This is a genomic window from Microcoleus sp. D2_18a_D3, assembly GCF_036702455.1.
Lineage (GTDB): Bacteria > Cyanobacteriota > Cyanobacteriia > Cyanobacteriales > Microcoleaceae > Microcoleus.
On sequence record NZ_JAUBTK010000002.1, the window covers coordinates 1 to 115,343 of the forward strand.

Here is a 115,343-nt window from a genome sequence, read left to right on the forward strand (position 1 = left end):
TCATAGCTAACGCCTCGATGCTTCTGCAATCCAGAAAAAGTGTAGGCTTTACCCAACTGAGTGCCACTTAAAGCGACCCCATCTAAATTGTAAGAAATGCCTTTACTCAAGCCGATTCCAGTTCGAGTCAATCCGACTTGCACCTCTACGCCTTGTTGCTGCAACCGCTCAACGAATTCTGGCATACTTGGGTTGTCTTGGGTAACTTCATCAATTAGGTCTTGTAATTGCACCCTGACGCTCTGGTTTCCCTTGCTTTTTAATTGCCTGTGTTCTCCTGTAGTCTGAGCTCGTTTGTCTGTTTCCCAACTGGGTGTAACAGTTTCCAGGCTGTAGTTCCGTTCGAGTTGGCGAATAGTTTCTTGGCTTTTGTAATAATCCCAGCTATCGTCAACGACACCTCCATCTAGACAAATGCGACTGGCGACGATGTGAATGTGGTCGTGTTGTGTATCGCTGTGCTTGACAACTGCGTATTGGTTGTTGTCAAATTCCATCGCTTTCATGTAGTTGGCTGCAATCGCCAGCCAGCGTTGGTCATTTTCTTCAGAATCTTCTAGTTTTTCGGTGCTATCGACAGATAAAGTGGCGTGAAAAACTGCTACTTTCAGGTTAGGTCTTAGTTGTCGGGCGATCGCAAATTCAGCAGCCAGTTCTTCAGGAGTTTGTCCGCACATAGTACCGCCAATTAGAGCGGCGTCTTTTTTGCCCAGCACGTAGTTCAGACAGCCCCGAAAGCCTGTACCTTTAATTTGTTTGCCAATCATAACCGTTTCGCAGTAGGTTTATTACATCAATTTCTCAGGCTTGTTAAAAATTAGCGGACTGTAGAATTGGTAAGGTTTGCAACTATTGCTTTAATTGTAGCTTGGTTCTCTCGAATGAGTTGCTGTACGCTTTCTAAGAGTCCTTTATTGACAACAACTGGTTCTCCCAATGCCACAGCACTATTGCAAGCTTTAGTAATTTGATTGAGGTTGTTTCCTGCAATCCTCAATTGGGTATCAATCTTGCACAAAACTTGATAGGCTTTCAAGTCAAATGCAGCTAGAGGGCGTGGCATGGTTCTCCTCAAAGCTGCACGGCGCATGAAGTCGCTCATGCTTAAATTTACTTGCTCTGCTCTTGCTTTGATTTGATTGTAGTCAGAGTCAGTTAGGCGAATGTGAATATGGTTGGATAGCAGCTCTCTAGGTTTGACGGACGGTAAAGTCTTCATAGTTTTTAATCAGTAAAAACCTCTTACCAAGATACAAGTTAACAACTGTAATCGACAAGCGCTATTCAGGTGATTTTATCCCCCCCAATTGGAGAGGGCTGTTTAGACAGTTTATTAAGGTAGAGACTGAGTATAATTTTCTTTATTTGTATAGAATAGTGGATTTAGGTGCGATCGCACTTGAATAAGTGATGAGCTTGTTGAATTGCTTTTGAAGCATTTTCTCCCTCTAATTTCTTAGAGCTATAGAATATTCAGCTTAAATCGTAGTACAAATAGTTACAGTTGTCATTAAAGCTAAAGAAAGTATTAAACCCGACCTTACGGTTAGGCTTCCGTAAAAGGAGGGTGCATTATTTCTCTTCCTGCACGTAAAAGTGCGGTTTGTGATCACAAAACCATTGCTTGCTACTAATCAAGAACAGCCAAAAGCAGCCTCAACCAGCAAAGGCAGTCTCTGCACAAAAAAGCAGTAATTTGACCGAAAAAGTCAGGCATTTGCAGGATATTTACAGGGATTTGCAGGTAAAGTGCACCCCCTGCAAATACCTGCACTTGCCTGACTTTATACTGCAAATCCCTGACTTTATACTGCAAATCCCTGACTTTAGCTGACGCAACAATTAGCTAATTTTTTAGCGTTTTTAACAACAAGTGGATTGACTTAATAGTCAAGTTGTGGCATCGGAATTGAATAAAAAATCAAGTTGAGCAAGTGTGAGAAAATTGGCAGGTAGCTAAAATTTATGAAGTGATTTTGTAGTGTAGTACCCACTATGCCAGCAATAAAGCTGAGGCTGGACTATCTGGTTTTTGCGTTCCGTTGAGGCTGTTCGCGAGTGTAAGGCTTACCTCGATCGAGTGTCCGCTGCTGTCTATTGCTAGCAGTTAACTACTAAACTACCATCGCCAGCCTTTCAATTCTTTGCAAGAGCAAGCGAGTGCGACCTGAATTTTTAGCAACGGGTGAGAGGAAAGCAGGCGCGATTTCGCACAGATTTGCAAGCTCGGCTCGAAACCATCCTGATAAAAATGCTTTCACTTCATAGTCAGCTTGTTGCACTTCCTCGAACAAACTAAAACGCCCGTCAAGCAGTGCCACAATGTCTTCAATATCAGAACTAAAATAAAAGTTACCCCCGCCTCTACCCATGAAAGCTTCTATTTTGGAAGCGAGGAGATAAGGCGTTGAAAAAATTAGGATTTGCCTACCACTTGGAAGTTGGTAGCGAATAGAGTTAGCAATGCCCGGCCTGTACCAGCGATTGGAAAACCCTAATACAGAGGAGTCGCACGGCATGACATCAATTGAAATGCCCTCATACTGCCAGCGACATAGGGGTGCACCTGATTCTGTAGTCTCTTGAAGCCCAAGGGTTCGCAACAAGTTCGAGAAGTTGTAATATTCAGCTCTGGACATGATTTCGACAACACAATCAACATCATCGGTAGGTCGAATGTCAGGAGCAGCCACTTCGTCCAGATACAGGGATATCGTTGCTCCTCCTGTGAAGACGATGGTAGTGCGTACTTGAGAGAGTATCCGGGCGACTGTTTCCAGCATGAATATCTGCTGATTCATAGAGCGACGATCCTCTTTTCAAGTTCGCTAGCGGCTAAACGTTGCTCCCGCACCCGACCAACTCGAATAGCGTCAATCAAGCTGAGCAAGGCGTAGAGTTCTGGATCGTTACTGGCAGCTTGGGGGACTGAGCGGTACAGAGGCGCGATTGCCTGCCCTCTCACGACACCTTGAGGGTCAGGCCAGACGTAAACCTCAGACGGTGAGGCAACCAGCTTGCTTTTCAACGGCTCAGCAGAATGTGCAGTTGGCAATCCCCGCGAGAGGGGGCCTGGCTGGGCGTAGAATACATAGCGCAACCCGTGAACCAAGAATTCCAACACCGCTTGCTTCAAAATTTTCCGCTCGGAGCCATAATACAGACCCGCAGCTTCAGAACGCTCAAGGGCAGCATGAACTTCTGATGCGCTCATGCCCAAGCTTTGAGCGAGAGAACTGTACGTCCAGTTCGTTGAATCCCAACTGTGGACTTTGAGTATTGCAAGGATATCTTGGGGTTTTAGCATAGCGGATGAGCGAGCGCATTGTTTCCTTTATTCTATATTCGCGAATAGCGAATAATTAAGGTGTGGCGACTTTAATTTACTGCGAGGCGTTCGTTGAAGGGCAATCGCCATGTAGCCAATACAGCGCTCGCCCCGGCCGCTTGAAGCCGTTGTAGGTAGGAGCGATCGCACTATAAGTTTCAGAAAACTTAGCCGGAACTTTCCTTTACCGGTATCGGTATAAATATATCTCCCAACATTGCTATTGCTACGACTGTTCCTCACTTTTTTTCCTAGCTTCCTATCAGGCATAAAATTTAGTTTACAAGAGAGCGAGTGAGGTTCGCTCCGCTAAGCGTGCGATCGGGACAGTTGGGGCAATTGACGCCGATGCTGTCACAAGGGTCTCCACAACAGCAGGAGCAATGTTCGTGCAATCAGCACAGTTGGATATCGGGTAAAAATCAAGTCGCTTGACACCTAGGATGCCCCATTCATCAGGGTGTATTATTTTTTTTCTGCACGCATTAATCATGGTTTGCGATCGCAAAACCATTGCTTGCTACCGATTGAGAACAGCCAAAAGCAGCCTCAACAAGCAAAGTCACGAAGAGCACAAAAAAGCAGTAATTTGACCGAAAAAGTCAGGCATTTGCAGGATATTTACAGGCATTTGCAGGTAAAGTGCACCCCCTGCAAATACCTGCTTTCCGCCTGACTTTATACTGCAAACGCCTGACTTTATACTGCAAATCCCTGACTTTAGCGCTCCACAACAATTAGCTATTTTTTAGCGTTTTTAACAACAAGTGAATTGACTTAATAGTCAAGTTACGGTATGGTAAGTTGAATTAAAAATCAAATTTCAGAAGTGCGAAAAAATTGGCAGCGTAGCAGCCGTTATGTCAGCCTTGGCAGTTGCATAAATTGCTGTTGTCGGACTCGCGCTTTGCAATCGGCTAAACTGTTGGTATGAAGGCAGGTTAAGAGCAGACCCTAATACGGTGTCTTAATGGCGAGAGCGTCTGTGATCGTTGCAATTAGGTCAAGGAAATCAAATTTACCCATCTAGGACTTAGAAGTGCTACTGCTAGGTCAGGAGATGAGACAGACGCTAGAGAGTTGGCGATCGACCTAACTAGGACAGGATGCGGAATGACTGCCAGGTTTTGTAGCTACCAAAACGCCTGTCATTAAACTTCAGCTTTTCGCTCGCAGCCTGCGTGGTCTCAACTTGTGATCGAAATTCCACCAACTGTTGAACCTGTTGAACCTTCAGCTTTTCGCTCGCAGCCTGCGTGGCCTCAACTTGTGATCGAAATTCCACCAACTGTTGATTTTGAGCCCGTACCTTTTCTAATTCGTTTTCGTGCCTAATTTTCAGAACGAGGTTGCTTGCATCTGCTGCACGTACACTGCTGGGAATGCTGGTTCCCAGGTCTAGAGAGACGGCGATGTGTGTCTTGTTAGTAACCATTTTGTTGATGTTTGTAATTTTGTTCTGTGTTTAATATCAACAAAGATTTATCAGGATAGGGCTTTTTCCTAATATCGAAGCGACGCGCGAGCAACCAGACACTCATTAGGCGACCGGCTCACGCGCTGCCCGTTGTGCGGATGGTTTCTAAGATGGCCTCGACTGTTTCAGGGGAATACTTCGGCATTGAGTGCGCTAACGATATGTGTGCCCATATTAGCCCACCGGCCCCGGCTTTCTGGGGAGTACCCATCTCTAGTGGGGTGCCGGTGTATCCCTGTAAAAATTTGCAAGATTGGTTTGCGCCACCTCATCTGCCGGAAACAGGCTTTCAATCCGCAGTTCCTGCAACGTGATGTCATGAGGAGTACCTAACGTGGCGATCGCCGAAAATAAGTTAAGGCTCAGTCCGTCTTTGACAAACTGTACCGTCAACAAGGGTAGTTGCCAGGTGCGGGGTAGAGATTGCTGCCACAAGCGGGGGGCATCTGGATAAGCTTGTAGTTCTTGAAAAAGAGCCATAGATTCGTCGCTATGTCCATCGACGAACGCTTCTCGATACACCCGTTGCATCAGATGGCTAGCAATTTCTTCCCAATTCCCCACAAACGGCTTGAACCCTTGAGGATGAAACATCAGCCGCATCAGATTAATCCTGCCGTTGATGCAGAAATGGTGTTGCAGCTTCTCTGGATGAACTAACCAATTGGTAAGCTGTTGCGCGGCTGTATTGCTCTGGATTAAATTCCAATAACGATCCATTACTAATGCCGGATAGGGTTCTTGCTGGCGCAAGATAAACTCTATGGCTTTGCGGATCGGTTCAACTTCAGGCGCTGATAAATCGCTTTGGGAATAAATCGGCGCAAAGCCCGCCGCCGTGAGCATGATGTTTTGATCGCGCAGAGGAACATGTAGCACAGCCGCCAGTTGCAGTACCATATCCCGGCTGGGATTAGCTCTGCCTGATTCTAAGAAGCTGATATGCCGCTGAGAGACATTGCCAGCTAAAGCCAAATCGAGTTGACTCAAACCGCGTTGATTGCGCCAGTGTTTGAGCAGATTCCCAAAGGATGCGTCTCGGTTTGGAGTTGATTGCGTTGAGGTTGAAGCGCTCGCCATTTTACTATCCTTATTACCTCGTAGGTAATTGTTTATATTATCTCGGAGGGTGACAATCAGAGCAACAGGGTTGATGACGAACTTTTACGCTTCGCCAAACCAAGTCCCTGTTGAAGTGCTGATAACAAAAGGAAAGTGAACCTATGTCCAATGCAACTTATCTACAGCGGCAACTACCTACATCCAAAAAATTTCTGTCAACCCAATCGCTTTATCTGCTGCTAACGATTATTGGTGCGATCGCGCCTTGGAGCTTTCTGCTGAAGTTCTTTCTCCAGAATGGTCTTGATCTCGATTTATTTTTCCAGAATGCGTTCGCTAATCATGTCGCTTCTGCCGTAGCAATAGATTTGCTCATTTGTGCAGATGTCTTCTTCTGTTTTTCATTTATTGAGCTAAAGCGATTAGGTTTGTCTCGTCGCTGGTTGTTTGTTTACGTTGTCGCTACTTTTGGCATTGGTGTATCTTGTGCTTTGCCTTTATTTTTATATTGGCGCGAACGAGCGTTAGAAACCCTAAAGTTTGAGCATTAAGCTCTACGTAAAGACTTTCTGACTACAGCTCCGCGTTATCGTCTTACCAACAGTTTTTATGGTCGAGTAAAGGGAGTAATAATGGAAAGAAGAAGGGGAAGAAAACCATGCTTAAAAACCTAGGATTGAAGGAGCGACTTATCAAAGATAATTGCACAAGCTATAGACCCTAAAAAATCATGTGTGGTCAAGTTTGAAAAACCTCTTTGTATCCGTTGGCTAGCTCAAACTCCAAGGGTGGGAGAAGATAAAGTTCCGCTTTTATGTATATGCTCGCAGATGGTAATGCAGGGATTTTGATCTATTTCACCTGTTTTTCCTGCACATTACTACCTTTCTTCGTCCGAAAACCCATACAGTGTTTACTTGAACCACTTATTGAGCAAGCCCTAGTTAGTTAAGTATATTTGTCCATCATACCATAAATGTGCAACGCCCAACGCCCAAGTTCTAGGATGTGCCGATTACTCCATGATTCATGGCATCATTCATCAACGCCGCATTTCTTTCTCGAAATCGCAGTGTGAAAATGCTACCCGTACCCAATTTACTTTGCACAGTCAGGCTACCGCCATGTGCTAAGGCTATAGCTTGCGCTATCGCCAATCCCAATCCCGATCCGCCAGTAACGCGATCGCGTGAACTGTTAACTCGATAGAAACGGTCAAAAATTTGCTTTTGATCTTCTGCTGCAATCCCACACCCTGTATCTTGGACATGAATCACAACTAAATGGTCAGTTTTTTCTAAAATAACAGTTACTTGGCCACCAGGTGAAGTGTATTGAATGGCATTGACAATTAAATTAAAAACTAAGCGATAAAGCTGGTTAGAATCACCAATAATAGTCAAGGGCTGATGCACCGGCAATTCCGATGTTAGCGCTACCTCTCTGGCGATCGCCATTGCTGCCAATTCCTCGACTAAATCGCTAACCAAGTCATTTAAACAACACAATTGATGGCGATCGGGTATCGGTTGATTATCCATCCGCGCCAACAGCAACAAATCAGCCACTAACTGAGTCAATCTGCGGTTTTGACGCTCTACAGTTCGCAAAATTTCCCGTGCTTCTTTTTCATCCAATTCAGACATTAACAGCCCGGATTCTACTGTCGCTTGGGATGCCGCTAAAGGCGTCCGCAATTCGTGGGCAGCATCCGCTGTAAACTGTTGAATTTGTCGGTAGGAAGCATAAATTGGTTTCATTGCCAATCCTGCCAGCCACCAACTAGAAAAACCTACCAAGATTAACGCAGTAGGCAATCCCAACTTTAAAACTAATCTGACTGTACTGAGATAATCGTTGAAGTCTTGCAAGCTCCGCCCCACTTGAAAATATCCCCAACTTTTCTGATTTTGAGTATGCAGTGATACAGAAATTTGATGATAAATATTGCCTTTGCTGTCAGTAATTGTTTGCCAGTGTTCTGAGTTAAAGGTCGCTAGCAATTCTTTGGGATAAGCGCCTGCTGTAGCAATCAAATTTCCTGACTTATCAAATAAACGAATATAGTAATGGCCTTGGTTGATAGCGCTTAAAGTATGGCGGCTGGGCAACTGTTCTTTAATGTCGTTAACTCCCATTAGGCGGAGGTTGGGCAAAAGTTCGCTTACTATTGGCTCTAAGCGTCCGGGCTGCTGCAATTTGATTTCTAGGCTGTCATGTAGCGTTCCCGCTACCGATTCTAATTCCCGGTCTAGGGCTACCCAGTGAGCGTGGGCGATCGCCTTATATACACCAAATCCCAACAAGCTTAAAATCAAACCCATTACTGCTGCATAGGAAATGGCTAATTTCCAGCGAGTCCGATTAAATAGTTTATTTTGATTCATCTTCCTAAGTGGTAATTGGTAAGTGTTAAAGTGTTAATAGCTAATTGGTCAGGGCATAACTCTAATTTATAGCAGTAAATCTTTTTAAAAATTGAGCAACAAAAGATAGCACTCTTCAGACTTTTTTAGCTTTTAGCCTTTAAGTAAGAGCAAATTTTAAATTGCAATTTTCTCGAATTTATTCAAGTTAATTGCAATTTAAAATCCCTAACTGCCAGCTACCTTTAGTAGGTTTGAATTAAAACTGTACCGAGTGGTACTTCTGCATTTATTCCCACCATTTTACCAGAGATAGCATAGCCCCAATTCCGACTGTAACCAGGAGTGTATATGCCCCGCATATCAATTGATATGGTGGTATCAGGAGAAACAGGTTGGGAGAAAACTACTGTGGCTTTTCGGTTATTAACAGAAACTTGAGACTCGATTTTTTGACCAGATTGATTTTTGACCTCAATTCCGCTACGCATTTTCACATCATCCGGCAAATCAATTGCAAGTGCCGAAAGAGCTTTTCCCTGAACGTGAACTTCAAAATGATGGGTAGCACCCTGAAAGCGAGCGTTATTGGGATGGGCGCCGCTGTGTACGAGGTGAGAAACATTAGCATTTCGCATGGCTCCTCCTGCAAGAGTAGTCGGGGCATTAAATGCTAGCACAAAGGTGAATGCAGCAGCGTAAAGTAACTTTTTCATGGCGATGCTCCTCAAATAATTAACTCAATGGACTCGGCATTAATTGGTTTAAAAGCCCTGAAATAAATCCAGGTCAGATGTCAGTCGTTTAAAGACTCAACCTTCACAAGCATTTACCAACGCGGGAGAGTTTGAATATTGGCCGTACCAACTTTACTGTCTGAACTCTGACCCACTTTCTTGGCATAAACGCGGTATATATAATTACGCGGGTAGATTGAAGCCTCAACCTCAAGCATAGAAATTGTCAGCACAGTCCCGGCAACTACAGGTTTGGAGAAAACTACCGTTGCTTTTCCACCTTTAACAGAAGTTGTTGCCTCAATCTTTTCACCGGATTGACTGCTTACTTCAATACCCTTGATTCGCAGTGATGGCAACTGAATTGACAGTTCTGAAATGGCTTCTCCCTCAACGTGAACGTCAAAATCGTGGAAGGCTCTCCAAGTTGGGTAGTCAGGATAGGAACGGCCTCCGACAATGTGAGGAGATTGGGAATCTCCCGGTATTCCTGTTGCTTCTGCTGCGGAGATAGAAGAGGTAAGAATTAAGGCAAATGCTGCACTAATACTAATTAATTTTTTCACGACTGCACTCCTTGAAAACTAACGTTTGGCTTATTTCTTAGTTTGATACGTATGGATGAAATCAGGATGAAAGATCGGCCGTAACACCTGATTTTTTTATTGATAGCTACGAACCCGTGCTATACCGAGGATAATGTCTGTATTGTCGCCAACTAATATAGCAGTAAGTTGGTACATCCAAGCGTTAGAAACTCCAGAAATTATTACTTTATTCATGGTAATTTTGATTGTGTTTTCGGGAGAAAGAGGTTGGGAGAAGGTTAGTATAACTTGATTGCTGTTGACAGAAACCTTAGTGTCAATTTTTTGACCTGAATCGTCAGATATACTGATATCATCCCTGACAGTTAACCCCGCAGGAACGCTAATTTTTAATTGAGAAATAGCCCTAGTTCCTTGAGGAATGTGCAGCCGGAAAGTATGCCTGACGATTCTTGCCTTAGTTTCCGGAAATTGTACTGCACTATCAATGTGAGGAAAATTCTCGGCGCCTGTTCTGGTGCTCGCATGGACAGCAGGAACTAAAACTGTGGCTGACAGAGCAAATACAGCACCGTAAATGAGTGTTCTCATAGTTTTGACTCTCTAGGGAATTAAGTACAGTACGCCAACCTACTTCAACATTCATATTTGAAGAGTTAGCTTCTTATTAACTAGATTGACAGCTAATTATGAAATCAAGATGAAATATGAACCAGTGAGAGGTGAATTTTAATAGCAAACAAGCGCTTTACTCTCTTACTTGGAAATGAAATGAACCCAGAAATTTCCATCTGCCATACAAACGCGACGGATTAAATCATAGGAATAGTGAAGATAAGCTCCATTGGCGTTGTTGTTATACCCGCTAGCAAACCATTCTCCATAAGGATCGTGAACAATCAAGCCAGTTTCGTCATATCCAACTACGGGCAGAATATGACCGAAAGAAGTAAAATAGCCATGTATGACAGTTGGGTTTCCATCTACTAACCAATCTTTAACTTCCTCAAATGTCGCATTCTCTTTAAAGGTATCTTGAGCACCATACTCTCTGACAATTTTTGCCAAGTCGTAGGGGTTCCAGCGACTGTAACCTTTGTTGAGTGCATATTGGTAGAGTTCGTCCTCAAATTGACCGATCTTGTCCCGGCGCGGTTTGTTGAGGAACTGCAAGCACATTGCCATTGATGTGACATTGCAAGCACCAGTCGGATTATAGTAATTATCCAGTTGGTACTTGTAAGGAAAATTAGCAAGTTGAAAGCTCTTAGGCTTAGTTTTTGGATAAATTACCTTTCCTTCTTGTAAAATTTGGACGTGCGACCTATAGACATACCAGATTTGAGAATTTTTAAAGGAATCTTTTCGGAAAGCTACTCGGATGTGATCGCGAACCATTTCATAAGAGACAAGCTCCAATACTTTCCCCGTTTCAATTTCTTGTTTCTCTGCATCTGATAAATTTAACGCATAGATAGGTCTAGCCTTGAGAAATGTCTCCTTAACTATCTTGAGGACAGGAGGTGGAAATTTGAGATCCGATGGCTTGGCTTCAATAAGTTTCTCGGCTGTTTTTGCTCCGATAAATCCTGGTTCATCAGTGCACTGAATCAGCTTGTGAAATCGATTGAGAGCCGCAGTAGAGACTGCACTAAAGATGCCGTTGGCTGGAGGGTCTAGCAAACCTAAGTCGATGAGACGAATTTGGATTTGGCGAGTGAGCTCTTTATCGGCAGCGATCGCCTTTACATCCACCTTCTTATTTGTTCCTACAATGTTTTGGAGTTTCATAATTAATTTATTGAATATTGGAACTAACTGTTTCCAGACAAGGTGAGTATTACAAATCCCACCTTGCCGAAGCGTGATTAATTAAGCAGCAGCACTTGCCATATCGCGACATTCCGCAGCACAGCCCCGACAAGCTTCAGCGCATTTTTGACAGTGTTCGTTTTGATGTTTCTCGCACTCGCTAGCGCAAGCTTCGCAGATATCCGCACAGACTTTACCGATTACCTCTGCAAAGCACGAACCGCGACTCCTAAAACTAGCGCAAGTCCAGCAGATGTTTGCACAATCTCGGCAGAGTCGGCGGCATTCTGGCATTTCTCCGATGCAGAACTCAGCGCATTTTTCGCATTCAGTAGCGCACTGAACCACTGTATCGCAATAGGATGGGTGATAGTGTGGGTGTTCGCTCATAGGTAAAGATCCCTGAAAAGTTTAATGTTTTAAATCATTGAGCCACATTTAACTCTCCTTAACTTCACATTGACATTACGCAATGAAATCAGGATGAAATTGTTAAACCCATTTTCCACATCTTCCAGCGCCTCTGCCCCAGGGATGTGGCGTAAATCCAGATTAAATTCCCAGAATGTACTGACTGTAATTCTTGGGTAAAAGTTTTTGCAACAGGTAAATAATCCCAAAACAAACTAGCAAATCTACCGTCACTAAAACTCCGAGCTTGAGCAGGGGATCGGGAGAATACATAAATTTATAAGACGCTAAATTAACATAGTTTACTACCATCACATCTAGCAGGTATATAGGAAAGGAGTAAGCCGCCAATATTTTGACTAATTTCGATAGTTTACTGGGAAGTATGATGCTTTGAGAAAATGCCAATATCGACAGTACGAACAAAATTGCGTATCCTTGAGTAGATAGTTTAAAAAACGATCGGGCAAACCAGGCATCCGAATTCACTTCACTGAGTAGGTAAAATTCCCAAATACTCGCTAGATAGAACAAGATAGTTGCTGCTAAAATAAGCATTCTTTGGCGCTGAAGGTATCCTTGAATGTTGTCATAGCAACTGCCAAGAACTAAACCAGTGGAAAACGGCAAAATCCAACTAAAAATCCAGCGCTCTATCAGCGGTATAGGTATGGAAGGTAAGTATTTGAGAGCAACTAAGTAAAAGACTATGGTAAAAACTATTTGAATGGTGAAACCCAAAGCAAAAACTTTTCGGGGTTCTAAGAATCTTAATTTAACTAGAATCCACCACCACAAATAGCATTGAACAATCACAACTATAAAGTAATAGGGGGGCAGCACGGAACCCGTCAGCACATCTCTAACTAATCCAAGTAAATCAAATCGTTTGAGGTTGCCCAAATTATTTAAAATGTAGAAGGCTACTGACCAAAAAAGATAGGGCGGTATAATTCTCGACAGCCTTTTCTTTAATATCAGCGTCGGGTTATTTTGATTTTCAAGCTTGTTGGTAAGAAAAAAACCGCTGATCAGTAAAAATGCAGGTACGCAGAAAAGCTGGAGTGTATCGATCGAAATAAATAGAATTCTGCGATCGGGTAATGACAAAAAACCAGCATGAATAATCACAACACTGACGATCGCCAAAGCTCTGATTAAATCGAATTCAGCAAACCTAGTAGATGCTTTTTGCATTGTAAAAACAGGGGTAGTGATGGTAGCCACACTCGGCTGCAAACGATATTTGTCAAGGGTTTCAGTCTTAAGTTGACACCTGCGGGCAGTGACGTATCCCTACTGCTTGGCGGGTGCAACACCAGAAACGTTACATTCTGATTAGACAGCGTTTAACCGCGCTCAACTTAAGGTTTACATTCCTAAATGAAATCAGGATGAAAATTTTAATATTGATGCGACTTATAGTGCAGGTAAATAGCTCATCTCTGACAGCAATCCGGTATGCTATCATAAAATTGCCGAATTACCCTACTGTGAAAATGACAGAATGAAACTTATAAAAATGAGCGAGCAAAAATTAAAAAACCCAATTCTCCTATGGATGGGTATGGGGATAGCAATGCTGGCGTGTTGCCTTGTGCCTATGGCTGCTTTCTTCTTTCTAAACGGAAGTTGGCGGGCATTAGTTGGTCACGACAACAAACAGCCCGCCAGCAACCCGTCAACCAGTCAACCGCAGATTCAACCTACTAAAAAGTCTACCGAGTGAAGGTGAATCGACCGTCTACCTTTTGACCGTTAATATCAGCAGTAATCTTCATCTGATACTGACCTACAACTTTTCCAGGCAGGAAAGCTGTATAGTGCTGGTCTTTCTGGTCATAAGTGAAGGTAACAGTCTTTTGAGTGCGATCGGGCATCTGAATTTGACCGGTTATCTTCGCATTAGGTATTGTCTGGTGGTTGTCGCCTCTTTGCAAATAGAAATCCAGGTGAGTTTGAGTGGCTTCTTTCTCGACCACCAACTCTAAATGATAAGGCCCTGATTCAACGACTTGACCGCCTTTGTTTTGAGCGGCGGCTATCTCTGTTCTTGTAATGGGTTTTGAAGACGAGACGGCAGAACTGTTGGCTGAAGTAGCAGCTTGGCTGTTGTTACTTCCAACTCCCAAAAATATTAGCCCCACAGTACCCAGAATAATTAAACCTGACTTTACTGTTTTCATGGTCTTTCCTCGTTTGATTAGGGATTTTGTACTCTTATAAATTTCCGAGCATTGACTTTCATTAATGCTAGAGCATCTAAATGATTATTCCTTCTATTCCTCGCTCAACCGGATAATCTTGGTAATTTAGACTATTCATTTTGCGAGAAAGCTGTGCTGCTTATCCTGTGTTTAAATCATTTTAGGGGATTTCCGATCAATTGTAAGAAAACTTGCATTCTATTGATTGAAGCTAAAACGACCGTCAACTTTTTCTCCGTTAATATCCGCAGTCACCTTCAGTGGATAATTTCCTGCATCTTTGACTGGAAATACAACGGCGTAATGTTTGCCATCAGCATCGTATTTGAAGTCCAGCGTTTGCTGCTCTCCATTGGGAGACTGCACTTGTGCCGTCACTTTTGCATTAGGAATGGGTTCGTGGGTATCACCTTTTTGCAAATAAAGATCTAAGTGAGTTCCGGTATCCTCTTTCAGAGTTAAAAGTTCTAGGTGGTAAGGTCCAGACTCGACAACTTGACCTCCTTTAGATGGTTTGGGAGGTTCGGTTTTAGCAGATGCTGCAGGAGAAGCGGCCGGACTGGAAGTATTAGGTTGAGAGGCAACAGGAGCGGATGTTGGGCTGCTGTTTGGGCCGGTTCCTTGGTCGCTTTTGCTGCAAGCTCCCAAAAACAGCAATCCGACACTGCCTAGAATAACTAAGCTTGACTTGAGCGCTTTCATTCGATTTATTTTTTGGGTACAATGATTAGAATATGACACCCAAAAATGAAATCAGGATGAAATCTTCAGATTTTCCTACAGGTATTCGGATTGTGACCTCGGAAATTCAATATTTTTATCATTTTTAATCTTCCCCCCCTTGACTCTATAGCCGACTTGAGGGTTTATGCTATATATAGTTTTCCAAAGAAACTTTTCGATCCTAGATTCCCAGGTAAAAATTCATGATTAAAGCAACTCAGACTAAACGCTTCACTCTTGCAGCTTTGACGGCAGTTCTCCTGACAGCAGGTACAGCCGCGGTTGTCTTTGCCGCCGGCCCCTGTACTACTCCTACGCCTGACTGCCCTCAAGCTAATTGCGATAAATAATCCTTATTTTCCCACTGCGTGTAGATTCCATCGCGAATTTTTCGCCGGATAAGCAAGAGAATATCCGACAGCAGCACGATCTCAATTTTGAGTGGCTGCTGCTTTTTTCTCCAATATTCTTCTTGACAAGATAGAGTATTTTATCGAAAACTTGGATGACTATAACCACTAGACAAAACTGAAAGTGGCTATCACTATAATGATTGGGTTCCAACTTGCCTAAAACTGCTATGAAAAAATTGGGAATAGAATCCTTAGAACAGCAGCTACTAAAAAGTCGTTCAACAATTATACTTACTCACATCAAATCTGGTAGCTAGTTTTCTAATTGCTCTTTTACCCTGCTTCTCGAATAGTGCGATCTTGCTTGTGTGCAGACTACATATAGTGTGCACACAAGTAAGTCCTGAGATAGTATAACACCCTGGCGGGGTGAGAACCCCGCCAACTGTAATCGACAACTAAAGCGATGGCGATGGGGAAACTAATGATGATGCCAAGAAGTAAATACTGATTAGCTATCTCTCAAAATTTTGATGGTTTACTCCATGCGATCGAGGATGTCTTACGCCTTGCGTCCGGCACAGCCTTGGCGGTTGCTATAATTGTTTGCGTAAATTGAACGCGAGACAGGATACTTCTATTGTTAAAGAAATAATCATCGCGCTCGCAGCCGCAATTGCACCCGATGCCCCAAGCTGAACTGCACCGAACGCAACTAAAAGCAATATAGTCGTGCCAATCCAAGTTGCATAATTCAGACCTTTGGTTTGACCTGCCCCGACCAAAAAACCTTGAGTAGCATTTTGCACCGCCACCAGAAGGGGTACAAACGCGCACAACAGCAATACGGGACGGATACTCTCAACCAGGGCTTCATCGTTGCCGATAAAACTTTGCACAACCTGCAACCCAAATGGCGTTGTACTACCTAAAAACAACAGTAGCGAACAAAATCCACCCACACTGAGGGCAAATGCAATTAATTGGCGATCGCTCACTTGATCTCGATTTTTGATAATCACCTGCTGCACCATGCGAGTCGCATTGGCAATCACCAAAACCAATCCCCAAGCCGCAGGCCAAGCCGCCAATGCAATATTAGCGTCTTGGGCGCGGGCAATAATTCCCACCAGGACAGCACGTCCACCCCAGACTACCAGCATTGAAGAGCCTAATGGCCAGTAGAAATTCCACACACTTTTGAGATTGGTGGGTAGCTTTAACTCAGAATCAATTGTTCCAGGCGAACGAGTGGCTCCTAGTCGCTGCGCCGCAATGGTTACAACCAGCGCCTCTGAGAGAACCCCCGCGATCAAAGCAGTCCCCGCCAGCAGTGCGCCTGACATTTTCAACACAAATCCGCCCCATAACGTTAGGGCTACAATTAACAAACGAACCATGCTAGCTTTGGCAACCGCCTGAGAATGACCTGTGTGGATGAGCAATCCTTGAAAATAACGCCGCCACGCGATCGCCAAAGGCCAGAGAAACATTAACGTCAACACAGTCTGCACCGTCTGCCGCAATTGGGGTGGAATTCCTAACAGCGTCCCCCCCAGCGTGGCGAAAATAAACGGCAGCGTCAGCAGCAACAGTAACGCACTCAGTCCGCCGCCTGCTAAAAGCGTAAATCGCCACAAGGCGCGACGCGATCGCCCATTCGGTGCAAGGGCATTCGAGGCGTGCAGAATCATAATAATCGGACTTTCAAAAAAGACCGCGAGGGCTTTGGCAATGCCCACGGCTGCCAAATTCACCCGTGCATCGGGTAAATGAGCTAGGGCAGCCGTCATCATCGGATCGCCAAAAGCCATTGCCACATCGCTGAGGGAGAGGGGAATAAATTGCCGCCATAAATCTAGCAGACCGATTTTAGACGGACTTGGAGAAGCCTTTAAGGTCATTGTTTATACAGGTTGTTGCTGTCGCACGAGGGTAAGAGGGACGCTTTGAAGGGCGTTAATTGTAGCGGTGAGGGCTTTTTGTTCCAAGATTTCAATCCCTTGCTCGGACAGCCATTCTGGATTGTAGACTGTTTCGAGATAGCGATCGCCCCGATCCGGGTTCAACAGTACCATGCGTTGAGAATGGCGATGCTGCTGGCTGTAAGCTAGGGCAGCGGCAACGATAGCGCCTGTGGATGCTCCTAACAACAAGCCTTCTCGACGTGCCAGGGCATGACAAACAGAAAAGGCAATGCGATCGTTCACAGAATACGCTGCATCCAGTGCCATTGGATCAAAATTGGGCGGTACAAAAGATAACCCCAATCCTGTCATTTTATAGGGGTGAGACGGCGTGCCAAAAATAGCCGAACCTGCCACATCTACGCCGACAATTCGAGTTTGGGGATGACGCTGTTTAAAATATCGGCTAATTCCCGCCAATTGTCCCGCCGTACTAACGCCAATAACGATAACATCTGGTGCTACGGGAAAAGCCTGTTCGATTTCGCGAGCAGTAAATTGCTCGTGGGCAGTTGGGTTTTCGGGATTGCGGTGCTGGCAAGGATACCAGGCACCAGGAATGGTTTCGGCGAGTTCTTTGGCTTTTTTCATCCTCGCAACTTGCATCGATCCATTGGCATCTGCCGCACTCAGGGGGACATCTACCAATTCTGCTCCATAGGCAGCCAGCATTCGCCGAATCGGGGGCGGTGTTTTACCATCGATGACAATCATCACGCGATAGCCTCGCGCTGCACCAATCATTGCTAAACCAATGCCGAAATTACCCGAACTAGATTCAACAATTGTGCCGCCGGGGGCGAGTAACCTGGTACGTTCTGCGTGTTGAACCAGACATACAGCATTTTTCTCTTTAATGCTGCCACCGGGATTACAGGATTCTAATTTGAGATAAAATTCGTGATGCTGACAGAGTTCGCTCACGCGATTGAGACGAACAATGGGAACCTTTCCAATTGCCTGGGTGATATCGCCAGCTAGGGATGATTTCAGCGCTGTTTGTAGAAGTTGAATCATTGATTTAGATCCTTCAAAATACACGGTAGTTAGTCCTGGTCATCTATCTTGCTTGCCTGCGGAAAACTTTAGTATCCGAGCGCGAGATCATGCTTATCAATAAGCCAGAAGCCCTCTTTGCCTAATTACAAGCTTGCAACGCCACAATCAGGGTAAACGCATCTAATTTCTAAATTCCCATGTATAGCTTCTGAGTAGAGACAAAAGCGCTATAGGTGGAAAATTAGATCCTTCAAAATACACGGTAGTTAGTCATGGTCATCTATCTTCCTTGCCTGCGAGAAATTTCAGCATTTGAGCGCGAGATTATGCTCATCAATTAGCCAGAGGGCATCTTTGCCTAATTACAAGCTTGCAACGCCAGAATGAAATTGGGGTGAAATAAGTCAGGTTCATTGATTTAAAAAATTATAGGAAAGAGCGCAGGTATAAGTGGTTTTTATATTTCAGGGATAAGCAAGAGAATATCCGACAGCAGCAGTAACTCAAAACAGAGTTACTGCTGCTTTTTGAGTCACTAGAATTATGGACAAAATAAAATATTTTATCCGCCCAAATTGGGTAAGTATAAACAGCACAAAAAAGTGAAACTGGCTATCGCTATAATGATAGGGTTCCAATTTACCTAGAACTGCTATGACAAAATTTGAAACAGAATGCCTAGAACAGCACCTACTAAAAATAGGAAAACTAGCAAAGCAAACTGGTGTTACTGTAGGCACCCTGCGATACTATGAAAGCCTAGGGTTACTGGAACCTGCCTTACGCAACAGTAGCGGTTATCGTTACTACACAGCCGATGCTGCCAGACAAGTGCAATTTATCAAGAAAGCTCAAAGACTCAACTTTTCTCTTCAAGAAATTCAGCAAATTTTGGCCTCTCGCCGTCAAGGAATAACAGCTTGTCCGCTAGTGCAAGACTTATTAAGTCGCAAAATAGATTTCTTTGAGGAGGAAATTCAGCGCATGAGTGCGTTCAAAGCTGAGTTGGAAGCTTATAAAAAACTTTGGACAAATCGAGCTTCAGACAATCCCGATAGCGAGGAACTTTGCACTTTGATTGAGGGAATGAAGGAGGGTTGATCAGTTCGCTATTTCAGCTTTAACTACCTTCCCGTCTTCAATAACTGGCTGAGGTTGTTGAGGTCGTAAAATTTTCCCAAATTTAGCATACAAAGCTGGCAAAACTAACAGAGTCAAGGCAGTAGAAGTAAACAATCCTCCTAAAACTACTACTGACAAAGGTTGCAAAATTTCCTTTCCCGCGCCTCAATAGACACGAAATTGAGCTACACCAATAGGAATTTCTCTATTAACGCCAACAAATTTAGTAGAAATTCGGTATAGCCAAACGTTAGAAACACCTCTTATTCTTACATCGTTTAAAACAAGTTTAAGCTTCGCTTCTGACGCAACTGGTTGAGAGATTTTCACTACAATTTGGTTGTCTAAAATAGAAAAATCAGCATTAATTTTTCCTTTCACATCGTCTGTTAAAGTGATATTGTTGCTGACTATTAACCCCTTTGGAACATCAATAATCAGATGAGAAAGAGGGCTACGGCCTTGAGGAATGTGCAACCTAATCGTATGCCGAACAATCCTCGACCGAGTTTGAGGAAATTGTACAGCTCCATCAATATGAGGACTAGATCCTATGCTGGCACCGGCATAGTCAGCAGCAATCGGAACTGTGAGAGCTAAAGCTACAGCCGAACAGATTAGCCTTTTCATTATTTTACTCCTGTATGACAACCGATCTCGTTAATCAAGCCTCAGAATCCTTAGTAAACGACTCTGTTATTATCTAAATTGACATATTGAGATGAAATCAGGATGAAATTTTTGACCGTTCAAGCACATTTATCCAGAAATCAGATTTTCAAAAGAAAATATTCATTCCTGTGGTGGTAAGTTGCTACTGCCGAGGGTGCGATGGGATAGGATCAAGAATAGTGTGTATCAAGATATTTTTTATACTCACAACACAACATTTTCTTGAGCGAGAGGGCAAGGATAACTCGGATCGCCTGTTTCTACTTGGAGCGTAGTATGCTCAATACCAAAAAGGTCGTGCAGCTCTCGATTTATCTGCACTAAAAAAGCATCACCAGTATAAGCTGTAGGCATTACCAAGTGAGCTGTGAGGGCTGTCTCAGTTGTACTCATTGCCCAAATATGAAGGTCGTGAACACCAGTTACGCCAGGGAGTCCAGCTAAATAAGTGCGGACTGCAAGGGGTTCAATGCTTGCTGGTACGGCATCTGTTATTAAGTTGAGGGATTCTTGGAACAATTGCCAAGTCCCTAACACAATAACAACAACAATAATCAAGCTCATAATAGGGTCAAACCAAAGCCAGCCAGTTGCCACAATAGCGATGCCAGCCAGCACCGCACCCAAAGATACTGCTGCATCAGCAATCAGGTGGAGGAACGCGCCTCTGATGTTCAAGTCATTATGACGATCGGCCATAAACATTAAGGCACTTCCCGTATTAATAGCGCTGCCTACGGCTGCAACGCCAATAATTGTACCGCCTGATACTGAGCTGGGTTCTGAAAAGCGTTGAATAGCTTCCCAAGCGATCGCCCCTGAAGCTACCAGCAGAAAAATAGCGTTCAACAGAGCCGCCAAAATGGAAGAACGACGCAGCCCATAGGTGCGGCGTGCTGTAGGTCGCCGACGGGCCAGGATGGTTGCTCCCCAAGCCAGTAGCAGACCTAAAACATCACTCAAATTGTGACCTGCATCGGCAAGTAGGGCAAGGGAATTGGCAAGAATGCCATAAACTGGCTCAATGATGACAAACCCCGTGTTGAGTGCGATGCTGATGGCAAAGGCACGGTTGTAATTACCACCTCCGTGGTCGTGTCCGTGTCCTCCGTGACTGTGATTGTGAGACACGATCGCTACCCTTGAAGCTTGTTTCTCTTGCCCTACCCAACAGGGAAAATTTACTGATTAAAACTAAAGCGACCGTCTACTTTTTTCCCGCCAATATCCGAAGTAATTTTCACCTGATACTGACCCGCTGCCTTTCCAGGAAGCAAAGCCGTGTAGCTTTTTTCTTGAGCTCCATAGGTCATGGGAAGTGTCTTTTGACTACCATCAGGTAGCTGAATTTGAGCCGTTACTTTAGCATTAGAGATTTCTTCGTTATTGTCTTCTTTTAGAAGATGGAAATCTAAACGAGTTCCATTATCTTCTTTCTCAGAGACAAACTCTAAGTGATAGGGATCTGACTCGACAACTTGAGCGCCTTTGTGAGACGCGCCGGCATGGGTAGAGGGTTCTTTTTTTGCTGCTCCATCGGACGACGCGGACTCGGCAGGCTGTGCACCAGTAGAACTAGCATCGGAATTGGCGGCTTGGTTGCTGTTCCCACAAGCTCCCAAGAAAAACAGACCCACACTTCCTAGAACAATCAAGCCTGATTTGAATAAATTCATGTGCTTTACTCGTTGCATTCAATGATTAGTAATTCTAACAAATTTTACATCATCTTTATCTTGCATACTCCCCTAAGAATTAATGGCAATCTTTAGATTAATTAATCTGTGCGAAACTCAGCTACACCTATGGGAATCTCTGTATCACTACCAATGACTTTAGCTGAAAATCGGTACACAGAAGTAGAATCGAGAATGGGTTGTTTAACTTTGTTGAAATTAATATCAATCCTGCTGCCAGGAGCGACGGGTTCCACGAAGTCTAATATAATGTTTCTGCCATTGACAGAAACATTGATGCTAATTTTCCCACCCTTGTGTTCCAGCACCTCAATATCATTACTCACACCGACAGTGGGTGGAATGGCAATAATTATCTGGGTAACAGGGTTGCTGTTTTCAGGAAAGTGTAATACGAAAGTTTGTTTGACAAGCCGCCAGCGAGTAGGGGAAGAGTACACGTCTCCGTCTACATTGGAAAGCCTACTCTCATCTGTCTCGAAACTTGCATAGCTAGGAGCCATTAAAACTGTACTAACCAGAGTCAATGCAACCGCATTAATTAGTATTTTCTTCACATTATTTTTTTGGAACCTAAACGAATAAGAAAATCGGAGCAATATACCGCGAAAATCACTTTTCAAAAACAGCTTGAACTACCTTTCCGTTGTCAGAAACTGGCGGTGTTTGTTTAGGCACTAAGAATCTACCAAACTTGGCGTACAACGCGGGTAACACCAGAAGCGTTAATGCTGTAGAAGTAAACAATCCGCCTAAAACTACTACTGACAACGGTTGCAGGATTTCTTTTCCCGCGCCGCCTTCTAATGCTAAAGGTGCTAAACCTAAAGCTGAAGTTGAAGCGGTCATCAAAATAGCATTGAGCCGTTCCATCGATCCTTTAATAATTGCTTCCTTAAAAGGCATTCCCTCGGCAAATTTAGTGTTGTAGTTGTCTACTAAAAGCAAGCCGTTGCGGGTGGCAACGCCAAATAATGTAACAAAGCCAACCAGGGAAGCTACAGAGATGATGCCACCAGTTAAAGCTACCGCGATTACTCCTCCCACTAATCCGAGGGGTAAATTAATCATAATCATCGCAGTTGAAGGAATTGACTTGACGGACAAGTACATCAATACTGTAATTACAAGAAAAGAGATCGCACTAAATATCATAATATTTTGCGAAGCTCTTTGCTCGGCTTCAAATTGACCGCCGTACTGGATAAAATAGCCAAAAGGCAACTCCACCTCTTGTTTGACTTTAGCTTGAATTTCATTCACAACCGATCGCAAATCCCTACCTTTAGCATTAGCGGCCGCCACAATCAAGCGAGAAACATTCTCGCGGTTAATCGTATTGGGGCCAGTACCGTATTTGACAGTAGCAACTTGGGCGAGGGGAATTTTATTACCGCTTGGAGTATCAACCAACAAATTCTGAATAGTTTCTAAGTTATTTCGGGCTTCAGGCTGCAACCAAACAACTAAATCAAAAGTTTGCTGAACTTCTAAAACTTGAGAAACAACTTTGCCGTTTAAAGCTGTCTCAATTATTTCAGAAAGCTCTCCGATTTTCAAACCGTATCTACCCGCTGCTTGGCGGTTAAACTTAATTTGAATTTGTTGCACGGGCACCTGCGGTTCGAGTTGCAAATCCACAATTCCCTCAACTGTTTTCATTTGCTCTTCAACTTTTGCCCCGAGGCTGCGAAGCTGATCCAAATCCGGGCCAAAGATTTTGACAGCAATCTGACTTCTGACACCAGATAAAACCTCATCCATCCGGTGAGAAATAAAACCGCCGATATTTGGTGCAACTCCCGGCAATTTAGCAAATTCCTGCCGCAGCGCCTCCAAAGTTTTCGGTCTATTTTTCATGCCCTCCTCGCTCAAACCGATATCAATGTGAGCTAAATTGACTCCCGCAGCATCCGCATCTCCCGGAGCTCTGCCCGATCGCACTTGCACGTATTCAAACCTGCTATCATTCTTAAGTGCATCTTCAATAGCAAAAGCTGCGCTATCTGTTGTCTCCAAAGACACCCCCGGATAAAGCTGAATAGTATTCACCAAAGTTTGCTCCTGAAACTCAGGCAAAAACACCCGTCCAAACGAAGGCAAAATAATTAATGCAGCCACCATGCTAGCAGCAGCAAAAGCTAAAATAATCCACGAATAGCGCATTGACAATTCTACAAAAAAAAGATAGGTGCGCTTGCAAAATCTCGGCAGCCAAGGTTCCTCGGATCTCATGCGTTTAGTAGGCAACAAGATAGCGCAGAGGGCCGGAGATATTAACAGCGATTCCAGACTAGAAATCACCACAACTATCAGATAAGTAATCCCCATAGGCGTAAAAACTCGACCTTCTATACCGGGTAAAGTAAAAATTGGCGAAAACACCACAATCCCAATAACAGTCGCTCCAATTAACGAATCGCGCACCTCCTGACTGCCATCAAAAATCACATCCATTACCGGGCGAGGATGAAGAGAAGCCTTATTTTCTCTCAAATTGCGGTAGGTATTTTCCGCATAGACGATCGCATCGTCGATCGCAGTGCCGATCGCCACCGACAAACCCCCCAAAGTCATCGTATTTAATCCCAGCCCCAGCCAATACATCGCCAGCAGCGCCAACAGCCAAGTCAGAAAGAAATCCAGCAAAACCACCGCCAGAGTGCGCCAATTCATCAAAAACGGGATAAGAATAAGGGTGACGATGATGCTGCCTTCAACTAAAGCCGATCGCACATTCTCCACCGAAGAATTAATATATTCTTCCTGTCGGAAAGTCACAGTAACTTTAATATCTTTTGGTAGAGCTTCCTGTACCTCAGCCATTGCTGCCTCAACCGCTTTCGTTACCGCTGGAGTATCAGCAACGGGCTGTCTGTTTACCATCACAATCACAGCTTTTTTGCCGTTAAAGCTGCCGTCGCCCCGCTTGATAGCAGCACCAACCTTGACATCAGCGACATCACCAATTCTGACGACTGTTCCTTGCCGAGATGCGATCGCAGATTGCTGCAAATCTTCCACAGACTCAATCCGCCCCACCCCCCGGATTAAAGTTTCTCGATCCGGCGTAATTAAATACCCCCCTGGCGCGTTAACATTCGCAGCCGCTGTCGCTTCGGCAACTTGCTGCAACGACACATTAAAAGCTTTTAACTTGGCAGGTTCTACTAATACTTGATATTGCTTCTGATCGCCGCCATAAGCCACGACTTGGGCAACGCCAGTCACGCCTAAAAGGCGGTTTGTGACTTGCCAGTCAACCAGACGGCGCACTTCCATCAAAGGAGTAGTTTCCGAGGTAAAAGCATAGGTAATCACCAGACCGACAGGTGAAGTTGTCGGAGATATTTGCGGTGTTTCTACCCCAGCCGGGAGTTTGCTTTGCGCTAGCTGCAACCTTTCTGTTATCAACTGGCGCGCTTGATAAATGTCAGTTTGCCAATCAAAAATTACCTTAACTGCAGAAAGGCCCACAGCAGAAGCCGATCGCACTGCTGTTACCCCAGGAGTTCCGTTAATCGCACTTTCGATCGGCAGTGTTACCAAAGACTCGATTTCTTCCGGCGCGAGCCCCGGTGCTTCCGTCTGAATTTCTACCTGTGGCGGTGCGAAAGGCGGGAAGACATCGAGCGACATTTGGGGGATGATAGAAAATGTCCAAAGACTAACAATAATGGTGGCGACAACGACTAGCCACCGGCGGTTTATTACCCATCTAAGAATAGTGCTGAACATTTTATTAGCTTTGAGTTAATAGATACATACTTCTGGCCATTAAATTGCTATATCCACGCAATTGTTTACTTCAAACTCTTGACTTCTTCCTCTTGAGTTTTAACGTGATGGTTGTCATTGTGTAACACCAGTTCAGTGTCTAACGCCGATGCAGAGGCGGAAAAACCATTATTTGCGGCATGGTTTCCTGAATCCGCTGCTAATGCTGGCAATTTGCGCCGATTTCCCAACAACACGCCTGCTGTGAAAGTTAGGGATGCGATCGCAATTCCTCCCCCTATTCCCGCCCACCATAAAGACACGGGTAAATTATTAAAATTAACCTCTGTTGCCTTTGGAGTTGCCTCTTTCTTTTCCTCGTCTTCTGAGTGTTTATCGCTGCCGCCCCGTAAAGATTGGGCGTAAAGTTGAGGTGCTCGCTGCGTTACTATCAAATCTCCCTCGAATAAACCGGTTTTAACTTCAACTAAATCTCCAGCAGTTTGACCGGGTTCAATTTCAACAGCTTGATAAGCATTGCCATTTTGGACGTAAACGGTTTTTTTCCCGCTAACCTCCACTATTGCTGCACTCGGAATTGCTAAAATATTTGTGGCAGTTTTGTCGGTTAAAATCTCCAACTCAGCAAACAGTCCTGGCTTTAATTCGCCGTTAATATTATCTATTTCTGCTTTCACCGGCACAACCCGCGTTTCTCCTTCGACGGATGACCCAATGAAGGCGATTTTTCCATTGAAAATGCGATCAGGTAAATTAGCGACTTTTACCCTGACTACCTGACCCTGTTTTACTTTATTTAGGTCTTTTTCGTAGATATTGGCGGTGGCAAAAACGCGGCTGTCATTTAAGAGACTCATCAACGGTTTTTCAGCGTTTACTGACTCTCCTGGAGTGATTTCGCGATCGGCTACCGTCCCCGAAATCGGAGCAACTACGGTAACGAGTCCTCGATCGTTGGCAACCGTTCCTAATTGTTGGAGCCGCGCTTGATAGGGTGCGTCAGCCAAACGAATGCGCGACTGAGCAACTTGGACGGCAGTTTTGCCGCGTTTGAGTTGGTTCTCGGCTTCTAGGACTTCCCGGCGGCTCTGAGCTCTGGTAAGTTGAGCTTTTGCTTCTGCAACCATGCCTTGAGATTCCCGCAATTCCCGCATTGGGAGGTCTACTTCGGCTTGTTTAATTTCGGTTTGGGCTTGGATAACTTCAGGACGGCTTTTTGCCTTAGCAACAGTGGCTTGTGCTTCGGCGAAGTGCGCTTGCGATTCCAGCATTGTGCGCCGCGCGATCGCTCCTGATGCCACTAATTCTTTGTCGCGCTCGAACTGTTCTTTTGCCACAGTCAGTTCAGTTTCTGCCCGCGCTATTTCGGCTTGCGCTATTTCAACTTGGCGCTGATAGTTTTCTTTAGCGGCTTGCACAACTGAACGCTTGTTTACTAATTCTTGTTCTTGCTGGTACTGCTTAGTTACCGCCGTCAATTGGGTTTTGGCTTGGGCGATTTCTGCTGCGGATATTTGAAGTTGGCGATCGTAATTTTCTCGTGCTAGTTTTAGATCTCCTTGTGCTTGCTGCAAATCTGCCTCAGCTTCAGCACGTTTCGAGAGAGATTCAACCCGCAATTGTCCTAATTCTGAACTCGATAAAACCGCAACCGGTTGACCTTTTGATACTTTGTCCCCAGGCTTAACTAGCAACTCTACTACTTTCCCAGCAACAGGAGCCGTCACTTCTACTTTTTCGTTGGGTAAAGTTTCAATTTGTCCTGTGGTTTTGATGCCAATATCTAGTCGCTGGCGAGCGGCAGGGGAGACTTTAATACCTAATCGTTTTGCTGTTTCAGCATCGACAGAAATAGCAGTAGGAGTTTCAGTTGCTTCGTCGCTATGCTTAAATTCATCTCCGTGGCCAGCGTGGGCAAAAGCGGGGGTGGACTCGATGAATAACAAAAGAGTCAGGAGTATTCCCGAAAAGTGAACAATCGGTGCTGAGGAGCGGACACGGGGGTAGTATTGCATGATTGAGTAGGGGAGAATCTGAACTCAAAGATCAGTTTTGCAGATAAAAATGAAATCCGGGTGAAATATGGTGTTACTGTTTGTACCAAGCTTGCCGCCACTCTTTCATTTGCTCGATTTCTTGCTTTTGCGAAGTCACAATCTCTTGGGACAATTTGTTTATTTCCGGCCGCTTCGACTTCTTCAAAGCATCTTGGGCCATCACTAAAGCTCCTTCGTGGTGGGGAATCATCGCATTGATAAATCGCAAGTCAAATTGGTCGTCAGCGGCCCCTAAATCCATGCTCATCATCATGCTTTGCATTTGTTCGGGAGTCATTGCCATCGTGTGACTCATTGGAGCGTGATAAGCCATTGGCGTACTGCTGGCTTTGGCATACCAAGCTTTTCGCCACTCTTTCATTTGATTGATTTCGCGGTTCTGAGCGGCAATCATCTCATTTGCTATTTTTTTCATTTCCGGGCGTTTGGATTTATTTAGTACCTCTTTTGCCATGTTTACTGCACCTTGATGGTGCAGTGTCATGCCATCAATAAATCGCAAATCGTACTCGGCATCAGCCGGGCCTAAATCCATTGACATATTGTGATCCATGCCATGATTCATGCCACCCATGCCACCTTGTGCCGCGTCTGGCTTGTTGTTCACTTCGGTTGCAGCCGTAACGTTTGGGGCTTGAGTTTGGCTTGTAGGAGCTTTTGAACAAGCTGCGAGCACTCCGCTGGTTAGGGCGGCTGTGGCGATCAATGTCAGCCCTGCAAAGCCGGTTTTTAATGAAATTGGTTTCATACATTTTATATGCTTAAAACGACTATTTATCTTCAGCTTTCCACATATAAATGAAATTAGGATGAAATTTTCGACTGGGAATTGTAAAAAATTATTGCTGTGCTGTCGATCGAACTCAAATTTAAGATTTACAGGACTCACAACCTAATTATGTAGGGTGCACAGTGCGCGCCTTACCCCTATGGGTAGGGTGTCAAACCACTTTTTCCATAATTCCTGATTAATTTCGCAATCCCCCTTGACACTCCAGTGGACTAGAGAAGTCCAAGCAGTTGACTCAGCCGCCGTTGTTTAAGCCGATCTCAAGACGAAGTTGGTGACAATTCAAACTGTGAAACCGGAAAATGAAGTTAGGAAAGCGATCGCATCTGTTGGCTATCCAGGCGCTTGAAGACAGAAGTCAGAATATTACCCATTCCCAATTTCAGAGTGCATATATGGATCACCTCACAGTCAAACTCCAAGGCATGAGTTGAGTCGATGGCCCCTTCTGCTGGTATCCAGCGCGTTTTTGCTGAAGTTGGACTAGACCCAAAAGCAGCTCAAATCTAAACACTGCAAGCACCAGGGAAAATTGTAGCGATGCTGGGAGATGGGATTAACGATGCTCCGGCTTGGGCAATAGCGGATGTGGGAACTGCGACGCTGCTCACGTAAGGGTATAAATAAGCTTTCAGGTGTTGACATATCATTAGTTGCTGATATGATGATATAAAAGAGCTTTGTATTGAAGCTAAGCATATGATTGTCTCTGCTCAATCCCAGTCCACTCGCTTGAAAGCAAAACTCTTTCGTGGGTTTTCCGATCCATCACGATTGGCGATTTTGGACGTGCTGCGATCGCGTCCAATGACCGTGAGTGAAATTGTTGAAGCAACCGGGCTATCGCAATCTAACACCTCAAACCACTTGGGCTGTCTCCGTGATTGCGGTCTGGTAAACACCCTGCAGCAAGGACGGTACACCAGTTATCAACTCGCCGATGCACGAGTTGCTGAGATTTTGGAAATGGTTGAAGAGTTACTGGCTGATGTAGCAAAAGGAGTTTATGAATGTACCCGCTACAACTGCTCAGAGAACGAATAACAACAAGCTAAACAGGAGGCACGATGTCAGACTGTGGATGTCACATGGAAGCCAAGAACGCAGCCGAGCGTAAAACGTTGCGAATTCTGTTACTTATCAATGGCACAATGTTTGTCGTCGGAATTGTGGCAGGAGTTTTAGCGGATTCAACTGCCTTAGTTGCAGACTCATTAGATATGTTTGCAGATGCTTCAGTTTACACGATGTCGCTGTATGCAGTTGGCAAATCGGCGCATCACAAGAATCGTGCAGCGACTCTAAGTGGTATTTTTCAGATCACGTTAGCCGTGATGGTTGTCGTCGATGTGATTCGACGGTTTGTTTGGGGAAGTTCACCGGAATCAGGTTGGATGATGGCAATGGCTTTTTTGGCCCTGATTGCTAACAGTTATGGTTTGTACCTTCTCTCAAAGCATCGTAAGGGTGAGGTACATATGCGGGCAAGTTGGATATTTACGCAGAATGATGTAATTGCAAATTTTAGTGTGATCGTCGCAGGTTTCCTAGTCACTCTATTTAATTCTCGGTTTCCTGATTTAATTGTTGGATTGGGAATCGCAAGCCTAGTCGTTTGGGGTGGAATCAGTATTATTCGAGATACACAACGTGACAGAATGAAGCAACAACGGCTGTAGTAATACCGCTTAACAGGTTTTGCAGCAACGATTTGAACGTTTCTCGCTTCGTTTTAGTTTTTTCATCGCCGAGACATAGAAACAGTACCAAAAATAGCTATGAGTAAAATGTACTCCAGCAACTTTACTTTGGAACAATGGGAGTTGATTGAACCTTTTATTTCACCTCCAACATCTAGGGATCGTCACCCAAGGTTGAGGTGTGGAATGTCCTGAATGCAATCTTTTACCTGTTAACCCAAGGCTGTACTTGGCGTGACTTATCGGGAGACTTCCCACTTTGGCAGAGCGTCTATCGCTACTTCTGCACCTGGCGTAAAGACGGAACTTTGCTGAGGCTACATGACCGACTTAGAGCCTGGGTTAAAGTTAGCCACAACCGAGCGGTGAGTCCGTCTGAAGCCATCGTGGATAGTCAAAGCGTCAAAAATGCAGCAATGGTAAACCAAGCAATGGGATGTGACACAGGCAAGCAAATAATATGAGTCAATAATTTTTACTTAACATGAGCAAAACGATAATAATTCTTACTCTCGATCGCAACTTGTGACCGCAAACTTGAGCTAACTAGCAGCCAAACTTTTAACTCAATAATTTACCAAATTGTTAGCTTTGGAGATATAGTATGAATATATGTTCATAAGTTAATTATGTTTTTCCATCTAGGAGGCATCATGAAAAAGACAAAAGCATCAGATTCCGGCTGCTGTAGTTGCAGTCACGACGATCGCCCCGATCTCAGTAATGAGAATCATAACCATGACCACAGCCACAACCACGGGAACGGAGATTTTAACCTGAAGCAAGAATTGATTCCTGTGATATCGGTTGTTGTCCTATTTGTTGGCGGTTTAATTTTTGAAGAAAAACTGCACAACACGCCCTATTCTATAGGTGAATATCTGGTTTTCATCCCAGCCTATCTTTTAAGCGGATGGAATGTTTTAACCAGTGCGGGTCGCAACATTCTGCGAGGTCGATTTTTTGATGAAAATTTCTTAATGACTATAGCAACACTCGGCGCTGTAGCCATTCACAAACTCCCTGAAGCAGTCGGGGTGATGTTGTTTTTCAAAATCGGAGAACTTTTTCAAGAATTTGCTGTAGGGCGATCGCGTCAATCGATCAAATCGCTTTTAGAAATTCGCCCAGATTATGCCAACCTCAAGGACAACGGCGACATTAAAAAAGTTGCACCAGAAACAGTAGTCATCGGCGATATCATCCTTGTCAAACCGGGAGAAAAAATTCCCTTAGACGGTGAAATTATAGACGGCAATTCTCAGCTTGACACGTCTGCACTAACTGGAGAATCAGTACCTCGAACCGTGAAAGTTGGAGAAACAGTTTTAGCAGGAACAATTAACCAGACAGGAGTTCTCACCGTCAAAGTTACTAAACTCTTCGGTGAATCTTCAATCTCCCGAATTCTGGAATTAGTAGAAAATGCCAGAAGCAAAAAAGCTGAGACTGAGAAGATGATCAGCAAATTTGCCAGTTACTACACGCCCTTTGTAGTCTTTGCATCGCTAGCAGTGGCTTTAATTCCGCCTTTGTTCATTTCAGGAGCAACTAATGCAGACAGATTTTTGTGGGTTTACCGCGCCCTAGTCTTGTTAGTTATTTCCTGCCCTTGCGGATTGGTGATTAGCATTCCTCTGGGATACTTTGGGGGAATTGGCGGTGCAGCCAAGCGCGGGATTTTGGTTAAAGGCTCGACTTTTCTAGATACTCTGACAGCAGTCAAGACAGTTGTTTTGGATAAAACAGGAACTTTGACAAAAGGAGTTTTTAAAGTAGCACAAATTGTGCCTAAAAATGGTTTTTCCCAAACAGAGTTGATGGCAATAGCGGCTAAAGTAGAATCTCAATCCAATCACCCAGTCGCGAAATCTATTATGGAAGCTTACGGCGGAAAAATAGATTCATCGGATGTGAAAGATTACGAAGAAATAGCGGGGCACGGCATTCGGGCGAAAGTAAATAATCAAATTGTGCTTGCCGGAAATGACCGTTTGCTGCACCGAGAAAATATCCCTCACGATGTCTGCAATGCTGAAGGTACGATCGTACATTTAGGGGTAGACAACCGCTACGCTGGGTATATTTTGATTGCTGACGAGCTTAAGGAAGACGCTGTACAGGCTATTCGCGACCTCAAGAAACTGGGTGTTGAGCGAATCGTGATGCTCACAGGAGATAATCAAGCTGTAGCTGAGAGTGTTGCGAAAAAGCTCGGTTTAGATTCCTACTTAGCTGAGTTATTACCTGAAGGAAAAGTAGAGGCGATCGAAAAACTGATCTCCCAATCTAAAAAAGGCGATAAAATTATCTTCGTCGGGGATGGAATTAATGATGCACCCGTACTTGCTAGAGCTGATGTGGGCATAGCAATGGGAGGTTTGGGTTCGGATGCGGCGATCGAAACTGCCGATGTTGTAATTATGTCAGATGCACCCTCCAAGGTGGCTGAAGCCATCCAAATTGCCAGAAAAACTCACAATATTGTTTGGCAAAATATCATTTTTGCCCTGTCAATTAAAGCGATATTTATTGGTTTGGGTGTTTTTGGTTTAGCGACAATGTGGGAAGCAGTTTTTGCTGATGTTGGGGTGGCTTTAGCAGCTATTTTCAATGCGACTAGAGTTTTAAAGTAGTCGGCTGACAACTCCAGGAGGGCGGGCAATTCCTTCCTCCTTGTAGCAATTTGTAGAGGAAAGCAAATGGAAAGTATGCTCAAAATTCTGTTGGGAAGTCTAGCTCTTAGTATTATTCACGCATTAATTCCCAACCACTGGATGCCTTTAATTGCGATTGGTAAAACTGAAAATTGGTCTCGCAGCGAAACTTTGCGGGCTACAGTAATTACAGGAGTTGCTCATACCCTCAGCATTATCCTAATTGGAATTGTCGTCGGCTTATTCGGTTACAAGTTCGCTGCTACCTATGTAGAGGCCGCTGAAATAATTGCGCCTTTAGTTTTATTAGTTTTAGGAATTATCTATCTTTTGGCAGAGTTAGATAGTTCTCGCAGGCACCACCACCATCACGCGGAAACAGTTAATTTAACTACCAAGCGATCGCAATTTCAAATCCTAGCTGTTTTAGGAACAGGAATGTTTTTCTCGCCTTGCATCGAAATAGAAGCCTATTTTTTTTCAGCAGGAACGATTGGTTTGAGCGGCATACTTGTAGTTTCTGTGGTCTACTTAGTTGTGACAGTTTTGGGAATGGTTTTGCTAGTAGACTTGGGAATGAAAGGAGTTAATGCTTTAGAAGAAAAGCTGCATTTTTTCGAGGCTCACGAACAAGGATTAACCGGAGCAGTATTAATCCTTCTAGGAATTGTGGCTTATTTCATCAAAGTGTAAAATGGTTGGTAATACAATTTAGTCTTGGGAAATATCCAGCACAGGAAAAAATATTATGCGTCGTCAACGTTCCATGCCTTGGATTCACCGCTATTCTCGTCCGCTCACGGCAGGAATTGCCTCGATAGGGGCTGCGATCACTGCTTATCTAACAGTGGTTAAGTTATCCAACGGAACGGCAGTTTGTCCGATCGAAGGCTGCGATATCGTGCTTTCGAGTCCTTATGCCTATGTCTTTGGTTTGCCTCTTTCTTTGTTCGGTTTTTTGGGCTATTTGAGCATGATAGTTTTTGCCGTAGCTCCCCTATTGGTCAATCCCGCAGAACAGAAGAGTCTCCGCTCTAAGTTAGAGTCTTGGACGGGACTATTTCTGTTTGCTGGTAGCACAGCTATGACGATTTTCAGCGGCTATCTGATGTATGTACTGGCTGTTGATATTAAAGCAGCTTGTATTTACTGTATTGCATCTGCTTTGTTTGCAACTAGCTTGTTTGTCTTAGCATTAATAGGTCGCGAATGGGATGATATCGGGCAACTATTTTTTATAGGAATTGTGGTGTCTATGTTAGTGCTGATTTCCTCTCTGGCTCTTTATGCCGATGTGAATAATCTCGGTACAGCTAACGAGACTAGCATCAAGACTACGACATCTTCCGGTACTTCAGAAATTGCTTTAGCGCAGCATTTAAAAATAGTGGGTGCTAAAATGTACGGCTCTTTTACCTGCGATCATTGTCAAGCACAGAAAGCAAGTTTCGGCAAAGAAGCGGCGGGCATTATCAATTATATTGAGTGCAATCCTCAAGGGAAAAATGCTCGGCGGGATCTTTGCGAAGCTGCGAAGATTCAAGGGACTCCCACTTGGGAAATTAACGGTAAGTTTTACCAAGGGCAAAAATCTTTGCAGGAGTTAGCGGATTTATCTGGCTATCAGGGAACTCGCGAATTTAAAGAGCTCTCAAATCAGGAACGTTGACAAGAGTGATTTCTGGCGATCGACTTAATCATAGTCGATCGCACTTAAATTAAATTATCCGAAATCCGGTTAAATGCGCCCTACTCTCACCCGCAGCCCAAGCAAACGGCGCTGCAATCCAAATCCGATCGCCATCCCCGCGATTACAATGCCTGTAAAGTAAGCTAAAACAGTCAACCGCACTGAAAGAGGAGGCGCGACTCCCTCAACTTCAATACTTTGTAAAACCTGGAATGGTGAAAACTGACGGGCCCCGTTGGGTTGGGGAGAAACTTCTACCTCTACTTTGTGAGGTGCGCCATCAAAAAACTGCTCTTGCCATATCAGTTTTCCGGCTGCATCCGGGACACCTTTGTAGGCAAAAGCAATCCAATCATTTTCGAGTTGGGTGACTTTAACATTGAACAATACATCTGTGACTGGCTGATTTGTTTTGGTATCGGTGACTTGAACTTGTAAATTAGCAGCTTTCCCTACTGTCGCACTAACATCTCCAGAAAGTCGCACCTGTAAACCCTGAGATTGCACAATGGGGCTAGTTTTTTCTGTCGGTTTAGATTCTGTCATGTGAGACATTGGCATCGACATCTCAGACTGGGCAATTTCAGCACTGACATTAACATATAACAAGGTAGCGATCGCAATTATTATCGCCCCACTTAACAGCAATCGCACTCTTTCAGGCGCTATTTCTCCTGCTTGGATTTTGGGCTTTCCTCCAATCGCCAAGCCGCCACCTAGCCCAACAACCAACAAAATCACAGCTAAAATCCCAAAATTGCGATACTTCACCCCGTTTTCCGGCACGGATAGTGTTAAAGTTTGCTGAATAGGAGTAAAAGCATTTTCTGCGATCGGAGTCACCTTTGCTAACAATTGATAATTTCCCCTAATGGGCAGCATTTGCTGGATTTGTAACTCACCTTTAGCTGCAACAGCCTCTATATCCAGCAACTTTGTTCCCTCCACGATCGGAAAATCGGTGGTAAACCAATGATTTTTAGGCGGAGTTAAAATTGTCAAACTAATTCGAGCATTCTCTAAAGGAATCCCCGCTGCATCTAAAGCTTGCAGCTTTAACGACACTGGAGATAAAGGTGTAGTTGCCTCGGCTTCAAAGGGTAAAATCTGGCTGATTGGGGGTTCAGAAGTCAGTCGCACAGTTGATTGTGGAGACTGCGAAAACCCTACCCAACCATAGAAAAAGATACTCATCATGCAGACAGCACTGATGAGCGCAGAAAACTTTAATTTTGACATTTTAATTCTGGACTTTTAAGGAATCTCGCGCGGGGTGGGGGCGGGTTTATTTAACCTGTCTGCACTCTGAGAAAGCTCGCAGGTTTACCCGCCCCAACAGGTTAAACGAATCGCACTGCAATATCTCAAATAAAAACAATCTTGTTTAGTGACAACTAACCATCAAAGTGTGGTGGCGCAGAGAGTGTACCTTGTTATGGACGGCGGGATAAGTTGTAAAGTAAACAGTCCAGACAGTCAAAGCGCATAGGGAGATGTAGAGCGTCGCTTGCACGGGTGTTGAAAGCGTCAACCGTGCCGTTTGTTGCCAAACCGAAGAAGAAGAAGATTGAGTAGTCATCATGTACCTCGCAGATGAATAAAGTAAATTTGGGCATCGGCGGGCATCCTGACTTGGAGAACTTGTCTCCTTCACAGTTGCGGGACAGTGCCGGACTTACACCGAACTTTCCCCGTTACCTCTGGTGGCTGTTCCTCACCAGAACCGATTTGATATTCAGAGCATATCACACATTCTGTTGCTGCATTCACATTACCTGGAGTGTTAGATAAAAAATACACAACTTCATATTTCTTGCAACTTTGGCGGATTTTGAGCAATACGACTGATGAAATTTAACAGAATTTGTGAGATTATGAAAATAATATGAAAATTATTTAACAATAAAACCAATGACTCACCCCGAAAACAGACCCAGCCTTCCTGAAGTCCACCGCAGCGTCCCCGTTCCCAACAGCAAAGGTTTCTGGCGTAAAATGCTGGCCTACGCAGGGCCGGGATATTTGGTTTCAGTGGGTTACATGGACCCCGGAAACTGGGCGACTGACTTAGCGGGGGGAGCCAAGTTTGGCTATGCGCTATTAAGTGTGATTTTGCTATCTAATTTGATGGCAATTTTGCTGCAATCACTCTGCGTGCGTTTGGGAGTGGCAACGGGACGAGATTTGGCACAAGCTTGTCGAGATTATTTCAGTCCGCGAGTCAGTTTTTTGCTGTGGATACTTTGTGAAATTGCTATTTCTGCTTGCGATTTAGCTGAACTTGTTGGAAGTGCGATCGGACTGCAATTGCTATTTGGTATTCCCTTAGTTTGGGGAGTGTGCATCACTGCGCTAGATGTAATAATGGTATTATTTTTACAAGGAAAAGGCTTTCGTTATATCGAAGCTTTGGTGATTACGATTATTGCAATTATTGGCGGTTGTTTTATTGCAGAAATGATTTTTGCAAAACCTGATGCCGGAGGAGTTTTACTCGGTTATGTTCCCAGCCTAGAGATTTTGCAAAATCAGGCAATGCTTTATATTGCGGTGGGTATTTTGGGGGCAACTGTGATGCCGCACAATCTTTACTTGCATTCGTCGATCGTGCAAACTCGCTCTTGGGAAGAAACTGCTGATAAAAAATGGGAAGCAATTAAATTTGGCACAATTGATTCCACCGTAGCGCTGTCAATAGCTTTGTTTATTAATTCAGCAATTCTGATATTGTCGGCTGCAAGCTTTCATTTTTCCGGGTATCAAGAAGTAGCAGAAATTCAAGATGCTTACAAACTGCTTTCTCCGGTACTGGGTGTGGGTTCTGCTAGTGCAATTTTTGCCTTTGCTTTATTGGCTTCGGGGCAGAACTCAACCTTGACAGCAACTTTAGCAGGACAGATTGTGATGGAAGGGTTTCTAAATTTTCGGCTGCGACCTTGGTTGCGGCGCTTGCTGACTCGACTGATTGCAATTGTGCCGGCTTTGATCGTAATTATCTTGTTTGGTGAAGGCAGTACAACTAATTTACTGGTTTTCAGTCAAGTGATTCTCAGTTTGCAATTACCCTTTGCAGTAATTCCCTTGGTAATGTTTACCTCAAACCGCAACTTAATGGGAGAGTTTGTGAATCCATTTTGGCTGAAAGCCTTAGCTTGGTTAGTGGCTAGTATTATAGTAGGATTAAATAGTTGGCTGTTATTGCAGACTATTTTCTAGTAATCTGCGATTGCGGTAGAGGCAGGAACACATTTAATATTTGATGCCTTAATGTGTCCATATAAAATGGGAGAAAGAGTAAGAGCGTTAAAGTTGTTACGCTCAGTAACGCCAGGAATGCTATTGATGTGGGATAGAGGCTTACATTCTTATGCGATGGTAGAAGCTACAGTCAGTAAAGGTTGTGAGTAGAAGAGTGCGAATTCCATCCAACGTTAAATTCTTAAACCAAACACTATTAGATGATGGTTCATATTTGAGGAAAGATTTATCCATCAGGCAAACTAAGAAAAAAAAGATTTAAGCCCATACAGGTAAGAGTAATTGAGTACACAATTGAGGCTCCCGAACACCCAGTCACACAAATTAGATATCGTTTAATTACGAGCTTGTTGGACGCTGAAAAATTTCCAGCCCAGTCACTTGCTTGTGAATATCATCAACGTTGGGAAGTCGAGAATACTATTGATGAAGTCAAAGTACATTTATTGGGAAGAAAAACTCATATTCGTTCTCAAAGACCGAAAGAAGTGGTACAAGAAATTTATGGTTTACTACTAGGACCGAAGAGCTGTACGGTCATTAATTTTTCAAGCTGCAAGCAGTGCCGGTGTTTCACCATTGCGTCTGTCTTTTACTGGAACATTACGAGTGATTCGTCGTGCTCTGCCAAAATTCCAGCGGTTACAACCACAAGAAATTCTCTTCTTTTGAATTGGTTAACTTTAGAGATACTTGACCAACTTCTACCTGAAATGGTTCATAGAAACAACCCAAGAGTTGTGAAAAAGCCTGTCTCAAAATTTCGCTCTAAACAAGTTAAACACAGAGGTACTGGAATAATAATGAATCCTCCTGTATTTATTGTTTTAAGCACTGCATAGCCCTTAACTGAACCGTATTGGCGCAGAAGGGACAGGTCCACACTTGGCCTTGATTGAAGGGAAGCATGACTCCCTGCGTGCGATCGGCGCCCCAATCTAGGATACACCGACTTTGAAAACACGCCCTAGGGATTCAAGAGACAGCAGATCATGGTGTCCAGGGTGTTGATTTCTCCTTTTTAGAGGTTCTCAAAAATTTCTTTTCATTCCCCCTTGACACTCCAGTGGACTGGATACTGCAAGATAGGATTAACCCCTCAAAGGAAAGGAAAAATACAACCATGACACTACAGCTAAAAGTCCCTAACATGGCGTGTTCAGCTTGTGGCGAAACCATTACCAAAGCCATCAAGACAGTAGATGCCGCCGCAAATGTTCAGGCAGATCCCAAAACCAAACTGGTCAATATCCAAACTCAAGCATCTGAAGCCGCCATTACAGAGGCAATTACAGTGGCAGGTTATCCCGTTACCTGTCACTAAAGATTTCTCAGACCCATTTTAAGGATGAAAATAAGGAGATTTTGTATGGAAAACGCCACTATGAAACTGCGAGGCATGAGTTGTGCCTCTTGTGCAAGTAACATCGAAGAGGCAATCCGCTCAGTTCCGGGAGTTGAGACGTGCAATGTTAATTTTGGAGCTGAACAAGCCAGCGTTACCTATAATCCCAGCCAAACTGATGTAGCAGCGATTCAGGATGCCGTGGATGCGGCTGGATATTCTGCTCTGCCGATGCAAGATGATGTACTTGCCCCAGAAGATGATGCAGAACGGCAGGCGCGGCAAAGTGAAAATCAGGACTTGACCCGCAAGGTGTGGGTTAGCGGTATTATCAGCGCCGTTATCGTGATTGGCTCGCTGCCTGCGATGACGGGATTGCCTATTCCCTTGATTCCCATGTGGCTGCACCATCCCTGGCTACAACTTGTACTCACTACTCCAGTATTGTTTTGGGCGGGTAGGTCTTTCTACATCAATGCCTGGAAAGCCTTGAAGCGTCATACCGCGACAATGGATACGCTAGTAGCGATCGGGACAGGGGCAGCTTACCTCTATTCTCTATTTCCCACCTTCTCTCCCCAGTGGTTTATCAGTCAGGGTCTTAAACCAGATGTGTACTTTGAAGCGGCATCTGTAATTATTGCATTGCTCTTGCTAGGACGACTGTTGGAAAACCGCGCTAAGGGACAAACCTCAGAAGCAATTCGTTCTCTTATGGGTTTGCAGGCAAAAACGGCGCGGGTAATTCGTAATGGACGAGAAGTGGACATTCCCATCGCTGAGGTAGTGTTGGAAGATGTCATTCTAGTTCGTCCGGGTGAAAAGATTCCCGTGGATGGCGAGATTATTGATGGCTCCTCAACGATTGATGAGGCAATGGTGACGGGTGAAAGTGTACCCGTGAAAAAGCAGCCTGGTGATGAAGTGATTGGAGCGACTATTAACAAGACTGGAAGCTTCAAATTCCGAGCCACACGAGTGGGTAAAGATACGTTTTTGGCGCAAATCGTTAAACTGGTGCAGCAAGCGCAAGGCTCCAAGGCACCGATTCAGCGATTAGCCGATCGCGTTACGGGATGGTTTGTCCCTGTTGTGATTGCCATTGCGATCGCTACCTTCATCATTTGGTACAACATCATGGGCAACGTCACAATGGCATTGATTACCACCGTGGGCGTGCTGATTATTGCTTGTCCCTGTGCGCTTGGCTTAGCCACGCCAACCTCGATCATGGTGGGTACAGGTAAAGGGGCAGAAAACGGAATTTTGATTAAAGGTGCAGATAGTTTAGAACTGGCGCACAAACTGCAAACTGTTGTTTTAGACAAAACAGGCACGATTACCCAAGGTAAACCCACTGTAACGGACTTTATAACGGTTAATGGTACCGCCAATGGTAACGAGCTAAAACTTCTGCGCCTCGCTGCATCCGTCGAACGGAATTCAGAACATCCTCTGGCAGAAGCGGTGGTGCAATATGCCCAATCTCAAGGAGTGGAGTTGACGGATTCACGGGAGTTCGAGGCTCACGCAGGCAGTGGTGTGCAAGGGTATGTATCCAATGAATCGGTGCAAATTGGAACTCATCGTTGGATGAATGAATTGGGAATTGATACCAGTAGTTTGCAGCAACCGTGGGATCGATTGGAATATCTCGGTAAGACGGTTATCTGGATTGCCGTAAATGGCAAAGTAGAAGGAATTATGGGCATTGCCGATGCCGTGAAACCATCTTCTGTTGTCGCAATTCGCACTTTACAAAAGATGGGATTAGAAGTGGTAATGCTAACAGGTGATAACCGTCGCACGGCGGAAGTCATAGCGCGGGAAGTCGGCATCAAACGAGTTATTGCAGAAGTTCGTCCCGATCAAAAAGTCGCTCAAATCGAAAATCTTCAGGCAGAGGGCAAAATTGTCGCAATGGTGGGGGATGGAATCAATGATGCGCCTGCTCTAGCTCAAGCTGACGTAGGCATGGCAATTGGCACAGGAACAGATGTCGCGATCGCAGCGAGTGACATTACCCTGATCTCTGGCGATTTGCAAGGCATTGTTACTGCCATCCAACTGTCTCGCGCTACGATCCAAAACATCAAACAAAATCTGTTTTTTGCCTTTGTCTACAATGTGGCAGGCATTCCCATCGCCGCCGGAATTCTTTTCCCGATTTTTGGATGGCTCCTCAATCCAATTATTGCCGGGGCAGCAATGGCATTTAGTTCCGTTTCTGTAGTAACAAATGCCTTGCGTCTCCGTAACTTTCGACCCAAAAATGTTGGCTAATTTGATTCGTGCTTAAGAGGGACTAATGATGAACAAGCAACTTACATTTTTAGGAACATTAGCAGGATTTGGCTTTCTGCTTGGGGTAATTTCCGGTTCAATTTTTGGAGTGTTAACGTAGCCTATTTTTGCACTCTGATGAATGAAACATCGAACGATAGCGCGGGTTTTGTCAATCACGAAGGAAATTTACTAAATACCTTTGTTCAAAACCCGCTCTTACTCCCATAATCTTGTTTATTTTTTAGGAGGTTTTCAAATGAGCGGCAAAACAACAATTATCGGTACTATTGCTAGTCTCGGGGTTGTACTAGGAATGTTATCTGGTGAAGGAATAGCGCAAAATACCCATGAAACACACCCAACTCAAACACAGCAAAGAAGTCAGTTTCATCGCATTGAACAACCCTTAAGTAACAAGATTTTAGTGACTTTGGCTGGACTCGGATTGATTAGTTTAGAACTTTGGTGGTTTCTCCTTAGCAAACCCCAATCTCAGAAAGCAGTTACAGCCAGTGGAGGAATTCAAGAAGTAACCGTCACCGTTGATGGTGGTTATGAACCCAGCCGCATTGTTGTGCAAGCTGGACAACCAGTGCGTCTTAACTTTCACCGCCAAGATCCTAGCAGTTGTTTGGAACAAGTCTTAATTCCAGATTTTCATATTGCAGCAGATTTGCATCTGAATCAAGTAACCTCTGTTGAATTCACACCTAAAAAAGCTGGCAGTTATGTCTTTAGCTGTGGCATGAATATGTTTCGAGGCGAAATTATCGCCACCGAAGACCAACAACTTGCATCAACGGGGTTCGAGGAACCTCAAACAGTAACAGAATCCCAGTTCAATTCATCCCTGTCAACACATCAGCCTGAAACAATAATTGACGCTGAAGCTATGCAAATCAATCCAACTGTTGACCAGGGCATCCAGAAAGTGACTATCGTTGTTAACAAAGGCTACACGCCCAATCATCTGGTAGTTAAAGCAGGTAAACCCGTTCAACTCAATTTTTTACGCGAAACTTCTAGTGGTTGTTTAGCGAAAGTGCTGATTCCCGATTTTGGCATTGCTACCGATTTGTCTTTGAATCAAGTAACAGCCATTGAATTCACTCCCGAAGACGTAGGAAACCACACTTTTAGTTGTGGCATGAATATGTTTCACGGTACCATAGAAGTGCAAGCCGCTAACGTCTCTGACCCAGATGAAATGGCTGCTCAGGCCTTAAATAACTGACCGTCAACCAAGTGCGATCGCTCGAATGGTTTGTCCAGACGCCTACTGCTACCCAAAGTTGCGACATTCAGGCGATCGCCACTCTGTCATTCAAAAAAATGTCTAGCCCCTCTTGACTCTCCACTCGACTGGATAGTTTATCATAAGCTTAGAGTTGGATTCAGTAGAGGAAATGAGTATGTTAGTTCAAGAAAAGCAAAAACTCATTGGTTTAGTTGCGAAAGAAAGCGGTGTACCGATCAAAACCATTCGCTACTATGAGGAACTCGGTTTAATCAAGGCATCAGGCAGAACCGAGGGGAAATATAGATTATTTAATTCTGATATTTTGAATCGGCTAAGGTTTATTAAACGCGCCCAAACTTTGGGATTAAGTTTAGCCGAGATTCAAGAATTATTGACGGTTCACGATGGGGGAGAGTTGCCTTGTGAACACATCAAAGTCCAGTTGCAAGATAAACTGCTCGCTATCGATCTACAAATTCAGCAACTATTTATCCTCAAACTAGAGTTGGAAGGATTACTTTCAGGTTCGCCCACCTTACTAGAAAAGGTTGATTCCATCATTTGTCCTCTGATTCAAAAAAAGTAAATTTTTCTATAACTTAATTGTTTCGATCGGTATGTCAACGGAGGTTATAGAAGTTAACACACTGGTTTCTTATCAAAAAATAATATCGCTCAACACAACTGCCCCATACACTGATTAAGGCAAGTTCAACACTTATGGTCAAAGTCGGAAAATCAGGGTTTATATATCTTCTTGGTGCCTAAATATTAGAGTTGCAACACATTAAAAAAGATCAATTAGCAGGTCAAATACTTGACAATGAGCTAGAGCTTGCCTACACCGTAATTCAGGGAGTAAGTAGTCGGACATAAATAAACAATGCTATGTTAAGAAAGATTAAATAGGCAAGAAGAAAACACTTCCTAATAGTTCAAAAACCTAACTATTCGGAATGGAAACGATATCTTTGTACTTCATAACCAGATTGCGTCGCTCTGGCTTCAACTGCTTCCATGACGGCAATTGCTAATTCATATTCATCCGCAAACATTCGTCCCGCCAATTCATCTTCCTTTAGTCTTTGCCATTCATTTTCAATCCGATTCATTTCCGAACAATAGGAGGGTAGGTTAAACAAATATAAACCTTGACTCTCCCAATAGGCATGACGTTCTTTAACAACTTTGCTAGTATGAATAGAACCCCTATCTTGAACAATAACAGTAATAACTCCTGATTTTACCAGCTTTACTTGTGCTTTCTGTGCCTGCCAATCCATCAATTTAATATAGGACTTGCTGTTGAAGTTTTTAACAGCTAAACCGTATTCAAAACTGTTGTCTATTTCTAATAAACCACAGATATTAAGTCGTCTTCCTTTCTTTTTTGTTTGCTCAATTCGTTTTTGTTCCCCTTTTTTTGCCCAGGTATAACACACTTGCGCCCACAGACTAAAGCCGGATTCATCTAAGTATTTTAAGTGAATATCCCCCGCTGCTGCTGCCCATTCCAGCATATCTAGGTCCGCTTGACCAGTTTTTCTTTGGGTGGGATTTTGTTTGGATTTATGAGAAGTCCGTGTTCTTTTCCACAATAAGTTTTTTTTTGAGGATTCTTCTCAGTTGGCGTTCACTTAAACTCACTTGACGTTCCGTTGCTAAGAACTGACACAATTGCTTACTATTGTAAGTCCTTTGTTCTATTTCTAATTTTTCTTCTACGGCGGCGATGTCTGATGGGAGCCATTTTTTGTTCCTACCTGGACGCGGGGCATCCCACAATCCTTCTAATCCTTTTTCTTTCCATCTGTGTAAGGTTGAACGTACTGTGTTTGGCGAACATTTCAAATAGTGGCTAATTTTTTCAACTCGCCAGCCTTGCGCTGATAATCGGACAGTTTCGGCTCGCTCTTTGGTTCTAGCAGGAATATTTTTGACTTTTCTTAATTCCCAAAGTGTCTGCTCTTCTTCACAATTGAGAAAAACTCTTAATGGTGGTGATGACATCGCTTGATACTGATATAATTTAAGCATTATAACTGAATTTTTACGGCAATTTCTGAGAAGCTGTTTGTTTAGCATTTGCTTTCATCACAGTCGATCGCTCATCGCAGTCGATCGCTCATCACAGTCGATCGCTCATCACAGTCGATCGCTCATCACAGTCGATCGCTTAATATTTCTTTATACCACACTGTTTATTTATGTCCTACTACTTAGAAGTTAGATAGAGGAGAAAGAAAAAACTACCGTACCCCAACGTGTTAAATTTAAATCCAATCACCACACTTAATCTTTTGTTACATAAAGATAATTTTTCCTGCCTACCTACTTATGTCGGTTTATTCTGAAAAAATTTGTTAAGTTTTTTTCGCTACCCCTTGACTCTCCAGTCGAATAGAGAATTTAAGCTGTTATTAGGTTGAGTAAATTCACGATTGATTTACTCAACCAACTTCACCCATTAATCACCATCGATTAGAAATTGAAGGCTATGGTACTGCAACTAACTGTTCCTAAACTGGCTTGTTCTGCTTGCGTGAATGCTATCACCAAAGTTATTCAAACGCTTGATTCTACTGCCTCGGTTCAAGCCAATCCAAAAACCAAACTTGTCAGCATAGAAACTCAAGCCTCCGAAACAGCAATCAAAGAAGCAATAGCTGCGGCTGGCTATCCATCCGTGTAAACCTTTTAGTTTTTTTTCCTGCCAGCGGTTAGCTTTTGGCTAGCCGCCAATCCTAAATATTCATCTTAACTGTGGAGTTTATCAGTAGTTTTTAGGATTCATTTACAAGAATGCCCTTAACTAAAAACTCCAAACGAGAATAGCAAAATCTGAACCCCTGATAAATCGACAACCTCAAGTTTACTAACTGGAGAAAACAATGAACCCATTTTTAACTGCAATTGCTATTACTTCAACTCTCATCCTAACTCAAGGTTGCTTCTCACCCTCAAGCACAAAATTTGGCAAAACATCAAGTTCTTCTGCCTCACAAGTGGCAAATACAAGTTCTCATGAGGGTCATGTAATGGATAATGTCCAAAAATCAGGAGCTAATAAAAATCCTCATGAGGGTCATAATATGGAGGATTCCAAAACCCATGACGCGGGAGAACAACATCATGATGGTGGTCATTCAGGGCATTCCGATGCCGAACCTGCAAATGCTATTGCTAAGCTGACAGTTCCCTCCTATATCGCGCCCACAACTCCCGTACCTTTGGTAATTGAAGTCCAAAACAAAGAGGGAAAGTCTATTGCTGATTTTGATAAATTTCAAGAACAATTAATGCACCTGATTGTCGTTAGCGATAATCTCCAATATTTCAATCATATTCACCCCACCTATAAAGGAAATGGACACTTTGAAGTTCAAACTGATTTTCCCGGCTCTGGTGGTTACACGCTGTTCAGTGATTACAAACCAGCAAAAAATGCAGAACAAGTTTCTGTCTTAAAAATGCAAGTTCCTGGTCAAGCTTTAGCTCGGTCAAAAGTTGACATGGCTACCACAAAAACTTTGGGAAATACTAAGGCTAACCTCACGTTTTCTCAACCTCAAATAAAAGCAGGACAAGGAGTTAACTTAATTTTCAATTTGCAAGATGCTAGTAGCAACCAACCGCTGAAGGATTTACAGCCCTATTTAGGGGAAAGAGGACACTTAGTTATCCTCAAGCAGTCATTACCGTTGACAAAAGCCGACTATATTCATGCTCATGCCTTGAAAGATACTCCAGCAGGAGAGGTTCACTTTATGACCAGTTTCCCCCAACCAGGAAAATATAAGCTTTGGGGGCAGTTCAATCGTAATGGTCAAATTGTCACGGCTGATTTTTGGGTAAACGTGGAATAGTTATACTCGCATTTTTCGTTTCTGAAGCAGAGAAACAGATTTTTGTTTCAAATGCTTGATTTCTCAACATTTTGCTATCAGCTAACTACTGGTGGCTGATAGCAAAACTCCTTGGCGATAAATCATGAGTAAACTATGGAATCATCGGAATTACAACCTTCTTCAAACACCAATCTACAAATCCATTCAGAGTCCGCTTCTTGTCGGCGATCGTCCCCTTCGTTATTGCTCGTGTTGCTCCTTGTGGGCGGTGGAGGGATTGGACTGTGGCGCGTTTTTGCTCCGACTCAGGAAAAGTGGCATGGTGGGGGTGAACTTGGACGTACACTTTTTTAGACTGCACTACTAAAAATCCCGTGTTTGTTACTTTTAGCAACGGCGGTGATTCTCCATACCGACTTGGGCGATCGCCGGCTATCTTGGATTTTAAACATTCAAGAGCGAGGAAAACTGCCACTCCCCGCGTTCCTCAGCACAAAAAGCCAGGTTTCACTGCAATCACAATTGGGCTTCAGGTGAGATTATGTGTAACGCCCCAGGTTTTACTGCTGTGCCTCATGCAGCAGCCCGTGTAGAAACTTCTTTAAGAATAGAAAATAATTCATCTAGCAGTTTAAAACCCACATTCCGCAGATGTGGGTGGATTTTTTTTATCAGTTGTGAAAAGTTGGAACCCCAAAGTTTTTCCGTTTAACTTATACGGTTTTAACGTCACGGAAGCCTGTCAAATCTCCCAAAATCAAATAAAGTTAAATAATTGACTTTTTTTAATAGCTTGCTGGCGCTATTTTCTCGAAACAACTAAGCGTTTTAGCCAAGACAAATCACGCCAAGAGCTAATTATCTTGACTAATAAATGTCGATTATTCACCAATATCTACAGCTTAATAACGAGCGTCATCCACCTGCAAACATTAAATAGTACCGACTGCAATACTGTCCTAAATGCTTTAATACATCTTGACGGTCTTGGGTTAAATTGCTGACTTGCTTTTCTCCATTGACCGTCACTAAATGTACCGCTTGAAACATCTGAAATATCCATCGCATTGTCGGTTTGTTGGTGAGTTTCTTTACCTGATTTCTGACTCCCTCATTGGTAGCTGATAATTGCTGTCTCAATTTCCTTTGTGCCAGGGTATAAACCAACAAGCACAGTCCCATTATCATTCCTATTGCTTCGACTCGCTCGGGATTTTTCACAAAGACGCTTGAGGTAAAAAACAAGGGATCTTTGATAAATCTAAATCCTCTCTCGTTGCTTTGCTGTGCTTTGTATTCTGATAGTATCTGTTCGTCGCTCACCTCTTGAGTGTCTAAGATGTTGGTGGCTAATATAAATCTCCCGGCTGCGATCTTTTCGACTTCTATTACTGATAACCGGGTTTCTATTTGACCAGTAACTTGATAAACTGTTGGATTTGTTTGGTTCTCTAGTTTCTGCTTGCTTGTCGATTTTTTGGCGGGTTTTTCTCGGCATTCAATTTCTGTAATTTGGTGATACTTCCAGGTATCTGATAATCTTTTTATCGCGATTTCTGCGTCGGCTATACACGCAAACTCTTGTCTGAATAGCTTGCGTAGTGAGTCAGAAGCTGATTCTAATTGTTTCTCTACTTGCTGGGCTATTTTTTTGAGGGCTGCTTGTTTTCTGAGGTCGCTTTCTACTACTATCCATCTTTGTTTGATGTTGGCATACTCGCTGGTTATGGCTGCTATTTTGTACCCTTTTATTTGAGCTGATTCCCAGTCTTTATCTTCGATATCTGAGATTTTTTGTCGGGCTGATTTGATACTTAATGGCACTCTGGTTATCCATTTCATTCCTGCCATTGCTGATAAGTTTTCTGCTGTGTATAAGGCACTGTCTGCTACACAGATTCCGTCGAAAGTCCATTGGTTTTTAAATTCTTTGAGTCGGGCTACAAAAACGCTTTTGTCATCGGCGTTTCCGTCATCTATTTTGAGATACAATGGTACGTCTCCATCACCGCTAACTATGGTGTCAATGATAAATTGTTTGAGGTCGGGTCTTTTGTCTCTTGAATATCCGTGAACGATTTTTATGGCTTTCATTTCATCGGGTGGGTCTGATGAGTCTGTTTCAATGTCTTGACTCTTTTCCTGACGAGTTTTGTATGCTCCTTCTACTGATATTGAACTGCTGTCTAGATGAACGCTGTTCATTTCTACTTTAAATTTATGAGCTGCTTTCATGGCGATCGCTGTGAATAACTGTGTCGTTCCAGCTTGATGGTATTTGTCTAACGATCTCCCGATTCGATCGTCGTTTAATTGTTCAGGGGTCACTCCTTCTCCGATTAGATGTTCTGTTGCTTTTCCGACAAAAAATGTGTCGAATAGGTAGATTGGGGCGCTCAGAAACCCTAATCCGTTCAAAATCATCGCTTTCATGACTTGTCCTGGGCTGAGGGTTTCTTTGTTGCTTATTCCCACTTTTTTGTTGACTTCTTCTACCAATTCCATTTCATCTATTATCCCCGCTACTATTCCCAAGTGGTCTAAATTTACGATATTTATCCCTGATAATGGTTGGTTCATGATTTTTAAAGTTGCTTTACGGCAGAAATCTATTATACACTAAAAACCCCCAAACGATTGCACAGCAATCGTTTGGGGGTTTTGTGTTTCCGAATCTATCTTCCTTTCCCTCTGCTTAAATATCTGCGGAATGTGGGTTAAAAGGATGCAGGGGTGCGATGGCGTTCCGCCCCGCAAGCTACGGCATCAGTTACGCTTGCTGTCAGAATGTCCTAACTGTGAGGCTAGGTTTAAAGTTCCGGCGCAGTGGGTAGATGGGTGGTGTCAGGGGTGTTTTCTGAGTTTTGTGGATATGGAAAAATATCAGAAGCCGATTAACTTACTAAATAGAAGGCAAAAAAGGTAAAGTTTCAATTCGCAAACAAAATGTAGAACTTTTTGTAGAGCAAAATAAGCTATATAGTTTAGTTTGTAGTTAGTAGTAGCTTCCCTTGTATTACCCCTATACTGGGAAAATAATCCGAAATACTTTAGCTTTTTAGACTGATTGCTGAATTTGTATTTTCTCCTGCAATTTAACTTCAGTACCTGCTTTCACCTCAGCTTCAACAAACGAGCCATATACATCGATACTTGAATTTACTGCTTCAAAACTAACAGCCAGAGCAAAAGGTACGTCAGCATTGCTATTTTGGTTCCATCCTGTATGTCCAACTACAGCAATACAGAAGCTTTTGGGTAGCTCATAAGACTTTACAGTCGCCCAATCTTTCTGAACAGTTCCTCTCCTTCGAGACAGTTCCTTTACTATGCCATCAATGCCATTTGCTCGTGTTTGGCCTTTGCCTAACTGTCTTTTTCCCAATGTCCATTGGAATAGCTCGTTATCTTTCTCGGTTTCTTCTGGTGCATCATAGTCTTCGAGAACTTGAGCTAGAAAACGCTTGGGATCTTCTTCCCGTTTGCTACAAGTCCAATCTAACCAAGTTGATAGATATTTCCTACAGTTACGTCGGGTACGACGAGGTTCAGCCACATAAGAAAGGGTAATTTCAATCAGAATGTCAAATCCTTCCCCTTGAGGTAGGAAATTTTCTGGCACTTTTACTTGATAAACCTTGGCTTGTCGAGCTTTAATGCGTTCTGTCCCTCTAGTTGTCAGCGTTACACGATTTAGGGAATTGCCAAGGGCGCGATAGATATCTGGAATTCCATAACCCATAGTCCGAATGGCATGATATAAATTAGTCTCCGAATTATTCGTCCAAGCTGGTAACCGTGCTGATTGAACGATGAGTGCGCGGTAAAGCAGTGTGCTTTCTTGAGGTAATGCTGCTGCTAATGCGGCAGCGATATGTGTAACTTTAGGAGCAGCAAATGATGTCCCTACGGCATCGGCACTAACAGCTTTACCACTATCACGGGTTGAACGAATTAATTCTGGACTAACTGATTCTGGTGTAGTGAAATTTGGTGAAGTTGGTGAGTCAATCACATAGTCCCCACCATATTCAACCACTTCTGGTTTAATAGTATCCCAAATGCCTGGGCCAGAACAGGAGAAAGAAGAAGGATAATTCTCTTCTGCTATCGACCTTAGAGGCGGCTTATTGTAGGTACAATGAGCAACAGAGCCAACAGTTAGAGCTTGAAAACTCTGTGCTGGGTTAGCGACCCGTGCAGAGGGTTGCAGCAGATATTGTGGATAGTTACGACCAGCTTGTATGTGAGCGTAAATTGAAGGGCGCGTCACATAGTTGGACTTTGCTTCAATATTGCCCGCCGCAACAATGAAGAGAACATCATTTTCCCAACTTAGTTTATCGATAGCTGCTGCCCAAGGAGTCATTGATTGGGTGCGACATGGGGAAATTGCAGCTACTGAGTGGTTATAAATTCGTGTTCTAGTTTGGCGATAATAAATCTCCACAATTTCTTCTAAAACGTTAGGCGGGAAAAACCCTTTAGGTAGTTCGTTTTCCGCATTGAGAATTCTAGCATTTTGAAGCCAACACACTGCCTGCTGACGACCTGTTTGAGGAATGCCTCGTGGATATAAAACTGCTCCTGCAACTCTAGTGCCATGTCCACCATATTTACAATAATCAGCAGTCATATTCGTTTCTCCAGGTACCCAAGATGTAGAGAGATTAGAGTCAATCGCAACTTTCAGTTTAGGGTGAATTTCTTGAATACCACTGTCTATAATACAAACTTTGGGTGCGTTTGGATCAGGTGCTTGTAATTCAAACTGTTCCCGATCTGATTCAGAGTTATTAGGTGTAACGGATGGAGCGATAAATTCATCGATTTCACTGACATCGAATATATATGGAAAGTTGAGGACAAGATCCTTCAGACCTTTACCAAGTATGCGAATTCGGCAGGAAAAGCTATCGGGTAGGCGTGAAATACCCATTTCATTACCTGGACTGGACTTCAAAATTTTTCCACGATATAGTGGATCTTGAATAAATTTTTGAAATTGCTGTTCTCTTACCCAATAAAGATCATCCCATTCTTCAGATGTGAGATTATGTTTATCTAACCATTTATTAATGCTTTTCAGATACTTGTCATCGTTATGAAAACGTTCCCGCTTGGGGCATCTCGAATATTGTTCTTGAATGTTGATGCAAGAAATACCTACATCTACAATATATTCTTGATGATCTAAAATCTGACCCCACTGTTCTTTAAGGCTAGGGGAAAGGATATATTCTGGTCGTTGAGTCCCCTCCAAAATTTCCCATATTTCTGGAACTTTGCCGCCCCCATGCTCAGACTCAATAAATTGCTGAATCTTTTTTCTGAGTTCCGAGAGTTTTATATCTGCTGAAGCTCCAATAATGTAGCCCTCCTCTAGATCAGCAACTATTTCAATCCCGAAACTTTTCAGGGCATCTGCATCAAATAAATTAGGATCTACTTGTAAAATGAATGAAATTGCATCTGGCAGATTAGGCTTACAATCTTCCTCGCGTTTTTCGCGTTCTTTCTCCCAATTTGAGACAATAGATGAAATAGAAGAATTTAACTTGCTACTATGTCCACCTACATCACCTTTATTAGCCAGCGTTGTTGTAGAGGTTTTTTTCGCACCTCCGGGAGATGGCGTAGCAGTTCCTTCATTAGTCAAACGTAGAGGTAAATGAGAAAATTGATTTAATTGTTCAGACATGGGAAATTATAACGTCTTGAATAGATGCCTCTAAGTGTTCTTGGATGACAAGCTCTTCTCGATCAAGGATGGCGCGTTTAGCCGCATCTTGAGCAACTCGAACAATTTGTGCTGCTGAAAGCTTGTCTAATTTCAGCACAATATTTCTCCAGTCGATTATACCCAACTCTACAGAAGAAAGTGTCTGTTTCAAAATAGCCTCAATTTCTGCGGGTGTTGGTTTTGGCACTTCGATGACATCATCAAATCGTCGCCATACAGCTTCATCCAGAAATTTAGTTAAATTTGTGGCTGCAACAAGTAATCCATTTGAGGCTTCATATTCATCAAGTAGTTGTAAAAAAGTATTAACCACTCGCTTGATTTCTCCTACTTCCTGAACGTCTTCTCGTGATTTAGCGATCGCATCACATTCATCAATAAATAACAAACAAGGAGTTTGAGAGGCTGTTTCAAATACTTCGCGCAAATTGGTTGCAGTTTCCCCTAAAAAGGAAGAAACCATTGCATCAAAACGTACTTTTACGAGAGTAAGTCCTGTATTCCAAGCTAGACGTTCGGCTCCCATAGTTTTACCGCACCCCGGAGTACCATAGAGTAGTATTTTTTGGCGGTAGCGTAAACCATGATGAGCTAGTCGGTCACGTGCAACATATTCTTTTTCTATACGACGAAAACGATCTTCCACAGCATCTGAAAGAATCATATGGTGTCGTAAACGCTCTCTAGGAACCGTAACAATAAAGGGATGGTTAAAACGTTGCTTGCTCGATAGCAAGGTTAGGGAGTGAGTATCATGTGTCTTTGAAAGAACACCGCTAGAAGGTGCAGAAGAAATTGCATCACGAGAGAGCTTAGGTGAAAGTGCTGGAATCTCAGGAGGGATACGAGAAGATTGAGAATTACTTTTGTGGGTAATATTTTGGAGTTGTTCAGCTAGGAGGGTGTGTCCTTTTTTACGTTCTTCCTCAACGACTACAGATAGCATACTTTGGATCGCCGTTTTATCTTCACTGGCGATCGCTCTAAATAGCCGTTTAAGCACGTCTCCTTTCATTTTGCTGATTTGCTACTATATAGTACCATTGTACTATTTCAACCAATCAAAGTCCACCAGTTCGAGCGATCGCACTTTACCCCTCCACTCTCTCACGCAACCGCCCATAAATCACATCTCACATCTAACCACACCGGTACTACAAACTTACCCTCAGCCCAAGCTGCTACTACTTTTCCCACATCGAACTCTACCAGCTTAGAATCTCCTGCCTGCGACTCCTTGACAAAAATTAACCGGTTTGGCTCCCGATCGCTCAAAAGCCCCGGATACTTCTCCTGGAGAGTTTTTAGAACTTCTCTAGCCACCTCAAACGTAAAACCACTGACAGCCAATACTCTATCGTCGCCAATGCCGCAAAATCTAGGACTTGCTCGCAGGCAAAAACAAGCTCTAATCAACGAATTACTGATCCAAGCCAGTAAAAACATTCAAAACATAGAGGCAAGCATTTAGGTAACGGCTTGTTGGTCGCAGCCGCCGTTGTTTCGTCTCAAAGCATTACCCCACAGCAGCCGAAGCAAAGCATAATCGTGCTTACCAGACCAAGTAGTGCGATCGCGCTGTATGACGGTCAGCGAAGGAACGGGCTAATTTTGTCCAGTCCCGTCTTGAACCAAGTAGCGGATTAGAGCATGAATTGCCCGCTGTGCCGTTAGCGAGAGAGCAACTCTCACAATACCTATCAGCCTCGGACTGAAGAAATTCCCGATTGGTGACGAGCAATTTTAGATTAGACCTCTTGCAAAATAATTTTGTGCTATTATGGAAAGTTTAGCCAATTTTATAATCTAGCAGGCTGGGCAAGTTTAAGGAGAGGCCAATCAACCCAATAATTCAAAGTTTGACCTAAACTTGAGCAAACTTTTAAGTATAACACATATTTTTTTTGCAAGAGGTCTATTTTAGATTTTAGATTTTAGATTTTGGTGGATGCAAGGATTAAAGTCACGCATCAACAGCATCGAGTGCTGATCGCTTTACTCACGCCCGCCAGAAGTTCTCACCCCTGGATTTGTTACAATTCTCGATCGTGTGGAGCAGGTGCATCTACGAAAACCTGCTTTTAGGAGAACTTTTGACTATGTGGCTTAAATTTGGTGTTGCTCCCAGCGGAGAACTGGCGAGCATTGATGAGGTTGTGCGCGGAAAAACTAACCTCGCTTGCCTCTACTGCGGAGGCTCCCTCACAGCGAAAAAGGGTTCCGTGAAAGAACATCACTTCGCGCACACCGGGGAAACTTGCAAGCCCGTTTCGCAGCGGATTAAAACCAAAGCGTTTCCATCGCTTCCCCTCTACGATAACTTCAACGTGCGACTTAAAGGTGAGGAATTAGAGCAATTGAAAGTGCTGTGGAAAGAGTACGGCGCACAAAATTACGCCATTCCCAAAGACTTGGTAAACTTTCGGTGGGAACTCAAAGGATTGGTGGAGTCGTCGGGCGATCGCACTTATCACTTTACCGACTTGGGTAAAATCCCCGTTGGCGCGCTTCCCCTGGCGCTGTTCAACAAAGTCCAGGAACCTTTGCTGCTGTCGGAGCTGGCTTCGTTGGAAGGCTCTGTAGAGATTGCTGAAGCTGCGGGTTTATCTTGTTTGGATGAACGGCGGGCTGATTTGCTGATTTATCGAGCACAGCTTCGTCGGATTCTGGTGAACTCGCTCTACTTCCTTGAGGTAAAAGCTGACGAAAGCTGCTTCTATAAAATTGGGGTAACAACTCGATCGATCGAGGAACGCATCGCCGAAGTGCAGCGGGATGTGAAAGCGCATTACTCGGATGTGACCGTCAATTTGCTGGGACTGTGGGAACACCGGGGGAATGTGGAGCTGTACTTCAAGCACCGGTACAAAGCTTTTAATTATCGCATTGGCAAGCTGACAGAGTATTTTGCGTTTCCGAACGTCAAGGCGGTGCTGAATGATTTGTACGGGATGGAAGCAAAAGTGTTGAGTGATGTTGAGTCGGATGCGATCGGTCTGAACTGGAGCCACACGCCTCGAATTGGCCTGAAGTCCTGACTCAACTTCAACTTTCTGGAAAAAAGAAACTTTTTAATCCGGCGTTGCTGATTTACGGTATGAAAGGCTAAATATGCAAATCATAGAAACCAGTATCACAAAGCTTCTCGATTTTAAAGTTATTTTTTCATACCCTGATTAAGCAAGGCCATCTCTCGATATGCCCAATCGAGCGAGCCATAAAGATCAACATTTAGATCGAGCGCATTTTGAGCCGCCGCAAGGTAACTCGTTAGGCGACAATAATGCGCGATCGCGTCTAGCTCTGCCTGATGAGCCGCCCGGACTTGTGCGATCGAAAGTTCAGAATTGGCAGGAGTCGGCAGAATTGAGAAACGCATAGTTACTCACTTCAATAAAAATTTAGTTCCTTGTTTTGGGTCAAGGAGCTGACTCAAGGCTTGACCCAATCAGTTGAGCGACTCGAAAGGCAGAAGCGATCGCTCCTTCATGCAAGCCATCGCCAAGGTAGGCTCCCGCATGGTAGGTATTGTTCTCGCCATTGGTGGCAACTACTTCATCCCGATAGCGGAACGACTCAGTGGTGTAGAGTGGGGTGTGATGTTCCTGAGTGTGAATGATGCGATCGGGTGCAATCAACTCCTCTAGTTGGAACGATAAAAAATTATGCTGTGGCGACGAGATACCGCAAAGCTGATTTAGGCAGGCGTTATAGCCCCAGCGACTGTCTGGCTTTTGGAAGAAATCAAATTCTGAGGGTTGTGTAACGCCATGTCGGGCGTACATGGAAATATCTCTATGAACTAAGGTCGTTGCATAGTGGGCTTTCCAGCCGGAAAACTGTTTAGTTTCAGCGTCGGTCGGGTCAGCTAACAGCGCCATCACCTGGTCAGGGGGCGTAGCAAACACGACTTTATCAAACTCCTGAATTTCACCCGTCGAGCGCACAATTTTCACAGCATCCGAGCTTCTGGAAATACGGTCAATCTCTACATTCAGCAAAATCTCACCCTTAAAGCGTTCCAGGATTTTTTCAATGTAAGCATACACGCCGCCCTTAACCCTGACCCAGTTGACTGCGAGATAGTCGCGTAACATCGGAATCGCCAACTCTGCTGGAAAATCATCAATCAGTTCAAATGGGATTGAATAGCTATACATAACCAACAACTTTAGCCAGGTATCGCGGCTACCGGAGCCTGGCAAATATTCCGACAGCGGACGATTGGACAAATTTTGCAAGTTAGCAAATTTCGTTCTCAGCCATAATCCCGCAGAACGGGCATAGATGGTATCGAGGCGTAACTGTTCGATCAGCCCGTGGACACCTACAAAGTTCTTCTCGATCGTGACTGCCGATAGAAAGTGGCTGCCATCTTTAAGAAACATGGCTGAACCAATATCGACGGGTTCTAGTTCTACCCCTAGTTCTTGCATCAGCGCGATGAAGTTGTAAAAGACAGTCGGGAATTCGAGCACTCCACTTTCCAAAATTTCATCGCAATCGGACTGGTTCGGCTGCACGTTCTTGTTCAATGTCCGAATGTGCCCTCCTAACATGGGCTGCCGCTCAAACACGGTGACATGATGCCCTTCTTTATCAAGCAGGTAGGCTGTAGCCATGCCGCTAGCTCCGCCACCAATAACAGCGATTCTCATAATTGACCTCTAAGTTTATGAAATGGATAATGCGCGTAGGCGTAGTTCGTCGTAGACATCATCTGTTTAGTCGTCTAAAAGCACGTCGCCCGATAATCGTTGATAGAGCAATGCTCCCGTCCAAACTGTGCCAGCAAAGCCTGGATAGCCAGATGAGGCATTACAGAAATAGAACTGCTTGAGTGAGGTTTCATGATTCAGTCGCCCTAGACCCACATTGCGCGGTGTCAGAATGGAGCCGTAAGAATTCCCACTGGGACACCAGCAAAAGCGTTCATTGGTGGTCGGGCTGCCCGTAATATGGAAGACCATGTGCTTTCTAAAGTTCGGCACATAGTGTTTTTCCACAACATCCAGGATGGAATCCAAGATTTCTTGCTTCTTCTGGTTGTAAGCTTTGCGATCGCTCTCCCGCAATTGCTTGAAATAGCCGTAATTGGCAACTGTGAGAAATTCCACAATTTGGCAATCTTCTGGGCAATCTCGACTCGCTTCCGTCAGTAAAGTAGGCGTTGTGATCGCAAAACTAGGATTAGAAAAGTCATGGCGATCGTACATCTGTGCGAAGGATTCATTCAGGTCTTGATGCCCGCTATGGGCGAGGTTCCACTTGCCAAATCCATAGTCTCGCAGGTCGATATCCTTGACGACGCAATACGCCATGTAGTTAGATGCCGAATATTCATAGTTAAGTTTTCGACGCACAGTTTTGGAGAACTTTTCCTCACCGATCATCTTGGCGGCTCTTTGAGGGTCAATATTGCAAATCACCGTATCACCCGTAAATTCGGAGGTTTGATTATTGGTGAGATCCATTGCCTGAACTCCCGTAACCGTTCTGTCTGTGACTCTAAAATTCGTGATTTCATGGTTTAGCAACACCTCTCCCCCATGTGATTCAATCACCTTGACTAAGGAATTAATCACATCCTCAAAATGCTGGGTTGGGTAAAATGCACCTGCTTGATAGCCTCGGAACAATGCCACCCAAGCATAAAACGAGAGTTGATTTGGAGGTAATAAAAAATCAAGCCATTGCAGAGCCAATAGGGTTTGAGCGGCTTGGGGTAGCTGAAACTTGTCAAATACATCTTGAAGTGTGCTGTTGAGATGCTGGAAAGCACATAATGCTTCACTTGGGTGTTTGAGTAATTTAATCGGCTTAATTGGAGGAGCAATTATTTTCAAGCCTACGCCAGTCTTTTCTACTTCGTTAACGAATTGGCGAATGCGATCGCCATGTGCCGGAAATAGAGCCGATAATCGCTGGATCAGTTCTTCTGGCTCTGACGGAATATCAATCGCATACCCTGGCATTCGCATATGGTCAAAGCCGTCCGGGTCATAACGTTCAAAAGTTACTTCCTTATCCAAGCCCAGTTTTTTGAGCACTTGATTGACAGTTTGCCCTTCACCACAGTTCCAGACGTAGTGAAATTGAGCATTGAATGTATACTTTTTAGCCATTGTAAACGTATGCCCAAATCCCCCTGGATGCTCGTGAGCTTCGAGGATTTGCACAGTCTTGCCGGAGTTTGCCATCAAAGCACCAAAGGTCAATGCTGATAAACCACTGCCGATAATCAGGTAATCCGGTTTCATAAGAGAGTCCCTCGAACAATAAACATCTTTACAAGATCGCTGTAGCGCCTGTAGCCTCAGAATTAGACATCCAGTGAAAGGCTTTGAAATTGAAGTTAGAACCAATTACAGCGGGTTAACTAGCCTGATAGATGCCTGATTATTCCTTGACTCGATAATTTCTCATCATGCCAGCGTCTTCGTGCTCTAAGGTATGACAGTGGTATGTATATAAGCCGCTGTATTTCTCAAATTTCATGAGCAGCTTCACTCGCTCACCCGGCATTACCATTACAGTATCCTTCAAGCCCTCGTCTACATAGCCATCCTTGACAGTTTGCCATCCTGCGGCAAGTTCTGGCAGCACTTCCCGACTAATAACTTGAAACTGCACGCCGTGTAGATGGATAGGGTGCGCCATCCCCTTCGCATCCATCATGGCTCCGGGGTTGAGTTTATTGATAATCTCCCACTGTTCGATCGAATTTAGCTTTACGGTTTCTTGCGGTAATGCAGTATTCATTTCAAAGGGCTGCCCATTAATCACCCATTTCATACCTTTGAGAGAAAGCTCAATAGGTCGTGGCTGGGTGGCATTAACGGCATCTTCTGGACGCAATAGTGGTAGGGCTGCTAGTTGAGTGGGGAGTCGCAGAGTTTCTTTTTCTTTGCGCTCAATCTTGACGTTGAATAGCATCATCGCTGAACCAAGTTCCGGGGCATTGTCAGAACTCATCATGCCGCTCATGCTGCTACCTCCTACATTTTCTGCTCCTGAAAAAGCCAGACTATTTAGGGCTTGCTGAATAATCGATCGCAAACTATGAACAGGAGCGATCGATATATTCAAACTCAACTAAAGATAAGTATTTTCTGCATCGATTCCACCCAACGATAATTGTAGATTATCTTCAATTTAAAAACAGGTGTTCTTTTTCCAAATAGACATAAAAACACACAAAAAACCCGGCGCCACCAGGTAGCAAGGTTCATAACTAAAAAAGTAATTGCAATAACTGTACCAGATGTATTATCGAGTTTAGCCATCACTCGATTCAGACCGAATCTTCGTTTACCTTGCCCGAACTTGCCCTCAATCGCATTGCGAATTCTTTCATCATCAGCGGCTTGCTTGTTTTTTGATTTACTGACGTTTGCTGGCGGTCTTCCTAGGGGCGGCCCACTGATTCTAATTCCTTTTTCTTTACACCATGCTCGGTTTTCCCTTGTACGGTAAATGCGATCAGCATGAACCGACTCTGGATAGTAACCCGTGAACCTATGATATGCTTCTACTTGTGCTTTTAAGTCCCCTGATTCGTTAAAGCTATCCCAGCTCATTCGGTCTAGAAATACATATCCTTCAAAACAACTGGCTGATAGTTTGGCTCCAAACTCTACGCTTTTCCCTGCTTTTCCCCTGACTATGGGACGGATGTGGGGTTGGCTCAAACTTACTATTCTATCCTCAATACTCTGTTTGTTATTTTCAAATAGCCAGAGCTGTTGGCGATAGACTTCTGTGAGGACTAGAAAGGTTTTATATTGCTTTTTGTTCAAAGCTTCTAGAGTCGCACCCGCATCCATTAGCTGTTCAATATGAGCTAAGTTTCTTTTGATGTATTGAAGTTGTTTTTTTATTGCCTGTCTTCTTTTGTTGCGGGTGGGTCGTCTTTGTTTGGCTACTGCTAAGTAGTCTTTTCTTGCTAGATTACGGTAGGTTCTTGGTTTTTTATGGATTTTTTCTTTGATTTGTTTATACAGGATGTCTAGGATTTTTTCTGTATGAACTCTGGCTCTGTTTAATAGTCCTAAGTCGGTCGGATAGGTAATGTCGGCGGGAGCGCAGGTTGCATCTACGATTAGTTTACCGCGATTGGTTGACTCATTTTTGGCGTCCGAATTCTTTTTTTTTTTCGGGTGGGATTGGGGTAATTTCTCGCATTTTTTCGACCATGCGTTCGTTCACTTTATTAATTAGGTTGGGGCTAATTCTTTGGCGAAAGTGCACTAATAAAGATGGGTCAAATGGTAGTTCGTTGCTGTAGCTTGATTGACCGATGAAGTATTGTAGATAGGGGTTTTCCCGGATCTGTTCTACTGTTTCCCGATCGCTAATCCCTAATTTTTCTTTAATAATTAATGCCCCCAATGCCATCCGAAAGGATTTGGCTGGTGCCCCCTTTTCGGTGGGGAAGTTTTGGGCATATTCTGACTCAAATTCTGACCATGGGATTAGTTGAGCCATTTTTACCCAACGGTTGTCAGCAGACAACCTTCCTCCGAAGGGCAGTTCAAACTCGGATGAGGGGCTTGGGGCAAGCTCAGCTTTTCTGTACATGATCGCAGGTGGTGATGCACGGGTTTTGACCTATTTTACCTGTTTTTCTTGCACTTTACTCTCGATCGCGCGATCGTATAACCGCGCCGTGTAACCTTTCTGCACTTATCCAGCAAGCCCTATTTAGAGATACTTCTGTACCAACTTTCAACTTACTGAAATCTGCCCAAACATCAATCCGCTCACCTGGCGCTAACATGACATACTTTCGTTCGGTAGGTCGAGGCAGTAAGCTACCATCAGTGCCAATGATGGTCAGTGGATCGCCACTGCTCCACGCAAGCTTGTAGATACGTGAATTAGATCCATTTAAGAGGCGAAGGCGGTAGACTCGTGTCGCCGCAGAAAGTGTGAAGTTGGGCTTACCATTCACGAATATCTTTTGACCCAAAAAGCCCATCATGCTGCTCATGTCATTGCTGGATTGACCTGAGTTATCCTGTTGCATCCCACCCATGTTGCTATTACGGGGGGTACCTATTTTGCTGCCGAGATAGAGGAGTTGATTATTGGCATCTAAGGTACGATCTTGCAGCACAATCGGTATCTCATAAGCCCCGGTGGGTAGATTAAGGGTCGCTTCTTCTTGATCCGTCACTATAAATAGCCCCGCCAAGCCAGCATAGGCTTGCTGCCCTGTAAGCCCGTCTGGATGAGGATGAAACCAGTTCATACCTGCCCGATTAATCACCTCAAACTCGTAGATATAGGTCTGTCCTGGCTGAATCGCAAAGCGAGGATGTCCATCCATCTCCTCTGGTAAAATCAATCCATGCCAATGCACAATGCTGGCTTGCCCTTGAGGAAGGTTATTTTGGAAGTTGACCCGCACGCGCTGACCTTTGCGAACGCGAATAATGGGGCCTAAATAACTATCGGGAATGGTTTGTAAGCTGTTTGGGTCGCCCTTGACCAGTTGTGCTGCGTAAGACCAAACTTGGGTCATTTGTCCCGGCAAGATTGGAACCGTTGTCGGTGCAGCCTTCAGGTTGATTTCAATATCGGGAATAAATTTTGCATTCGGCCCACGGGCTACGGTGTTCCCCTGAGCCATTTCTGTGGTGGAAGATTGAGGCGAACAACTCGATAGCAGGCTGTGAATTCCGCTTCCGATGACAAGTCCGCCTGCAAATCCAGTCCCTCGAAGAAAGTTTCGGCGGGTTAGGGGATGTTGGTAAGTGGTTTTAATGGGCATATCGCTCTCATTTCTGAATACGTCAATAAGCTTGTCTTGTCCCTTCAGAACTTTGTTAAGCCACTTGGTAGCCAGCCGCCGTAATTACATCCTTGATTGCAGCTTCTGAGGCTTGAGTTTCCACTGATACAATCTTGGTTTTTGGATCGCCCTGAACGGTAGCTTTAGCATCGACTGTTCTAATCGCTTTAGTAATGGTGTTTACACAACCACCACAGGTCATATTGGGAACTTTTAATTGGAGTTTCATAATGTCAAATCCTTATTTTTGTGTGGTTCAGTCAAGAAAAACGTTTTGGACAATCAGCAATGCTTTTCTCCACTTTTCAACCAGTTCAGCTTCACTGTGCGGGCAGTAATCTGTACACTTATGCTTGTTGGGTGAGTACGAGTACCACAAAGCTAATAATAATTAGGAAGCCTGCATCCAGTTCAAGGATAGTTTCACTGACAGATTTGAGCCGCATAAAATAGATCAGGGGAAAGGCGATCGCCAAACACCAGATTTTTAGAAATATCATGATTTCTTAAAGCCGATACAAGCCATACTGGTGAAGCGAGCTAATCCTATTGGGAACGAGAAAAACTGAACGCGATTTAACCCGGCTTCACGTATCAGCGCTGAGAGTTTTTCCTGGGTGAAACATCGAGTGCCCCAATGCCACTGAATGAGTGAGCCGAGTAGTCCCGATCGAGTCACCACAAGAACTAATGGTGCGCCCGGACGCAAAACTCTGACCATTTCTTGTAATCCCTGTGCTGGATTCAGTAAATGTTCAAGCATATAGGCACTCATGACACCATCAAAAGAATGGTCTGCAAATGGCAACGTATTCACATCACTTTGACAGATTTGATGACGAATATTTGCCTGACTGAGTTGTTGATCGGCTATTTTGAGCATCTCCGATGAGACATCGACTCCAGTAATCTGTATTGTTGGATTAATAGTTTGAGCAAATGCCAGACTGAAGTCCGCTGTGCCAATACCACAATCACAAATGTTCAGGTTATCTTGCCAGTCAAGCAAAATATCAGCGTTTTTTAGCGATCGCCATAGCTCTCGATAAGCATGACGATAACCCAGAAGACGAACAAGTTGATGCCACCAGATGGCAGCTTTGTTATAGGTTTGAGACAGTTGTGTAGTTGTTGGATAAACTCGTTGAACTGAAACCTGCCACCATCCAACCGTCCATTCCATTGTGAAACCTCATTGATATGGAGTAATAATGCTAGTAGCTGCTGCTAATGTCTGGACACCCTTCTCACCGGGTGACATAATATGCACCAACATGAGGTTGGCTTGATTCGATTTTTCTTCCATTTGCTGTAAGTCTCTGACCTATGTGTGAGCGAGAGTAGGTTCAGTTTTTTCAGTTTTTATCGTGATGGGATGTTGCACACTCAAAACAGAACAGGGTGCATGGTGAAACACATAGTTACTGACGCTCCCCTGAATTAACTCTTTGACACCGGACAGTCCCCGATGCCCGATGACGATCAGATCCGCTTCCCAGTCTTGGGCGATCGCACAGATGGTTTCACCGGGGTTATCCACAAAGTCGCCAGTTTTTTGCATAGATTCTGCACCTACACCCGCTGCGATCGCCCGTTCACTAGAGGCTTGCAGTAACTTCAAGCCCATCTGTTTGTAGGTTTTCCAATGCTGTTCGTAGAACTGTACTTCTGTATTAAAATACTCAGGATTGTAACTTCCGCTGATAAGTCCTTCGATCTGGGGAAACCCTTTCTCCTGCATATGGATAATATGGAGCAGGAGCAAACTGCCTCCGGTCGTTTTTGCCTGAGCGATCGCGATTTCAACAACATGATCGGTCAGATCGGATTGATCGATCGCCACTAGAATTTTGTGAAACATAGAATCTCCTTTCAGAATGATAAGTGGTAACTTCGAGATTTCTTGGAGCTACGACTTACCCTGCTTCGGTTTTCGTAAGAACTGCCTGAAGTTGTGCCTCATCTTCGTGAGATAACGAAGTTCGTAGGACTTTTCCCTCAAATTTGCTCAAGTCGTCCAAAACCTTGTCAGGTGTAGACTTTCTCACCAAAACAAAAATGGCAGAGGTTCCAGGTTCGATCGTGTTGCCTAGTTCTTGAATGAAATTATCATCAATGCCGATATCCGTTAAGGCACCGGAAAGCGCACCCACTGCTGCACCCAAAATTCCCAGTATGGGTTCAAAAAACATCAAGCCGATTAACAGTCCCCAGAAGCCGCCACTTAACGCGCCACCGGTGACGAGTTCTTGAGTTTGTTTAATCTTGACTTTGCCATCTTTCTTTTTGACCACGATCGCTGCATCTTCTAGATCGATCAGATATTCCCGCTCCATTTTTCTGAGATCGAGCAACACTTCATCTGCCTTAAATTCATCAGGAAAGCCAATCACAATTAGATCACTCATATTTTTCTACCTGTTAAAATGAACACTCAGCTTTGAAAAGGAAAAAATTGCACGAAGATAATCACAGTTCCTAGTCCCCAAAAAAAGGTAGGAACACCATTGTTTTCTATCTCACCGGAAGCTTATTGTAGAGGCGAGCAACGAAAGCAGCGTACAGACCAGTACCCACAGACCAAACCACAAGACCTACAATAAAGCTTCCCCAGGTAATGCTTCGGGTAATACCAGATAAATTAGCGTGAAGAACATAGCTAAAGAATCCCATCGTTATCTCAGGTGCCACTGTTAGAAACAGAATGCAAATCAAATAAGCAATTCCTGTAATAATCGCTGTGGCAAGAAATAGCGATCGCACACTTAGCTTCAGCGCTGAATGACTACGTATACGGGTTTCTTCGTTCGGGTGAATACTATGGATCATGGTGAGACTCCTGTGAATGAGCTAGTTTTTTCTGAGTGTTGCGATGACCCCAGGGGACAAATGCAGGTGTCAGTGCGGCATAACGGGCATACTCCTCACCAAATTCTGCTAAGGCATCCCGTTCTTCTTGGTGAGCTAATCGGATATACATCGCGACCAAAATGGGGAACATGAGCAACGTCACGAGAGTAGGCCATTCCAGCAAAAAGCCCAACATGATGACAATGAAGCCGACATACTGCGGATGGCGAATGGTTGAATATGGCCCTGAAACCGCCAATGTATGACTTCGTTGAGCTTTGTAGAGAACTTCCCAAGCATTTCCTAAATAAATCAGTCCACCAAAAATTAGTACATTACTCAGAAGGTGAATCGGATTCCAATGAGGATCGCCTTTCCACCCCAGGAATGTCCACCACAGATGCCCAGCATCATGGGAAAAAATGTTCAATCCTGGATAGCGGGTTTGCAGCCAGCCTGAGAATAAGTAAAGCGTTAAGGGGAACCCATACATTTCTGTGAACAATGCCACAATGAATGCTGAGAACGCCCCGAACGATCGCCAATCTCTTGGGTTACGCGGCTTGGTGAAACTAAAGGCAAAGATAATAAATATCAGGGAATTAATAATCACTAATCCCCACAGTCCGTAAGCAGGAACGTTACTCATATCTCTCATGGTTCGATCTCCTTGAAATAGATTTATTTACAGAGTCCGAATAATTTCCTTCAGCGAGATTGGCTATTGCCACTGTTACCGCCTCCATGTCCCCCATGTGCTCCGTGCATAAATAGGTGCATGAATATACAGATGAACAGTAAAGAGAACGGTAAAAAGCCCGCTAAATGCGCCCAATGTTCTGTAATCAAAAAGTACGCAATAATCCCGATCGAGACATACAGCACAACCTTAATTGGCAAGCTGAGACGAGTTGGCTGACGATCGGGCTGGGACTGATTTGATGAACCATGTTGGTGCATAAAGACCTCCTTGTGAATAGAACAACTCGCGATTCCAGGCTTGTTACCATCCTTGCATCTGTGCGATTTCAGCGCTCTGAGATGTGATGATTGACTGAGCCAAAGTACGGATTTCTGGATGAGAAGCACGCTCAGATGCCATCTTCGCCATCTTCACCGCCATTTGATGATGGGGAATCATTTGTCGCACAAATTCTTTGTCAAAGTCCGGGGCTTTCTTGAGCGCGTCGAGGTCAGTTTTCATGCTCATCATGCCCTCACCCATCATGCCTGAGCCTGTGCCCTGCCCTTGGTTGTGGTGCTCTCCCATCATGCCCATGTCATTCATTGAAGGTGCAGGGACTTCTTTGCCGAACCACTGTTTGTACCAGCTACGCATCTCTTGAATTTCACGAGTTTGGTCTTTTTTAATCGCTTGGGCTAATTTTTTAACTTCTGGGCGTTTGGCGCGACTAAAAGCAAGATCAGCCATTGCGATCGCGTCTTGGTGATGAGGGATCATCATTTCGATAAAATGCTGATCGACTCGGACTGATCTGGGTTGTTGAGGATTTCTTGGTGCAGGTAATGACTGAACTTGTTCGCTGTTGATAAGGACAAATCCAGTAATAGCACCACTACTAAGTAACCCGACTAAGCTGTACACCAAAAACTTCTTATTCATAAACTTACCTTGGCTAAGGGATGATCACGTTCTTATACTTTTTAAACTACGCTTAGATTGTGAGAAACTTATGAGCGATGTAAAGCTAGAGAGAGAACTTTTTGCTTGTCCAGCTTTTGATGTAGGAACGGGCATTTTTTGCCAGCAACTTCGACAAAACCAGTGGATAGATCCACCTTGGATGTGTCGGAGAAGTTTATCGGAGCAATAAAAACAATTTTGCATGGCTCCATTTGATAAAACTCAGCTAAAGCGGGTACTGATTCTGCACTGATGGCTGTTGCGTAGGATAATGGTTGAGCGCGATCGCTCATGCAACAGCCAACGCGGTAAATAAATAGGTTTTATGCTGTTGCTTTAGCCATCTGACGGCAAGATTCAGCACAACGACGGCAGGCTTGAGCGCACTTTTTACACTGATCGTGGTCGTGCTTCTCACACTCAGTCGCACAGCGATCGCACGCTTCTGCACAAACCGCACACATTTGAGCGTGCAGGTCAGAATTACGAGCCATGAACCGAGCGCAGAGAGCACAGGTATCAGCGCAATCGCGGCATAGCTGAATACATTGAGCCATCATCTGCACCATGTCACTGGTTAAGCAAGCGGTTCCGCATTGCTCACACTCACGAAGACAGTCGAGGCAATTCTGAATGCAGGTTTCTAGCAGAGATTGATGAGATTTAGTAGTAGTAGTAGTCATGGTTTTAAGCTCCTAAAGAATCAACACAACGAAGAACGGATTGTTATGCCCTTCACCTTGGTTAGGGGATGACTAAGTTCTTATATCTCTCAAGCTACGCTCAGACTATGAGAAACCTATGAGCGATTCAAGGTTTACGTCTTTAGGAAGATTTTTCCAGCTTTTTGGCGATGAGCAATTCATTTCATCCTGATTTCATTCTTTCCCATCATTATTGGAGGATTCCGCTCACCTGACACCGCAACCAGCCTGTAAAGGAGTTAGACTGATGAAAATTTTGGTGGTAGAAGATGATGAGGCAATTGCCGACCTACTTACTTGCATTCTCTCCAACCAAAATTACGTGGTTGAAGTTGCTAACGATGGTGAGGCAGCTTGGGAACTGATTGTTGTTTATAACTATGATTTACTGCTGATAGATATTACGCTCCCTCGTTTAGACGGAATAAGTCTCTGTCGTAGAGTCAGAGCGCACGACTATAAAATGCCAATTCTGGTGGTAACAGGGCGAGGCAGTGGTCACGATCAAGCGATCGGGCTAGATGCAGGTGCCGATGGGTACATGGTGAAACCGCTCGATCAGGAGTTATTGATTGCTCGAATTCGAGCCTTGCTGCGTCGCACAGGCACGACTTTTCAATCTGTGCTGGAGAAGGGTAATTTGCGGCTCGACCCAACAAGTCGTGAAGTTACTTACGCAGGGCAACTTCTATCCTTGAGTCCCAAGGAGTTTTCGATCCTAGAGTTCTTTTTGCGGAATGGTCGTCAAGTATTTACCTACAGCGTAATTTTGGATCAAATCTGGGCTTATGGAGACACTCCTAGCGAAGATGCCGTGAGAACTCATATTAAAGGGCTACGACAGAAACTTAGAGGGGTCGGCGCTCCCACAGATTTGATTGAAACGGTTTATGGACTGGGTTATCGGCTTAAACCCTTGGAAGCGATCGCTGATTCAACCAAGACGGCTCAACTCACGTCTCATGAAGCGACTCAACCGATTCAACCACAAACCCTCAGCGCCTTATCCAAACGTCCAGAAATTGACCGCGCATCAAACGACTTAACCACAAAAGGGAGCGAGCCGGAAGAGTCTTTGTTTGCGGATGAGCGTCCTTTGTTATTGATCGTCGATCCCGATCGCCAACTGGCCCAACAGTTGATGAATGAAGCGGTGGACTGGGGATTTCGGAGCGCGATCGCCACAACACTTTCCGAAGCCGAAACGAAAATTGAGCAGGATGCGCCTACCGTTGTGCTACTCGATCCCGATATTACTCATCCCACAACAGAGAGTTTAAGGCTGCTGGCAAAGCTCAGTCATCAAACTCCTTCTGTGCCAGTTCTAGTTTTTACCAGTCACGATCAATTAACCGATCGCCTAGAAGTTGCCCAACTCGGCGGACATAGTTTTTTACACAAACCCTTGCCCCCGGCTCAAGTGCTGAAAGCGATCGCACAAGCGGCACAACAAGCAGAGACAGCAAAGCAACGGGTGATGGTCGTCGATGCTGATCCCCAGATTCTTGTAACTCTGAAGGAGTTCCTAGAACCCTGGGGATTGAGCGTAACAACGCTGAACGATCCTCAACGATTTTGGGAAACGTTGAAATCATGCTCACCGGATCTGCTAATTTTAGATGTGAAAATGCCTGCTGTGAGTGGCGTTGAGCTTTGCAAAATTATCCGCAACAATTCGCGCTGGGGGCGCTTGCCGATCATTTTTTTGACGGCGCATACCGATGCTGCGATCGTCAATCAAATGTTTTCAGTGGGTGCAGATGACTTTGTGAGCAAGCCGATCGTAGGGCCAGAATTGGTCAGTCGCATCATCAATCGCCTAGAACGGATCAAACTCCTTCAGAATGCTGCTGAGACAGATTATTTGACCAAACTCTCTAACCGCAATAAGTCAACCCAAGACTTAAACAAATACCTTCAACTTGCAAATCAACAGGAGCAGCCGCTCTGTCTAGCAGTTCTGGACTTAGACAATCTCAAACAGATCAACGATCGTCACGGGTACAATACTGGCGACATGGTGATGCGTCAGTGGGGACAATTGCTCCGGCAAACTTTTAGGCAAAATGCAGTCGTTGCTCGCTGGGAGAGCGATGAATTTGTGGTTGCCTTATCTAGCATGATTAAGGCAGATGGTATTCAAAGACTCACTCAATTATTAGCAACGCTCCACCACAGAAAATTTGTTGCTCCCGAGCAAACTCAATTTCGGATCACATTTAGCGCTGGAATTGCTCAATATCCAGATAATGGAACGGATTTGCCTTCTCTTTATCAAGCCGCATCCGAAGCCTTGCATCAGTCTAAAGTTGCTGGGTGTGCTTGTATTTTTTCGGCGGGAGACTCTAGGGCTATTCTCCAATAAACGAAGTCTTAATTCATTATTAACATTCTCAACCTCAAACTTTTCTTAACTCCTCATAAGTTCCTCAGATTGTTTTCTTACAGTCAAAGTGGGTATGCAAGGACTGTTGCATACAATTACCTCCGATCGCGCGCATTCTGGCATTGGGGAAGGTTTTGTATATCAGAGAGTTTTAGTAGCGATCGATGATTTTGAAATTAGCAGTGGAGAACAGTAATGTTAGATATCGATGAAATGGGACAAAAAGAAATACACGAACTGCTACATAAAGTAGGATATGGACACCTCGGCTGCATAGGCGAAGGGTATCCATATATTGTGCCTATGCACTATTACCTCAAAGACTCAGAAATATATATCTTCACAACGGTGGGAATGAAGACTGAGTATATGGATGCAAATCCAAAAGTTTGCTTACAGATCGAAGAAGTTCACGATCTGGTGCACTGGCGCAGCGTTGTTGTGAATGGTCGCGCTGAACGCCTCACTGAGCAGCAAGACATCGATCGGGTGATGCAATTTGTCAAAACGCAGAATCCAACACTTTCGCCTGCGATCAATCGAACCTGGATCGATGCTTGGGGACGAGCAGAGGTGATTGCAATCTACCGCATTCACGAGAATGAAATGAGCGGACGCACGACTGATGGAGTTAGCAGTCAGTGAAATCGAAAAATTTGGACAAACTTATTTTAGAAGGCTGATTTTAATTCGGCGATCGCCTCTCTAAAATTTCGCCCTAGCTTCCTTCTCTGTAAATCTGCCAACCAGGGCATCACATTAAATTAGGAGGATTAATTTATGAACCACGATCGCCATCAACATGGACAAACCCAACCCAAGCCGGGACACGCTGGGCACCACGAACACAAACAGCAAGTTGAAAGGAATCTGCCTGACCCACACAGCAATCATAGTGCTCACGGTAAACAGCCTAATCACGCTCAACACGCAGGTCACGACAAACACGCTGGACACAGCCCAGAGATTTTCAAACGACGCTTCTTTATTTGCCTCTTGCTAACGCTGCCCGTCCTCTATTTTGCGCCCATGTTTCAGGATTGGTTTAGTTATCAAGCCATCCAGTTTTCAGGTGCGAATTGGGTGATTCCCATTTTCTCAACGATTATTTATTTCTATGGTGGCTGGGTTTTTCTGAAGGGAGCTTACTACGAACTCCGCAGTAAAATTGGCATGATGACTCTGGTTGCTCTAGCAATCACCGTGGCGTTTGTCTACAGTGTGGCAGTGACTCTTGGATTGGCGGGAGATTCTTTCTATTGGGAACTGGCAACCTTAGTCGATATCATGCTGCTCGGTCACTGGATGGAAATGGCTTCTGTGCTGGGAGCCAGCAATGCTCTACAAGAACTTGCCAAGTTAGTGCCTTCTGTCGCTCACAAGAAGCAGGCGAATGGGCAGATAGAAGATGTCCAAGTAAGCGCATTAGTTGAGGGCGATCTAATTCTGATTCGTCCCGGTGAACAAGTCCCAATTGATGGTGAGGTCATCGAGGGTACTTCCAACGTCAACGAAGCTTTTCTCACTGGGGAGTCGCGCCCGGTGGTCAAAAAAGCCAATGATGAGGCGATCGCCGGAGCGGTCAATGGAGAAGGCGCTTTGACAATCAAAGTCACTCGCACCGGAGATCAAACAACCTTGAGCCAAATTATGCGCTTAGTTGAGGAAGCGCAGGCATCTAAAAGTAAATTTCAAACACTAGCCGATCGACTGGCCTATTGGCTAACTTATACAGCGATCGCGATCGCTACGCTAGCGTTCATCATTTGGCTATCTGTTAAACCAGATGGTTTAACATTTGCAATTAATCGCGCCGTTACTGTATTGGTGATTGCTTGTCCTCATGCGTTAGGTTTAGCGATCCCCTTAGTGCTGGTCAACGCAACTGCAATGTCCGCTAAAAACGGCATTCTGGTACGAAATCGAGAAGCGTTTGAACGAGCAAAAGACATTAAAACAATCGCATTTGATAAGACGGGGACATTGACAACCGGACATTTTGGCGTGCAACGAATTTATACAGATAGTATAGATGAGTTAAAAGCTTTGGGCATTTCTGCTTCTCTCGAATCTTTATCAGAACACCCGCTTGGACAATCGATCGTAGAAGAAGCCAGCCATCGCAAAATCGAGCTTTCAAAAGCCAGTGACTTCAAAGCAGTTCCCGGTCAGGGCGTTGAAGGCGTGGTAAACGGTCAGCGCTATCGGGTTGGCAGACCCGAATGGGTTCAAGAGTTGAAATTGCAGTTTCCGCCAGCATTGCAAAAAGGACTACAAGAACGTGAATCTCGTGGTGAAAGTGCGATCGTGCTGATGGACGACAAGCAAGTTCTCGCCCTATTCGGGTTAGCCGATCAAGTGCGCGAATCTGCACGAGAAGCGGTTGTAAAATTACAGGAAATGGACGTGCAGGTGGTCATGATTACAGGCGATGCCGAAGCCGTTGCCAAGGCGGTTGCTGGGGATTTGAAGATCGATCGCTACTATGCTCGTGTCCTACCACAGGATAAAGCTGCATTGATTCGTAAGCTCAAAGCTGAGAAGCCAACCGCCTTTGTGGGCGATGGAATCAATGATGCACCGGCTTTAACCGAGTCGGATTTAGGACTGGCGATCGGCGCTGGAACCAATGTGGCGATCGAGTCGGCTGATTTAATCTTGGTTAAAAGCGATCCGCTTGATGCAACCTACGCGCTTAAACTTGCGAAAGCGACCTACAACAAAATGACTCAGAACTTGCTTTGGGCAACTGGGTACAACGTCGTTGCAATTCCTTTAGCGGCAGGAATTGGGGCTCCCTTCGGCATTCTATTAACGCCAGCATTGGGAGCAATATTGATGAGCGTTTCGACGGTCGTTGTTTCAGTTAATGCAATGTTGTTACGTCGCGTTCGTTTGAATGATTAATTGCATATATTGGAGGAGTAAGGGTTTGTGTCCAAGAAAATCGTCCAAATTCTAGCGGCACCAGAAACCAACCTGTTTCTCTTTGCCTTTTTGCTCAATTTTGTTTACGAAGTTTGGCAGGCTCCCTATTACGAGTTCTACCGAAGTCCCTCTTTAGCCGACAAAATCAAAGATTTGACTCACTGCTCCTTCGGCGATGGGGTCATCATTCTATTTAGTAGTTGGGCGGTGAGTGTGTTAGTTCGTTCGCGGAATTGGGTGCTTTATCCCACCTCGAAGCTGGCGTTCCTGTTTACCAGTATTGGGTTGGTGATTACTCTGGTAATAGAAACCTATCGAGTTAATGTTTCTAAAGTCTATGGGGTTCCGGTGCTGGCAGTACCCATTCTAGGGATGAGTTTACTGGCCGTAATTCAGTGGATCGTTTTACCACCATTCATCCTTTATCTGGCTCGCCGTCATATGTTGGGTTATCTCGAAAAGCGGAGCTAATTAATCGACATGGACAAGGAATTTAATGCCTATCTGTTGGGTGGTGGTATCGGCTCTTTAGCAGCCGCAGCCTTCATAATTCGCGACGGCGGACTCCCTGGCAGAAATATTTTTATCCTAGAAGTAAAGCCCATCTTGGGCGGGAGTTTGGATGGAGCCGGGAACCCTGTAGACGGTTATTCGATGCGGGGGGGACGGATGTTGACGACTGACAATTATGAATGCACTTGGGATCTTTACAAGTCCATCCCCTCCCTAAGTTCGCCCGGTAAAACAGTGTTTGACGAAACTATGGAGTTTAATGAACGGCATAAGTCAAATTCTATGGCGCGTCTCGTTGACAGCCGCCGAGCAAAAGTCCCTGTGAGTTCAATGGGCTTTTCCATGCAAGATCGTCAAGAGTTGCTGAAGCTTAGCCAAGCTGATGAAGACGAATTGGCTGCTAGTCGTATCACTGATTGGCTTTCTCCAGAATTCTTCAAGACTGAATTCTGGTTTATGTGGGCAACTACATTCGCCTTCCAGCCGTGGCACAGTGCCGTTGAATTCAACCGTTACTTGCATCGCTTCATGCTCGAATTCTCTCGGATTGAAACCCTTGCTGGGGTGAAGCGAACCATTTACAATCAGTACGATTCATTGGTTCGTCCACTTCAGAGTTGGCTCGCAGATCAAGGTGTCAATTTCATCGTCGATTGCAAGGTCACAGATCTCGATCGCAACACCGAAGAAGGCAAGTTTGTGGTGACAGGCATTCATTATCAGCAGAAGGGTGAAAGTAAAGCGATCGCGCTTAAAGACGGCGACCTGGTTTTTCTGCAAAACGGATCGATGACTGATGCCTCAAGTTTGGGTTCTATGACAAGTGCGCCCAAGAAGCTGACCAAACAGGACAGCGACAGTTGGAATTTGTGGGAAAAGCTGGCGGCAGAACGCCCAGATTTCGGTAATCCTTCTGCTTTTAACAACAGCATTGCCGAGTCACTGTGGGAGTCTTTTACAGTCACACTAAAAACCCCTGCATTCTTCAACAAAATGCTTGAATTTAGCAGCAATCAACCGGGAACTGGTGGGCTTGTCACGTTTAAAGACTCCAACTGGCTGATGTCCATCGTGCTCGCCTATCAACCCCACTTTATAAATCAACCTGTTGATATACAGGTCTTCTGGGGATACGCTCTTTTCCCCGATCGCGTGGGTGATTTTGTGCCCAAGCCGATGAGCGAGTGTAACGGTGAAGAAATTCTGCGAGAACTCTGCGGTCATCTACGATTCGATCTGGATACTGTGGAATCGGCAAACTGCATTCCTTGCAGGATGCCGTACATCACAAGTATGTTTATGCCTCGTTTAGGCACGGATCGACCGTTGCCGATTCCTCGCAGCTCGAAGAACCTTGCTTTCATCAGCCAGTTTGTCGAAATTCCTGATGATGTTGTCTTCACGGTTGAGTATTCGGTGCGAGTTGCTCAAATGGCAGTTTATGAATTTTTAGGTATTAACCGCCAAATCCCGCCCGTTTCGCCTCATGATAAGTCACTGCGAGTGCAGTTTGAGGCTTTAATCAAAGCGTTTAAATGAGTTTTGTAACTTCCCAGAAAAGTTGATTCATACCGTCAATCAGCAACGCCGTTTTTTCATTATCTTTACCAAAATTTCTGTTCTATTATCTTAAACTCTTTAGTCGAGTAGAGAGTCAAGTAGAGAAGTCAACATCATTCTTCAGGCATATTTACTCGAATTTCTGAATTTAGGCCTTGACTCTCTAGTCTGGTGGAGAGTTTAGTATGGACTTAGTTCTAAGAAATTAATCACTCAATTGAGGATAAAGATGAGTATGCTCACACTTGCTAAAACAGTAATCGGTGGAACTATAGCTGGCTTAACGTTGTTAGCTTTGACAGCTAATCCCTCGTTTGCAGACACTCACAACCCGACTGCTAGCCCAACTACAGCTTCTAGCTCTACCAATGAAGCACCCGTAGCTCAAGAGCGTCTTACTCCAACAATAGCGCAAACCAATCAGGCTCCGCAGCAGCCTACTGAAGGCGGATGTAGCTGTTGCAAGAATATGATGAACAATATGCCTGGTATGAACAATATGCCTGGGATGAGAGGAAATCAAAGCAACCCCTCCAGATAGACAGTTATTGCGATCGCCATGCGATCGCCTTTTGGGAAATATTTAGGATGCTGTGAAAAGAACTAACAGACAAGGCGTTCTTTGGAATCAGAAAAACGGTGTCGCCCTAACAGTTTTACTGCTCTGTTTACTGCTTTGTTGGTGGTTGCAGCATCCTAATATAAATCTATTCACCCCAGAAGGCTTCAAACAAGCAGTCAAGAATCTAAGAATTTTTGTCGCGGTTCAGGTGTTAGCCACCGTCGCGGCAATTTCTTTGTTCCGCTCTGAGGTTCCAAAGCGGGAGTTTAGTCAGTAACCCTGAACCTGAATTTTTCTCACTAACTCAAGCTTGATGCCAGACGTGAGGTAGTGTTGTGCCTGAATCATCAATGCTGATGTTTCTGCATCCAACCCAGCATTAAGCCAGTTCCCATTAGTAAAACACCAGCAAAGCTATAAGGGGCGCTTACCTGCCATGCAAACAGAACGCCCCCTAACATCGATCCCCCAACTTGTCCGAGGCTATTAGCGGCATTTTGAATTCCTAACACCGTTCCCGTGTGTTGACCGCCCCGTTTTGAAATCAAAGCAGCTACATTTGGGGTAATCAATGCCATACCGAATGCCAATATAGCGACAACTCCCAGCACAATGGGAAGCGATCGCGCCATTAGTAGCAGGAAAATGCCGCTTCCCATGAGTGCAAATCCCAGAGCAACTTGGGCGATCTCATTCATATATCGAGACAAAAAGCTCACTGCAATGATTTGAAAGACTGCCATCACTGAGCCACACATCATAAATACAAAGCCTGTTTGGACGGGCCCGTATCCCAATATTTCTTGAGCATATAATGCAAAAACGGCTTCAAACATCGTGAGTCCAAACTGGGCGATCGTGGCTAAACCCAACAGCAGTAATAGTGGTTTACCCAGCCTTTTCCAATCTAGTGCTGGCTGACGAGGGACTACAGTTGCGGATCTCGATGGTAACGATTCTGGCAACCAGCGGAGAGCGACTAGCAGCGTTAAGAACATCAAACCCGCAGCTAGAAAAAAGGGAGGAGCATAATTTTCAATTTTGAGATCGAAAAAACCGAGGGTAAAATGTAAGTCTTCACGAGTTGTCAAACCACCAAAAGCTGGTCCAGCAATTGCTCCAAGACTCACTGCTGTACCGAGCCAAGCCATTCCTTGGGTGCGATCGCGCTCAGTCGTTACATCCGAAACATAAGCGGCAGCAGCAGGCAGCATCGCAGCGGCTAGAACCCCACCGACTGCTCGAGCAACATAAAGCATTGCGAGGGAAGAGGCAAACCCAAATAGTAGTTGAGCGATCGCGGAACCGGCAATTCCGATCAAAATTAAGGGTCGCCTGCCGACTCGATCTGACAATTGCCCCCAAAACGGTGCTGTAATTAACTGAGCGAAGGCGTAAATGCTGGTTAATAAGGTAATGTGAATGGCGATCGTCTCACGCGGAACAACTGCTATATGTAAATGTTGGGCGTAGAAAGGAAGTACAGGCAGGCTTACTCCGAAGCCAATCATGACTACAAATAAGCAAACAAGAAGTAAGAAGAGCTTTTTAATCATAAAATCAGGTGAGGGGTTTTATTTGTATTGGGTTGGTGATTACTCTGGTAATCGAAACCTATCGAGTTAATGGTTTCTAGGCGTTGCTCATTCATGGTATGAATCAACTTTTCGCTTGATGTTACAAAACTCACCCTACTTAGCTTATACCCATTCCGAAATCTTGAATTTATACCTGTATTCAGCAACGCCAGGCTGAATCTCATTAACTACCAATAGTCACACAAACCTGGGATAATTTAAACAAACGGCTCAGATGGTAAGCCAAAGAAGCGAAAACAGCAATGGCAAGCTACAGAGAATGGAACCAAGCATTAGTGTCTTACTTTACCAGTGGCGTACCGCGCGGTACTAAACTTTACGTAAGCGTTGACGACGATGTACTCGAGCGTATTGGTCTAGAATTTGGAAAGGATACGGGCGTCAACAACGGTCGCGATGACTTTTTGATTGCCGTAAGGAAAAGAGTCATCATTGACCAACAAGTTAATTTGAGCAACTTGCGAGGGTGTGATTCTGACGGTTTACCCAAAAGTATTGCCTTTCTCAGTGCCACAGTCCTAGCCGCCTATCAGATGGCTGAGGAAGAAAAAATATCAGAACTAAACTACTTCCGGCGATTGCAGAAAATTTTAGGTCTGTCCGACGCTCGTCGTCCACCGGGCATGGAATCTGGTTCCGCTGCTGAAGAACCGCTATGGAAAGAATGGAATCTTTGGCTAAGGCAACAGGGATTTTTACCTTCAGCAGTTCGGGGTCGCGGTGGTCCAACTACCTATATAAATTATCCAATTTCGCAATCTCTTCTACGCCACGCTGATAAAAACCGACTTCTAGATATATTTAACGAAAAGCAATGGACAGCCCAATGGGATGCCCAAACTTTATTTACTCATGTCCGCCGCGAGACGCCGAGGCTTTGCCAACACTTAAAAGAGTTACTGACGGACAACAGGCAGCGCTATGAAGCCGTTGCCGAAGCAATTCACGAAGTTTACGAACAATGGCAAAATGAGGGGAAACCAGTAACACTAAAACAAGGAGTACGCACCTGGAGCCGCTACCTTTTTGCAGGTTTATATCGCACTGAAGATCCATTCTTGGGCCAGATTGATTACTATCTCTACCCGAAACAGCTAAAAGGGCGACCAGTAGAATCGGTACAAGTTCAGTACAGAGATAACGTTCACCAGCTTCGGGACGAACGCGCTGGATGGTATTTCCCTCTAAAAAATCCAATAAATATGAATGAATTGGATCGCGGTGCAAGATACCAAATTAGTTGTTCTACAGACCTGGATTCCCTAATTTTGCCCGAGCGTAACTTTTGGATATTAATTCCAGATCCCGATAACCCAGATTCAGGAGCCTATGCTTCTTGGGGAACGCCATCCCTCGGTACACCATTTATCCTACTCTACAAAAAAGAACTGCTCTCAGATATTCAACGGTTGCAAGATGAGCAGCTATTGAAATGGCAGGGTGGAGCACAACCAGTATTTAAAAATTCTACCTGGTTTGAAATTCACACCTGCATGGTTGTTTCCCAAGCTTGGGATGCAGTCTTTATCAAAAGTCAAGAACTTAAAGATGCTTTGCAACCCAGTGTCCGTTTATCTATTAGCTTTTCAGGTGGTTTGCGCGTACCTCAATTGGGTGCATGGCTAGAGGGACATAGCCCTCTAGTAACTATCTTTGGTTTCCATCCCACAGTTGAGTTACAAGTAACTCGATTATCGGATGATTCCCAAATTTGGGAAAAGTTACAGCAAAGTACAAATATTCCCATTGTAGTTAACTTTCCTAGTGTAGGTGACTATCTCGTAAAAGCTACTTGTGGAGGTGAATCTAGCGAGCGCTTTGTCAGAATTGTTGATTGGAGTGGTCTGTCAATAGTAGAACCATCAAGTTGTGAAGTGATGCCGATCGGTTCAAGTCATAATATTTGTGGCAGCGTCCTTCAGTCATTGGCTCAATAAAGTTAAATAAATTCAAAAGTAAAATGACCAAAATTCAACGTTGGTACAGAGGATTTTCATACAAAGGGAACCCAAAACAACTTATCCAGGAAGTTTCCAAACACATACAACACCAAAATATCAGTCAATATGTGCCACTTCTGCGACTGGAAAAAGGAGCTACTTCTAGAAAAAGCTTTTATTTTTTTCTAGCAATTGAAAGTAGTACCCTAGGAGAAATACCTCAAGAAATTGTAAACTCTAATTTGCTCAAATTTCCCTGTTTTAAAACTTCGGCAGTTCCCGGCAATAAGAGCTTCACCTATGAACAAATAAAATCTATGGTTGGGGCAGCCCATGAAGTTTACGATTACACGAACCCTATTCCTTATCAGCCTGTAGAGAAAGTTACCTATGATAACCCATTTGAGGCGAGCGCCTCATCGCCTATCAATCAATCGTCACCAGATATTGAGGCACTTTCCCAGCGTTACGAACACCTTCTCTACTGGCTATCTACCCTTGGTAGCGGAACGTGGGAATCCTTCAAAAAAGCCTGCGATACTCTGAGACTTGAGGAACCAAAACGCATTTTACGGAGGCTTAGGTTGCTTGGGCATATTGAGTCTTCTTCAGACGGTACACGATGGTCTATGGCTCCTACAGCCCTCGTTAAGATTAAATCAGACTCTCCAGAATTTCTTCTTTGCGGTCAACGCAGCATCAAGTTGCTGAAGGAGTTGGAAAAATATACAGATATAATTTCCAGTCATCAATCAAGAAGAGACGCACCGCCTTGCATTCGTCTCAATTTGAGTGACTTTAATATAATTACAAGCCAGTTTTCTATCCTTTACGCTGGGGAAGTATCGAGCCGACTTGCTGAAATTATACCAAATCTTGACATTTGGAAGCAGAATCTCAGAAGCTTGCAGGGAATTGTGCCGAGTATATACGAGTGGAAGCGCTTTGATGGTAATGATTTTATTAGCTGTATCTCTCCCAATCAAACAGGTATGTACCAGATGTGGAGGATAGAGGAGAGCGATCGTCCTGGCTATACACTCTTTTATGACCAAGAAAGCGCTAGTTGGCGACAGGGCGACTGGTATGGTCTACGATTTTTAGCATTGCAGCACAGTGGCTTTGAATGTATTGCACGTTACGATCGCGCTAGCTGGCGTTTAGCAATACCTGTCTCCCAGCGTTGGCCTGAAATTTACGAACGTGCGCTAGTGCTAGCATCTGGACAACTCCCAACTTATCAAAAATCCTGGTTGCTCTACGAGAACGTGCCGATGGAAGTAATTTCTCTGCTAACTGATAAACTTAATGTAAAGTGCGAAGAGGTACCTGCCAGTGCATGACTTAGTTGGCGCATATCAAAGACTTGATCGCATTTATCAGCTATATATCAAAAGTGCCTTTCCCCTGCGTTACCGCGCTTTGGCTGATGAACGCGATCGCCTCCTCCAGCAACCAGGTATCTTGAGTCAGCCTCCCTTAGTTGAGCCTGTCCCGATTTATCCATCATCGGGGATGAATTTGTCAGCCGCAGCCAATCAACTGCCCTCCGAATACCACAATTTGGCACAACTTGGGCAAATGATTTTCGATCCGGGAGTCCAGCTTTACCAACACCAATGGGAAAGCCTGCGGGAAGTGTTGGTTAACCAGCGAGATTTAGTCGTGACTACTGGTACGGGTTCCGGTAAAACCGAATGTTTCCTCTTACCGCTTTTGGCACAGTTAGCAAGGGAATCCCAAACTTGGGGGGCTAATCGCCAACCGCCATCAAATCATCGTTGGTGGGATAACAATGTAAATTCTAATGGCGACCGTATCTCTCAATGGGCGCATACACCCCGACCAAAAGCCCTCCGTGCCTTGATTCTCTATCCTCTTAACGCGCTAGTTGAAGACCAGTTGCGACGGCTGAGAAAAGCGCTAGAAGCGCCATCAGTACACCAGTGGTTAAATCAAAACAGAGGGGGAAATAGAATTACCTTTGGACGCTACACCGGACAAACACCAGTTTCAGGCATACAGAAAGACGATAGTATCAGACGACTGAAAAATGAATTAAGGGAACTAGAACAGCAGCGCCGACAGAGAGATACGGATATCCAAAACAATCCGTCTTGGCTTCAGGATATGCCCGATTTGCCTTACTACAAACCGCTACTTGATGGCGGTGAAATGTGGTCTCGGTGGGATATGCAAGATAGTCCGCCGGATATTCTAATTACTAATTACTCGATGCTCAACATTATGATGATGCGGAGTATTGAGAACAATATTTTTGATGCTACTTGTGACTGGCTTGCTGACAATCCCGACAACCAATTTTTCCTAATTATTGATGAACTTCATGCTTATCGCGGTACGCCGGGGACAGAGGTTGCTTATATTCTGCGATTGTTGTATTCGCGTTTGGGATTGACACCAGACTCGCCACAACTACGGATTTTGACGACTACAGCTAGCCTTGAGCCAAATCAACAGGGCAGAGACTTTTTGCGTGAGTTTTTTGGCCGCGATAATTTTGACTTCATCACAGGACAACAAACCCCACCAACACCAGGGGCAAGATTCAATCTTTCGGCCTATCAAAATGCTTTTGCCCAGTTTGCTCAGTCAGTACAAGCTGACCCATTGCAGGAAATGCAACCGCCAAATTCAGCATCTAATCAAGTGCGGAATGCTATGTCTAATTTGGCTATGCAGCTTGGACAACCGGCAGGATCTGGACTAAGTGCGGAACAACATCTTGGAGAAGCACTGGCTACTTTAGGCGCAGCAGATGTACTGAGAGATGCTTGTCGCGAAGTCGATCGTCTGCTTAATCCAAGTAATCCTAACCCTACAGTGAGGGCTACGAAAGTTATAGATGCAGAACACTTAAATGATCCAACAGATTTAGACCGTCAAATTTTCTCTGGTGCTGCGAGTAATGGGTTGGTATCTGATGCGATGCGGGGGCTACTTCTAGGACTGGGAATGTCTCAACGAGTGAGTACGGGGCGATCGCCTCAACCTGTACGCGGTCATCTATTCTTCCGCAACCTGCAAAACTTATGGGCTTGCTGTAATCCTAACTGTACCCATTCACCAGTCGATCGAAATATAAGGCAGAACACTCCGAATCCTCCGACTGTTGGTGCAATTCATGCCACTCATCGCCTTAGCTGCTCCTGTGGTTCTCGTGTTTTGGACTTAATTATTTGTGAAGTGTGTGGAGAGGTTTTTCTTGGAGGCTACAACAAAACTACTCAACGAATAGGAAACACAAATGTAGAAATTCTTACACCCGATCAACCCGATTTAGAGGGAATCCCTGACCGTATTACTCTCAATCAACGCTACGGAAATTATAGAGTTTTTTGGCCTTTGCCTGGAGAGACACCTGTTTGGGATACGCAGCCACAAGACCCAGAATGGACGCTTGATAAAATAAAACGCCGATGGGTTCGTGCCAAGTTAAATCGGACTACAGGCGCACTTACGCAGAATAGCACTCAACCACAAGTAGATGAAGAAATACCAGGGTGGCTCTATCAAGTGACAGGCAATCATCCAGAAGAACGAGCATTGCCAAGTAAATGTCCTCGCTGTGATGCTGACTACGGAAGACGAGACAAATTTCCTACTCCCCTGCGTTTCCACCGCACCGGATTTCAGAAAGCTTGCCAAGTGCTTGCCAGTGGACTTCTGAGAGAAATGCCAGCACCAATAAGCCCCACCAGTCGATCGTCTCGCAAGCTGGTCATATTTTCCGACAGCCGTCAAGATGCCGCCAAGCTAGCTGCAGGGATGGAGCGCGATCATTATCGCGACATGGCGCGGATGTTGCTGATTCAGTCTTTTCAAGATTATTGGAATGACTTTGTAGGCTTCCTCCGCATTACTTCTGCAAATAACCAGACAGCACTTACTAGGTTGCAGGCATTGAACCCAGATCTTTACACTGCTGTTGTTGCGAATCCGCAGCCTGATGATATGGTTCGGCGCAACCGATTTCGCAATACTAATCAGGCTTTGGTAAATGAAGCAAGAGACTGGATTGATGATTTGCCCTCAAGTAATCAGCAGGCTCGTGACGAATGGCTAGGATTACTAGAGCGCTACCCAGGGGGAATTCCTCTTCTGAATTTGCGGGATAAGATTCGAGATGGCCTTCTCAATTATGGCATTTGTCCGGGCAGACCCAGCTTTCGGACTATGACCTATACAGTCGGACAGGGAAGGGGAGTAGAAAGGTTTCCTTGGTTTGATTGCTACAACTGGAATGCTAATCCAATCGCACGAGTTATTCCCGGCACCCAGGAACAGAGAGCTCATGCTGACCTGTTGGAAGCTCTCTTAACTGAAGAGTTGATGTATGCTCTTTTCCCCCACATTGCTCGGACTATTGAAGGACTGGCACAGGGTTGGGTTAGCTATCAATATCAAGGAAACCGAACTCCGTTGATTGAAGCAACTGAAGCAGTGATTCGACAATTAGGAATTCGGAAATTACATCGCTATTTTCCCCATGTCCGTCTCGACAATAATTCAGATTTGCCTAAGTTTGCTCAACGGTACATTAGTAGAACGGGCCTTGAACTAAGCGACGTGCAGCATCAGTTACAACAAGTCATTCCAATCCAACCTTCAAATCAATCTCAAAGTCAACGATTTATACTCGATCCCGATCGCCTCTATCTCGTTTTACCACCCCCGGCAAATTCTGATGGTTCGCGTCCGGGATTCCGTTGTCCGCAATGCAATGCTTTCTTTATTCAACCTGCTGCTGGAGTTTGCCCCGAATGTAACAGCGATCGCCGTTTTGACAATCCGAATACTTCCACAATTCATCTGACACCAGGACAGACAACAAGCGACTTTGATTACTATACCTATCTTTCAGAGCAATCAGGTCAGCCGTTCCGCATGAATGCAGAGGAATTAACGGGTCAAACTGACAAAAAAGAGCGAACTAGGCGCCAGGAGTTATTTCAAGACATCCCTATCAATCAAGAAATTCTGCGGGTTCAGGGTATCGACTTATTGAGCGTCACAACGACAATGGAAGCGGGGGTAGATATTGGTGCATTGCTAGCAGTAATGATGGCAAATATGCCGCCCCGCCGATTTAATTATCAGCAACGAGTTGGTCGTGCTGGCAGACGTTCTGCGGGAGTTTCATTAGCTGTTACCTTCTGTCGAGGCCGAAGTCACGATGACTTTTACTTCCAGCGTCCTGAAAGCATCACAGGCGATCCGCCGCCACCGCCCTACGTTGAGATGAAGAGTCAAGAAATTTTCCAGCGCGTCCTCATCAAAGAAGTGTTAAGGCAAGCTTTCACAGACACAGGAATCACTGCGTCTTTAGGTGGGACTGACAACGTACACGGTGAGTTTGGTGATGTTGCTAATTGGGCTAATTATGAAGTAGCGATCGCCAATTGGTTAAACAATCCAGCCAATGAACCGAAGATTTTGTCAGTTTTGGATATTTTGCGGGTGCAAACAACATTATCGAATGCTAGTAATTCTCAAATGTTGAATTATCTCCGCCAAAACCTGATAAATGCCATTCAAAATGTTGTAAATGACCCTACATACACTCAGAATGCGCTGAGCGAACGTTTGGCAAATGCGGGGTTATTACCGATGTTTGGTTTTCCAACGCGGGTGCGTTTGCTTTACACGCGCTGGCCCTCACCGGGCGCTCAATGGCCACCAGAGACGGGAATAGTCGATCGCAACCTTGATGTGGCTATCAGCCAATTTGCACCAGGATCTGAGACTGTCAAAGATAAGGCGGTTCACACTGCTTGTGGTGTGGTTGAATTGTATCCTCAAGGCAACACAATTGCGACCGCACCAGGCTTAGTCCCAGCACTCACTCAGGGCAACGAATCTCTCGGACTTTGTAGTAACTGTCAAGCGGTAATCTACCCGTACATAACCTTAAATGAACCACTCCCTGGCGGTCAGCGATCGCCAACAACTCAATGTCCAGTTTGTGGTGTAAATGATGCGATGCGTTACATTGATGCCAGGGAACCCAAGGCATTTTTTACAGACTTGCAACCAGAGGACTTTGATGGGCAATTTGAGTGGCAACCGCGATCGACACGACCTTCTTTGAGTATCCCTCCGAATGATGGCACGCCTGCAAATAATGGCACGCCTGCATCTGTCCTTAATGCTTCTGTATCTGCATTCAATGACAATATCATTTCGGTTAATGATAATGGTGGCACTGGAGGGTTTGACTTCTACGAAAGAGTTAGGATTGATAATCGACATAAATCAGGAGCTTATGCTGTATCTAAGCAAAACAGTTCGGTTAGTACATCTGGAGCGGTTTATCGGGTAGCTCTACTATCTCGACGTAAAACAGATATCCTATTAGTAAATATTCAGGAATGGCCTAATGGCATATTTGCCAATCCAACTACAGTTGAAGGTCGTGCTGCTTGGTATTCTTTCGCGTTTTGGCTGCGGGTAGCGGCTGCTTCTCTTCTCGATGTGGATGCACTGGAGTTGCAGGCGGGTTTTCGTTCATTAGAGCAGAATGGAGCGATTATAGGTCAAGCTTTTCTTTGCGATCAATTGGAAAATGGAGCTGGATATTGCCAATTTCTCGCCCAACCGAATGAGTTTCAACGACTGATGGATCGGGCAGATCCAACAATTTCAAACAGCATTGCCTGGAAATGGACGACTCCTCACGAGCACGGAAGTGATTGTGATACTTCCTGCAATTTGTGTTTGCGGGACTATCAAAATCTGGCTTATCACGGGTTATTGGATTGGCGACTGGCTTTAGATATGGCACGATTGGTGTCTAATCCTGCGTCGGCGATCGATCTCAACTCTTCTTGGGGCAATATTCAGAATCCTTGGCTCAACTTAGTGCAAGTTCCAATTCCAGCCGCACTTCAACGCTTGGGTTATGGTGCACCAGTGCAGTTTGAGACTCTCACTGGCTACGTGCACCAGAATGCTCGACGGCGGACAATCAAAATGATTCGACATCCTTTATGGAATGATGACCATCCAGAGTGGATTGCAGCGGTGGCGAGCGCGCGATCGCAGTATCCTGGTTATCAGGTCGAGCCTGCCAACCCATTTATGGTTCTCCGGCGACCGGGAGATTGTGCGTAGATTTTTGTCTAGCAAATCATTTTTGCTTATAGCGAGTGGCGCTTGGTGTTTGACTGTTTCTAAAAAGCGGTTCCCAATTTGTACTGGGTTTATGAAAAAAAGGTAATGTATTATTGGGACAACTATAATGATGGCAGGTTAAGGCTCCCGACTCACGATAGCCTACGGATGATGTTCCAGAAGCACGCAGGCAATATTTTTCTATGAAATCATCATATTCTGATTTAGAAATTTGGTGGCTGTCGAGAATATCCGTAATTTCTTGGCTTTTATAGTCGAGCATCGATTCATAATAGATAGTCTCACTGTTCTCAGAAGCAAATTCTATACTAGCTAAGTTGAATGATGTAGCCTGAACTACATACATAAAGATAAACAATGACTGTTGATATGCAGGATATTGTTTGAGTAGCTTATTGATTTCTCTAATACATTTGGCGAGTTGATTACCAGAACCGTTAGTATAGTCCATAAACACAAAAACTGATGTTTCATAGTTTTCTGTACCTGCTTGAAAATACTTGCTCAGAGGTCTAATTTTTTTGCCATCAGGAACGCTAGTTGCCGTCAAAGCCGACCTTTCATAAATTCCCCAAAGGCCGTATTGACTTTCCACTGATGTATTCGGCGGTGAAGGTAATTCAGCATATCTAATAATTTTATTTCTCAACCATTTTTTAAATTCAGCTTCATTACCTTTCAAAGCAACTTTAGGATCGTCACGAAAAGCTTTGCAAAGATTCTCTTTTGTCAGAAGTAAGTCAAGTAACTTTTTCTGTAAATTTTGACTAGCTGATTCAATATGAGTTTTGGAGAAAAACTGAAACTTACTCAGGAGTAAATATGCTATGTTTTGGTCTAGAGTTGTTTCAAACTGATTAATCCAATCCCGAATTTTTTTCTTTGACAAAGAACCATCCCAACTATCAAACCTCTCATAGCAAGCCTCAATATCTATATCGTCAAATAATAAAGAATTTTCTACCTGGCGTTCTTCTGGTAAAATAGAAGATATAGGTCTTCTATAGGGGTTCATTATATCTGACAGTTTTCTTCGCAATAATTGAATTTCCTTCGTTATATTATCTCCCTTTAAGTTGAGGTACTGATTAAAATCTTTTTGGGTCATATATTCGACGCTTTTTCTTATTAAATTCTTTCACGGGAACGGAAGATATCTTGGAAAATTAAGCTAGTGAGGGTGTACCTATATGGTCTTTGCCCAAACACTTCTAAATACTCAGATCCTAACTTATTTTTAAGTTCTACACGTGCTCTATTCAACCTATAATCAGCTTTTTCATCGGACAGTCCATAAAAATATGAAATTGAACAAGCATCCTTCAATTTCAAAAGCTCTGGAATAGACTGCCTTCTCCCACCGCTAAAAAAGAGAATATTCAAAAAAGCCTCCGATTCTTCCGAAAACTTGAAACTGTCCCGTAACTCTGAGAAATATGATAAGGCGTAAACTCGATAAGTATTACTGAAAATTCTTCTAGCAGTTTCAATACTAACCAAAGTGTGGTGGGGTTCTGCTTCTGCCCAAAGCAATTGGCCAATAGTTTCTACATATCTTGGAACCCCTCCAGAGACTACTGTAATAAAATCAATTACTTCTTCTTCAAAAGGATAAATTTTATCAGTTGTTCTCAAAGTAACTGAACTGTTTTTTGTTTCTATATATTCTTTCACTTCGGAGAAAGGTAGAGGAGTTATAATTTTAAAGTTAAACCTAGCCTCTTGTAACTGTTTAGCTTCTGAAATAATTTGACTGTAGTATTCTTGAGTGACACTTATACACAATCCCCAACCCGGTCTGGTTGAAAATTTTTCGGACAACCCATGCAAAAAAGTCATAAAATATGAAAGTTTTAGTTCTAGGTTGGAAAAGAGGAGCTCTACTTCATCAAAAGCAATTAATATATTCTGTTTCTGCGTTCGATTCAGCATTTCCAAAAAAACTTCAAATAAATCGATAAACTCTATCTTCTCGAATAATACTTCATCTTGTTTAGTCAAACATCCTTCTCTAATCAAAACGTTATACATCTTGGTAAAAATAGCTCCCAGAAGACTCTCAAAGTGCTTATCTGGCTGGCTGGACGCTGCAATAGGCGTAACTATCTCAGAGAATTTAATGGGTATGCAAATGCCTTGTCTATCATGAAATTCTTTGGCTATAAGATTTAATAAAGTTGTCTTGCCATATCCATAATCTCCAACAAAAAATAGTTTTATTGGTCTCTTTATATTGAGTGATTGTCTAACCTCTTCCAGGAGATTGTCAATAAACTTTGTATGAACAATTGTAAATTCATAGTTCTGCTCTAATACTGACATAGCAGAGCCAGAAGCCACGTAGGGATTTAGAGCAGGCGGTACAAGGTTTCCCTTAACATCTTGATAGGACATACTTAGACAGCAATAGCAGGTTCTAGAAGTTTGATAAATCCGTAATTGACTCCTCGAATGTCAATACACTCAATTCCCATATTACGGGCAAGCTGAGACTTGGTTGTCCTTAATTCGATGCGGTGAGTCAGTTGCAACTGAATCAGATGTTTTTTAAAGTGTTCTTCCGTATAATCTGATCCTTGCGTCATAATTCTATCACGAATCTGAGCAACTGGAACTAGACCCAGACTTTTCTGGGCAATATCGCGATAATTTTTTAAAATAAAGTCTAAAAGGTTTAAGTAATTGTCAATTTGTATCTTGTGTCTATAAAACAGATCGAGATAACCCACCCCTGGATTACCAACATAGCTATAGCCACAATGTTGTATTAATAACTCTTGAAGTTTAGCAAGTTCAGGGTTTTCTGATAATTGATACTTTTCACACAGTAAAAATCTATCGTTACTGTAAGTTTTAACCATTGGGGAATATTGAGAACAAATTTGAGTTAAATTTTCATTAAAAACTTCAAGAGAAGAAGACTTTTTAGCCAGAGTCTCTAAGGGCTTGATAACTTCTATTTTAGACTGAACCGAAATTGATGCTCTGGTTTTTTCAGGCGTAGTTTCTGAATATAACTGACCATCTAATTTATAAATATCGAGAACATAAAAACCAGCTAAATAGTTTTTTATAGTTGTAGCAGACATGGGGGTTCCTACTGGCTTTCCTTTATGTGCCTTATGAGTAACTAGCTTACCTTCCAACCAAGACAATGCAGCCTTTAATATCTGACCGTTATTAGCTACAAGCCCTTCCGCCAGTACCCTCATGTCCTGTTCATAATACTCTTTTGGTAAGTAAAAAACTGGAATTATCTTGGACATAGTACCTTTAAGCGTATAAGTAAAAGGTTGAGTCTATTGCAGTAAACACTAAGGTCACAATATTTTACTGCTCTCTGCTATACGGGTTAAGACCTCCTGAAGGCAGCTTACCTTCTCAAGGTTATCACCAAATCTGGCGAATAGGCAATTGGTTAAAGCGTTATGGTCTCGCCTTGAGAGGAGAACTCATAGACCTCAGATCCTCGGTAAGCTTTGCTAACGCAACCTGGAGCGAACAGAAGTGGTAGAAACACCATCTGCCGGAAGAGGCTGATCGCGAGCAGTCTGTTAACAAATGAGCTGGAGTCCTCACTCTTTAAAGATTAATCCCGACGGCGAAGCATAATCTCTAGATGTCCCTTTTTGTACAAAGTCTTTAAGAGTTCCCATACCTCCTGATTATGTGGCAAATTTTGACGAAGTTGGCTAATGGCGATCGCACTGTTGTCAGAGCTAATGGCATTTAAAAGCTGTCTTTCTTCCTCCAGAAGGCTTTCATCTCTTTTAAAATGAATTTCTTTCAATTTATTCTGAAGAACCTGACCGCGTTCAAAAATAGATTTGAGTTCGTTTATCTGTTCTTCAAGGTTGGCTAAGCTGTCGATCGCAGATGGCAACTGTTCTCTTTGTAATGATAGCTGTGTTTTTAAATCAGTGAGTTGACTCAAAAACTCTGTCATATCGTGGTCGCGTTCTTGGGAAATAAAGGAAAAATCACGCTCCAATTGCTCCCATTCTGAAACCAAACCTTCGCAGAATTTTTGCAAATTTTCCCACACAACTCCTTTCATAATGTGGTAAGATCCATCCCGGTCTTCATCATCAAATTTGCATCGATTTTTCAAAGGAGATTCATTAATTGAAATTAGATCCAGTAAGACTTCGTAACGACTAAGCATTTGCTCGAAAGCCTCTCGACGCGAGCGCTGTTCACCATTAATTTCCTCTTCAAGTTCAACCAAAGGTTGTTGCAGTAAATCGTACTGTCTAAAACTCTCAAGCTGATTGTTGCTAAAATGCTTAACAACCCGGTCAACAAAGTCATCATCGTAACGCATCAAGCGAACTGGGTCTTTATTCAAATTCTCTCGTAACATCTGTGCTCGATTTAGAATAATCCGCCACTTCTCTAAACCATCTACCAACTCCTCAAGCCTTAATTTAGTGGGTTCGCAAGTTAGCCAAAACTGCTGACAATGCTTTAGCTGATGATGCAATGCAAGTATATCAGTTTCATTTACTTTAAGCGAACTAGCTAGGCTTTGGCAATCTTTATCTAGCTGATTTACTTGCCTTTCCAAAATTATCCGGTAGTCATTGAGACAAGATTCTAGGCCGCTATCACTCTCAATCATTTGACTAATTTTAGAAGCATTCAAGTCTAAGGTAAATTTTTCTAGCCTGAGTTTAATTCCACGCAGTTCTTTTTGCAGGGTTGAGCGCCTCTCAATGCAAAAATTTTCTAGAAGCTCCCGTTCGGCTTGGATATTTCTATGAACTTGGTCGAGAGCTACCTCTGACTCATGGTTAGCATCAAGAATTTTTTCCTCCTCATTTATCTTTTCATTGATTTCACGTAAAATCGTCTCATCAAAACTTTCAAGTAACGAAGAAACCCGAACGCGGAGTTCTTTTAATTGACCATTTAACTCCTCTGGCTCTAATTCCAAACTGGCTTCGCGGATAATATCCGTTGAACGCGCCCACTCTATGTAGCGTCGCCGCTGCAACCATTCAAGAGCTTCTTGGAACTCGTCTTCAAGATAGCCAAGCAGTTTAACTGCTTTCCATAACTTTGAATACTCTAATGCTTTAACATCTTGCTGTCCCCACGCCGTCTCAACTGTTTGTGTTCTGCCTTGTGATTGCAGTTTCTCTTTAATAAACGATTCCAAAGGATGTTCTGTAAATTTAATTTGGGAATTTCCTTCTTTCCGCTTGGCAATTTTTTCCCCACTCATCAAGCCATGTTGTTTGAAAACCGCTAAAACACTGGGTAGGCTAGAACTCCCCATTTCAAACAATTTTTCAAATTCTTCTTTGGAAACTTGATATAACTGACGACCTTTGCGAACAGATAAAGGTATTTTTTCCAAGAGGAACTTATATTTACGTAACGTCGGGTTCAGACTATTATAGAAAGACTTATAATCGGTAAATAAGGCTTTACATTTTTGATAGAACACTGATTCGATAAGTTTACTGTCTGAGCCATTTACCCCCTTGAGGCCCCCAATTTCCCAAGTTTGAGGCGAAATCGCCGGAAACAGCAATCGCATGGCATACTGGTGACACTCTTGGCGATGGTGTTCTAATCTAGAGCGATCGGCTTTACTGACTTCAGGATTTTTTGAGAGCCAGTCTTGAATATAATGAGACAAACTCAGCAGCGTACAAACAGAACATTGTTCGGAAGCCATGACTTTGCGGAGTAAGCCGAATGATGTGGGATATTCGCCTTCAAAACTTCGACCTAACTGAAGATGGAAGTCTACTTGATTAGTTCCGGTGATCGCAGTTAAAACTTGTGGAACGACGGTTGCTTTTCGCTCATAGTTAAAGTAAAACCGCCAATCTAAGTGAGTTTCTTCTGGGGATTGAAACCTCATTAAACCAGATTCTTTACTCCCGACACTGATAACAAGAGAACGCTTAGGAAAATCCGCATTATATTTTTCTGGAGCCCCTTCTAATAAATTAAAAACTCCGAATCTATCCTGCTTCCACTCCCCTTTATAACGCCAAGACCAATTGGCTTTCTGACCAGTTCTAGAAAGTGGGAAGAGTAAAGAAATAATTTCCGACTTGAAAATCGTTGTAGCCATCTCTTCTTTTTGAGTATCGTTCCACTCTCCAAACCATTGCTGACGAAATCGATTTAGAATTTTATCTACAACTGTGGGAATGCTTGTCTGAAGAAGGGCGACTAAAGCAAAAGTGCGCTCAGTCGGCTGTATAATGTGCAGCCCGTAAAAATTGTCATCTTCTGCTAGTTTTTTCAACTCCTTTAAGAGTTGAAATTGTTTAGCTACACTTTCAGAAAGGCCTGAGGGGAAACCAGCGAGTAGCTTGATTACCTCTCGTCCTTTGGGGTGTTTTGGAAAGGAGATCAACGGCTCCAAGGTTTTGATAGTATTGCTAATTTTGTGTTGTTCCGTGCCATATAACTGTACTTGTCCTTCTAGATAATCCTGAATCAAATCTAAAGGAGTATAGGGACGCTGATTATTTGGAGCAAAATGGATGATGCGTTTAAATACTTCAATGACGGTGCGAGGGCCATTGCTGAAGTTTTGTCGATCGCATAATTGCCCTAAACTTTCAATTGTTGCTGGATGTGCCAAGTGATTTTGCTGCGCCTTGTCTTCCAGAAAATTAGTACACAAATAATTCCACAGTTTTGCTGGGAACTCAGAGCTGTACGCACCAGCTAATCTAAGAGATACTTTCTGTTCCTTCATACGGTGAATAATATCACCAGCTTGTTCTTCAATAGCTGATTCAGTCGGAGTAGTCGGCATACTTAGAATTAATGCAACAGGCGTAGAACCCAAAGCTCGCATTCCTTTAACTAAATCGCTCAAAATCTGGATGCGAACGCTAGCACCTTCTTCTGTTCGCAAAAATTCTTGGCTTTCATCCGCAAATATTGCTAAACCTGCAAAACCTGCTTGTCGGAGGAGAAAAACTGTCTCCTGCCAAAAATTCAAAACATTATCAGTATTTGTGGTGTCAGTATTTAATTGTTGAATAATTTTTAAAGCTTTCTCTTCAGATAACTTGTACTTAAGCGCTATGTCTGCTGCTATATTTTGCTGAGACTTCAAGCCATATTTGCGATACAGTACCTCAATCTGAGGAAGAAATTCTGGTTTGAGGCGCGTTTTTATCCAGCCATAAGTGGCAACCATCAAATCTCCCAGCTCTTTAAACTTGAAAGGTGGCACCGCCATTATCTTATGATCCTGACACTGCTGCCATAAATAAATTAGTGTTGCTGTCTTACCATACCCATAGTCGGCACTAAGGTAGCCAGTAACAGGTTTACCCTTACCAATTTCCTCAATCAAATGGTCTTTTAGAGTTTTTACGGGTTCAATTGGGTTATAGGTGGTGGCATATAGATTATAAACTCTGGCTACTTCTTGAGGCTCATTTTCTATCTGGGAGGGATTGACTGTATCGACAATTGCTTGGATAGAGTCTAGTTGTTCTAATAATCTGTTCATGGATTGTAAATATAAAGTGTGTCTCGGAGAATGCTAATACTTAGCTAAAGCAATTGAGTCCACTCAGGGGATTGAGTTAGCATTACCCATTGTCCGTATCCCCCTTCATAGCCACAGTCAAAGAAGCCACCTCGATCATAATCATAGGTGCATTTAGCATTATCTATGCTACCATCTAATCCGCTCGGATCTAGCAACAACATTTGACAAATAGCCTCTTGAACTTCTTCTCGCAAGAAAATCTTGACTCCATAGGTTCGTTGTTGCTGTTTGTAGATTGTGTCTACTGCCTGAAGTAAAATAGGAGCGGCACTGAAGTAGCGACGGCTGAAGTGTTCGTATTTGCCTTCTGGTTCTATAACACTGGGTGATAACGATCGCAGCCAATTGAGGGCACCAGCCACACTCGTATCACTAAATGCTATTTCACTGGTAGGTAGTTCAAACTTCACAGCAGCCTTTTCAATTACTTCTCCAACTAGGGACTTTTTTTCGGGCGGTGATAAAACAACTTCTTTTCGCAACCAGAGTTGTTGTACAACTGTAGCATAAGTCCAAGAAAACCTTTTTTCAGCTTCTTCTTGGTGTAGATTATAAATTACTAAATGTAAAAAATCTCCTAGCAATTCGGGGTTAGACTCTTGAATTTTAGCTGCAACTTGACCAAGAGGTGTCAGTGAGGGGGGATTTTTTTTTGAAATAATTGAAAGATTTCGCAAGAAGGGAAATACCACTTTTTGGAGAACGGAAAGCCCTAAATTACAACTAGCTCCAAGTTGTTCAAAATTTGTTTCTTTATTTTTCAAAAAATCAAGAATTATAGCTACTCTTTCTAGCGTAGTATTTTGCTGAATATGTAAAGTTAATTTATTGCTCATAAAGCGCGTTCTAAAGTATCTAACCAAGCAGTTAAATTGTGCATAATCCGATATTCTCGGCTTGTTCTCAATTTATCAATACTTTGACAAAAGTAACATGAATGTTGCGTAGATTTTTTGAGTTCCTCTAGACCAGTTTTAGTAGTTTCAAAACCGCGTCTAACGGTAATTTGAATTTGAGAAGTACCCGGAAAAAAGATGCTGCCGAAGGCTCCTGCTTTTGACCAGGTTGAGCTATCTAAGCTATGGGGTACAAGGGAGTTGTTGCGGAGGCGATAAAAGCTGTTTGGACCGCCAATGCCAAAGCAGTGAACTTTCATGTTTTTTTCGCGGGCGATACTGCCAACAATCTTAAACAATGCCAAACTAGATTCAGAAATCATATTAACGCTGCCGTTGGGTCCTGACGTTCCCCAAGAGCCAAAGCCGATACGGGTAATACCCATTTTTGCATAGGTTTCAATGCAGCGATTGATTTGGTTGATAGTGCGTCCGTGTACGGGGGCGATCGCGCGTTCTTGTACATAAACAGGCATTTTACCGAAAAATTTTTCGCAATGGTAAAGCGTTTCGCGAACTTTGTACTCCACTATTTCATCTGAATCAGTTGAGATGGGTACAATATCGGGCAATACATACCCATCTGCCCAAGTATTATTGCGATAAAAATTATCTAAAAATTCCAGCAGTCGATCGTAAGTAAATTTCCCCTGTTGCACCTGATATGCACCGCAATCTAGCCAAACTTCCGAAATGTTTCCCACATCTTTTTGTTGACGAAAGTATTCTGTAGTAGAAGCTGGGCACGTTATCGGTGAGTAAAGAACGTTTTCAAAGGGATTACGCCGATCACCGCTAGAATTCCACAACTGCCGACTGCGTTCAATCTCAGGGCCGCCAGCACTTACGGCAGCCACAAACTTGGGAATTGTCAGGAGAATATTAGAGCATAATATCTTTTCCCAAACAACCAAAGAGCGGCGTTTACCAGGTTCAATTTGAACCCGATCAAATCCCATCTTGTTGTAAAACCCGTTAGCTTCTATGTCCAGGGGGCATTTTAGGCGCAGTTTTGTAATACCGCACTTCCTACTGTGTTTTTCCCATGCCCAAATAAGCTGACGACCCATGCCTAGCCTGCGGTGGTCGGGGGAAACGCAAAGATGGTAAAGAGTAGATATCTTGTCTCGACGGTGATGAAAATGGAGAAAGCCGAAGGGGTGGTAAAGAATTTCACGACTTGCGATCGCTTCTGCCAGGACTGCCCGATTCACAAAGCCTATCTCTTGCCGATGCACATCGGCAAGCACCTTAATCTGAACTAGCTCCTCGCTCGAAGCAAATACCACCTCTGACTCTAAACACCTAGTCTGCACACATACCTCACTTCTTCCAACCAACGAACGTAGACAAGTGTAGCCGATGTCCGCACCTGTTAATTTTACACTTGTTGCTTGCGGTAAAATTTATACTATTAATTGTATTGTACTTTTACGACTTTATTAAATTTTTGCATTACTAAGTTTTTGGACTAAAACATTACATCTTGATTAGTTAATTGTTTGATAGAATAACTTACTTAACCAGGAGCTATGCAAGTCTCCCAATTAATAAGGTAGACCCGATAAGAACCCCCTGATAATGTGAGAATCTATCCATAATCAGAGTCTGACACACCTTACAAGCTGATTCGCGTATGCTACTTGCATAGTCCTATCAGTAGGATGTCATGGCTACATCCTATGACCAGCAAGGGTTGGGCTGGCTCTTACTGTCACACCCGGTACTTGCACGACAATTAAGCATTTTAGAAGGATAAAGACTTCAGAATATAGCACAAGTGTTAACAGATCACAACACCAGCAGCACTTAACCGGATTTTTAAGAAAGCCCCAACACAAAACTGGATGGATAATTTATGGAAGAGAGCGCGAGCTACTAGAATGGCGAACTTATCCTGCAACACTTAGAACTTTTAGGCGCTTACCCGCTGTTTACTAATTGATGTCCCCAATGCGGAATAACTTATTCCAAGTACGAAACCCCCTCAGCACTGGGCTATTCCAAATGTTGCGAGCTAGAGATTCGATGTAAAGCGATAGTTCGGAACGATAATTATCAGCAACGGGAAAACACTCGCTCGACACCCCACTTGGAAGTGCAGCCGACTAATCCCCCAGCAAACACCCAGAACGCGCATTGAGGCCACACACTTAACACCGCAAACTCATGCGGCCACGATTGTCAGAAGCGAAACATGATTGCAGCGATCGTGGTTAGTAAGAATATTTTGCCAACAGTTGCTTCACCGATCGTCCAACCCCGGTACATTCCCCGGCAACAGGCGATCGTCAATTCAAGAAACAGCACCAAGTTCAAAACGCTGATGATGGCGCTGTTGATGTTGATGTTGTGCAAAAAGGTTAGTGAATTCATAGGGTTGATTTTTTAGACTACTCGCTAATCTAGCAAGCTTAACAGAAGTTGTGTAGCCACTGCTTTTCAAGTTTCCTCACCAACGCTCGTCATCCCAAAAGTCACCAACTAAAAAACCCAGGGGTCGCTGGGACTGTGTGCGATCGTCAAGCGAGTTTCTGCTGCTGTGTACTTTGTGTGTTCTTACTTGGCGATCGCTCAAGAATGAGACAAGCGTGAAATGATGGCAGATAGGCACTAAGAAATATGGAATGCAGAGAATGACTGACTGGCCGATCGAACAAATCAATTTGCTGGAAATGGACTATGCCGACATCCTTGCCAGCAGCATCCATCCATCATTTGAACTACAACTGGTAAAATCGGGGGTTAACCCATCAGAAGCCCGCATCAAAACCAATTTCCTCACTCTGTCTGGTGCGCCAAAAACCTAAGACTCCCGAACAATGGGCTATTTTAACCGAAGCATGGGAAGTAGCTTGCGAGTATAAGCCCACCGTTGAAGATTTTCGCTTATTGGCAGAATTCCTGTGGGAGAATTAAGACAGCGTTGAAGTTGACATTGACTGCTGACAACTTTGAATTGAATTTACTTCGATAACAGAGCGATCGCCCTATTTTGAAAAGATGAGCTTTTACCGCTATGCCTAAACCAAAGAGATATCCCGACAATTGGCAAGAGATTGCGCTTTCGGTGAAAGAAAACGCGGGGTGGCGTTGTGCAAAGTGCCATCAACAATGCCTCCGACCCGGTAAACTCCGACCCGGTAAACAAAGCGGCTTAACCAAATCTGAACGATGTGCCTTAACTTTAGCGGTGCACCATCGCAATCGGATACCGGAGGACAATCGCCCAGAAAACTTAATCGCTCTGTGTACCGCGTGTCACCTGTCCTATCACAATCGCGGTCAATCAAACGTATCGCCAGGGCAATTATCCTTGTTCCCCGATGATGGCATTGACTGGGATATTATGGAGTGCTCTCTGGAATCGGCATGAAACAATGTATCCGATCCGAATCCGCTGGTGTCCGTTTACTTTGTTTAAAGGTAGCTTTACAGTTTTCCAGCGCGAGCGTGTTCGCCGTTGAAGAGGAAATTTCGTATTTTTGTTTAACAACCAGCCGGGAAGTCCCTGCGGTAATTTATTCGGGGTACTTCGCGCAGCGCTCAGATTAATCCCCTCTAAATATACCGAGGGACTTCCCGGCTGGTTGTTAAAGGTCTTCGTTACTCTTAGAAAGCTGCCAAGCATCGAGAAAATTACTGAATAAATTGCTTTATCCCTCCAAGTCAATCGCTTCATGGGCTAACTCCGCGTTTGCTACACTATGGGTGTTTTGTACCCATGCCGGGGCTGTAATATCGAGACTTCTCCGGCATAGATAATTTAGTTGCTCTCTAATTGCTGGTGGTATTTCTTACCTTCTGAGATTCTACGCTTGAGGGTGTCTAATGCCCTCACCGCTGTCCAATTACCCAGATTAGCTAATTGGATATATTGCTGTATCAATTCTTCGGTGATTTGTTGGTCTAGCCACTGCACCAATTCTGCGGTTGCGAGGCGCGCTTGGGGATTGGTGTTGCCGAACATCTCGAACATTCCCAAACGCTGCATTTGCTCTAAGGTCATACTTTCCACCGCTTTCACGGCTTCTTCAAACTCTTGGGCGGTCAACTGGGACGGCTCATGGGGATGCTGCTGTAACAGGAAATAATCGATTTCTTTGTACGCGCCGACATACATTTTATGGCGAACAGTGTCGCATAAAATTGCGTGTTCGGGCAATTCATCATCAGAGCCTAAGTTGTAAGATTCTAAGTGGATTGCGAGAGTTATGTGTTCTATCAGTGGCGCATACACGGCGTAGTAGCTAAATGTAGCCATTGCTCTGCCATTACTCCAGGTGGCTTTGCTTCCTTGGTAATAAAGAGCAAAGTATTGAGTGTTGTTGACTCCCACCATCCCCGGTAACATGGGTGGCATCGCTACGGGTAATTCGATGAAGTGTGTTCCTAACATGATTCCTCCTTGTTCAAGTAAAAGGGCATGGAAACGCTGGTTTTTTGGCCTTTCGTGTATTCAATATCTACCGTTGTTTTAGTCAATGCTCAACAACGAATTGCTCTTTATTTTGTTGTTATTTCATTTGAGTTACCTCCCAGATATCGGGGTATTTTAAATGTTTGAATCCATTGGGCATCAACACGAACCATCATTTCTGATGAATCATTTTTGATGACATTCAGCCAAGGATTTTTCGCATCTCTCAGAATAAACTCTACTTTAATAGACTGCACGAACACTTCAGGCGGAACCCGACTAGCTTCAATCCATACCCCATCATCAAACGGGTTGATTGGATAAATCATTTTTTTGAAGTTATACACATTGTCGTGATAGCAGTTGGGATACTCATAGCGCGATACCATCCGATTGGAATGAGACATGGGATTGTACTTCCTCAATGAGAAAATCTGCATCTTTTATGACTCCATTAATCCCAGAGTGTAGTAGTTATCTAACAATCGAGCGAAAGAAAACAGCCGTTAGATTGATCAGCCAAAGTTATCTTTAGTTCAAGCCCTTCTGTTCTCAAAACTTTTTCTGCCTCATCCAACAGCTCAAAAGAGTTGAACCAAACTTGAATGATGCCCTCAAGTTTATGATGCTTTAAGGTGTATCCTCGTTCGTGATGGGAATGGTGACGGCATCTCACGAAGCAAGCCGTTCTGAGGAATGTGTGAATGTTTCTGGTCATTTTTATGTGTTCTGTTATTCAAATAGGATGAGAGCGCTGCTTTCTTGGCGTTTCCCGTAGTCTGGGTCTACCTGCTTTCTCAAATACTCAAAGTCATCAAATAAGTCACTGCGGACATACTTGGTATTGTTTCTAGAGCTTAGTTTGTAATAGGCGTGTTGCCATTCTGCAAAGGCATTCAATGATGCGCTGCTGTGCAGCAACCAATCGCAGTTGTTGAGGTGCTTGAACCCCCACTTTTCATCAGTCCATTCGGTGTTCGCATTATCCTTGCTATGCCAGCAAAGATACACCGCACCTGGGAATCCTTTGAGTAGCACTATTTCGTACAAATTCCCAGCTTCTGTGTAACGGTAGCAACTTTCTTCGTTGATGCACTCTCCGGGAACATCTCACTTTTGCAGCCAAGCTAGAAATTGGAGTTAGGAGCCAGGAGCCAGGAGGAAAGAGGAAGAAGGAAGAAGGAAGGAGCCAGAATAAGTGTTTTTACAACTATGAGAGGCTCCCCACTCTCCGCCTTCATCTAAACCCATTTGAGGACAATCTAACCCTAAACAGCAGTGCATTGTGTACCTTTAACTTAGTGTTTTTTCTACACTAGCGACAGCTATCTTATTAAAATTACTTTTGTTTTTATGTTAACATTCAGCAGGAAATAGTCCTTGGTAAAAAGTGATTATTTGCTGCTTAATGGCAATCTATAAAACGCTCAAATGAGTTTCGCGTCCTCCGAATTGTGCAACTTTCTGAGCTTCGATATCTCCCGCTTCCAAGGCTTGTCGGATGACTGAATTATCGGGCGATACTTCAATGCGTTGAAACTGGGGAGGAAGTTGATTTACTTCACAAGGGAGTTTGAGGGGCAAAACTCCGCCATTGTTGCTGATAGTTAAGTGGATGCGGCGCAGCCTTAGTTTCTTGACACCCTGAGATTTGAGACAGCTCTTGAGTTGCTGTTTCATCCAATTCACTCGTTTGCTGTCGGTAGCTGCGAGTTTATTCAGGCGTTCTGCTTCAGATTTACGTTGTTGGCTCAGGGCATGGCGGTTGGTAATGGCAGCGCAGTAGTTATCAACCTTGGAAAGCCATTGCTCGTAGGTACTACCCCGTTGTTCTAAGAGTTGTTGCACCGCTACTTCTAATTCGGGTGTGATTTCTTCACCTTCGATGTTGTCGATTAGCTTATCCAAGTCCTCCAGTTCTACAGTAAGTAAATGCAATGACTTAGTGCGCCCTCGGTGAGCCTCACAGCGACTGGAAATCAGAGCACGTTGGTCTGGGTTCATGTGTTGCCATGCTTGCTGCACAATTGAGTCGGTTTCAGGAGTTTCGGGGTAAGGAAGTTGCCCCAAGCGCAAACTTGAGGCATGATAGATTAGATCCTGCTCGCAATAATCAGATTTGTCGCGACTAATTGAAACTGAGCTTCGGTCAACCCTATTGTTTCACCATCATCCGTACAGGCAGTAGCAATCACTTGACCGCCAAGTGCAATACTGCGACGAGTAATGCAGGTTAAGGGCAATTCCTTGTATAAGAATTCCTCATCACAGATTAGGTCTATCGCGGGATCTGGAAATTGATTCCGGACATATTCTATGAACGCAGGTTCACCTGCAATGCCCACTCGGTTTTGCAAATCTGCAAGTTCCAACTTTTCTTCTACTTCCAGCCGATGGATTCCTGTTGAATTAATCAAAGCGTAGAGCATAGCTTACTCCCTATTTTTTACACCCTAGCGGTAGCCCTTTACTTTAAATTTTTCGTATATTTAAAATTACTCTTGATATTAAGTTGATTTAGTATGACCTCTGCTTACCACTTAACCCGCCCAACTCTGGTGGTTAGTGCTATCACGCCCGCGATCGACCAATCATGCGGGTATTGCTTATAACGATGGCGTAATTACCAAGTGGGGTACGTTCGAGAAGTGCTACTCCCACACCGAACTCAAACACTTTATTGAAGATACTTTGGGCGTACCTGCTCGGTATCTCACTCACAATACCTACACCGTTTCTTACAACTCTAAAGCTCTTTCCCTGATAATCTACCCAAGATTTTTTCCTTGAAAGGCAGCCTGTCCCCGCCATTTGGAGGGGGCTATTTTAATTATCCAAAACCACCGGATTTGGTGAGGTCAGACTTAAACTGAAGCCAATACTATCATTTTGTAACGTAATAAAAGCCAGCGTTTATGAAGAAAAAATCCTCAATACCAGATGCGATTCTGGCTATAGATTTTGGCGGCTTATCTACTAGAGTTTTCTGCCAAAGCTCGCAAGCAGGCAGTAAAGCGAACTCCTTTGTAATGGAATCGCAGGTGGGGCCAGTGAGCCAAGACATAGCCAATTGTTTCACACAACCCAACCTCGCATCAGCATCTCCCGAAAATATTGCTTGGGTGGCAATTGGTAATGAATGCCGAGCCGTTGGTTACCTAGCAGCATCGCAATTCAATGCTCACATCGGTTTAGCGGGACTGAAGTACAGTAGCGCTTTGTACAAAGCTCTAGCAGCTTTGTGGGTAGTGTCGCGGAAGTTAGATTTAGGCAGTCAATTTAGCGCTGCGATCTCCGTTTTCTTGCCCCCAGGCGAGTTTAATGACTCCAAGCAATTTTTTGAACTCTTAAGTCAATACTCTGCTTCATTTGAAACACCCACAGGCAAGCTCTCCGTTACCCTGGACAAAACCCAAGCTTTGCAAGAAGGCGGCGGCATTGCTTTGATCCACAACAGTAATTTAGGTTCAGCCTTCAAGCAGCGGGTAACTGCCTTTGTTATGGTAGGATTTCGCAATGCTTCGGTAATAGTTTCGGCACGCGGTGCTGTCGGTAAGGGCAAAACTTCAGACTTAGGAATGGTAAGGTTGGTGGATCTAGTTCAAGAGCGAACATCTAACTACGATGCTTCCCGTTTGGCTTTATCAATCGCTCAAGCGGGCGTAAGCTACAACCGCCCTTACTTTTACCGAATTGCTCGGAATCGAGAGGAAACAGCTAAAGATCGAGAAGTTGACCAATTGATTGAAGCAGTCAAGCTGTCTCGCTTCGACTACGCTCGAATGCTATCTCATTGGATTAATGAAGTGCTGCCGCCCGATTTAGATGAAATTGTATTTTGCGGGGGGACTTCTGAATATATGAAGCCAGAACTGCGAAATCAGTTTTCTCCTTATTCGCTGTCTTGGCACGCAGGCATAACAGTGCCAAAAACACTTGACCCTGATGGTTTAGGTTGCCGCATAGCTGATGTTTACGGACTATTTTCTTACTTCAAATCTCAGTTTGAGGTACTGAGGCAAAGCTCTGTTGCGGCAACTTCTCAGAGGGCAGAAGATACAACTTCTACTTCAGGAGATGCTCCACTCCCTCCAACTGATATACAGAGTGTAAAAGAATGTGCTGAACAATCTATCAAGCCCAAATCTGAACAATCTACCAAGCCCAAATCTGAACAACCTACTCACCCAAAATCCGAGCCACCTACTCAATTAAAAATTGAGCAATTTACTCACGCTAAATCCGAGCAATCTACTGAACAAAAATTTGAGGAATCTACTGAACAAAAGACTGAAGATATTACTGAACAAAAATTTGAAGAACCCGCTGAACAAAAATTTGAGGAACCCACTGAACAAAACACTGAAATTATTACTGAACAAAACAGTGAAGTTTGCGCTCAACAAAATGCTGATTCAAGTATCAAAGATAGCTGCTTAGATGATTCTAATAAATGGAGTGAGGAGGAGGAGTCGTCCAATACAGAACCTTCATTAGAGGAATCAGAAGCAAACTTAGATGCAGCTCTCTTATTGGGAGGACCCTACCGAGGTGCTGGAAAGAAGGTGAGGAATTATGCCTAGAAAACGTTACAAGGAATTTTGCTGGCGCTGTCAAGTTTTGCCAGATTCCGAAGACGCTATCTTGCTATCTTACCTGCAAAATCATCCTTTTTTTAGTTTACAGGAAACGATTTTACCTCTAATCAAAGCGCGGTGGCTGTTAGCATCATTACGCAATAGCGGTAGTCATTCTAGTACAGAGTTAGAGTATTTGAGGCGAGAAAGCATTAATTTTTTGCTTAGGCAGATAGATGAAGTTTGCCGAGATGCGGGATTTAACTGTACCGAGTTAGGAGTAATTGCCCCTGGTATTTCTTCGGGTTTAATTCCTTTAGCTACTTTCCCTCACTTATCGAATTCAGGTGCATCTATTGCTACGGAATTAACTGCCCCTGAGAGTTCAAATCCCGCAAGTTTGCCCGAAGAAAAAGAACCAGAGGAATTTTCGGGAGAAGTTGAGTTTGAAAACAGCGCATTTAACTTAGCTGGTTTCGATCCGGCAATGGTCGGGCCTAGCTTTAGTTAAAAATTATTAAGTCTTGAATAGACATCGACATCCAGCAAGGAGGAATGAAATGACTAACATGATTCACTTGGTTGACGGCGAGAAAGGTGGTGTTGGCAAGTCGATGCTAACTCGGATTCTGGTTGAATTCAATCAGAAGTATGAACTGCTGTACACGTTAATTGATGGCGATTTTCAAAATCCTGACGTGCAGCAGCGCTATCCTGAACACAATGCAAAAATCGTAGCTTTAGTTGAAGATGAAGAGAAGTTTTTCGATATCGATATTATTTTTGAAACAGCAGTAGAAACTCCTGTGATTGTCAATTTACCAGCTCGGGTTTACAGCATTATCAACAAATGGATTGACGAAGCTAATTTAACCTCTCCTGATTTTAAAGAGCAGTCAGGAGTTGATGTATGCAAGTGGTTTATTTGCGGTGGCACGACGGACAGCATTGAAATGTTTATTGACTCTTTCAACTACTTTGAAGGTCAGCTCAATCACATTTTTGTCCGCAATTTTGGAGTTTGCAAAGATTGGTCGCACGTACAAAGCCATAAGGAAATGAACAAGCTCATTAATAATTACCGAATTCCTGTGGTAGATTTGCCTGCTCTGAGTGCAAGAGAGCGCAAGTTTATTGATACGAAGCGGTTGTCATTTTCTCAAGCAATGAAACACTCTGAATTCTTCTTGATTAGTCAGCAGCGATTGCATACTTTTCTGGAAGACTGTTTCCGTCTGATAGAAGATGTAGGTTTGTTTAACAACGCACCCAATCGCAATAAAAAAGACGTCATCGCTCCTTATGAACAAAAAAAAAATGAGGAAATGCAGAGAGAAAATGAGCAACAAAATGAGTAACCAAATAAGCAACAGGTTGTAAAGTCTCAGGAGGCTGTAATTTGTAAAAAAGGTATCGTAAGCTTTTAAGAATCTAAATTAAGGCTTACGCACAGACTCTACTGATAGGGTGTGCCGAAACCAGCCCGCTGGCTGAGTGCAATCAACGCAGTTGTGTTATCCCAGGCGTTGGATATTAGCAATAAACGTTGTTTATTGCGTTTAAATTCTGAAAAGAAGAAGATTGATCGATCGCCCGCTACGAGATTTCCAGGGTTTCAAAAACTTCTTCACCACTGGGCCAGCGGGCTGGGTGTGCCGAAACACATCTTAATACTACAGATAGTGTCTAAACCGATAATTTGCGGGTATTCCTGTAAATTTTACAGTCATATCAATTCCGGTTGCACTCAGACATGATGTTGACTGTTGACCCTTCGACCCTTCGGCTACGCGGTTCCTGAGCGTAGTCGAAGGGCAGGGCGACGCTCCGCTCAGGGCGACGCTGTTGACTGTGAATCGAACAACTGAAAATTGCGCCGAGATAGGTGGCGACTTGTAACAATCATTCATAAATTGCCCTCTAATTTATCACCTGACGATGCAGCCGGAAACGAGATCAATGGGTGATGAACTCGTTAGGAGACGGACAAAATATGAGTTCACACTATAGAATGCGCGAAGCAGAACAGCATAAAGATTAGGATTTTGATTAGGTAGGAGGTTAAATGTCCGATCGACTTTTAGAAGAACTTTCCGAAGTTGACTCTGAAGAGTTTGGCGAGATATTGGAAACGCCAAGGGAACAGGGCAGACTTAATAATACCAAAAATAATTCCATACAATCCGCTGAAAATTCGCAAAGTTTGCCCGATTCTCCAGATACATTCCCAGAAGATGCAGTAGAAGAAAAGTTGAAATCCGATGGGAGTAAGCTAAATGAAAAGGAGTTTTGGGAACTCATAGACGATGATTCGAGGGAAAGAGAAGCTCTGAACAGAGATCCTTTATCTGCCTCTCCCATGTACGAGAGAGATACTGAGTCACTAATCAGCCAGGTACTCAAGGGCAAAGACTCCAAATTTCGCTCTCATGTCATTCAGACAGCTTACCGATACGGTCTCAATAAAAATGACCCGCTTTTTATCGTATTGCTGGCTACAGGTCAACTCGAACTGCTGTTAGAAAAAAAACCACAAGAGATTGACCAGTTTTTCAAGAATTGGCAATCTCAATGGCAAGGTGATTTGAAAGATTCTCAAGCTGTTATTTCTCAAGAACTGGAACAAGTTCGGCAGCTTACTGAAAATTGGGAAAAAGAAAGCAGGGAGTTTTTAGAACGGCAGGGAAAAGCGGCTGTTAAGGTGCAACATCGCCACATTTCTAACTCAGTTTACACCCTAGTGCGACAAGCAGCTTTAGAGAAAGTTGCTCACGATATTTGGTCGGTGATTTTTGGGAGCGGGGTGGTGTTAGGGGCAATGGCGATCGGCGCTTTTATCGGGTTAGCTGTGCCCCGGTTCATTCCACCGCCTGAACTCGACCCAAAAGGGCCGCGCCAGCTCACTTTAGAACAAGCTGTAGCTCTCGAATGGGGGCTGAGCAAAGAGGGTCAGTTTGCTCGCAAGAACGCGGATACAATTCAGTGGGCAACAAGCAATGAAGGGAAATATGCTCGCCAACTTATGAGCTGGAATCAAGCTTTGTTGAGCGAGAAAGGTGGCAAAAAATTGTGTGAAACTGAGATAAATCGATTGGGGGTGACGCTGACAGTAGAGGGTAAACCTGCACAAAAAGGATTTTGTACTTTGTGGATTCGCTCCCCTCAAGAACGAGAGTTTGTTCCTTGATGGCAAATACTAAAGTCTTGAATGGGATGTAAATAAGTTAGCTTAACAGGAGAAATCTATGATTGCCAATTTGAACAATCAGCCGTTACCTGACCAAAATCAGAAGCAAGTGCAGTCGCAAATATCGGGTGTTTTAGTTGCACTAGACGACCCATTCGATAACATGGTTTGGGATTACTGTTTGAGTCAAACATACCCAATATCGGAACAGATTAAGATTGTACTGAGTGCTTTCTGGGGGCCGTTTGCTGCTAAAAATGCTAGCAAGTCTCCTGAGCGAGTGCGAGCGATCGCTTGTTATTCACTGCGACAATTAGCAGCTCAACAAAAATTGATTGGCTCAGTGTTTGAACTGTCAAGTGAATCAAATAAAATTTCCGAAGTTATTGCTGTTCTCAAAAGGGAAAATAGTTGTGAGGCACTCAATCAAGCTTGTGTGTGTTCTCAATATGTTCTAAATACTGCAATTCGGTGGGAGTAAGAACCGTTGCTCTTTCTAACAAGTTGAGGATTTCTATCTCAAAAGGATCTAGATTTCCTAATTGGTGAAGTCGGCCAGTGCGATCGCAAATTTCTTGAAGTCCGGGTTGATTTTCGAGCGGTACAGCAGTAAGAGCCGAGTGTTTGAAGGTATGCAAATTCATGGCAAGAGTAGGGATGTGCCGCATCCACACGGTAGCCGTTTTCTCGCCCACTGACTGAATGCGCCCCAACCGACCGTTAACGTCCTGGCGATCGGGCGCGTACACTTCCACCAAGGAACCAATTTTGAGCGTCAGGTGGTGGGCGATCTTAGGTTCGCCTTCAGGTTTTACTTTTTTGTCGCGCCCCTGTAAAGTTTTGGCAACCTGAGCCGGATTGCTGCGAGTGTCGTTTGCCAAAGCGATGACCTGCTTCTTGGTCAGCCCAGCAGAGCGATTCAGTATTTTCCACTTCACTTCGTCCCCTCCAATAAAACTGAGAGCATCCACAGCTCGAGTAAATTGGGCATCCCGGTAAATCGTTCTGGGGGAAGCTTTGAACCGTTCTCCTAACTCTCGTGCTGTTTTGTCTGTCAAGCTGCCATTTTGACAGCTTGCTCCTTCTGGCATTGTTTTGTCTGTCAAGTGGTCATTTTGACAGCTTGCCTCATCTGGCATTGTTTTGTCTGTCAAGCTGCCATTTTGACAGCTTGCTCTATCTGGCGATACTTTGTCTGTCAAACTGTCAAAATGACAGTTTGCCGAACGCTTGCCCCCGTGAGATTCCTTGGTCAGCTCGTACCAGGTGCCGCGCAGGTAGCTAACGGATTCTGGCGTCAAGCTGCGCCGTCCCAGTTGGTTGGCGATCGTCCAGACCTTGACTGCATTCCGACTGTCAAAAGACATCTCTACAATTTTGTATGGTATGCCGTGCGCGGTACAGATGGCGAACCTGTTGTGGCCGTCGATGAGAAGCTTTTCCTCGGCCCAGACTACTAACGGATCGCGGCATCCTTCCTCCAGAATGCTCGCTTGCAGGGCGGCTTTTTCGTCTTTACTCAGGGGAGGAATGAGAGATTGAAATTCGGGGTCGATTCGCAGTTGTTTCGCAGCACAAGAGGTACACCCTCCAATACCCCCCGGCAAAACAATTAACGCTTGCGGCTCCCGATCGTCTGCTTCTGATTGCATTTGACGCATTCCTGGCGAGTTTGTTGAATGCAAGGCTCGCCCGCGCTCGACCGCAACCGGAGTAGGGGAGTCAGCGCGGGCAGGAATTTTCTTGAACTATTCAACACTAACATAGTTATCGTCGAGAAGCCTCCAGAAAATGCGAAAATAGTAAAAAAAAGGAAATGCTATCCACGCTATGTCACCTAGGAAAGGAATTCACCCCCATCCCAACTCACTAGCCAACCTCAACCGCTCTGGGGGACAACCCCGCTATGAAGAACCCAAGAAGCAAAGAAATATTCAGGTAACATCGGTAGGATGGGAAGGAATTCGCGCGATCGCCATTGAACGCGGATTGAGTCTCAACGAGTTGATAGAACAGATTGGCCGGGGTCTGATTCCCCTTGGCAATGGTGAAAAAAGTAACTAATTGCCAGATATGGAAAGAGAGGTTAGAGCAAAAAAACTTTCTATCAACTAGTTACGAGAAGTTTTATTAATAGTAACAACGGTGTTTTTATCGGTTAAAAAATGTTCTAACTTACGGTATTGTGCCCTGCCAATATATCAGGAAAAAATATAATGGTTCAATCACATCCAAAACTTATAACTGTTGATGAATTTATTACAAGCTACGGCGACAGCGATTGCTACGAACTGATTGATGGTGAATTAACCGAAATGGAACCAACAGGGCCGCACGAACAAATATCCGGTTTTCTGGGACGAAAACTGAATGTAGAAATTGACCGCCTGGATCTACCCTACCTTATCCCCCCTCGCTGTCTCATCAAACTATTAGGAACAGCAACAGCATTTCGCCCCGATGTGCTTGTATTAAACCAAACTCGACTAATTAATGAACCTTTGTGGCAACAAGAACCTGTAATTACATCAGGTTCCTCAATTAAACTGATTGCTGAAGTCGTTAGCACCAACTGGCAGAACGATTACGCCCGCAAAGTTGAAGATTACGCCATACTAGGAGTGCCTGAGTATTGGATTGTTGACTATCTGGGCATTGGCGGCAGAGAATATATTGGCAAACCCAAACAGCCGACAGTTACAATTTGTACGCTGCGAGAAGACGAGTATCAAAAACAGTTGTTTCAAAATGACGATCGGCTTATTTCATCAATCTTTCCCGACTTGCAATTAACCGCACAAAAAATCTTCGCTGCCGGCAGATATGCTGCTATGTAGCTTATATCCAGGTAACGTCGGTAGGATGGAGGAAATTCGTGCGATCGCCATTGAATTGGGATTGAGTCTCAACGAGTTGAGCGAACAGATTGGCAAGGGTCTGATTCCCCTTGGCGCTGAAGAAAGTAACTAATAGCTTGGTCAGGAAAAGGAGGGTTCATTCAAAAAAACTTTCTATCAACTCGTTACCAGAAGTTTTTTTGAAAAAGAACACTAATTTAGTCGTTGATTCTCCGAGCATTTTAACTAGCTTTCAAAATTTGCTCAATTAGGGAGACAACTTGCTGCGGTCGATGCTCAAAGTGCTTCTTAATTTGAAATTTTAACGAATCTGCTGGCACATCTTTTTTGTTTAGTTTCAGGCGAATATGCTCACTTCGTGGGAGAGTGGAATTGAGCGCTCGAATAACGGTGCGGCATTGTCGGAGACTCAGGCTAGCGACTTGAATGAAGGGTAGATTTAATGTGTCGGTATCGAGTTGAATATTAGAAGCAAATTCGGCTTTAAGTTGTAGCGAAGAGGTGAGGCGCTGTTCTTCTGTGGGTTCTGGAGTTGCTGCCGATTCGGTAACAGCAGGAAAGGAAGCAATTTCATTGAGAAGAGGCACAAAATCTGGGGCAAGTTCTGCTGAGAGTTTTTCAGAATGATTCATCCGCTTCGATGCTAACAGCGTAGCGAGATAGTGAACAATTAAGCCACCGTAACCAAAAATTACCACAGTTTCAATTGTGAGGGTGAGAAAATGCTGAATATGTTCGTACATGATTATAATTTATTTGCAAGTGGAACATCTCTCAAACGCGCTCGCGTTTAATATCAAAACCTTACTAAAGCCTTCTGAGAATGCGATCGCAAATATCGCAAACGGAACTAATGCGGTGGGTGGGCGGGCAAATAAAATCCTGCTCCAAGCAGGATTTTATCCCCTTTATCGGGGGTCGTCATTGATTACTTGACAAAATCATCAATCTCTTCATTATCGTCAGTTGCCTTTTTCTTATGAGAAGCTTTGACTGCCGATTCGATATAACGGAAGTGCAAGTCAATCACAGCTTGCTCAGATGAAAGCCAGTAAACGTTGCTCAAGATTTCTTCAAGCATCTCGTCAGCCGAGTAGCCTTCATATTGCTTGTTAAACCAAGTATTGAACGCTTCCCAGTCAAGAGCTTTACCTTTCTGCAACTGTCGCTGTTTGGCACGTCCCGTTAACTCGCGGGCAACGTGCAAAAACATCTCGAAGCGCTGTTCTTCAAGAGTTTCTGCAAATTGCTTTTGCATCGGAGTTGGAGCTGATTTGCGATTAGCCATGATTAACACTCAAGCGTGTTTTTTTTCACAACTAAAGCGACGGCAGTCTGCTAATTACAATTAATTCAAAAAAAATAGTGGTGGGTGAGTGGGTAAAATTAAATTCACAATCAAGGTCAAAATTTCCTTGATTGTGAATTTGTTGGGTCTGCTTCCCAGAGCGTCCTGATTCGGACGGTGGCGACAATCATTACCCTCAATTGCGATTCGTAGAAAAGGCCTCGATAGAGGCAAAAAAATGCTCTGCTTTTTCAGCAGAGCTTTCTAATCAAACTTTAGCAATTATTCGTCGTCTTCCTCAAATTCTTCCTCTTCGTCTAAACTAAAATCATCCTCCTCATCGTCATCATCCTCATCCTCATCGCCTTCCTCGTCTTCGTCTTCGTCATCAATTTCATCGAGTATGTCATCAATTTCATCATCTTCATCATCGAGCTCGTCATCATCATCGAGTTCTTCAGTATCTTCTTCTGAGGATTTAGCTAACTCGTTGCGACGCTTTAAGCTTTGAGCATTGAACTCCATTAAATCGGCAATGGCAGCTTGCGGGTTGTCAGCAATTGTATCGTAAATTTGGCTCATCGCTAAGGCAACAACTTCGACATCATACTTGAGTTCCTCGGGTCGGCCAACTAGCTTGGGAAACACAGTATTGTTCCACTCTTGCCAGTCGAACTTTTTACCATTGCCATTGCCGTTGCGCTTGTTCAACTGAGCTTGAATATCCAATCCCAGTTTTTCGCGAATTGCGTGGCCAACCTTTGTCGAAATACGGCTATCGCGACGCTGAATTGTCACACCGTACTTCTTATGAATTGTATTGCGAATCTGTTTGACTAGCTCGCCAGCAAGTTGCTCCGGGCTGAGGTTAGGTTGAGGTTTTGATTTGGCTCCATTGTTACTGCTAACTGTTTGACTGTTCTGTTTTTCAGGTGGCTTAGATTTAGCAGGCACTGGTGAATGAGAGCGAATGGGAGTGGCGGCGGTTTGCTTTTTACTTGTGACCATGATTGACAATTTAACTTGCATAACATCAATTTATTAGTGCCGTTAGGCACAATTACCCCCTCCAATTGAGGGGGAGAATTTCGCTCATTAGCAGGACGCTAATTTTTAATTATGTTAGTTAAAGTTTTATGTTAAACATCCTCTATTTAGATGTATAAATTCATGAAATATTTCACGATCTCGTCTAATTTAAGAGTGACTCAAACTCCAATATTTGCCCTCGAATATTACAGTGCAGATCGCCAAAAAATATTGTCATCATTTCATCAGTACGCCAGTGAGTGTGGTTTACCTGTTTATTATTGGAATCCTGGCTATGCAACTCTTCAACAGGTGCGGTGTTTGGATAAACATCTCCCGAATTTAGGTTGTCATTCAGATATGACAAGCGTTTCAGATATTTCCCAGATGTATAATAGTGAATGCGTCTTATGTAAAACTGAGCTATCTGTCGAGAGTGATGTCCTGCAATTTCTGCTGGAAAATGACTGTCCCGGTATCTTTTTGTTAGAGGATATTTTGGAATCAGACAGTACCGAACAGCCTCTTATCCGCCGTTATTCTCAATTGGCTAACGCATTCTTTGAGCTGAAAGGGCGTTCAGCCGAGCAATATTGGGTACTGCTGGGCGAGTACATCCAACTGCCATCAAAGCTAAGGCCATTAATTCCTCTACTCAACTGCCCGTTACCCGATCGCTTTGAAGTCGAAGTTCTTGTGGATAATTTTTGCGATCGCAATTGTTCCCTTGATTTTGGTTTAGATGCGGTAGCTGCTAAAAAACGGCTGGCTGTTTCTAGTCTAGGGCTGCCAACTGCTGAAATTGAATTGGTGTTAGATCGATCGCTCTCTATGACTGCTTCAGTTGTCCAAATCGCACAGTTGGTATTGGAGCATAAAATATCGCAACTTCGAGACCAGGGGTTGGAGTTCATTGCTTCTCCCGACGTGCCTCATGCTGGCGGTTTAGATTTATTAGACGCTTATTTGAGCGAAGTCGTAAAGCTGTCAGAAGCTGATGCCAAGAAATATCACCTCAGACCTCCCAAAGGAATGCTGCTGTGGGGGCCGCCGGGGACGGGCAAAAGTTTGAGTGCAAAGCTAGCTGCTAAGAAGCTAGGTTATGCGCTTTTAGCAGCAAGTTGGGGCAATATTCTAGGTTCCTCTAATCCCGATCGCGCTCTCAACAAAATGCTGGATACAGCCGATAATTTGGGCGGCTGCGTGCTGTTCTTTGACGATTTTGACAAGGGTTTTTCTGGCTGGGAATCAAATGCTGATGGCGGTGTAGCTAGGCGACTGTCGCAGAAATTGCTCACCTGGATGCAGGAACATGAGAGCCCCGTGTTAATGTTAGCTACTGTTAACCGCTTAGAAATGCTGCCGGCTGAACTTATCCGCAGATTTGACGACGGCGGAATCTGGTTTGTGGATTTGCCACACAGCGGCGCTCGCTATGAGATTTTCAATTTGCACTTAGCTAAGTATTTCCCAGAGCAGTTTGGGGAAGGAAAAGAGAATCTTTGGAGCGACAGACAGTGGTATTCGCTACTATCTGATTATGCCGGAGCAACGAGCGCTGAAATTGCGATCGCAGTTAAACGCTGTGCTGAGCGAGCTTATTGTGAAGGGCGACCTGGTAAAATTGAATTGGCCGATCTGCGTTATCAGAGAACTCAGTTTGTGCTGTCGTCTGAGCGTTCTTCTGAAGATATCCAGGGGATTCGCAACAAAGCGTCCTTTGCTCGGCCTGCTTCTGGGAGGGATGGGTCTAAATTTGCGGCGGGAGAGCAAGAGTTATTCGAGTATCGGCCATCTGCTTACGATAAAACTTGAGTGCATGATAAATCGCAATAGCATCGGTTCGTTTTTTCCCTACTCCCACTCCCCAATCTTTCCCCGTTAATCTCTTACCCTCCCCAACTTTCCATCACTTTAATTTCTACCTCGCAAGGAATCGGAGAGAGAAATTTATTCCCGGCTCTCACCATACCTTTTTTAAGCAAGGCTTTAACTGGCCTCACTTCTTCAAGAGGACACTCTATTAAAATTTCATCGTGAACCACACAAATCAGTTTAGCATCCGTGCAGCTTAGAGGTGAAAAAATGAGAGCAAGAGCGAGTTTAGTAATGTCAGCGCTCATCCCTTGAATTGGGTTATTTAGCATTTCGTTAAGCAGTGGTTTAGTATCTTTTGACCATAATCTCCTTCTGCCTAAGACTGTCCGACTCTCTCGAATATCTCGGCTCCAGGCGCTCCGAACTTTGCCGTGAAATTGTTTGATACCTGTATAGGATTCAAAGAACTTCTTACGAAAGTGTGAAGCTTGTTGCAGCGTTAAAGTGACTCCATGCTCTGCTTGAGCCATATTCTTAAATTTCGTAACTCCCATGCCATAAATTAAACCGAAGTTAATAATTTTGCCGAGCTGTCTGTCTTCGACAGTAATTTTAGATAAAGGTTTTGCTAGCACCAAGGAAGCTGTGAGAGAGTGCAAATCTTCCCCTTTGGAGTAAGCTTTCACCATCGTGCGATCGCCCGAAACCTTCGCCATGATCCGCAGTTCAATCTGGCTGTAATCGGCTTTGAGCAGGACGTAACCGGGTGCAGCTTTAAAACACTGTCGGGTTTCCTTATCTCTGGGGATATTCGTTAAATTTGGCTCTCGACAACTAAACCGTCCTGATCTAGCACCAATCTGAAACCAATTGGGATGAATGCGCCCTGTAATCGGGTGAATGCGTTCAGGTAAACCCAGAGTAAAAGTATCGATACGAGCCGATAAACTGCGATATTCTAACAGTGCTTGAATAACGGGATACTCGCCTTGCAAAGGAATTAAATGTTGAGAGCTAGTGGAAGTAACAGGAATACCTTTCTCTTGCAAAGCCGCTAAGACTTGCTTGGGAGAGCGAGGATTAATTGTATCCGTAAATTCGGGCAGCAGAGAGATTTGTTGATTAGGGTTAGGTCGATGGAGTTGTGAATTAATTTGTTTTAAAAGAGAGTCGCGTTCATGACAGAGCTTCACTCCCAAAACTTTCCACTGTTCTCTATCTAAAAGCATTCCGTTGAGTTCCATAGAAGCCACCGCAGGCAGACAAGCAAACTCTAGTAAAGCAGTTTTCCAAAGCTTAGAAGCTTTCAGTTTTTGTTGCAGAGCAGCAGCCAGCGGGAATAAGATTGCAGCATCGGTAGCAGCATATTGGAGTTGAGCGAGTGTTAAGTTTGCCGACCAATCGCTAACTTGCTGCGTTTTGTCTAGCTTTACTTTCAACAAATTCTCAGTGACAGCATCTAGGGACAAATGGCGTTTTAGTCCAGCCGTCAGCACTCGGTAAGCCAAATAGGTATCGAAAAAGGGTTTGGATGGTTCCAGTCCGGCAAAAGCGAGCATTTGCCATTCAAATTTGAGGTTGTGACCTACCTTCAGTGCAGGACTCGCTAAGAGCAAGCGTAATGGTTCGAGGGAACTCGGTTCAATGGCCCATAAATCTACAATGATTACTGGATGGTCAGGAATGGCAAGTTGTAACAATCTAATTTTGGCTTTGTAGGGGTCAAGCCCTGTCGTTTCGCAGTCTATACCGATAATTTTTGCTTGTTGGAATGGTTGAAGAGCTGTTTCAAGATTGAAAGCAGTATCGATCAGTTGATAAGGAGTTTTAAGTGTAACTTGCAAATGAGCTATTTTAAGTTTGTCTGGACTCAAAACAGTTGGGATAGCGGTTGATTGTTTCTGCTCTTTTAGTGGATTAGGTTTCATAATTAGTTCCGTTTATAAAAAAGTGAAAGAATATCGTTGTGTCAATAATGCACAAAATTTAACTATTTTTAAGGAGTTTTCGACATTAGGTAGCTTGAGGATGATGGGTTTTATTTGGGAAGTATACGAGTTATAAGTCTGTTTTTTGTAAATCAATTTAAGTCCTGAACTTTAGGAATAAGGTAAGAGACATAAAGGATGGCGGTTGGTCTAAAAAAACCAGCCAACCCTGGTTTTGATTGAAAATAGTGGCCAACTTTAGAGCTGGCAACAGTTGTTTTGACTATCCCAAGTGCGGCCTAAAAGGTCGCAGCCTGGTTTGCCATCTGGAATCT

The 115,343-nt window shown here is 43.9% G+C and carries 110 protein-coding genes, 4 pseudogenes and 1 riboswitch; of the genes and pseudogenes, 44 read left to right on the forward strand and 70 right to left on the reverse strand.

Annotated elements, in window-relative coordinates; all coding sequences use genetic code 11:
- The 6 genes from QUB06_RS01420 to QUB06_RS01445 all read right to left on the reverse strand — a co-directional run.
- Window positions 1-767: relaxase/mobilization nuclease domain-containing protein (locus QUB06_RS01420; RefSeq protein ID WP_333433922.1), on the reverse strand; the 767-nt coding region annotated here is incomplete at its 3' end.
- Between the two features lie 50 nt (window positions 768-817).
- The gene (locus QUB06_RS01425; protein WP_333147757.1) at window positions 818-1,219 is read right to left on the reverse strand and encodes a plasmid mobilization protein; all 402 of its coding nucleotides are present in this window, start codon (window positions 1,217-1,219) and stop codon (window positions 818-820) included.
- Window positions 1,220-2,114: 895 nt separating this feature from the next.
- Complete coding sequence (locus QUB06_RS01430) at window positions 2,115-2,801, reverse strand: hypothetical protein (protein ID WP_333147759.1); 687 nt, start codon at window positions 2,799-2,801, stop codon at window positions 2,115-2,117.
- Window positions 2,798-3,307: a hypothetical protein gene (locus QUB06_RS01435; RefSeq protein ID WP_333151769.1), complete on the reverse strand. Its 510-nt coding sequence runs from the start codon at window positions 3,305-3,307 to the stop codon at window positions 2,798-2,800. Before QUB06_RS01435 ends, QUB06_RS01430 begins: the two co-directional genes overlap by 4 nt.
- A 1,117-nt stretch (window positions 3,308-4,424) precedes the next feature.
- Complete coding sequence (locus QUB06_RS01440) at window positions 4,425-4,763, reverse strand: hypothetical protein (RefSeq protein WP_333142746.1); 339 nt, start codon at window positions 4,761-4,763, stop codon at window positions 4,425-4,427.
- Window positions 4,764-5,018: 255 nt separating this feature from the next.
- Window positions 5,019-5,885 (reverse strand): helix-turn-helix transcriptional regulator, encoded by an 867-nt coding sequence (locus tag QUB06_RS01445; RefSeq protein ID WP_333142747.1) that lies wholly within the window; start codon window positions 5,883-5,885, stop codon window positions 5,019-5,021.
- 143 nt (window positions 5,886-6,028) lie between these two features.
- On the opposite strand from QUB06_RS01445, the gene QUB06_RS01450 reads away from it, so the two are divergent.
- On the forward strand, window positions 6,029-6,418 hold the full coding sequence (locus tag QUB06_RS01450; protein WP_333142749.1) for a DUF2834 domain-containing protein: 390 nt from the start codon (window positions 6,029-6,031) through the stop codon (window positions 6,416-6,418).
- 450 nt (window positions 6,419-6,868) lie between these two features.
- Here the strand turns inward: QUB06_RS01450 and rppB are convergent, their stop codons facing one another.
- The 7 genes from rppB to QUB06_RS01485 all read right to left on the reverse strand — a co-directional run bounded on the left by rppB (window position 6,869) and on the right by QUB06_RS01485 (window position 12,938).
- On the reverse strand, window positions 6,869-8,254 hold the full coding sequence (gene rppB / locus QUB06_RS01455) for a two-component system sensor histidine kinase RppB (protein ID WP_333370046.1): 1,386 nt from the start codon (window positions 8,252-8,254) through the stop codon (window positions 6,869-6,871).
- A gap of 224 nt (window positions 8,255-8,478) precedes the next feature.
- The gene (locus QUB06_RS01460) at window positions 8,479-8,949 is read right to left on the reverse strand and encodes a DUF2808 domain-containing protein (protein ID WP_333348472.1); all 471 of its coding nucleotides are present in this window, start codon (window positions 8,947-8,949) and stop codon (window positions 8,479-8,481) included.
- A 113-nt stretch (window positions 8,950-9,062) separates the two neighbouring features.
- The gene (locus QUB06_RS01465) at window positions 9,063-9,536 is read right to left on the reverse strand and encodes a hypothetical protein (protein WP_333348470.1); all 474 of its coding nucleotides are present in this window, start codon (window positions 9,534-9,536) and stop codon (window positions 9,063-9,065) included.
- Between the two features lie 96 nt (window positions 9,537-9,632).
- On the reverse strand, window positions 9,633-10,109 hold the full coding sequence (locus QUB06_RS01470; RefSeq protein ID WP_333348468.1) for a DUF2808 domain-containing protein: 477 nt from the start codon (window positions 10,107-10,109) through the stop codon (window positions 9,633-9,635).
- Window positions 10,110-10,274: 165 nt separating this feature from the next.
- Window positions 10,275-11,309: a C39 family peptidase gene (locus tag QUB06_RS01475; RefSeq protein WP_333433923.1), complete on the reverse strand. Its 1,035-nt coding sequence runs from the start codon at window positions 11,307-11,309 to the stop codon at window positions 10,275-10,277.
- An 81-nt stretch (window positions 11,310-11,390) separates the two neighbouring features.
- A complete protein-coding gene (locus tag QUB06_RS01480) occupies window positions 11,391-11,720 on the reverse strand; it encodes a four-helix bundle copper-binding protein (protein WP_333370042.1) in 330 nt (109 codons plus the stop codon).
- Window positions 11,721-11,882: 162 nt separating this feature from the next.
- Entirely contained in the window at window positions 11,883-12,938 is a 1,056-nt protein-coding gene (locus QUB06_RS01485) for an acyltransferase (protein ID WP_333433924.1), read from the reverse strand.
- Window positions 12,939-13,248: 310 nt separating this feature from the next.
- On the opposite strand from QUB06_RS01485, the gene QUB06_RS01490 reads away from it, so the two are divergent.
- Window positions 13,249-13,470: a hypothetical protein gene (locus tag QUB06_RS01490; RefSeq protein ID WP_333142756.1), complete on the forward strand. Its 222-nt coding sequence runs from the start codon at window positions 13,249-13,251 to the stop codon at window positions 13,468-13,470.
- On the opposite strand, the gene QUB06_RS01495 is transcribed toward QUB06_RS01490, so the two are convergent.
- Together QUB06_RS01495 and QUB06_RS01500 are read right to left on the reverse strand one after the other, a co-directional pair.
- On the reverse strand, window positions 13,460-13,927 hold the full coding sequence (locus tag QUB06_RS01495; protein WP_333142757.1) for a hypothetical protein: 468 nt from the start codon (window positions 13,925-13,927) through the stop codon (window positions 13,460-13,462). The genes QUB06_RS01490 and QUB06_RS01495 overlap by 11 nt on opposite strands.
- A gap of 219 nt (window positions 13,928-14,146) precedes the next feature.
- Window positions 14,147-14,650 carry a hypothetical protein gene (locus tag QUB06_RS01500; protein ID WP_333433925.1) on the reverse strand — a complete coding sequence of 168 codons (504 nt, stop codon included), beginning with the start codon at window positions 14,648-14,650 and terminating at the stop codon, window positions 14,147-14,149.
- A gap of 224 nt (window positions 14,651-14,874) precedes the next feature.
- On the opposite strand from QUB06_RS01500, the gene QUB06_RS01505 reads away from it, so the two are divergent.
- Window positions 14,875-15,021, forward strand: coding sequence for a hypothetical protein (locus QUB06_RS01505; RefSeq protein WP_015211800.1), 147 nt, complete (start codon window positions 14,875-14,877; stop codon window positions 15,019-15,021).
- A 599-nt stretch (window positions 15,022-15,620) separates the two neighbouring features.
- Here QUB06_RS01505 and QUB06_RS01510 read toward each other — a convergent pair.
- Window positions 15,621-16,928: a hypothetical protein gene (locus QUB06_RS01510; RefSeq protein WP_333433926.1), complete on the reverse strand. Its 1,308-nt coding sequence runs from the start codon at window positions 16,926-16,928 to the stop codon at window positions 15,621-15,623.
- Between the two features lie 3 nt (window positions 16,929-16,931).
- Window positions 16,932-18,008 (reverse strand): cysteine synthase family protein, encoded by a 1,077-nt coding sequence (locus QUB06_RS01515; protein WP_333142760.1) that lies wholly within the window; start codon window positions 18,006-18,008, stop codon window positions 16,932-16,934.
- Window positions 18,009-18,644: 636 nt separating this feature from the next.
- Between QUB06_RS01515 and QUB06_RS01520 the strand changes: the two genes are divergently transcribed.
- Window positions 18,645-19,091, forward strand: coding sequence for a heavy metal-responsive transcriptional regulator (locus tag QUB06_RS01520; protein ID WP_333233850.1), 447 nt, complete (start codon window positions 18,645-18,647; stop codon window positions 19,089-19,091).
- Here the strand turns inward: QUB06_RS01520 and QUB06_RS01525 are convergent.
- From QUB06_RS01525 to QUB06_RS01560, 8 genes and pseudogenes are all read right to left on the reverse strand, one after another.
- A pseudogene (locus QUB06_RS01525) lies at window positions 19,092-19,277 on the reverse strand (efflux RND transporter permease subunit); the annotation flags it as partial. It lies immediately after the preceding gene.
- Window positions 19,278-19,742: a hypothetical protein gene (locus QUB06_RS01530; RefSeq protein WP_333176565.1), complete on the reverse strand. Its 465-nt coding sequence runs from the start codon at window positions 19,740-19,742 to the stop codon at window positions 19,278-19,280.
- A 246-nt stretch (window positions 19,743-19,988) separates the two neighbouring features.
- The gene (locus tag QUB06_RS01535) at window positions 19,989-20,915 is read right to left on the reverse strand and encodes a cation diffusion facilitator family transporter (RefSeq protein WP_333176562.1); all 927 of its coding nucleotides are present in this window, start codon (window positions 20,913-20,915) and stop codon (window positions 19,989-19,991) included.
- 50 nt (window positions 20,916-20,965) lie between these two features.
- Window positions 20,966-21,460, reverse strand: coding sequence for a hypothetical protein (locus tag QUB06_RS01540; RefSeq protein ID WP_333176559.1), 495 nt, complete (start codon window positions 21,458-21,460; stop codon window positions 20,966-20,968).
- Window positions 21,461-21,561: 101 nt separating this feature from the next.
- Complete coding sequence (locus QUB06_RS01545; protein WP_333176556.1) at window positions 21,562-22,038, reverse strand: DUF2808 domain-containing protein; 477 nt, start codon at window positions 22,036-22,038, stop codon at window positions 21,562-21,564.
- A gap of 55 nt (window positions 22,039-22,093) precedes the next feature.
- The gene (locus QUB06_RS01550; RefSeq protein WP_333176553.1) at window positions 22,094-25,219 is read right to left on the reverse strand and encodes an efflux RND transporter permease subunit; all 3,126 of its coding nucleotides are present in this window, start codon (window positions 25,217-25,219) and stop codon (window positions 22,094-22,096) included.
- 65 nt (window positions 25,220-25,284) lie between these two features.
- Entirely contained in the window at window positions 25,285-27,234 is a 1,950-nt protein-coding gene (locus QUB06_RS01555) for an efflux RND transporter periplasmic adaptor subunit (protein ID WP_333176551.1), read from the reverse strand.
- A 73-nt stretch (window positions 27,235-27,307) separates the two neighbouring features.
- Window positions 27,308-28,024, reverse strand: a complete 717-nt coding sequence (locus QUB06_RS01560; protein WP_333176548.1) for a DUF305 domain-containing protein — start codon at window positions 28,022-28,024, stop codon at window positions 27,308-27,310.
- Window positions 28,025-28,368: 344 nt separating this feature from the next.
- On the opposite strand from QUB06_RS01560, the gene QUB06_RS01565 reads away from it, so the two are divergent.
- Entirely contained in the window at window positions 28,369-28,500 is a 132-nt protein-coding gene (locus QUB06_RS01565) for a hypothetical protein (protein ID WP_333151757.1), read from the forward strand.
- Window positions 28,501-28,572: 72 nt separating this feature from the next.
- On the opposite strand, the gene QUB06_RS01570 is transcribed toward QUB06_RS01565, so the two are convergent.
- Window positions 28,573-28,716 carry a hypothetical protein gene (locus QUB06_RS01570; protein ID WP_333302392.1) on the reverse strand — a complete coding sequence of 48 codons (144 nt, stop codon included), beginning with the start codon at window positions 28,714-28,716 and terminating at the stop codon, window positions 28,573-28,575.
- A gap of 49 nt (window positions 28,717-28,765) precedes the next feature.
- Here QUB06_RS01570 and QUB06_RS01575 point away from each other — a divergent pair, with 49 nt between their 5' ends.
- From QUB06_RS01575 to QUB06_RS01600, 6 genes and pseudogenes are all read left to right on the forward strand, one after another.
- On the forward strand, window positions 28,766-29,110 hold the full coding sequence (locus QUB06_RS01575) for a metalloregulator ArsR/SmtB family transcription factor (RefSeq protein ID WP_333151755.1): 345 nt from the start codon (window positions 28,766-28,768) through the stop codon (window positions 29,108-29,110).
- 44 nt (window positions 29,111-29,154) lie between these two features.
- A complete protein-coding gene (locus QUB06_RS01580; RefSeq protein ID WP_333151753.1) occupies window positions 29,155-29,745 on the forward strand; it encodes a cation transporter in 591 nt (196 codons plus the stop codon).
- A gap of 191 nt (window positions 29,746-29,936) precedes the next feature.
- Window positions 29,937-30,230, forward strand: a pseudogene (locus QUB06_RS01585) (transposase); the annotation flags it as partial.
- A 189-nt stretch (window positions 30,231-30,419) separates the two neighbouring features.
- Entirely contained in the window at window positions 30,420-32,402 is a 1,983-nt protein-coding gene (locus QUB06_RS01590; protein ID WP_333151751.1) for a heavy metal translocating P-type ATPase, read from the forward strand.
- 66 nt (window positions 32,403-32,468) lie between these two features.
- The gene (locus QUB06_RS01595) at window positions 32,469-33,116 is read left to right on the forward strand and encodes a hypothetical protein (protein ID WP_333151749.1); all 648 of its coding nucleotides are present in this window, start codon (window positions 32,469-32,471) and stop codon (window positions 33,114-33,116) included.
- Window positions 33,117-33,171: 55 nt separating this feature from the next.
- Entirely contained in the window at window positions 33,172-34,092 is a 921-nt protein-coding gene (locus tag QUB06_RS01600; protein ID WP_333151747.1) for a vitamin K epoxide reductase family protein, read from the forward strand.
- Between the two features lie 69 nt (window positions 34,093-34,161).
- Here the strand turns inward: QUB06_RS01600 and QUB06_RS01605 are convergent, their stop codons facing one another.
- Window positions 34,162-35,352 (reverse strand): hypothetical protein, encoded by a 1,191-nt coding sequence (locus QUB06_RS01605; protein WP_333151745.1) that lies wholly within the window; start codon window positions 35,350-35,352, stop codon window positions 34,162-34,164.
- Window positions 35,353-35,497: 145 nt separating this feature from the next.
- Window positions 35,498-35,695, reverse strand: coding sequence for a CbtB-domain containing protein (locus tag QUB06_RS01610; protein ID WP_333151742.1), 198 nt, complete (start codon window positions 35,693-35,695; stop codon window positions 35,498-35,500).
- An 18-nt stretch (window positions 35,696-35,713) separates the two neighbouring features.
- Window positions 35,714-35,856, reverse strand: a riboswitch (cobalamin riboswitch).
- 168 nt (window positions 35,857-36,024) lie between these two features.
- Between QUB06_RS01610 and QUB06_RS01615 the strand changes: the two genes are divergently transcribed.
- From QUB06_RS01615 to QUB06_RS01640, 6 genes and pseudogenes are all read left to right on the forward strand, one after another.
- On the forward strand, window positions 36,025-37,329 hold the full coding sequence (locus QUB06_RS01615) for an Nramp family divalent metal transporter (RefSeq protein WP_333151740.1): 1,305 nt from the start codon (window positions 36,025-36,027) through the stop codon (window positions 37,327-37,329).
- Window positions 37,330-37,338: 9 nt separating this feature from the next.
- A pseudogene (locus QUB06_RS01620) lies at window positions 37,339-38,043 on the forward strand (transposase); the annotation flags it as partial.
- A 451-nt stretch (window positions 38,044-38,494) separates the two neighbouring features.
- Window positions 38,495-38,695, forward strand: a complete 201-nt coding sequence (locus QUB06_RS01625; RefSeq protein ID WP_333151738.1) for a heavy-metal-associated domain-containing protein — start codon at window positions 38,495-38,497, stop codon at window positions 38,693-38,695.
- A 45-nt stretch (window positions 38,696-38,740) separates the two neighbouring features.
- The gene (locus tag QUB06_RS01630) at window positions 38,741-40,999 is read left to right on the forward strand and encodes a heavy metal translocating P-type ATPase (RefSeq protein ID WP_333384110.1); all 2,259 of its coding nucleotides are present in this window, start codon (window positions 38,741-38,743) and stop codon (window positions 40,997-40,999) included.
- Between the two features lie 259 nt (window positions 41,000-41,258).
- The gene (locus QUB06_RS01635; RefSeq protein WP_333384107.1) at window positions 41,259-42,236 is read left to right on the forward strand and encodes a cupredoxin domain-containing protein; all 978 of its coding nucleotides are present in this window, start codon (window positions 41,259-41,261) and stop codon (window positions 42,234-42,236) included.
- 178 nt (window positions 42,237-42,414) lie between these two features.
- The gene (locus QUB06_RS01640) at window positions 42,415-42,828 is read left to right on the forward strand and encodes a heavy metal-responsive transcriptional regulator (RefSeq protein WP_333142771.1); all 414 of its coding nucleotides are present in this window, start codon (window positions 42,415-42,417) and stop codon (window positions 42,826-42,828) included.
- 361 nt (window positions 42,829-43,189) lie between these two features.
- On the opposite strand, the pseudogene QUB06_RS01645 reads toward QUB06_RS01640, so the two are convergent.
- Window positions 43,190-44,252: pseudogene (locus tag QUB06_RS01645) on the reverse strand (IS630 family transposase).
- 487 nt (window positions 44,253-44,739) lie between these two features.
- Here QUB06_RS01645 and QUB06_RS01650 point away from each other — a divergent pair.
- Window positions 44,740-44,934 (forward strand): heavy-metal-associated domain-containing protein, encoded by a 195-nt coding sequence (locus QUB06_RS01650; RefSeq protein ID WP_015211780.1) that lies wholly within the window; start codon window positions 44,740-44,742, stop codon window positions 44,932-44,934.
- Between the two features lie 199 nt (window positions 44,935-45,133).
- Entirely contained in the window at window positions 45,134-46,108 is a 975-nt protein-coding gene (locus tag QUB06_RS01655) for a hypothetical protein (RefSeq protein WP_333142773.1), read from the forward strand.
- 133 nt (window positions 46,109-46,241) lie between these two features.
- Here QUB06_RS01655 and QUB06_RS01660 read toward each other — a convergent pair whose 3' ends face one another.
- The 5 genes from QUB06_RS01660 to QUB06_RS01680 all read right to left on the reverse strand — a co-directional run bounded on the left by QUB06_RS01660 (window position 46,242) and on the right by QUB06_RS01680 (window position 53,279).
- Complete coding sequence (locus tag QUB06_RS01660; RefSeq protein ID WP_333142774.1) at window positions 46,242-46,565, reverse strand: hypothetical protein; 324 nt, start codon at window positions 46,563-46,565, stop codon at window positions 46,242-46,244.
- Between the two features lie 440 nt (window positions 46,566-47,005).
- Window positions 47,006-48,670 carry an IS1634 family transposase gene (locus QUB06_RS01665; protein WP_333433927.1) on the reverse strand — a complete coding sequence of 555 codons (1,665 nt, stop codon included), beginning with the start codon at window positions 48,668-48,670 and terminating at the stop codon, window positions 47,006-47,008.
- 478 nt (window positions 48,671-49,148) lie between these two features.
- Window positions 49,149-51,791: a S8 family peptidase gene (locus QUB06_RS01670; RefSeq protein ID WP_333142776.1), complete on the reverse strand. Its 2,643-nt coding sequence runs from the start codon at window positions 51,789-51,791 to the stop codon at window positions 49,149-49,151.
- Complete coding sequence (locus QUB06_RS01675; RefSeq protein ID WP_333142777.1) at window positions 51,784-52,848, reverse strand: ATP-binding protein; 1,065 nt, start codon at window positions 52,846-52,848, stop codon at window positions 51,784-51,786. Before QUB06_RS01675 ends, QUB06_RS01670 begins: the two co-directional genes overlap by 8 nt.
- Before the next feature lie 92 nt (window positions 52,849-52,940).
- Entirely contained in the window at window positions 52,941-53,279 is a 339-nt protein-coding gene (locus QUB06_RS01680) for a hypothetical protein (protein ID WP_333292685.1), read from the reverse strand.
- Between the two features lie 33 nt (window positions 53,280-53,312).
- On the opposite strand from QUB06_RS01680, the gene QUB06_RS01685 reads away from it, so the two are divergent.
- The gene (locus QUB06_RS01685; protein WP_333433928.1) at window positions 53,313-53,480 is read left to right on the forward strand and encodes a hypothetical protein; all 168 of its coding nucleotides are present in this window, start codon (window positions 53,313-53,315) and stop codon (window positions 53,478-53,480) included.
- A gap of 452 nt (window positions 53,481-53,932) precedes the next feature.
- Window positions 53,933-54,871: a GIY-YIG nuclease family protein gene (locus QUB06_RS01690; protein ID WP_333142779.1), complete on the forward strand. Its 939-nt coding sequence runs from the start codon at window positions 53,933-53,935 to the stop codon at window positions 54,869-54,871.
- Between the two features lie 119 nt (window positions 54,872-54,990).
- On the opposite strand, the gene QUB06_RS01695 is transcribed toward QUB06_RS01690, so the two are convergent.
- From QUB06_RS01695 to QUB06_RS01770, 17 genes are all read right to left on the reverse strand, one after another.
- Complete coding sequence (locus QUB06_RS01695) at window positions 54,991-55,212, reverse strand: hypothetical protein (protein WP_333142780.1); 222 nt, start codon at window positions 55,210-55,212, stop codon at window positions 54,991-54,993.
- 40 nt (window positions 55,213-55,252) lie between these two features.
- Entirely contained in the window at window positions 55,253-56,491 is a 1,239-nt protein-coding gene (locus tag QUB06_RS01700; protein ID WP_333142781.1) for an FAD-dependent oxidoreductase, read from the reverse strand.
- A gap of 66 nt (window positions 56,492-56,557) precedes the next feature.
- The gene (locus QUB06_RS01705; protein WP_333142782.1) at window positions 56,558-58,093 is read right to left on the reverse strand and encodes an NAD(P)/FAD-dependent oxidoreductase; all 1,536 of its coding nucleotides are present in this window, start codon (window positions 58,091-58,093) and stop codon (window positions 56,558-56,560) included.
- A 139-nt stretch (window positions 58,094-58,232) separates the two neighbouring features.
- Complete coding sequence (locus QUB06_RS01710) at window positions 58,233-58,928, reverse strand: multicopper oxidase domain-containing protein (RefSeq protein ID WP_333433929.1); 696 nt, start codon at window positions 58,926-58,928, stop codon at window positions 58,233-58,235.
- Window positions 58,925-60,413, reverse strand: a protein-coding gene (locus QUB06_RS01715; protein WP_445251355.1) for an IS5 family transposase whose coding sequence is annotated in 2 segments (ribosomal slippage) — window positions 58,925-59,974 and window positions 59,976-60,413 — 1,488 coding nt in all. Because the reading frame shifts where the segments join, the coding sequence is not laid out codon by codon here. The genes QUB06_RS01710 and QUB06_RS01715 overlap by 4 nt, the downstream gene beginning before the upstream one ends.
- 55 nt (window positions 60,414-60,468) lie before the next feature.
- Window positions 60,469-61,608: a multicopper oxidase domain-containing protein gene (locus QUB06_RS01720; protein WP_333433931.1), complete on the reverse strand. Its 1,140-nt coding sequence runs from the start codon at window positions 61,606-61,608 to the stop codon at window positions 60,469-60,471.
- Between the two features lie 55 nt (window positions 61,609-61,663).
- Window positions 61,664-61,858 (reverse strand): heavy-metal-associated domain-containing protein, encoded by a 195-nt coding sequence (locus QUB06_RS01725; RefSeq protein WP_333142784.1) that lies wholly within the window; start codon window positions 61,856-61,858, stop codon window positions 61,664-61,666.
- 118 nt (window positions 61,859-61,976) lie between these two features.
- Window positions 61,977-62,129, reverse strand: a complete 153-nt coding sequence (locus QUB06_RS01730; RefSeq protein WP_333142785.1) for a hypothetical protein — start codon at window positions 62,127-62,129, stop codon at window positions 61,977-61,979.
- Window positions 62,126-62,812, reverse strand: a complete 687-nt coding sequence (locus QUB06_RS01735; protein WP_333142786.1) for a methyltransferase domain-containing protein — start codon at window positions 62,810-62,812, stop codon at window positions 62,126-62,128. The genes QUB06_RS01730 and QUB06_RS01735 overlap by 4 nt, the downstream gene beginning before the upstream one ends.
- 141 nt (window positions 62,813-62,953) lie before the next feature.
- The gene (locus QUB06_RS01740) at window positions 62,954-63,490 is read right to left on the reverse strand and encodes a universal stress protein (protein WP_333142787.1); all 537 of its coding nucleotides are present in this window, start codon (window positions 63,488-63,490) and stop codon (window positions 62,954-62,956) included.
- Window positions 63,491-63,545: 55 nt separating this feature from the next.
- On the reverse strand, window positions 63,546-64,037 hold the full coding sequence (locus tag QUB06_RS01745; RefSeq protein ID WP_333142788.1) for a DUF1269 domain-containing protein: 492 nt from the start codon (window positions 64,035-64,037) through the stop codon (window positions 63,546-63,548).
- A 106-nt stretch (window positions 64,038-64,143) separates the two neighbouring features.
- The gene (locus tag QUB06_RS34640; protein WP_445251356.1) at window positions 64,144-64,458 is read right to left on the reverse strand and encodes a DUF5676 family membrane protein; all 315 of its coding nucleotides are present in this window, start codon (window positions 64,456-64,458) and stop codon (window positions 64,144-64,146) included.
- Window positions 64,448-65,137: an isoprenylcysteine carboxylmethyltransferase family protein gene (locus tag QUB06_RS01750; RefSeq protein WP_333142789.1), complete on the reverse strand. Its 690-nt coding sequence runs from the start codon at window positions 65,135-65,137 to the stop codon at window positions 64,448-64,450. Before QUB06_RS01750 ends, QUB06_RS34640 begins: the two co-directional genes overlap by 11 nt.
- 50 nt (window positions 65,138-65,187) lie before the next feature.
- Window positions 65,188-65,439 (reverse strand): DUF2933 domain-containing protein, encoded by a 252-nt coding sequence (locus QUB06_RS01755; protein ID WP_333142790.1) that lies wholly within the window; start codon window positions 65,437-65,439, stop codon window positions 65,188-65,190.
- A gap of 43 nt (window positions 65,440-65,482) precedes the next feature.
- Window positions 65,483-66,103, reverse strand: coding sequence for a DUF305 domain-containing protein (locus tag QUB06_RS01760; protein WP_333142791.1), 621 nt, complete (start codon window positions 66,101-66,103; stop codon window positions 65,483-65,485).
- A 68-nt stretch (window positions 66,104-66,171) separates the two neighbouring features.
- Window positions 66,172-66,417, reverse strand: coding sequence for a hypothetical protein (locus QUB06_RS01765; protein ID WP_333142792.1), 246 nt, complete (start codon window positions 66,415-66,417; stop codon window positions 66,172-66,174).
- A 30-nt stretch (window positions 66,418-66,447) separates the two neighbouring features.
- The gene (locus QUB06_RS01770; protein ID WP_333142793.1) at window positions 66,448-66,807 is read right to left on the reverse strand and encodes a four-helix bundle copper-binding protein; all 360 of its coding nucleotides are present in this window, start codon (window positions 66,805-66,807) and stop codon (window positions 66,448-66,450) included.
- Between the two features lie 268 nt (window positions 66,808-67,075).
- Here QUB06_RS01770 and QUB06_RS01775 point away from each other — a divergent pair, with 268 nt between their 5' ends.
- From QUB06_RS01775 to QUB06_RS01810, 8 genes are all read left to right on the forward strand, one after another.
- Window positions 67,076-69,193, forward strand: a complete 2,118-nt coding sequence (locus tag QUB06_RS01775; RefSeq protein WP_333142794.1) for a response regulator — start codon at window positions 67,076-67,078, stop codon at window positions 69,191-69,193.
- A gap of 94 nt (window positions 69,194-69,287) precedes the next feature.
- Entirely contained in the window at window positions 69,288-69,410 is a 123-nt protein-coding gene (locus QUB06_RS01780; protein ID WP_333151715.1) for a hypothetical protein, read from the forward strand.
- Window positions 69,410-69,859, forward strand: a complete 450-nt coding sequence (locus QUB06_RS01785; RefSeq protein WP_333142796.1) for a pyridoxamine 5'-phosphate oxidase family protein — start codon at window positions 69,410-69,412, stop codon at window positions 69,857-69,859. The genes QUB06_RS01780 and QUB06_RS01785 overlap by 1 nt, the downstream gene beginning before the upstream one ends.
- A 135-nt stretch (window positions 69,860-69,994) precedes the next feature.
- A complete protein-coding gene (locus tag QUB06_RS01790) occupies window positions 69,995-72,121 on the forward strand; it encodes a heavy metal translocating P-type ATPase (RefSeq protein WP_333142797.1) in 2,127 nt (708 codons plus the stop codon).
- Between the two features lie 27 nt (window positions 72,122-72,148).
- The gene (locus QUB06_RS01795; RefSeq protein ID WP_333142798.1) at window positions 72,149-72,613 is read left to right on the forward strand and encodes a hypothetical protein; all 465 of its coding nucleotides are present in this window, start codon (window positions 72,149-72,151) and stop codon (window positions 72,611-72,613) included.
- Between the two features lie 9 nt (window positions 72,614-72,622).
- Window positions 72,623-74,194, forward strand: a complete 1,572-nt coding sequence (locus QUB06_RS01800) for an oleate hydratase (RefSeq protein ID WP_333142799.1) — start codon at window positions 72,623-72,625, stop codon at window positions 74,192-74,194.
- A gap of 250 nt (window positions 74,195-74,444) precedes the next feature.
- Complete coding sequence (locus QUB06_RS01805; protein ID WP_333142800.1) at window positions 74,445-74,756, forward strand: hypothetical protein; 312 nt, start codon at window positions 74,445-74,447, stop codon at window positions 74,754-74,756.
- A 52-nt stretch (window positions 74,757-74,808) separates the two neighbouring features.
- Window positions 74,809-75,054: a hypothetical protein gene (locus tag QUB06_RS01810; RefSeq protein ID WP_333142801.1), complete on the forward strand. Its 246-nt coding sequence runs from the start codon at window positions 74,809-74,811 to the stop codon at window positions 75,052-75,054.
- A gap of 70 nt (window positions 75,055-75,124) precedes the next feature.
- Here QUB06_RS01810 and QUB06_RS01815 read toward each other — a convergent pair whose 3' ends face one another.
- Window positions 75,125-76,333, reverse strand: a complete 1,209-nt coding sequence (locus tag QUB06_RS01815) for an MFS transporter (protein ID WP_333142802.1) — start codon at window positions 76,331-76,333, stop codon at window positions 75,125-75,127.
- A gap of 284 nt (window positions 76,334-76,617) precedes the next feature.
- On the opposite strand from QUB06_RS01815, the gene QUB06_RS01820 reads away from it, so the two are divergent.
- Genes QUB06_RS01820 through QUB06_RS01830 form a run of 3 tightly spaced genes read left to right on the forward strand, consistent with a single transcriptional unit; the run spans window position 76,618 to window position 85,449 of the window.
- Window positions 76,618-78,312, forward strand: a complete 1,695-nt coding sequence (locus tag QUB06_RS01820; protein WP_333142803.1) for a hypothetical protein — start codon at window positions 76,618-76,620, stop codon at window positions 78,310-78,312.
- 23 nt (window positions 78,313-78,335) lie between these two features.
- Window positions 78,336-79,658: a hypothetical protein gene (locus tag QUB06_RS01825; RefSeq protein ID WP_333142804.1), complete on the forward strand. Its 1,323-nt coding sequence runs from the start codon at window positions 78,336-78,338 to the stop codon at window positions 79,656-79,658.
- Window positions 79,651-85,449, forward strand: coding sequence for a DEAD/DEAH box helicase (locus QUB06_RS01830; RefSeq protein WP_333142805.1), 5,799 nt, complete (start codon window positions 79,651-79,653; stop codon window positions 85,447-85,449). Before QUB06_RS01825 ends, QUB06_RS01830 begins: the two co-directional genes overlap by 8 nt.
- A 16-nt stretch (window positions 85,450-85,465) precedes the next feature.
- Here the strand turns inward: QUB06_RS01830 and QUB06_RS01835 are convergent, their stop codons facing one another.
- The 7 genes from QUB06_RS01835 to QUB06_RS01865 form a co-directional block, all read right to left on the reverse strand.
- On the reverse strand, window positions 85,466-86,578 hold the full coding sequence (locus QUB06_RS01835) for a phosphoribosyltransferase-like protein (protein WP_333142806.1): 1,113 nt from the start codon (window positions 86,576-86,578) through the stop codon (window positions 85,466-85,468).
- 20 nt (window positions 86,579-86,598) lie between these two features.
- On the reverse strand, window positions 86,599-87,864 hold the full coding sequence (locus QUB06_RS01840) for an ATP-binding protein (RefSeq protein ID WP_333142807.1): 1,266 nt from the start codon (window positions 87,862-87,864) through the stop codon (window positions 86,599-86,601).
- A gap of 2 nt (window positions 87,865-87,866) precedes the next feature.
- Window positions 87,867-88,736 carry a hypothetical protein gene (locus QUB06_RS01845; protein ID WP_333142808.1) on the reverse strand — a complete coding sequence of 290 codons (870 nt, stop codon included), beginning with the start codon at window positions 88,734-88,736 and terminating at the stop codon, window positions 87,867-87,869.
- 323 nt (window positions 88,737-89,059) lie between these two features.
- Window positions 89,060-92,965 (reverse strand): hypothetical protein, encoded by a 3,906-nt coding sequence (locus QUB06_RS01850; protein ID WP_333142809.1) that lies wholly within the window; start codon window positions 92,963-92,965, stop codon window positions 89,060-89,062.
- Window positions 92,966-93,009: 44 nt separating this feature from the next.
- Window positions 93,010-93,843, reverse strand: coding sequence for a hypothetical protein (locus QUB06_RS01855; protein ID WP_333142810.1), 834 nt, complete (start codon window positions 93,841-93,843; stop codon window positions 93,010-93,012).
- The gene (locus tag QUB06_RS01860) at window positions 93,840-95,219 is read right to left on the reverse strand and encodes a GNAT family N-acetyltransferase (RefSeq protein WP_333142811.1); all 1,380 of its coding nucleotides are present in this window, start codon (window positions 95,217-95,219) and stop codon (window positions 93,840-93,842) included. The genes QUB06_RS01855 and QUB06_RS01860 overlap by 4 nt, the downstream gene beginning before the upstream one ends.
- An 868-nt stretch (window positions 95,220-96,087) precedes the next feature.
- Window positions 96,088-96,279, reverse strand: coding sequence for a hypothetical protein (locus tag QUB06_RS01865; protein ID WP_333142812.1), 192 nt, complete (start codon window positions 96,277-96,279; stop codon window positions 96,088-96,090).
- Between the two features lie 251 nt (window positions 96,280-96,530).
- Between QUB06_RS01865 and QUB06_RS01870 the strand changes: the two genes are divergently transcribed.
- Entirely contained in the window at window positions 96,531-96,713 is a 183-nt protein-coding gene (locus QUB06_RS01870) for a hypothetical protein (RefSeq protein ID WP_333142813.1), read from the forward strand.
- A gap of 209 nt (window positions 96,714-96,922) precedes the next feature.
- Window positions 96,923-97,279 (forward strand): HNH endonuclease, encoded by a 357-nt coding sequence (locus tag QUB06_RS01875; RefSeq protein WP_015179769.1) that lies wholly within the window; start codon window positions 96,923-96,925, stop codon window positions 97,277-97,279.
- Window positions 97,280-97,669: 390 nt separating this feature from the next.
- On the opposite strand, the gene QUB06_RS01880 is transcribed toward QUB06_RS01875, so the two are convergent.
- The 6 genes from QUB06_RS01880 to QUB06_RS01905 form a co-directional block, all read right to left on the reverse strand.
- Window positions 97,670-98,302: a hypothetical protein gene (locus tag QUB06_RS01880; protein WP_333151713.1), complete on the reverse strand. Its 633-nt coding sequence runs from the start codon at window positions 98,300-98,302 to the stop codon at window positions 97,670-97,672.
- Between the two features lie 107 nt (window positions 98,303-98,409).
- On the reverse strand, window positions 98,410-98,730 hold the full coding sequence (locus QUB06_RS01885) for a hypothetical protein (protein WP_333151711.1): 321 nt from the start codon (window positions 98,728-98,730) through the stop codon (window positions 98,410-98,412).
- Window positions 98,731-98,801: 71 nt separating this feature from the next.
- Complete coding sequence (locus QUB06_RS01890) at window positions 98,802-99,041, reverse strand: hypothetical protein (protein WP_333151709.1); 240 nt, start codon at window positions 99,039-99,041, stop codon at window positions 98,802-98,804.
- A gap of 14 nt (window positions 99,042-99,055) precedes the next feature.
- A complete protein-coding gene (locus QUB06_RS01895; protein WP_333151707.1) occupies window positions 99,056-99,373 on the reverse strand; it encodes a hypothetical protein in 318 nt (105 codons plus the stop codon).
- 366 nt (window positions 99,374-99,739) lie between these two features.
- Entirely contained in the window at window positions 99,740-100,393 is a 654-nt protein-coding gene (locus tag QUB06_RS01900; protein ID WP_333151705.1) for a siphovirus Gp157 family protein, read from the reverse strand.
- A gap of 23 nt (window positions 100,394-100,416) precedes the next feature.
- Window positions 100,417-100,752, reverse strand: coding sequence for a DUF3846 domain-containing protein (locus tag QUB06_RS01905; protein WP_333151703.1), 336 nt, complete (start codon window positions 100,750-100,752; stop codon window positions 100,417-100,419).
- 136 nt (window positions 100,753-100,888) lie between these two features.
- Between QUB06_RS01905 and QUB06_RS01910 the strand changes: the two genes are divergently transcribed.
- The 6 genes from QUB06_RS01910 to QUB06_RS01935 all read left to right on the forward strand — a co-directional run bounded on the left by QUB06_RS01910 (window position 100,889) and on the right by QUB06_RS01935 (window position 106,568).
- On the forward strand, window positions 100,889-101,113 hold the full coding sequence (locus tag QUB06_RS01910; RefSeq protein WP_333151699.1) for a hypothetical protein: 225 nt from the start codon (window positions 100,889-100,891) through the stop codon (window positions 101,111-101,113).
- 125 nt (window positions 101,114-101,238) lie between these two features.
- Window positions 101,239-102,906: a hypothetical protein gene (locus QUB06_RS01915; protein ID WP_333143565.1), complete on the forward strand. Its 1,668-nt coding sequence runs from the start codon at window positions 101,239-101,241 to the stop codon at window positions 102,904-102,906.
- Window positions 102,899-103,411, forward strand: a complete 513-nt coding sequence (locus QUB06_RS01920; protein WP_333143564.1) for a hypothetical protein — start codon at window positions 102,899-102,901, stop codon at window positions 103,409-103,411. The genes QUB06_RS01915 and QUB06_RS01920 overlap by 8 nt, the downstream gene beginning before the upstream one ends.
- A gap of 49 nt (window positions 103,412-103,460) precedes the next feature.
- Window positions 103,461-104,258, forward strand: coding sequence for a mobilization protein MobD-like protein (locus tag QUB06_RS01925; RefSeq protein WP_333151697.1), 798 nt, complete (start codon window positions 103,461-103,463; stop codon window positions 104,256-104,258).
- 707 nt (window positions 104,259-104,965) lie between these two features.
- Window positions 104,966-106,087, forward strand: a complete 1,122-nt coding sequence (locus QUB06_RS01930; RefSeq protein WP_333143562.1) for a DUF6753 family protein — start codon at window positions 104,966-104,968, stop codon at window positions 106,085-106,087.
- A 58-nt stretch (window positions 106,088-106,145) separates the two neighbouring features.
- Window positions 106,146-106,568, forward strand: a complete 423-nt coding sequence (locus QUB06_RS01935) for a hypothetical protein (protein WP_333143561.1) — start codon at window positions 106,146-106,148, stop codon at window positions 106,566-106,568.
- On the opposite strand, the gene QUB06_RS01940 is transcribed toward QUB06_RS01935, so the two are convergent.
- Window positions 106,510-107,739, reverse strand: a complete 1,230-nt coding sequence (locus QUB06_RS01940; protein ID WP_333143560.1) for a hypothetical protein — start codon at window positions 107,737-107,739, stop codon at window positions 106,510-106,512. The genes QUB06_RS01935 and QUB06_RS01940 overlap by 59 nt on opposite strands.
- Before the next feature lie 178 nt (window positions 107,740-107,917).
- On the opposite strand from QUB06_RS01940, the gene QUB06_RS01945 reads away from it, so the two are divergent.
- The 3 genes from QUB06_RS01945 to QUB06_RS01955 all read left to right on the forward strand — a co-directional run bounded on the left by QUB06_RS01945 (window position 107,918) and on the right by QUB06_RS01955 (window position 109,057).
- A complete protein-coding gene (locus QUB06_RS01945) occupies window positions 107,918-108,151 on the forward strand; it encodes a hypothetical protein (RefSeq protein ID WP_194012320.1) in 234 nt (77 codons plus the stop codon).
- Window positions 108,152-108,303: 152 nt separating this feature from the next.
- Complete coding sequence (locus QUB06_RS01950; protein WP_333151692.1) at window positions 108,304-108,924, forward strand: Uma2 family endonuclease; 621 nt, start codon at window positions 108,304-108,306, stop codon at window positions 108,922-108,924.
- Window positions 108,911-109,057 carry a hypothetical protein gene (locus tag QUB06_RS01955; RefSeq protein ID WP_333151689.1) on the forward strand — a complete coding sequence of 49 codons (147 nt, stop codon included), beginning with the start codon at window positions 108,911-108,913 and terminating at the stop codon, window positions 109,055-109,057. Before QUB06_RS01950 ends, QUB06_RS01955 begins: the two co-directional genes overlap by 14 nt.
- 109 nt (window positions 109,058-109,166) lie before the next feature.
- Here QUB06_RS01955 and QUB06_RS01960 read toward each other — a convergent pair whose 3' ends face one another.
- The 3 genes from QUB06_RS01960 to QUB06_RS01970 all read right to left on the reverse strand — a co-directional run bounded on the left by QUB06_RS01960 (window position 109,167) and on the right by QUB06_RS01970 (window position 111,241).
- Window positions 109,167-109,688 carry a hypothetical protein gene (locus QUB06_RS01960; protein WP_333151687.1) on the reverse strand — a complete coding sequence of 174 codons (522 nt, stop codon included), beginning with the start codon at window positions 109,686-109,688 and terminating at the stop codon, window positions 109,167-109,169.
- Between the two features lie 185 nt (window positions 109,689-109,873).
- The gene (locus tag QUB06_RS01965; protein WP_015179737.1) at window positions 109,874-110,233 is read right to left on the reverse strand and encodes a hypothetical protein; all 360 of its coding nucleotides are present in this window, start codon (window positions 110,231-110,233) and stop codon (window positions 109,874-109,876) included.
- 282 nt (window positions 110,234-110,515) lie between these two features.
- On the reverse strand, window positions 110,516-111,241 hold the full coding sequence (locus tag QUB06_RS01970; protein ID WP_333316060.1) for a hypothetical protein: 726 nt from the start codon (window positions 111,239-111,241) through the stop codon (window positions 110,516-110,518).
- 162 nt (window positions 111,242-111,403) lie between these two features.
- Here QUB06_RS01970 and QUB06_RS01975 point away from each other — a divergent pair, with 162 nt between their 5' ends.
- Window positions 111,404-113,077, forward strand: a complete 1,674-nt coding sequence (locus QUB06_RS01975; RefSeq protein WP_333433932.1) for an AAA family ATPase — start codon at window positions 111,404-111,406, stop codon at window positions 113,075-113,077.
- A gap of 74 nt (window positions 113,078-113,151) precedes the next feature.
- Here the strand turns inward: QUB06_RS01975 and QUB06_RS01980 are convergent, their stop codons facing one another.
- Entirely contained in the window at window positions 113,152-115,008 is a 1,857-nt protein-coding gene (locus QUB06_RS01980; RefSeq protein WP_333151681.1) for a bifunctional 3'-5' exonuclease/DNA polymerase, read from the reverse strand.
- Window positions 115,009-115,343: the final 335 nt, after the last annotated feature.

Coding starts and splice junctions, on each gene's coding strand:
- QUB06_RS01425 (WP_333147757.1), bottom strand. CDS start 1,219: ATGAAGACTTTACCGTCCGTCAAACCTAGAGAGCTGCTATCCAACCAT.
- QUB06_RS01430 (WP_333147759.1), bottom strand. CDS start 2,801: ATGAATCAGCAGATATTCATGCTGGAAACAGTCGCCCGGATACTCTCT.
- QUB06_RS01435 (WP_333151769.1), bottom strand. CDS start 3,307: ATGCTAAAACCCCAAGATATCCTTGCAATACTCAAAGTCCACAGTTGG.
- QUB06_RS01440 (WP_333142746.1), bottom strand. CDS start 4,763: ATGGTTACTAACAAGACACACATCGCCGTCTCTCTAGACCTGGGAACC.
- QUB06_RS01445 (WP_333142747.1), bottom strand. CDS start 5,885: ATGGCGAGCGCTTCAACCTCAACGCAATCAACTCCAAACCGAGACGCA.
- QUB06_RS01450 (WP_333142749.1), top strand. CDS start 6,029: ATGTCCAATGCAACTTATCTACAGCGGCAACTACCTACATCCAAAAAA.
- rppB (WP_333370046.1), bottom strand. CDS start 8,254: ATGAATCAAAATAAACTATTTAATCGGACTCGCTGGAAATTAGCCATT.
- QUB06_RS01460 (WP_333348472.1), bottom strand. CDS start 8,949: ATGAAAAAGTTACTTTACGCTGCTGCATTCACCTTTGTGCTAGCATTT.
- QUB06_RS01470 (WP_333348468.1), bottom strand. CDS start 10,109: ATGAGAACACTCATTTACGGTGCTGTATTTGCTCTGTCAGCCACAGTT.
- QUB06_RS01475 (WP_333433923.1), bottom strand. CDS start 11,309: ATGAAACTCCAAAACATTGTAGGAACAAATAAGAAGGTGGATGTAAAG.
- QUB06_RS01480 (WP_333370042.1), bottom strand. CDS start 11,720: ATGAGCGAACACCCACACTATCACCCATCCTATTGCGATACAGTGGTT.
- QUB06_RS01485 (WP_333433924.1), bottom strand. CDS start 12,938: ATGCAAAAAGCATCTACTAGGTTTGCTGAATTCGATTTAATCAGAGCT.
- QUB06_RS01490 (WP_333142756.1), top strand. CDS start 13,249: ATGAAACTTATAAAAATGAGCGAGCAAAAATTAAAAAACCCAATTCTC.
- QUB06_RS01495 (WP_333142757.1), bottom strand. CDS start 13,927: ATGAAAACAGTAAAGTCAGGTTTAATTATTCTGGGTACTGTGGGGCTA.
- QUB06_RS01500 (WP_333433925.1), bottom strand. CDS start 14,650: ATGAAAGCGCTCAAGTCAAGCTTAGTTATTCTAGGCAGTGTCGGATTG.
- QUB06_RS01505 (WP_015211800.1), top strand. CDS start 14,875: ATGATTAAAGCAACTCAGACTAAACGCTTCACTCTTGCAGCTTTGACG.
- QUB06_RS01510 (WP_333433926.1), bottom strand. CDS start 16,928: ATGACCTTAAAGGCTTCTCCAAGTCCGTCTAAAATCGGTCTGCTAGAT.
- QUB06_RS01515 (WP_333142760.1), bottom strand. CDS start 18,008: ATGATTCAACTTCTACAAACAGCGCTGAAATCATCCCTAGCTGGCGAT.
- QUB06_RS01520 (WP_333233850.1), top strand. CDS start 18,645: ATGACAAAATTTGAAACAGAATGCCTAGAACAGCACCTACTAAAAATA.
- QUB06_RS01530 (WP_333176565.1), bottom strand. CDS start 19,742: ATGAAAAGGCTAATCTGTTCGGCTGTAGCTTTAGCTCTCACAGTTCCG.
- QUB06_RS01540 (WP_333176559.1), bottom strand. CDS start 21,460: ATGAATTTATTCAAATCAGGCTTGATTGTTCTAGGAAGTGTGGGTCTG.
- QUB06_RS01550 (WP_333176553.1), bottom strand. CDS start 25,219: ATGTTCAGCACTATTCTTAGATGGGTAATAAACCGCCGGTGGCTAGTC.
- QUB06_RS01555 (WP_333176551.1), bottom strand. CDS start 27,234: ATGCAATACTACCCCCGTGTCCGCTCCTCAGCACCGATTGTTCACTTT.
- QUB06_RS01560 (WP_333176548.1), bottom strand. CDS start 28,024: ATGAAACCAATTTCATTAAAAACCGGCTTTGCAGGGCTGACATTGATC.
- QUB06_RS01565 (WP_333151757.1), top strand. CDS start 28,369: ATGAAGTTAGGAAAGCGATCGCATCTGTTGGCTATCCAGGCGCTTGAA.
- QUB06_RS01570 (WP_333302392.1), bottom strand. CDS start 28,716: ATGATATGTCAACACCTGAAAGCTTATTTATACCCTTACGTGAGCAGC.
- QUB06_RS01575 (WP_333151755.1), top strand. CDS start 28,766: ATGATTGTCTCTGCTCAATCCCAGTCCACTCGCTTGAAAGCAAAACTC.
- QUB06_RS01580 (WP_333151753.1), top strand. CDS start 29,155: ATGGAAGCCAAGAACGCAGCCGAGCGTAAAACGTTGCGAATTCTGTTA.
- QUB06_RS01590 (WP_333151751.1), top strand. CDS start 30,420: ATGAAAAAGACAAAAGCATCAGATTCCGGCTGCTGTAGTTGCAGTCAC.
- QUB06_RS01595 (WP_333151749.1), top strand. CDS start 32,469: ATGGAAAGTATGCTCAAAATTCTGTTGGGAAGTCTAGCTCTTAGTATT.
- QUB06_RS01600 (WP_333151747.1), top strand. CDS start 33,172: ATGCGTCGTCAACGTTCCATGCCTTGGATTCACCGCTATTCTCGTCCG.
- QUB06_RS01605 (WP_333151745.1), bottom strand. CDS start 35,352: ATGTCAAAATTAAAGTTTTCTGCGCTCATCAGTGCTGTCTGCATGATG.
- QUB06_RS01610 (WP_333151742.1), bottom strand. CDS start 35,695: ATGATGACTACTCAATCTTCTTCTTCTTCGGTTTGGCAACAAACGGCA.
- QUB06_RS01615 (WP_333151740.1), top strand. CDS start 36,025: ATGACTCACCCCGAAAACAGACCCAGCCTTCCTGAAGTCCACCGCAGC.
- QUB06_RS01625 (WP_333151738.1), top strand. CDS start 38,495: ATGACACTACAGCTAAAAGTCCCTAACATGGCGTGTTCAGCTTGTGGC.
- QUB06_RS01630 (WP_333384110.1), top strand. CDS start 38,741: ATGGAAAACGCCACTATGAAACTGCGAGGCATGAGTTGTGCCTCTTGT.
- QUB06_RS01635 (WP_333384107.1), top strand. CDS start 41,259: ATGAGCGGCAAAACAACAATTATCGGTACTATTGCTAGTCTCGGGGTT.
- QUB06_RS01640 (WP_333142771.1), top strand. CDS start 42,415: ATGTTAGTTCAAGAAAAGCAAAAACTCATTGGTTTAGTTGCGAAAGAA.
- QUB06_RS01650 (WP_015211780.1), top strand. CDS start 44,740: ATGGTACTGCAACTAACTGTTCCTAAACTGGCTTGTTCTGCTTGCGTG.
- QUB06_RS01655 (WP_333142773.1), top strand. CDS start 45,134: ATGAACCCATTTTTAACTGCAATTGCTATTACTTCAACTCTCATCCTA.
- QUB06_RS01665 (WP_333433927.1), bottom strand. CDS start 48,670: ATGAACCAACCATTATCAGGGATAAATATCGTAAATTTAGACCACTTG.
- QUB06_RS01670 (WP_333142776.1), bottom strand. CDS start 51,791: ATGTCTGAACAATTAAATCAATTTTCTCATTTACCTCTACGTTTGACT.
- QUB06_RS01675 (WP_333142777.1), bottom strand. CDS start 52,848: ATGAAAGGAGACGTGCTTAAACGGCTATTTAGAGCGATCGCCAGTGAA.
- QUB06_RS01680 (WP_333292685.1), bottom strand. CDS start 53,279: ATGTTTTTACTGGCTTGGATCAGTAATTCGTTGATTAGAGCTTGTTTT.
- QUB06_RS01690 (WP_333142779.1), top strand. CDS start 53,933: ATGTGGCTTAAATTTGGTGTTGCTCCCAGCGGAGAACTGGCGAGCATT.
- QUB06_RS01695 (WP_333142780.1), bottom strand. CDS start 55,212: ATGCGTTTCTCAATTCTGCCGACTCCTGCCAATTCTGAACTTTCGATC.
- QUB06_RS01700 (WP_333142781.1), bottom strand. CDS start 56,491: ATGAGAATCGCTGTTATTGGTGGCGGAGCTAGCGGCATGGCTACAGCC.
- QUB06_RS01705 (WP_333142782.1), bottom strand. CDS start 58,093: ATGAAACCGGATTACCTGATTATCGGCAGTGGTTTATCAGCATTGACC.
- QUB06_RS01720 (WP_333433931.1), bottom strand. CDS start 61,608: ATGCCCATTAAAACCACTTACCAACATCCCCTAACCCGCCGAAACTTT.
- QUB06_RS01725 (WP_333142784.1), bottom strand. CDS start 61,858: ATGAAACTCCAATTAAAAGTTCCCAATATGACCTGTGGTGGTTGTGTA.
- QUB06_RS01730 (WP_333142785.1), bottom strand. CDS start 62,129: ATGATATTTCTAAAAATCTGGTGTTTGGCGATCGCCTTTCCCCTGATC.
- QUB06_RS01735 (WP_333142786.1), bottom strand. CDS start 62,812: ATGGAATGGACGGTTGGATGGTGGCAGGTTTCAGTTCAACGAGTTTAT.
- QUB06_RS01740 (WP_333142787.1), bottom strand. CDS start 63,490: ATGTTTCACAAAATTCTAGTGGCGATCGATCAATCCGATCTGACCGAT.
- QUB06_RS01745 (WP_333142788.1), bottom strand. CDS start 64,037: ATGAGTGATCTAATTGTGATTGGCTTTCCTGATGAATTTAAGGCAGAT.
- QUB06_RS34640 (WP_445251356.1), bottom strand. CDS start 64,458: ATGATCCATAGTATTCACCCGAACGAAGAAACCCGTATACGTAGTCAT.
- QUB06_RS01750 (WP_333142789.1), bottom strand. CDS start 65,137: ATGAGAGATATGAGTAACGTTCCTGCTTACGGACTGTGGGGATTAGTG.
- QUB06_RS01755 (WP_333142790.1), bottom strand. CDS start 65,439: ATGCACCAACATGGTTCATCAAATCAGTCCCAGCCCGATCGTCAGCCA.
- QUB06_RS01760 (WP_333142791.1), bottom strand. CDS start 66,103: ATGAATAAGAAGTTTTTGGTGTACAGCTTAGTCGGGTTACTTAGTAGT.
- QUB06_RS01765 (WP_333142792.1), bottom strand. CDS start 66,417: ATGAGCGATCGCGCTCAACCATTATCCTACGCAACAGCCATCAGTGCA.
- QUB06_RS01770 (WP_333142793.1), bottom strand. CDS start 66,807: ATGACTACTACTACTACTAAATCTCATCAATCTCTGCTAGAAACCTGC.
- QUB06_RS01775 (WP_333142794.1), top strand. CDS start 67,076: ATGAAAATTTTGGTGGTAGAAGATGATGAGGCAATTGCCGACCTACTT.
- QUB06_RS01780 (WP_333151715.1), top strand. CDS start 69,288: ATGCAAGGACTGTTGCATACAATTACCTCCGATCGCGCGCATTCTGGC.
- QUB06_RS01785 (WP_333142796.1), top strand. CDS start 69,410: ATGTTAGATATCGATGAAATGGGACAAAAAGAAATACACGAACTGCTA.
- QUB06_RS01790 (WP_333142797.1), top strand. CDS start 69,995: ATGAACCACGATCGCCATCAACATGGACAAACCCAACCCAAGCCGGGA.
- QUB06_RS01800 (WP_333142799.1), top strand. CDS start 72,623: ATGGACAAGGAATTTAATGCCTATCTGTTGGGTGGTGGTATCGGCTCT.
- QUB06_RS01805 (WP_333142800.1), top strand. CDS start 74,445: ATGAGTATGCTCACACTTGCTAAAACAGTAATCGGTGGAACTATAGCT.
- QUB06_RS01815 (WP_333142802.1), bottom strand. CDS start 76,333: ATGATTAAAAAGCTCTTCTTACTTCTTGTTTGCTTATTTGTAGTCATG.
- QUB06_RS01820 (WP_333142803.1), top strand. CDS start 76,618: ATGGCAAGCTACAGAGAATGGAACCAAGCATTAGTGTCTTACTTTACC.
- QUB06_RS01825 (WP_333142804.1), top strand. CDS start 78,336: ATGACCAAAATTCAACGTTGGTACAGAGGATTTTCATACAAAGGGAAC.
- QUB06_RS01835 (WP_333142806.1), bottom strand. CDS start 86,578: ATGACCCAAAAAGATTTTAATCAGTACCTCAACTTAAAGGGAGATAAT.
- QUB06_RS01840 (WP_333142807.1), bottom strand. CDS start 87,864: ATGTCCTATCAAGATGTTAAGGGAAACCTTGTACCGCCTGCTCTAAAT.
- QUB06_RS01845 (WP_333142808.1), bottom strand. CDS start 88,736: ATGTCCAAGATAATTCCAGTTTTTTACTTACCAAAAGAGTATTATGAA.
- QUB06_RS01850 (WP_333142809.1), bottom strand. CDS start 92,965: ATGAACAGATTATTAGAACAACTAGACTCTATCCAAGCAATTGTCGAT.
- QUB06_RS01855 (WP_333142810.1), bottom strand. CDS start 93,843: ATGAGCAATAAATTAACTTTACATATTCAGCAAAATACTACGCTAGAA.
- QUB06_RS01865 (WP_333142812.1), bottom strand. CDS start 96,279: ATGAATTCACTAACCTTTTTGCACAACATCAACATCAACAGCGCCATC.
- QUB06_RS01870 (WP_333142813.1), top strand. CDS start 96,531: ATGCAGAGAATGACTGACTGGCCGATCGAACAAATCAATTTGCTGGAA.
- QUB06_RS01875 (WP_015179769.1), top strand. CDS start 96,923: ATGCCTAAACCAAAGAGATATCCCGACAATTGGCAAGAGATTGCGCTT.
- QUB06_RS01880 (WP_333151713.1), bottom strand. CDS start 98,302: ATGTTAGGAACACACTTCATCGAATTACCCGTAGCGATGCCACCCATG.
- QUB06_RS01885 (WP_333151711.1), bottom strand. CDS start 98,730: ATGTCTCATTCCAATCGGATGGTATCGCGCTATGAGTATCCCAACTGC.
- QUB06_RS01890 (WP_333151709.1), bottom strand. CDS start 99,041: ATGACCAGAAACATTCACACATTCCTCAGAACGGCTTGCTTCGTGAGA.
- QUB06_RS01905 (WP_333151703.1), bottom strand. CDS start 100,752: ATGCTCTACGCTTTGATTAATTCAACAGGAATCCATCGGCTGGAAGTA.
- QUB06_RS01915 (WP_333143565.1), top strand. CDS start 101,239: ATGAAGAAAAAATCCTCAATACCAGATGCGATTCTGGCTATAGATTTT.
- QUB06_RS01920 (WP_333143564.1), top strand. CDS start 102,899: ATGCCTAGAAAACGTTACAAGGAATTTTGCTGGCGCTGTCAAGTTTTG.
- QUB06_RS01925 (WP_333151697.1), top strand. CDS start 103,461: ATGACTAACATGATTCACTTGGTTGACGGCGAGAAAGGTGGTGTTGGC.
- QUB06_RS01930 (WP_333143562.1), top strand. CDS start 104,966: ATGTCCGATCGACTTTTAGAAGAACTTTCCGAAGTTGACTCTGAAGAG.
- QUB06_RS01935 (WP_333143561.1), top strand. CDS start 106,146: ATGATTGCCAATTTGAACAATCAGCCGTTACCTGACCAAAATCAGAAG.
- QUB06_RS01940 (WP_333143560.1), bottom strand. CDS start 107,739: ATGCAATCAGAAGCAGACGATCGGGAGCCGCAAGCGTTAATTGTTTTG.
- QUB06_RS01945 (WP_194012320.1), top strand. CDS start 107,918: ATGTCACCTAGGAAAGGAATTCACCCCCATCCCAACTCACTAGCCAAC.
- QUB06_RS01950 (WP_333151692.1), top strand. CDS start 108,304: ATGGTTCAATCACATCCAAAACTTATAACTGTTGATGAATTTATTACA.
- QUB06_RS01955 (WP_333151689.1), top strand. CDS start 108,911: ATGCTGCTATGTAGCTTATATCCAGGTAACGTCGGTAGGATGGAGGAA.
- QUB06_RS01960 (WP_333151687.1), bottom strand. CDS start 109,688: ATGTACGAACATATTCAGCATTTTCTCACCCTCACAATTGAAACTGTG.
- QUB06_RS01965 (WP_015179737.1), bottom strand. CDS start 110,233: ATGGCTAATCGCAAATCAGCTCCAACTCCGATGCAAAAGCAATTTGCA.
- QUB06_RS01970 (WP_333316060.1), bottom strand. CDS start 111,241: ATGGTCACAAGTAAAAAGCAAACCGCCGCCACTCCCATTCGCTCTCAT.
- QUB06_RS01975 (WP_333433932.1), top strand. CDS start 111,404: ATGAAATATTTCACGATCTCGTCTAATTTAAGAGTGACTCAAACTCCA.
- QUB06_RS01980 (WP_333151681.1), bottom strand. CDS start 115,008: ATGAAACCTAATCCACTAAAAGAGCAGAAACAATCAACCGCTATCCCA.